Origin of the sequence: Pseudocolwellia agarivorans (genome assembly GCF_002000085.1) — a bacterium.
In the GTDB taxonomy this organism is placed as follows: Bacteria; Pseudomonadota; Gammaproteobacteria; order Enterobacterales; family Alteromonadaceae; genus Pseudocolwellia; species Pseudocolwellia agarivorans.
The window spans coordinates 1-115,343 of the sequence record NZ_MUZU01000009.1 but is presented as its reverse complement, the minus strand read 5'-3'; the positions used below and the strand labels follow the sequence as shown (position 1 = coordinate 115,343).

The window sequence follows — 115,343 nt, the reverse complement described above, 5'->3', positions numbered from 1 at the left end:
ATATGGGTTGATGCTAGAATAACGCCAATTTTTAGGTTTAAAAAACTCAAAAATAATACATTGCATAGGCTATTTGTCATAACTTATTACACTTTTTGTACCTGAAAATGATAAATACATTCTAAAATGCGCATTTAGCTTAATAATGTTATTAAAAATTGAATAGCCTACCTTTATTCGACTTTGCAGAAAAGATCGAGAAAGAAGATAAATCCGGAGAAATAAATGATACCTGAGCTAGGGCATTTCGCTCTTATAATTGGTTTAGCCTTTGCTATTTGTTTAAGTATTGTGCCTTTGGTTGGCATAGCGACTAAACACCAACAGCTTATAACTTATGCTAAACCGCTAACGTTTGGTATGTTTGCTTTTATTGCCATTAGTATTATTACTCTGGGTTATAGCTTTGTAACTGACGATTTTTCCGTACTTTATATTGCAAGCCATTCAAACAGCCATTTGCCTTATTATTTTAAAATAAGTGCTGTGTGGGGCGGGCATGAAGGCTCATTATTACTTTGGGTTTTTTCTTTAGCCGCTTGGACAGCCGCAGTTGCCAAATTTAGTGATGGTATTGAAGACGCGTTTATTGCACGCGTTTTAGCTGTGTTAGGCATGGTTGTGGTTGGTTTTGCGGTATTTACTTTATTAACTTCTAACCCTTTTGAACGTTTATGGCCTAATGTGCCTGTAGAAGGGCGTGACTTAAATCCTTTATTACAAGATGTAGGTTTAATTATTCATCCGCCATTATTATATTTAGGCTACGTTGGTTTCTCTGTGTCTTTTGCTTTTGCTGTAGCGGCTTTAATGTGCGGTAAGTTAGATGCGGCTTGGGCTCGATGGGCTCGTCCTTGGACCGTTGGAGCATGGGTTTTCCTAACTTGTGGTATTGCTTTAGGTAGTTGGTGGGCTTATTACGAACTTGGTTGGGGCGGATGGTGGTTTTGGGATCCTGTTGAAAATGCTTCATTTATGCCTTGGTTAGTAGGTACCGCACTTATTCATTCATTAGCGGTTACTGAAAAACGAGGGGCTTTTAGAAACTGGACTGTTTTATTAGCTATTTTTGCGTTTAGTTTAAGTTTACTGGGTACATTCATCGTTCGTTCTGGAGTTATTACCTCTGTTCATTCATTTGCTGCAGATCCGGGACGTGGATTATTTATCCTCATGTTATTAGCTATAGCGGTTGGAGGCTCCTTAACTTTATTTGCTATAAGAGCTTCAAACGTTGCAAGTTTTAGCCGTTTTGCTTTTTATTCAAGAGAAACAGCATTACTTATTTGTAACGTTATTCTTGTTATTGCTGCTATTACTGTGTTACTCGGTACTTTATACCCATTACTCGTTGATGCCTTAGGTTACGGTAAGATTTCTGTTGGACCTCCTTATTTTAATGCGGTATTTGTTCCAATAATGAGTTTACTCTTTATTGTTATGGGTATAGGCCCGCTTATTCGATGGAAAAAAGCTAAAAAAGGTGAATTACGTAAACAATTATTTTCTCCATCAATTATTAGTATTGTTATTGGTGTAGCTTTTCCTTTCCTATATGCCGGTGAGTTTAATGCTTGGGTCACTATGGGGATTACATTAGCCTGTTGGGTTGAGTTAGTCGTATTGAAAGACTTATACAACAGAGCGAAAGGCCCAGATGGAAAATTATCAATATCTAGGATCAGTTTAAGCCAAATTGGAATGACATTAGCCCATAAAGGTATTGCTATCGCTATTGTAGGTGTAACGCTTGTTTCTACTTATGAGACCGAAACCAACGTGAAAATGTCACAAGGTGAAAGCGCACTTATTTCCGGATACGAAGTTAAATTTAACGGTGTTAAAGACGTAAAAGGTCCTAACTACTCTGCGGTGCAAGGCCAAATTGAGGTTTATAAAAATGGTGACTTTGTTAGTTTGTTACAGCCAGAAAGACGTACTTATTTAGTACAAACTATGGGAATGACTGAGGCGGCAATAGATCCAGGTTTGTTTAGAGACGTTTACGTTGCTCTGGGTGATCCATTACCAAATAATGCTTGGGCGGTACGCGTACATTATAAACCTTTTGTAAGGTGGATTTGGTTAGGCGCTATTTTCATGGCAGTAGGTGGTGTGCTTACCATGTTAGATAAACGATACCGTAGAAAAAAAATAGTTAAAACAAAATCTTCTAGCTTAAAAAATAGCGAAATTCAGAGTGCGAAACCAAATCTAGCAGGGGCAGAGTAATGGGTAAGTTAATTCGATTTATTCCTCTTATATTGTTTGTTGTATTGGGTGTGGTTTTATATCGAGGCTTGTCGTTAAATCCGACTGAACTGCCTTCTGCTTTGGTAAATCAGCAATTTCCTGAATTTTCGTTATATAGTGTTAATGATGAGAAAACGTTGAAAACTAATGCAGATTTTAAAGCCGGTATTAAATTGGTTAATGTATGGGGGACTTGGTGTCCGTCGTGCAGAGCTGAGCATGAGTATTTACTAAAACTTTCTAAAACTGATCGCTTTACTATCTACGGTTTGAATTATGACGATGAAAGAGTAGCGGCTCAAAAATGGTTAGCTGCTTTGGGTAATCCTTATCAATTTTCATTGTTTGATGAATTAGGCAAGTTAAGTATTAACTTAGGTGTGTACGCTGCCCCTGAAACTTTTGTTATTGATCATAACAATATTATTCGAAAGCGTTTTGCTGGTCCCTTAAATGCCAATATTTGGCGCCATGAATTTGAGCCACTTATTGCGCAAATTGAATCAGAACAACAAGCGGGGAAATAGTTATTATGATCACCAAATTTTTAGCCTCATTCGCTCTAAGCATGACATTAGCTTGTGCGTTTATAACAACTTCCATTGTGCATGCTAGCCCTGTTGATACTTATGAATTTAGAGATGAAGTGACTAAAATACGTTTCAACGATTTGACCAAAGAGTTGAGATGTCCTAAATGTCAAAATCAAAATTTAGCTGATTCTAATTCACCTATCGCAGCTGATTTGCGCAGAGAAGTTTATGATTTACTTGAGCAAGGAAAAGCCGACAGTGAAATTGTTAATTTTATGGTAGCTCGATATGGCGACTTTGTATTATATCGTCCGAGAGTGAACAGCCTTACGTATATTTTATGGTTTGGTCCTGCGCTGTTATTACTTATTGGTGTAATAGTTGTAGTGATGATTATTCGTAAAAAGCCGCAAGCTACAGTTGAAAAAACACTTTCTACTGAACAGCAAAGCCAACTTGATAACATACTAAAAGACAAATAAATTCATGCCAGAACTCATTATATTAATTGTTGCTTTTCTTCTCCTTATACTCGTTGTTATTTGGTGGCATTTTATTAAACAAAATAACAACGTGACTATTGTAGACAACACACAACGTGACGATACGAATGTTAGGTTGTATCACGAACATAAAGCTGAAATTGAAAACGATTTTAAACAAGGCAGTATTGATGATGAAAATTACCAATACTTAATTGCAGAATTAGATAAAAGCTTATTACAAGATATAGAAGAAAATAAGAAAGCTTCAGCTGAAGAGGTGATTGTAAGTAAAACTATTTCGGTTATTTGGCCAATAATATTAACAGTTTTTGTTTTGACATTTAGTTTTGTTATGTACAACCATAATGGCGCTTACAAGCAACTGAGTCAGCCATTAAACAGTAACCAACATGCGGGTGCTGAAATGAGCGAGCAAGATCAAGCACAACAAATGATTGCTCAAATTAAATCTCTGATCGATTTAACAGTAAACGAACCTGATAATTCAGATGCTTGGTACGGCTTAGGACAAGCCTTTATTAATATAGGTGAATTCAACAAAGCCATAGAGTCGTTTGACCAAGTTATTCGCATTGAAGGTGAATCTGCTGAGTTATATGGTGCTAAAGCTCAAGCTTATTACTATAAAGACAATCAGACTATCTCGAGTGATGTGCAAGAGTTTATTGATAAAGCACTTGCATTAAATCCTGCTGATGCTTCAACCAATATACTTATGGGGATGCATAATTTTATGAATCAAAATTATGAAATAGCGATTAAATATTGGGAAACGGTTATTAATGCAGGTAAACCGAATGTAAATACACAAGCGCTTAGTGAGGCGGTAGCCGAAGCTAAAAATAGGTTATTACAAGCGGCTAATGGGCAAGGTATCGAACAAAGTAATCCTGCTCAAATAAATAATGATCAAACTGATATAGGTCCACAGTTAACAGTTAATGTTGATATCAGTGAAAATATTAAAGAACAACTGATCCAAGGTGAAGATAAGGTCGTATTTATCTACGCAGTATCATCAGATGCTAAACATGGCAGAATGCCTGTTGCCGCAGTTAAAATGAAAGCAAGTGATTTACCTGTAACTGTTGTGCTAAACGACAGTAAAGCAATGTCTCCACAAGCTAAAATTAGTGATGTTCCTGCCGTTAATATTTACGCGGTAATTTCTGCTAGTGGCAGTGTGGGTACTAAATCTGGCGACTTTAAAGCAGAGCTGCTAAATACTGATGTGTTATCAACCGAACCCGTATCATTATTGATTGATACTATTGTTCCTTAATGAGTGTTTAGATAAATATTATGTCGAGATTTTTAGGTCGCAGCAAAGAACTTCACGATAAAAAAGCGAAAATAGGTGTGCTAGTGACTAATTTAGGTACACCTGAAGCGCCAACAGCTTCAGCATTAAGAACTTATTTAAGGGAGTTTTTATCTGATCCTCGTGTAGTAGAAATACCTAGAATATTATGGATGGTTATTCTACACGGCATAATTTTACGTATTCGACCTAAAAAATCTGCTGCTTTGTATAAAAGTATTTGGACAGAGCAAGGCTCACCACTTATGGTGATCAGCGAAAAACAAAAAGACAAAATTGCAGAGGCTGTAACAGAAAAGTATGGGGACAAGGTAACCGTTGCTTTAGCTATGCGATATGGCAATCCCTCAATTGAAAATGCCTTAAATACGATGCAGCAATCAGGTGTTAACGATATTATTGTATTACCTTTATATCCTCAATATGCAGGCCCTACAACAGCCTCAACATTTGATGCAGTTGTTAAAACACTTCAAAAGTGGCGTTGGATCCCAAGTTTACGTTTTATTAGCGGATACCACGATAATCCTAAATATATTCAAGCGCTTAAACATAGCGTAACTGAGCATATTAAATTACACGGTAAACCCGATAAGCTCATACTTTCATTTCATGGTATGCCTAAATACTTTTTAGAGCAGGGCGACCCTTATTATTGTTTTTGTAGTATGACCACGCGTTTATTAACAGAGTCTTTAGGTTTTGATAAAGATGACATCGTAATGACCTTTCAATCGCGTTTTGGTAAAGCTGAATGGTTACAGCCTTATACTGACGTAACCTTAGAAAAATTAGCTAAAGAAGGCAATAAACATGTTGCCATAATGAGTCCTGCTTTTAGTGCTGACTGCTTAGAAACATTAGAAGAGTTAGAACATGAGAATAGAGCTGTCTTTATAGACGCTGGCGGTGAAACTTACCACTACATTCCAGCACTCAATGATGACGAACTTCATATCGAAGCTTTAGTTGATGTTATTAATGCTTCTATGCCTATTACCAAGTAAAAATGCATTTTTACTTGGTAAGGCTTTCTGAGTTTTTATGAATAACGGTTTAATCTCAATTTAGGCTATTTATCTAAAATTTTCGTTATTTGTTTTTCAAGTGCTTTTAGTTCTATTTTGTATTGATTCATGGGTAAACCAACAGGAAGTTTAGGGCGCGTATGCCCTGTATAAGTTAGCCAGGCGTCTCGAGTTAACTGCATTTTTTTGTTTGTTAGTGTAAGTAGTTTTTGTGGTGATTTACTTAAGGTTTCAGCTAAAGATAATGAGTCAGAAATATATAACGTCGACTGTTGATTCATTATTATTTTTTCGGGCTCAAAATAATTCATAATTAAGTCAGTTAAAAGCCAGTATCCATCGTCAACCATATGAATACCGTCATGTTGATAAAAATAATCAGGTCGGTCTTTTCTCAACGTTATAATTTGCCTGTTCATTTCGTTGTATAGGTCAATCACATGCCAACCATCTACTCTTTTTTGTAATAACCAATTAGAAAAAGAGCCTAAGACTTTATCATTATAATCAAGGGCATCTATGCTCCCTTTTTGATGGTCATACATAGGTGGTGTTATATAAACTGCAGGAATATTGCGTTCGTTAATGGCTTTGTTTAACGCTAAATAACCTTGTTGAAAGCGTTTGTCTTTTTTGTCGTTAAACGACTGGTATATACCACAGTTAATACCATACATAGCAATAATAAGATCAGGTTGTGTTTTATCTAAAACGGATATTAAACGGTCATGCACATACGGACGAGGAAATGTACCGTTTGCATGTCCTGCTTCGCTTAACCCTGTAATCGTTTCGCTTGGTAAACCGACATTAATAATTTCGAATACTTTGTTCGGATAGAGCTTTTTTAACCATAACTCCGTATTAACAAGCATATCACCTTGAAAAGTAATACTGTCTCCAAGAAACACAATTCGTTTAGCTTGTTTAATAGAAGGAGCTTTTATGAATGATTTTGATGTAGATGGCTTTTGTATGCAAGTACAGCCAAAGCTGAACATAATTATAAACACATGCATTAAAAATATTTTGAAGAAATGTTTCATGGTGAATTCTTTATATAGATTTTATTAATTTATTCTATATGTAAATTATGTTGTTTGTATATGATATTTCATGTTGTTAGATAATTTGATTGGTGACGGGTATAGATTGTTATTAGACGAAGTGATTTGATGATGAGGAGGAAATAAAAAAGGTGAATCATTTCTAATTCACCTTTTTCGAATTTGTTTTAAGTGTTTAACTTAAAGAGCTGTTACGTTTTCAGCTTCAGGGCCTTTTTGGCCTTGTTTAACTGTAAAAGACACTGCTTGACCATCAGTTAAAGTGCGGAAACCGTCACCTTGGATAGCACTAAAATGAACGAAAACGTCAGGGCCGTTTTCTTGCTCAATGAAACCGAATCCTTTAGATTCATTAAAGAATTTTACTTTACCTGTTACTGAGTCAGACATACTTACATTTCTCACAAAAAATAGTTTAAAAACAGCCAAATGGCTACATACGGAGTAAATGCTCTCTACCTCAAAGTACAGACAGAGAAAGGTTTCCAATAACACAATAAAAGCGTTTAGGACAATCAACTATTACTAGCTAACCTTTCCTTCTTCCGAAACGCAAAAACTCAACGCGACAACATGTTATCACAATGGTTCCCATTAATCTTTACTTTTTTATGACAAAAAAAAGCCAGCTAAGGTGCTGGCTTTTAACAACTTTTTTACAAAAATGTATAGAGTTGTGTACGTTTATAACGCTTCAATTTGAGTAACTTGTTCTTGAAGCTTTTCAAGTGCTGACTCAGCTTCAGCTAATTTAGCTTTTTCTTTATTGATAACAGCTTCAGGGGCTTTACCAACAAATTTCTCATTACTTAATTTACTTCTTGTTTTATCGGCTTCTTTGTTCAGCTTCTCAATTGATCTAGTTAAACGTGCTATTTCAGCATCTTTATCAATTAAACCTGCCATAGGTATAAGTACTGATAAGTCGCCTACAACGGCAGTAGCAGATAAAGGAGCTTCGTCATTGTCAGTCAATACAGTAATGCTTTCTAATTTAGCTAATGCACTTAAGAACTGCTGATTTTCATCGATACGACGTTGATCATTTACACTGACGTTTTTAAGTAACACAGGTAGCTCTTTACTTGGAGAAATGTCCATTTCACCACGAATATTACGAATAGCAACAATGAACTGTTTAACCCATTCTAAATCATCTATTGCTTGTTGATCGCATTGGTTTTCATCAAACACAGGGAATGACTGAACCATAATGCTATTACCTAATTGACTACCGTTATTTTCGATAAAGTTGGTTAATGGCACAACACGTTGCCAAATAGTTTCAGTAATATAAGGCATTATTGGATGCATTAAACGTAATAAGCTTTCTAGTACATTAACTAAAGTATGACGAGTTGCACGCTGCTGTGCTTCGTTTCCTTTGAAGAATACAGGCTTAGTGAGCTCTAAATACCAATCACAGAATTGATTCCATGTGAATTCGTATAACGCTTGTGATGCTAAATCAAATCTAAAGGTTTCAAAGGCTTCGTGTACTGTTTTAACTGTTTGTTGAAATTGACCTAAGATCCAACGATCGGCTAATGAAAACTCCATTTCCGCATTGCTGTCTTTACCACAGTCATGCTCTTCGGTATTCATTAATACATAACGGCTAGCGTTCCATAATTTGTTAGTGAAATTACGGTAACCTTCAAGGCGTTTCATGTCCCAGCTAATATCGCGACCAGTAGTTGCAACAGAGGTTAGCGTAAAACGTAAAGCGTCAGTACCATGTGCTTCAATACCATTAGGAAATTCTTTTTGGGTTAGCTTAGCTATTTTAGCGGCTAACTTAGGTTGCATCATATTGCCAGTACGTTTCTCTAATAAGTCATCTAAAGAAATACCATCAATCATGTCTAAAGGATCAATAACATTACCTTTAGATTTACTCATTTTATCGCCATTTTCATCGCGAATAAGGCCAGTAACATAGACCTTTTTAAATGGAACTTGTGGCTTACCTGTTTCATCTTTGTTGAAGTGCATGGTCATCATGATCATACGAGCAACCCAGAAGAAAATGATATCAAAGCCTGTAACTAACACATCAGTTGAGTGAAAGTTTTTTAAGTCTTCAGTGTTTTTTGGCCAACCTAATGTAGAGAAGGTCCATAACGCCGATGAGAACCACGTATCAAGTACGTCGTCATCTTGTTTTAAGATGATATCTGCTGGAATGTTGTGTTTAGCTCTTACTTCTTCTTCTGTTCTGCCAACATATACATTTTCGTTTTCGTCATACCAAGCTGGAATTCTATGTCCCCACCAAAGTTGACGAGAGATACACCAGTCTTGAATGTCTTTCATCCAAGAAAAGTACATGTTTTCGTATTGTTTAGGCACAAACTCAATTTCACCTGACTTAACCGCATCTACTGCAGGCTCAGCTAAAGGTCCGGCTCTTACGTACCATTGGTCAGTTAATAATGGTTCAATAATTACACCTGAACGATCGCCATATGGGGCAACTAAATCGTGCTCTTTAACTTCTACTAATAAACCGAGTTCATCAAATTTAGTGACAATGGCTTTACGTGCAACAAAGCGATCTAAGCCAGCAAATTCTGCTGGTAAAGCTGTATCGTAAGCATCGCTTACTTCGCCCGTTCCGTTATAAACTTCGGCTTCTGCTAAAATTTCTGCATTTTTATTTAATATATTGATAAGTGGTAGGTTATGCCGTTTACCTACTTCATTATCGTTAAAGTCGTGAGCTGGCGTTATTTTTACACAACCCGTGCCTTTTTCCATGTCGGCATGATCATCACCAACAATAGGAATTAAACGATTAACTAACGGCAATAAAATATGTTTACCGATAAGATCTTTATAGCGTTCGTCTTTAGGGTTAACAGCTACACCAGTATCACCAAGAACAGTTTCTGGTCGAGTAGTTGCTACAACTAAGTAGTCTTTACCCTCGGCAGTTTTTTCGCCGTTGGCTAATGGGTAACGTAAGTACCACATATGGCCTTTTTTATCTTTATTCTCAACTTCAAGATCTGAAATAGCCGTATGGAATTTAGGATCCCAGTTAACGAGTCTTTTACCACGGTAAATTAAGTCGTCTTCAAATAAGCGCACAAAAACTTCTTGAACCGCTTCAGACATACCATCGTCCATGGTGAAACGTTCGCGTGACCAATCGATAGAGTTACCTAAGCGGCGCATTTGCTTACCAATAGTACCGCCTGATTCTTCTTTCCATTCCCACACTTTGTCGATGAAGGCTTCGCGACCGTAATCGTGGCGTGTTTTGTCTTCTTCTGCCGCTATTTTACGTTCAACTACCATTTGTGTTGCGATACCTGCGTGGTCGCAACCCGTTTGCCAAAGTGTGTTTTTTCCTTGCATACGCTGATAACGAATTAACGTATCCATTATGGTTTGTTGAAATGCATGGCCCATATGTAAGCTACCCGTCACATTCGGTGGTGGAATAGCAATACAGTAGCCGTCACCTTCACCTGTAGGGCTAAAGTAACCTTGGTCTTCCCAACTTTTATAAAGGGATTGTTCAATGTCAGAAGGAGTAAATGTTTTTTCCATCAGAATTTCCGTAAGAAGAGTGTCTTATAACTCGTTTTAGTTAAACATCGAGTTAAGTATTAATTTAAGTAATAGCAGGGGCGGGTTGGCTTTCAACCAAAAACCCCCATTGCTTACAAGTTCTGTATCTGTCTCGAGCTTGCTGTTTTAATAATTCGTTTGTTGGTACAAAATCAACTACCGTTGAAAAATTATTCGTAAAATTAGGCACTGTAGTAGTTAAGTTAATAAGAACTGGGCGCCTAGCGGTTGGATTTTGCCAGCTAATTTCAACTGGAGAACCACCTCTTGGGCCTTCACCAACTAAATTATGAGCCACAAATGAATGAGGCTCAAAAGCCCATAACATTTCGTCAATATTATGAGCTTGTGCTTGATCTTGCGTATAAATAAACACTTTTTGGTTTTGTCTGTAAAAATAGGCAGCTTGCAAACAAGCTTGATGAATTAACGAGTTTGACTCGATATCAACACTGGTATCGTTATGTACTGGCTCTTTAGAAGTATTTTCTACTTCGGGAAGCACATAAAACATGACTTTTGTTTGCATTTAAATTACCGAATAGCTGTTAAATAATAACCTTAAGTAAAGCTAGCCGTATTCAACAACTAGCTTTAGGTTTATTCGCCTTGTTCTGTACCTGATTTATTTAATAAATATTGCGTTAGCATACTTACAGGTCGGCCTGTCGAACCTTTGTCTTTACCGCCGCTGCGCCATGCTGTACCAGCAATGTCTAAATGTGCCCAGTGGTATTTTTTAGTAAAGCGAGATAAGAAACAACCTGCAGTAATAGCACCCGCACCTTTGCCGCCGATATTCGCTAAATCTGCAAAGGGGCTTTCAAGCTGTTCGTAATATTCTTCCCATAAAGGTAAGCGCCATGCTCTGTCGCCACTTTGCTCTGAAGCGTTAAGTAGTTCGTGAGCTAACGGATTATGTGTACTCATTAATCCTGTTGCATTTTTACCTAAAGCCACAACACAAGCACCTGTTAATGTGGCAACATCAATAACGGCTTCTGGGTCAAAACGTTCAACGTAAGTTAAGGCGTCACATAATACTAAACGGCCTTCAGCATCAGTATTTAGTACTTCAACGGTTTGGCCTGACATAGTTGTCAATATATCACCTGGTCGGTAAGCATTACTGCTTGGCATGTTTTCACATCCAGCAAGTACACCAATAACATTGATCGGTAAGTTTAATTCAGCAAGAGAGTGCATTGCACCTAAAACACCTGCAGCACCACCCATGTCGTATTTCATTTCGTCCATGCCTGCGCCGGGTTTTAATGAAATTCCACCACTATCAAAAGTTAAACCTTTACCCACTAATACAACGGGAGCTGAGTCATCACCAGCGCCATTGTATTTGATTATGCTCATTAACGATTCGTTGTCAGAACCACGACCAACGGCAAGGTAAGAACCCATGCCAAGTTCTTCCATTTCTTTTTCATCAACAACGGTTGTGGTAACTTTCTCGTAGTCGTTATCTAAAATACGCGCTTGTTCAGCTAAATAGGCTGGATTACAAATGTTAGGTGGCATATTTGCAACGTTTTTACAGGTAGAAATACCTTCAGCAATCGCTAAACCATGTGCTATAGCACGTTCACCTAAAGGGAGTTCACGTCGAGTAGGTACGTTAAATACTATTTTACGTAATGGGCGACGAGCTTCTGCTTTACGTGTTTTTAAACTGTTAAAGCTGTATAAACAATCTTGAGTTGCTTCAATTGCTTGGCGAACTTTCCAGTATGTATCGCGACCTTTAACATGTAGCTCAGATAAAAAGCATACCGCTTCCATTGAACCTGTTTCGTTTAAGGTGTTAATTGTTTTACTGATAATTTGACGATATTGACGTTCGTCTAATTCACGCTCTTTACCACAACCAACCAATAACACACGTTCGCTTAATACGTTAGGAACATGATGAAGTAATAGCATTTGTCCAGACTTACCTTCAAGGTCGCCTCTACGTAACAAATTGCTAATATAACCTTCGCTTATCTCGTCAAGTTGTTCAGCTATTGCAGATAAACGACGTGGTTCAAATACACCAACTACAATACATGCACTGCGTTGTTTTTCTGGGCTACCACTTTTTACACTGAACTCCATGGGTTCTCCTAATTGGCTATTCTAAACGGTATTTTTAATTAAAAATGGTCGTTTAAACTGCTTAAAACATTAAATAATAAAGAAGATTACTTTTAAATCTATTCGCCTAAGGGCTATAATCGTCGCTGGCTTCAACAACTTTATGTCTCTAGCGCACTTATTATTTAGTATGAAAACAACCAGTTTACTTAAAAATAGCGCGATTGTCAGAAAAAAACTAAGTTTTTATAGGATCTATTTGTGATTATTTTTCGCTATTTATTAAAAGAAGTAGCTAAAACACAGCTTGCTGTATTTTTTGTGCTTATGGCGATATTCATTAGTAACAAATTTGTACGTGTTTTAGACGATGCATCTGAAGGTGGAATACCGGGTCACTTAGTGATGATTTTTATAGGTTTAAAGGTGCCTGATTTAGCTGGGATGATTTTACCTTTGAGTTTGTTTTTAGGTATTTTGTTAGCTTACGGCAGGATATATGCTGACAATGAAATGGCAGTATTACATGCTTGTGGTGTAAGCGAATGGTATGTTGTTAGAGTAACGCTTATTTTAGGTTTGATCACCGCAATCGTTACAGGCGCTTTTACCTTATATTTATCACCATTTGCCTCTGAATATGAATATCAAGTTAAAGAAGATTTAGCTGCAGACTCTGGTTTAAGTTCTTTGATTGCGGGGCGGTTTCAAAAAACAGGTAACGAAAAAGCTGTTGTATTTATTCATGATAAAGACCGAGAGTCAGGAACTTTAAAAAAAGTGTTTGTGGCTCAATTACCTGATAAAGAACATACCGCAGAAAGTATTATTAATTCAAGTTTAGTTTATGCGGCTCAAGGACAAGTTATCGAAGAGGATACTGGGTCGCAACGACTCGTATTAACAGATGGCATTCGATATCAAAACGATGTTAAAAATGAAGAGTTTCGAGAGGTTGCTTTTGGGAAATATTATATCCAAATACAAGATCAAAAGGTTGAACATAAACGCCGTAAATTAAGCGCTATACCAACAGATAAACTTTTAAGTCCACCCGATGAAGAATTGCGAAACGAATACAGTGCCGAAATGCAATGGCGTATGGCTTTTCCTATTGTCTGTTTAGTGGTTACTTTGATCGCAGTACCACTGAGTACGGTTAATCCACGACAGGGCAAGTTTGGTAAAATGATCCCCGCATTAATTTTATTTTTGAGTTATTTCTTATTGTTAACGGCTTCTCGTTCTGCGCTGGAAAGTGGATCTATTCTAAGTGCTATTGGGTTATGGCCAGTACATCTTTTAGCTTTTGTTTTAGGGATCATATTATTGCTTCAAAATAGAACCTCAGGACTAAAATTAAAATCACTTTTACCTTCTTTTTCACGTAAAAAAGCAGTTCAGTAATGAAAATTCTTGATATATACATTGGTAAAATCATCGCATCTACTACCGCAACTACCCTAGCAGTATTTGTAAGTTTAAGCGGTATTATTAAATTTGTAGAGCAAATGAAAGCTGTTGGGCGTGGTAATTATGACTTATCGCATGCAGCACTTTATGTGTTATATGCTATTCCTAGAGACATTGAAATATTCTTCCCCATGGCAACCTTGATTGGCGGCTTAATTGGTATTGGATCACTTGCAAGCAATAGTGAATTAGTTGTTATGCAAGCTGCTGGCTGGTCACGTTTAGATATTATTAAATCAGTAATGAAAAGCGCTGTTATTATGATATTGATTAGCATGGCAGTAGGAGAGTGGTTAGCTCCTAAAGGAGAAGCCGCTGCGCGTGAAGTAAGAGCGCAAGCCATATCCGGAGGTAGCTTAGTTTCTTCTAAAAATGGTGTTTGGGCAAAAGATGGAGATTACTTTGTTCACATTGGTGAAATTAAAGAACATGGTGAGCTTACCAATATTCAAATTTATAAATTTAATAACAAACTTAAACTTTCTAGCTGGTTAGCTGCTGAAAAAGCACTTTATAAAACAGATGCTTGGGAGTTAAGTGGTGTCGTTGAAACCTTTGTAACTGATGACAATATATCATCTGAAAAATTAGCAACCAAAGCCTGGGATTCATCTTTAACACCCGATAAGTTAGGTGTTATCACGCCAGAATCTTTATCTATTGGCGGGCTATCTGACTACTTACAATATTTGGAAGATAACGAACAAGATTCAAGCAGATACTTACTCGCCTTTTGGCGTAAAATAGTTCAGCCGATAACGGTAGCCGTTATGTTGCTGGTGGCATTATCGTTTATTTTTGGTCCATTACGTTCTGTTTCTATGGGCGCACGAATAATGATGGGGGTTGCAACAGGTATACTCTTTTATATCAGTAACGAAGTGATGGGCTCAATGAGTTTAGTGTACCAGTTACCGCCTATACTTGGCGCTGTGATGCCAAGCATAATATTTGTGAGTATTGCGCTGTACTTGATGCAGCGAAAACCAAATTAAATATCCATATATATCCGTAACCATTCAAGGTGCTGAAATATCCTCTTGAGTGGTAACGGATAAGTAGGGCTAAATGTTTTTAGCTCTACTCACTTCAATCGGTAATAAAACCACCTCAGTTTGCGTAACACGATCTTGTAAACTCAGCTTATTTTTTCTATCAAAAATAACCGCTAAGTTACCTAATCCCATTAATGTAGGTAACAATCTTTTAATACCTGTTGTTTTAGAAATTAGCGAACCATCTTGATTTTGAACGCGTAATCGCCATGCTTTCATACCAATAGTTTGACCACTTCTCGCCCAAAACCATACAAAGAAAAAAGCCACCCAAAAGAAATTCCAGCCATATACTAGAGAGCTATATAAGAGAGAGTTTTGTTGAACATCAATTAAGTGCTCGTATTCTCCAAAGTCAACAAAACCATAATTTGCAAATAAGCTAAATAAAGCAAACGATATAGCGCCAGCAACCATATAAACAGCTACAGCAGTTAAAAAATCATACATCCAGCAAGCCATACGTCGTCTAAAGCCAGCACGCGGAAAGTCGTTATAATTAATTGAATTCATGAGAACACCTTTGAATATTTCGAGTAGTTTATCAAAGAGCGTTGCTAAATCGCATTATTTTTTAAGTGATATTTATCAATGGTTAAATAATCAGCATCTAAACACATTGTTTATAAAAACTATTGCTAACACGGTGTTTTTTCGTATAATGCCGACCTCTTAATCATTTCATTGAGAAGTTGTTAAGAAAGAGTTTGTAAAGAAATAGGCTTTTACGTAAAAGATCATTTCTTTGTAAACTCACGTTTACTTCCCTTCATGCCGGTGTGGTGGAATTGGTAGACACGACGGATTCAAAATCCGTTGCCTTCGGGCGTGACGGTTCAAGTCCGTCTTCCGGTACCATACTAGAAAGCCCTGATTCGAAAGAGTCGGGGTTTTTTATTTAATTATACAAATGTATTAGGTTTGAAAATGAAATTTTTTGTTCTTCCTAAGCGTTTAACCTCTTTATTATATCTAAACTTTCCGCACCAGAATCGTAGATTTTTTGACTAAAAACAGCCTATACATGGGGTGAGGTTATTAAAGTTATCTACTCACATTTTTATATTAAAAATAATCGCTCCTTTTAAGGTAATAAAAAAAAGCTTGTCTATAATAAAATTAAATAAATTGTAATTGGTATTTTGAGATCTGCTTGATCCTCAAAGTAAATGCATTATGGTTTGTTACGGAATCGTTATATTTTTAATTTCATTATTGAAAATATAATAAAGGTGAGTAACTCTTTTTATAAAAATAGGACGCTGGGGTCTTATAACATTTTGGTGTTGTAAAAATAATAAATGATAAAACGAACACACACACATATTTTGTCTTTTTTGATAACGTTATGCCTATTATGGGGGGGCAATGCCTATGCTAACCAATCAGTTTTGGTGTTACATTCTTATCATGCTGAACACATATGGGTGCAAATGATAAAAAGAGGGATAGATAAAACCCTCGATAATTCAAATGACTTATCGGTATATCATGAGTATATGGATACAAAACGTTATCCTTTATTTTCTCATAAAGCTAAGTTTGTTGAATATCTTCAAAATAAATATATCAACACAAAGTTTGATGTCATTATTGTTTCAGATGATGCAGCTCTAGCTTTAGTTAGGGAAAATAAAGTGACATTATTTGAAAGCATTCCTATTGTATTTGTGGGAATAAATAATGTCGATAATAAACTAACTGATGCGCCTCTGATTACAGGTGTATTTGAAAATAGAGATATTGCTAGTGCTGTTTTTGATATTAAAAATTTAACAAAAACCGATGAATTAATTGTTATTACCGACAGTAGCAAACCCGGACAAGCTAATTTATTTAAGCTTAATAAAGTTAAACATAGCAAGAGGGCTCCTAGTAATATTCACGTCTTGATTGACTTAAAAAAAGATCAAATTATAAATAAACTCAGCCAATATGATCCAACTGTACCTATTTTTCAAATAGGTCAAATTGTTAATCCTTCTGGTAATAATGCCTTATTATCGTGGGATGATGGCACAGTAGCATTAACGGCTAAAATAAAAAATCCATTGTTTACACTTGCAAGTACATCAATAAAATACGGTGCCTTGGGAGTAAATATGCTTAATGGTGAAAAACATGGTGAGCAAGGGGCATTATACGCTCGTCGTATTTTAGAAGGGGCAAAAGTTACTGAACTCCCCCCTATCACTAAAGCTAAATCAATTTGGACATTTAACTGGCCATTAATGAAGCATTACAAGTATGCCAATGGGCATATTCCCGCTGGTAGCTTGTTTATTAATAAAGAAGAATCCTTTTATGAAAAAAATAAAGAGCTAGTTTTTGGAGCTTTAACTGTATTTACAATTGCACTGTTAATTATTGGGCTTTTAATTGAGCTGGTTCGTCGTGGTCGTCAAACTCAAGCTATTCTCACGAACAACGAAAATAGGTATAAACAACTGGCGCAGGCGGGGGCAAATGTTTTTTGGGAAATAGATACAAATCATAAAATAACATATTTATCAGGTAACACTGAGGTGCTTCTTGATAAATCTATAGAAGAGCTAAAAGGGCATTATTTTGGCGATATTTTTCAGGATGAAAATATTAGTGAATTTCCATTAGAAAAAGCTAAAAATTTGTTTAAACGTAAACTACCTATTGAGCGCTTTATTTTTAAAAGGAAAATAGCACGAGACCGAGTGAAAGTATTGGTTATTAATGGTAGCCCAATGTTTAATAAGTCAGGCGCATATATTGGATATAGAGGAATATGTAACGATGTAACTATGGAGCAACAACTTACAGAAAAATTGGCTTATCAAGCTGAATACGATGCACTTACAGGGTTAATTAATCGAGGTGGTTTTCTTGTACAACTTAAAAAAGAAATTAAGAAAGTACCTAAAATATCTTCATTTATCTGTTTTTTAGATTTAGACCGCTTCAAGCTGGTTAATGATACGGCGGGTCATTTAGTGGGTGATGCTATGCTTACTCAAATAGCAGATGAAATTAGTTCATGTATTGAAGAACAAGATGTTTTAGGTCGATTTGGAGGTGACGAATTTGGATTACTACTCGTTGATAAGTCGCAGGAAAAAGCATTAGCTTTATGTGAGAATATCGTAAGAAAAATTAATCAATTTCATTTTCAATGGAACGATAAGAAAATTGCGGTAGGTATGAGTATAGGTATGGTACCACTAGAGCGTGATTTATCAGAAATCGAATTATTAAGCAAAGCAGATCTTTCATGCTATAAAGCCAAAGACTTAGGTCGAGACAGGGTTTATTTTGCTGATCCAAATAATATGGAATTACACGCTGAAGCTATTCAAATGGGGTATATAGCTAACATAACCCAGGCACTGAAGAACAATCAATTCTATTTAGTTAAGCAGCCTATAGCTTATGCAAGCTACGATGACTCACATTTACACTACGAAATTTTACTTCGTTTTAAAGACGACAATGGTGTCAATGTATCACCTGCCTCATTTATTCCTGCAGCTGAAAAATATGGCGTTATCACATTAATTGATTCATGGGTTGTACAGAATGTTTTTGACAATTACAGTAACTATTTTTCACCAGATACACTTGTTTCTATAAATTTATCAGGATTAAGTTTAAGTAACGAGGAGTTCATTAAAAACCTTACAACACTTGTACTTAAATCTTCAATTGATTGTCGTAATATATGTTTTGAAATAACAGAAACTGCGGTTATTTCAAACTTACCTAGCGCTCTGTTATTTATGACAAAAATGAAAAAATTAGGTATTAAGTTTGCCTTAGATGATTTTGGTAGTGGAGCTTCGTCTTTTGGGTATTTAAAACAACTGCCTGTGGATTATCTTAAAATTGACGGTAGCCTGATCACCAGTATGCTTTGTGAACCTATTGATAGAGCTATTATCAAGTCAATTCATGAAGTGGCAAAAATGATGAATATGCAGACTATCGCGGAGTTTGTTGAGAATGATGAACTGAGATTTGCATTAGCCGATATGGGAATTGATCTGGTTCAAGGATATGGTATTGGTAAGCCTATACCGTGTCAGTTGATTAAGAACGTTGCTTAATATATTTAAAAACATTGGGTTAATTGGTTATTTTCGTTTTACATTAACAGGCAGTTATCTGTTTTTTATACCTAATATTGACATCAGCGTTAGGTATTCATATCTTTTAGCGTGTTATTTATTGCTTGGCATAGCGCTACCACTACATATTCTTCAAAATTCTCAGCAGGGTCAAATGAACGCTCGTGAGTCACATTAATAGACTCTAATTGAGCTATCAGCATTTGTTTTGTATTTTCCTTTGATTGATCCGATTCGTTTAATTTATCGCTAATAGATAAGAGTTGATTCCAAATTATATGATTCATTTTACTTACATCGTTGAGTTGAGTCGTAAACATTTTAACGACAATAAAAAGGGAAAAGGTTAAGTAGACATATGTTAATGCGCTATTTTTGTGAGACTTTAAAGGGTATTTATATAAATTTCTAGTTTAGTTTTTATTATATCCTAATACTTAACCTAAAGTCGCTTTAAGAGGGACGGAACTAATTGAAATATATAAAATAACTACTAGGGAGTATTTGTTAAGCCGAGTTTAGGTTACCTGCCTATAACGTTTTTTTAAAAGAAAAAATTAGCCCTTTAAAAGGGAAGTAAAGCAATTAAAATATATTGTGTTTTCTCTATTATTACACTCGCTATTAAGTTTTTAATTGGTATGATTATCTATTACTTTAATTGATGCATTTATATGGAGTTACACCTAATGCAAAAACCAAATATCACAATATCTTCGATTGATGCTGAAAGACTCGATCGATTAATTGATACCCTTGATGAAAAGTCTTACCCTAATTTAGATGATTTAATCGTAGAGTTATCAAGAGCTAATATCGTTTTGCCAGAGCAAGTGCCTGCTAATGTGGTAACGATGAATTCAACTATTGTGTTTACGGTTGCTTCAACAGAAAAAGAGTTTTCTTTGACGCTTGTTTACCCTAAAGATTTAGCTAATAAAGGTAATAATATTTCTATATTAGCGCCTGTAGGAAGTGCTTTATTAGGTTTGAGTGAGGGCGATGAAATATCTTGGCCTAAGCCAGGAGGAGGTGATTTATTAGTGAAAGTCACGAAGGTGATTTATCAGCCTGAACGTTCAGGGCATTTCGAGCTTTAATGGATGATGCTGTAAATCAAAATTACAGCATCAAGTTTTAATTCCTTAATACCGTTTTATACTCGTAAAAGTAACTATCTACTTGTTTTTTAATCACAAACCATGAGTTTATTACCTATTAAATAATTAAGTTAGATGCAAAATAACTTAAAAATGTATGGTTACGTTTTGTCTAGGTGCTTTTTATAAAAAAACTAAGCTTTTGTTTTTAGACAATTTTCTATTTCACTATATAACTTATCAGGTTGAATGGGTTTTGGTATATAAGCGTTCATACCTACTTTAAAACATTGCTCTATGTCGTCGTTCACTACACTTGCTGTTACGGCAATAATAGGTGTTTCAGCTATATCATTTGATTTTTCATAAGCGCGTATGTCTATACTGGCTTCAAATCCATCTTTTCTAGGCATCATTAAATCCATTAGTATAATGTCAAAGCTTTGGTCATTGCTGTAAATGTCTATTGCTTCTTGACCATCATTTGCAACTACATATTGATAACCTGCTTTTTGGAAGAATAAAGCGGCAACCTTTTGATTAATTTTATTATCTTCAACGAGTAATATTCGTACAGAGCTGATAGCAGGCGTATTGTTTTGTTCTTTTTGATTTTCTTGTATAGCTTTTTCGGTGGATTCTTCTTGTTTTTGAGTAGAGTCGTTCATCGCATTAAGTATTTTACTTTTGAGTATTTCAGCCTTAAATGGTTTAGGCAGATAGTCATTCATGCCACAAGTAAAGCATTGTTGAATATCTTCTTCTACTACGCTTGCGGTTAAGGCGATAATTGTTGTATACGTACTTTTATGTAACTTTTCATATTGACGGATTTCTTTTGTTGCAATAAATCCATCTTTTATAGGCATCATACAATCCATTAAAATAAGATCGTAATGGTTAGTAGTAAATAGGTTAACAGCTTCTTGGCCATTATTTGCAATATCATACTCATAACCCAGCGTTGTGAGATGCAAGATAACTACTTTTTGATTTATTTTATTATCTTCAACCACTAATATTTTTTTAGTTGATGGTGCTGAGGTAATATTTTTAATGATGTTTTGGGTATTTGATTGAATAAACTCATAGCAATGCTCAAGACCTTTGAGCAGTTTATTACCTAACAATGGATAAGTAATTAACGAAGTAATACTACTGCCCAAATTTATTTGTGGAGCATGCAATGGCTGAACTAAACATAAGGCCCTATTTCCTTCATTAAAGGAGGTTAAGTCAATTGTTTCTATGTGGTCGAACATCTCTTGATTTATTGCATAAATGATGATTTGTGAGTGAGTGTTAGTAGGCTTGGTCAGGTTTAATAGTGATTGTTTAATCTCAACACTTTTAATGCCTAAGGCTTCAAGTTCATGTTCAAGTGTTTGTGTTATTTCAGTATTATTGCAAACAATAGTGACAGTGGTCTGATTAAATTTTTCATTATTTTTACTTTCTAGTTCTGTTACCTCTAAAGGTAAATAAAAATAAAATCGACTCCCCTTTTCTTTTTGTGAATCAAGTTGAAGTTCCCCCCCCATCAATTCAATAAGTTGAGTACTAATTGCTAAACCTAAACCTGTGCCACCAAATTTTCTTGTAGTTGAATTATCCTCTTGAGAAAAAGGATCAAATATTTTCTTTTGCTGGGCTTCATTAATACCTATTCCAGTATCAATAACTTCAAATAAGAAAGACGAAATACCTTGTTTATTTTTTTGGTATTGTATACCAATAGAAATACTTCCGGTTTCAGTAAACTTAGCGGCATTCGACATAAGGTTCATTAATACTTGTCTTATACGGTGGTCGTCAGCTAAAACTTTTATAGGCAAATTGGGATCTATATTGATGTTAAGTTCAATAGACTTTTCTTTTAATGTGGGGGCTACAATAGCCGAAACATCGTACACACTTTCACGCAAGCAAGTAGAGTAGGTACTGATAGGGAGTTTACCTGATTCAATTTTTGAAAAATCAAGAATATCGTTAATCAAACTTAATAAAAGTTGTGAAGATGTTTCTATGGTATCTACATAGTCTTTTTGTGTCGCGCTTAAATGAGTGCTTGATAATATGTCTGATATACCAATAACACCATTTAAAGGTGTTCGTATTTCATGGGACATGTTCGCCAGAAAACTACTTTTGGCTTTACTTGCTGTGATTGCCTCTTCTTTGGCGGCTATTGCTTCATTTTTTGATGTGAGTAATTCACGTTGGTTTTTTTGTCTTTCAATGGTTAGTCGCTCAACTTTTTCAGCAAATTGGCTAAGTTCGTCATTCCCTTCGATATATAATTTCAATTCTTTATTGGGATCATCTTTGTGGTCTAAAAAGTCTATGACTGTATTTAAATTAAGGGTAATACGATGTGCTAAAGCTATACCAAACAGCAGTACGCATAAAATAGAAATGGCAGTAATACTGAAAAATATAATCCTTTGTTTTTCAAAGGTAGTTACGGCCTGTTGAATATCTTGTTGAAGCTGTTTTTCGATTGCCGCGGTAACATTTTTAAAGAGTAATAAACGTTGTGCAAAAGCTTGCATACCTTGTTCAAACTCTAATTGTGTGAGTTTTGATAGGGTGTTTTTATTTAATAATTGTTCACGGAAGGTATTGCTTTGCTCAAATGCGGGATCAGAAAATGCACTTAATAATAACTCTACTTGTGTTTCATCTGCGTTTATAACAACAAAACGGTCAATAAATAATTGCTGATTTTGAATTAATGCACGTATTTCGTTTTTTAATAATTTAGATAGTTCAATATTTTGAGTATTGATGAGTATTTTACTTTGCCAATTTTCTTCTTGAACCCAGAAAATTAACCATTCTAACTGTAATAATGCAGATAAATTGCTGTCAATAACGGGGATAGGGGCTTTGAATTGTGTTTTTTCAATAGTTAGTAAAAGTTGCTTATATAAATCAGTTTGCCATTGAATACTGTATTGTTTATTTATAGGGTCTTCGGCATTGGTTACTGCATTGATCGTTTCTTTATATTGCTTTATAAGTTGTTGATACTGATTAATATCTTTTTCTGAAAAAATAACATTTGTTCCAGTCGTTAAGTTTTCTAATGCAATTTTACTTTTATTATTTGCAGAAGAACGAGACTCGTAAGAAGCGGTATTGAGATTTTTTAGTTGGCCAATAACATTAATGACATGTGTGGCTTTTTTTAAACTAGTAAGCTGGTCGTTAACTTCTAATACTTGGCGACCAGATAACCCTAAAATCACTATTGTGGGTAAAAGAACCAGTCCCCAAATTTTTTTTCGAATACTTATGTTGTTCCACAAGCGCAGTATGAGCATTTAGGTGTCCTGATGAGTTGCCAGTAAAAAGCATATAAAAGAAGTTAATTAAGATTATTTTAGAACAGAAACGTAACTTTTACTTATTTTGTGTAATTTTATTATATAAGTTTTAGTATTCTTGAGAATTTCTATTAATAGACTACCTTTAGATAAGATAAATTGTATTTACATCTTTAAAATTAAAATTGGTAAAATTAATGTGGTAAAGAGATTCTCTCAGTTATTTAACATAAAAATAAACAATATACGTATTACTCGTTTTGGGTTTATGCGTTGTTTGCTTTTTTTTATATTAAATTTTCTGGTTAGTCTTCAAGTGAGTGCAACTGATTTATATGCTGTATTTACATTGTCATCTGATTTTGAACCATTAACTAAAAGTAAAGTTATCATGCTTTTTCGAGGCAAAACTAAATATTTACAAGGTAAAAAGATCGAACTTTCTGATTGGCCTCAAAATAACAATATCCGCCATGAGTTTTATCAAGAATTACTTGGAAAAGATCTAGCTCAAATGAATGCCTATTGGGCAAGACTCTCATTTTCAGGAAAGGCTAGACCCCCTAAAGAAATAGATAATGGTTCGGTTGAATCGTTAGTTGAGTGGTTAGCTGTTAAACGTTTTCGTATTGGTTATGCTCCAATAGATTTATTACCGGCAAATGCAAATGTGCTCTACATTGTTAAAAAGGAGAAGCCTTAATGAGCAAGATGCTCTTAGCCTTACTAATCTTAATTATGAGTTTTTCGTCTTTTGCGGAAATCGAGTTAACCGATCAATTGTCAATCAGTGGCTTTGGCTCGACTTCATTAACTAAATCAAATAATCAAACGGCGGTTATTATGAATCGCGTAATTACCGACGAGGTCTGCTGGGATTGCGATACCACATTTGGCCTTCAGCTCGATTATTTTAATGATGCTTTTAAGGTTTCGACTCAGCTAGTTAAGCGCCCTCAAGACAAATGGAGTGCTCCAGAATTAGAGTGGGCTTATGTTGGCTATAATGTTGGTGAAGTAGAGTTTAGGGCTGGCCGTTTACGTATTCCTATATTTTTAGCTTCTGAATACTATTATGTTAGCCATGCTTACAATTATGCTAGACCTCCAGAAGAGCTCTATAATTCTATATTAGGATTAACAGCATATAATGGGGCAAGTGTTGTATGGAATGTAGAGTTGTTTAATGAATATCAGTTGGCAATCATGCCTTTCATTGGTTTTAATGATACTAGTTTAGTGGATGCTGGCGATAAACTTGATGTAGAGTTAGATATTGACAGTATGTCGGGTATTAATTTTTTATTGTCTGGTGAATATTACCGTTGGAATTTATCTTATTTTACCGCTGATTTTAGTCAAACGTTTCAATTTACAAATGCAAAACCTGATGTCCCTTATTTTGAACTGAGTTTTCTTAACGATAGCGTCGAACTTTATTCTTTAGGGCTAGAATATGAGTTTGACTCTTTATTATTAACTGCTGAAAGACAAATAGGTAATTTGAGATCAACTTGGTATGCAAGTGCTGCCTATCGATTGAATAAGTTTGTCCCTTATATTCAGTATGGTGAAAATAGGGCTAAAATTACCAGTGTTTCCACATATGATGATAAATCAGGTAGTAGTTTTGTGATGGGGCTTCGTTATGACTTGTTATACAACGTATCACTTAATATTGAATGGCAGAAGTTTAAAAGCTTTGGTGAACAACGTGGCTCTTTTGTTGAAACACCTAATAAACCAGAAGCCGATCTATATACCTTAATGTTTAACTTTGTGTTTTAAAGAGGGTACGCCCAAGCTAATAAGTTGAACTAGCTTGGGGAGACATATATTTTTTATTAAATAATTAAAAAGGTGTAGGGTAATCTCTTAATACGCCGTTAATATCATTTAATGCTTCGTTACTTAATTCAATATCAAATCCTTTAATATTTTCTTTCAGTTGCTCCATAGTCGTTGCACCAATAATTGTTGACGTTACCCCGCGTACTTGTTTACACCAAGCTAATGCGAGTTGTGCTGGCGTAATATCGTATTGGTTGGCAATATCGATATAGGCAGCTGTTGCTTTGTGGGCGGAAGGCGTATCTCTGTATATACCGTTTCTTTGTTCATAGGTCCATCGGCTACCTTCTGGGCGTGTATTATTTAAGTATTTACCCGTTAACATACCCGTAGCAAGAGGCGACCACGGTAAATACGCGATATTTTCACGAATGCAGTTTTCGAGTAAATAAGGAGAATCTTGTGTATGTAGTAAACTGAATTCGTTTTGAACAGAAACAATACGTGGCAAATTATATTGTTCACTGAGTTTTAAATAGGTATTAATCCCCCAGGGGGTATCATCAGATAATCCACAATGCCTAATTTTTCCAGCTTCTACACAGCGCGATAATCCTTGTAGAATATCAAGCATATCTTCAATTTCACGTTCTGAAGTTGTTTGCGTGAAATCAATTTGATTGGGCCAATGGTTTCCAAAGTGAGGGAAACCACGATTAGGCCAATGTAATTGAAATAAGTCGATATAGTCTGTTTGTAAGCGTTTTAACGAGCCTTCAACTGCAAGCTCTACGTTTTTACCTGTGATTGGCTCTCCGTTTCTGATCCAAGGTAAACCTTGCCCTGAGATTTTTGTGGCTAACACAATATCTTTTCTTTTATCGGGATTGTTAGATAACCAGTTACCTATAATCGTTTCGGTTTTACCGTAGGTTTCTGGTGCAGGAGGAACAGCATAAAGTTCAGCGGTATCAATAAAGTTAATATCTTGAGATAACGCATAATCAATTTGTTGATCTGCTTCTTGCTGATTATTTTGTAACCCCCAAGTCATACTACCTAAGCAAATCTCTGAAACCGATAAATCGCTACTGCCTAATAAAGAATATTTCATAACTACCTTATGAATGGTTAATTAAAGTGTATGCCATTTGATATTGGTACGGGTAGGCGGAATACCAAGGTGAATAGATGAATTAATGCTCGTTTTTTCTATTACTTGTTCTAATTTAACACTTAAAAAATATTCAAATTTAATGGTTATATACCTATTCCATCTCAATATGCAGAACTTACACAAGAGATGGAATAGGAAGATAGCTTTGAACTTGTTATCTATTCAGCCCATTAAGTAGCCCTGTGTTTGGTGCGCAATTAATGTACTCAGCAAACTGATTTTCTTTAGGCAATATAGAAACCTCATGTCCGAATCTAGAGCCAATAGTGGCAATATGTTTAGGAATATACTGCTTAAATGAATTAAAAATCGCCTTGTGAGTAGGGTGATGTTCAGACCAACCTTCTAAATCTTCTAACGATTTAAAGTAAGCATAACCAAAGGTATGGTCTGTACTATTACCATTGTCATCTAAAAAAGACATAAACCGACAATCGTAACAATTAACTTCTTCACCTTCATCTCGTAAAAATTGCATGCCCTTAACCAGTGTTGGGTATACATCTTGATAGTATTCGTCGCGCTCTTCACCCTGTGAATCATTCATGTTTTGATCTGAACGAATAATTGCCAAGTTATGGTTAGCCGCTACAATAATGCGATTTTTCTCTTGAGAGACTACCTCTATTGCCCCTTCTGCATCAAAGCGGTTAATCGCGGAGTCAGGAATACGATCTCGCATACTTCCCCAATAAGCGTGAGTGTCTATTTCTTCACTTACGCTATCTCTAATATGAGAGGCTCCCACAAGATGATCTTGATGTGAATGTACAATTTCGTAACGCGATAATGGTATGTTGAATACTTCACGATACAAGCCAAACGGCTGTGAATTATCGGCATACTGCTCCCATAATTGCGTAAACGTTTTGTTTACGAATAATGATGACAATTTGTCGCCGTCTAACCAATAGCTGGTTAATACCACTTGAGATTTACCCGTATTGTCTTTAATACACTCTGCTAAGTCGATGTAATCACACCCTTGTGTATTTTGTACTAATACTTTTAAATCTAAAATAGCTTTTACTGCCTTTGCTCGGTCTGCAATGTTAAATTGCAGACCAAACAAAACCATGGCTATTTCGGTTTTATCACTATCAAATTCAGATGAATAAGAAGGAAAGGGCGGTTTCCAGCCTTTAGGCATTCTTAACGAATACTTACGCACATCGCTGGTTTTAGTCATTAGTATTCTCCTCTAGCCCTGCAGTGTCTTGTTCACTTTGAACAGGGGTAGGTGAAAAATCATTAAACGGCATAACGACCGGTGCTGGTTTGTCATTGAATAATAGTCGAAATACATCAGGTCTTGAATAATGACCAACCGGATCTGCCGCAGCTTTACAAAACAGGATTTTATCTAGGTCAATTTCTGCAATAACTAAGCCTTCTTCATCTTCAGGTAAATAGTCTGCTAAAGGCCCGCCATCTGGTCCAAATATTTGTGAATAACCTCCTCCAATTTTGACTAAGGCTTTTTTCTCATCGGTATTGCATAGTAGTTCATGTATTTCTTCAGAGATAACGGCACAAGAACTTATAACAAAACATTGTCCTTCAGCGGCATAAATTTGGTTTGCAGCAATACTAAGGCCTGGGCTTAGTGCGTAAGTACGATCAGCATAAACACTGTATGCAGGCCAAGCAGCAACATGTATTTGTTCATGTTTAGAAAACATGGCGTATTTAGATAAAGGCTGTAAATGCTCCCAACAGCAAAGAGCACCAATTTTGCCAAGTTCTGTGTCGTTAACAATAATGTCGCTACCATCGCCTTCACCAAATATAGCTCGCTCTACGTGAGTCGGCTTTAACTTACGTCGGCGTGATAGTAATGTGCCATCAGCAGCAAAGTGCCATTGAGCCATGTATAAAGTGCCGTTGTCTCTTTCTGAAACGCCCATAATAACCTGAAGATTATTACGCTTTACGGCTTCGCTGATTGCTTTTTCGTGGTGACTATTTGCTTCAATAGAATTATTCGCATATTTAGCCGAATAATGAATAGTATCTGCTGGCGTACCTAGCCAAATATACCAAGGGTAACCGGGTAGCCATGTTTCAGGAAAAGCGAGTAATTGAATACCTTGTTGACCTGCTTGGTCAATCAGGTCAATGGTTTTGGCTACTGCTTTGTCTATATCCATAAATCCGGGAGCCGCTTGAACTGCTGCAACTTTAATTGTACTCATGATTTTTTCTCCATGATGTTAAATTTTGAATTGACTAAAAACGCTTTATTCAAAGCGATAACCAACCGTTAAGCCAAATTGACGAGGGGCGTTATAAGTGACGTATTCTGCACCGACTTCGCCGGGGGCAACACCAAGAGAGAAGCCAACAAGAATGCTTGTTTCTTGAACTTCGTCTGTTAGATTAGTGACATAAAATTCAGAGAAGTATTTTTCGTCTGCACTTGTCCACAATAAACGGAAATTAATGTTATAATAATCAGAAGCAAGAGAGGCATCAGTGTTAGTAAATTCATAATAAATTTCATCAGTGTATGAACCTTCTAATCGGGCAATGAGTAGACTATGGTCGCTAAATTCCCATTCAGCATTCACCCCCAAGTTATATGCCAGCTCAGGTGTTCTTGTGAGTTGATTACCAGCAAAGTTTTGGCCAGGGCCAGTGATCAATTCATCATATTCTGCATCGGTGTAAGCAAAAGAACCATCAACAGACCAAATATCACCTAAAAGCAGCATAACTTCAGCTTCTAAACCTTTAATCGTAGCAGCACCAGCATTACCCGCTTCAGGACCAAAATCGCCAAAAACTTGAAATTGCAAATCGGTATAGTCACTGTAGTAAGTGGCTAAATTTAATTGCATAGTGTCTTCAAGTAATTGTGATTTGTAACCGACTTCATAAGTATCAACAAATTCAGGATTAAAGATTGGACTTGCGCCTGATGCAGCTACGGTTTGTTGACTTACACCACCACTTTTATAGCCTTTTGAATAAGAAGCATATAACAAAGCATTATCTTGAAAATTCCAATCAATCGCTAATTTACCAGTTACCTCACTGGAACTGACTTCTACGGGATCAACGACTTGGGGAGCAAAGAATATATTGCGGTTAAAACCTTCTTTTTCATCATCTGTATAACGTAGCCCCGCGGTAACGGATACTGTTTCACTTAGGTTGTAAGTGCCTTGTACAAAAGCTGCATAAGAGGTGGTTTCTATGTCGCCACCAATTCTAAATGAATAGTTTTCATTAAAGTTAGGTACGGTAGCAGTTAAAAATCCTGTTACAGCATCAAAGCGAGGGCCAATTAAGCTACTAAAGCGGTCTACTTCTTCGGTAAAATAGAAAAGGCCTGCAATCCAGCGAAATTCACTATTGGCTGGCGAAATAAATTGAATTTCTTGAGAGAACTGTTTGGCATCTTCTTCAACAACGAGTACTTGTAGTGAAGCTGCGCTGGAGTCGCTGTCTTGAATAGTGGTGTAGTCTGATTCAACGATAGCGGTAATTGATTTGATCGAGAAATATTCGCCTTCCCAATCAAGGGTTGCTGAATATAAATCAAAAGTACTCTCTTGTGATTCTGCTTGATCTTTAGTTTCTTTAAAGGCTTCAAGGTTATTAATTAATGGGGAGCCATTTTCGTCAGCTATACGTCTTAATGGTTCAGGTCCCGGACCAAACAATACACCTGTTGAATAAGGGTCTCGTTGCTCTGCTTGGCTTCCTATACCATTATTTTCAATATGTGTTGCTGAAAGTAATAAATAAGTAGAGTCAGAGAGTTCAATATTTAAGTGGCCGCGTATACCACTGTTGTCTGAGTCGTTTGCTTCAGTGCCTCCCGGGAAGAGGTTTTCGGTAAAACCATCTCGGTCTTCATTGAAAGCGACAACTCTTGCTGTGACAGAGTCGTTAATAGGTATATTGATAGCTCCACGCACTCTGCGGAGGTTATAGTTACCAATAGTCGCGTCAAGTTTTCCACTTAAGTAATCGTCAGGTTTATTGGTAATTAAATTAACAGAACCGCCAGTAGCATTACGTCCGTATAAGGTTCCTTGTGGGCCACGTAACACTTCAACACGTGTTACATCAAAGGCTGAAAACAATGCACCAACAGGACGGCCAACGTATACGCCGTCTACATGCATAGCAACACCAGGATCACTGCCGCCTGTAGTGTTTTCAGAGCCTACACCTCGAATATTTAAAAAGGTTGTTGGACCAAAATTACCAAATTGAAGTGATGGTACTAAAAAGCTTAAATCTTCAACGCCATCGAAACCGCTTTGTGCTAAGGCGTCTTCATTAAGTGCGCTAACAGCAATTGGTATTTCTTGTAAATTTTCTGTACGTTTTTGAGCTGTTACTTCAATGACTTCTAACTTGCTTTTTTCTTTTGGAACTTGAGTGTCAGTATCCTGAGCTATTGCCGGAAACATAGCGGTTACCAAAGCAGCAGTAAGCAGATTTAAAGTAAACTTAACTTTTTTAGATGAGACACTAGATTGTCTCATTAATTGGTTTTGTAGCAAAAATATAGACATAGAAACCTCTTATTATTTTTAGAATTGAATTTAAATGTTGTTATTGCGCCTTGTACTTTTTTATTTATTGAATTTTATTATTTTTATAACGGATTAATTTCTAATAGGTTTTGCGATAAAGAAACAACGCCTATAGAAATGTTATTAACCTATTCGGCTAAAAATTTTTCTGCATCTAAAGCGGCCATGCAGCCTGAACCTGCAGAAGTAATTGCTTGTCGATAAATTTGATCAGCTACATCTCCGGCAGCAAAAACACCATCTACACTGGTTTGTGTTAAATTTCCTTTATTTCCACCAGTAATAGTCAAATATCCATGGTCCATTTTAAGCTGTTGATCAAATAATCCTGTATTTGGGCTATGACCAATGGCAATGAAAACACCATCTAATTCAAGTATTTCGGTGGAATCATCGATCATTGATTTGAGCCTAATCGCACTTACACCTTTTTCATCACCTAATACTTCATTTAATGTTGCATTAAGTTTTAGTTTTATATTGCCTTGCTTAACTTTTCTATAGAGTTGATCTTGTAATATCTTTTCTGATTTGAATGTATCGCGACGGTGAATAAGGGTGACTTGCTTGGCTATATTCGATAAATAAAGCGCTTCTTCAACAGCAGTGTTACCGCCGCCTATTACAGCTACCTCTTTACCTTTATAGAAAAAACCATCACAAGTAGCACAACCACTAACACCTCTACCTAGAAAAGCTTGTTCTGACGGTAAACCTAAATATTTAGCTGAGGCACCTGTTGCTATTATTAGGGCATCACATGAGTACTCATCTTGTTCACCCGTTAATATAAAAGGACGTTTCGATAAATCTGCCGCTACAATATGATCGTAATGAACTTCAGTATCAAAGCGCTCTACTTGCTCTTGCATTGCAGTCATTAGGTCGCCACCTTGAAGACCTACTTGACCACCAGGCCAATTATCAACATCGGTGGTTGTAGTTAATTGGCCTCCAGGTAAATTACCTGAAATTAACAAAGGTGATAAGTTAGCCCTTGATGCATATAGCGCTGCGGTATAACCCGCAGGGCCTGTTCCTAATATAATGAGTTTTTCGTGGCGCATATAAACCTCCAATTATTTGATTAATGAGCGCTATAAGTGCTCATTAATCCACTTTTCAAGTTGAGACTTCATTAATGCACCTGAACGGCGAGCAACTTCTTTACCTTGCTTAAAAATTAAAACAGTAGGAGTCGCCTTGACGTTAAGTTCATCGGCTGATTTTTCAAACTCTTCCATATTAGCCATCACTAATTGAAAACGTTCTGGGTCTACTTGAGCAATGTTCGTTAGCGCAGGGCCAACCATTTTGCATGGGCCACACCATGGTGCCCATACATCAATAACTAAGGGCTTTTCAGTGTTGGAAACTAGCGCTTGAAAATTGCTATCTGTTACATTAACTGTAGTCATGTTATTTCCTCTAGCATGTGTTAAACATGCTTACCTTCTTCAAAGCCGCCCACTGCGCGTTTAGTTACTTCTTTAGGATACTCCTCCAGTTGAGTAGCCATGGTGTCGTTCCACCGATTTAAGTAACCAAATAAAGCAACACTTGCTACTATTTCTACAATTTGACCTTCGTCAAAGTATTTTGCTAATTCGTCAAAATCTTCTTGGCTGGCTTCATTAGGTAGAGTGCCTGCTTTCATCGCAAGAGTGATTGCAGCGCGTTCAGCATCTGAAAATAAGTCACTTGTTTCAAATTCCCAGATAGCCGCAATTTTTTCATCTGATGCTTCGTAGATACTTGATAAGTTAGCCATATGTGATTGGCAGTAACGACAACCTGAAGCTAAACTAGAGGCTAAGCTCACTAGCATTTTAATTTCTTTATCAACAGTGCCTTCATATAAAACGGCTTGATTAAGTGCCATAAAGGTTTTAACAATATTAGGACGACGCGACATGGTTCTGATACTGTTTGGTACGAATCCTCGAGTTTTATTGTAATGCTCGAAGCGTTCTACTATTTCTTTGTCGTTGATTTCATCATTTTCTAAAGGTCGAAGATGAGGCATATGTTTTCTCCACAATGTAAGGTTGATATTTACTATAGTGAGTTGAATGAAAAGTATATGTCCCATCAAAAGAGGACGAAAAGTGTTCATAAAAAGTGCTTTAATTGTTATTCATTCATGCGGGAGTTAGACATTGCCTATAAAAAAACAAATGATGTTAAGTTCAAAAAAAATGGTGGATGTGATAGATAATTTGGGGAATAGCCAATTTAGTGAGGCATTTTTACAGCTACTTAATAGTGTTGTGAGGGTTGAACATTTTTCTTTGGTACAACTTGGAGAAAAAGAAGCTCGATTTATTACTTCAGCTAATATTAAAGGGATAGATATTCCTAAATCATTACAGAAAATGTATCTCACCCATTACTTTAAAAAAGATCCTAATATTCAACTGTTAGTAAAGGCTAAAAAAAGTGATAAGGTACTATTTAGTCGATTAATACCAGAAGATATTGAAGATTCGAGTTACCAGCATTTTTTTGATTACGATATAAAAATAGTGGATCGGCTTTCATTTTCAAAAGGTAGTGATAGAGGTTTATATTGTATAAATCTTTATCGCTTTAGTAAGAAATATTCCTCTGTTGAAATTGAAAAGATAACAAATGTTTCTAACTTTTTGATGAGCTGTGCGATAAAACATACTCGACTTGCCGGTGGTTTATCTGATTTTTTAACTAGAGAAGCTCAAATTAATGAGTTAGAACAAAGATTACATGCCATTAATAGTAAGCTAACAACAAGAGAATTAGGCGTTTGTGCTAGAGCCTTACTTGGTTTGTCTAGCGAGGGGATAGGGTTAGATTTAGGCATTAAAATAACCAGTGTGCAAACCTACCGTAAACGCGCTTATGCTAAGTTAAACATATCAAGCCAAAATGAATTGTTTGGTTTATGTTTGAAGAATTAATAAAGCAGAGACAATTGCCTCTGCTTTGAGTTACTTAGACTATTAATTCAATAGATTAGAAGCTTGCTCTAACACCAAATGCGTATCTAGGACCACTTGATTCTAAAGATAAAAACTGAGACTCATATCTACCATGTTGTCGGGTAAATGAGTCAGTTAAGTTTGTACCTTCAATAAATACTTGTGTGTCTTCATTGATATTATAAGCGATTCTTGCGTCTATTTGATCGTATTGCTCAGTAAACCATGGTTCAACACCTTGGAATTTAGTAAAAAATTCATCACGATTGTTATAAGCAATTCGAGCTTCGATCACGGTATCATCATAGAAAAACACAATATTTTGTGAATCACCTAAACCTGGTAGCGCAATATTGTTATCAATTTTGTTTACATCAAATTCATCTTTTGCACCAACAAAAGTTAAGTTAGCTGAAATACCAAAATGATTAAAAGGAGCAGGTAATACATCAAATGTATGTTGGAAACCAATTTCAAAACCATCAACACTGGTTTCTTCTAAGTTACGTGGACGTGTAATATCGAAGTAAATAGTATTGCCGTCAATATTACTTCTGTCTTCTGTAATAAGTGATAAGCTGTTAGGTTCTTTAAGTGTAATAGGCTCTCTTGCTTTACCACTAACAATAAAGCCGTCAATGTCTTTTCTAAAATAACCTATAGTTAAATAACTTGTTTCGTTGTAATACCATTCAAACGATAAATCGTAGTTTTGTGCTACAAACGGATCTAATTCTGCATTACCTGCGGTAGCCTCTAAACTAGAAAGGCGCACTTGTTGTGGAAATGCTGGCGCAGGGTTCAAGAAGGTCATATCAGGGCGTGTTAATGTTTCTGAATAGGCTGCACGAACAACTATTTCATCTGTAATATCAAGCTTTGCATTAATGCTAGGTAGTAAATTACTGTAACTTGCTGAGGCTGTTGTTGCTTCTGGTTCACCTAGTGTACTTACTAACACATCGCCAGTATTACCAGCTGGAGCTAAATCTTTAAATACGCGGTTAGCGCCCGTAGAATCAACCTCTGTATCTGTGTAACGTAAGCCCGCATTAATAATTAAGGGCATTTCTGCTAATTCAAATTCAAACATAGCATTAACATAAGCTGAAAAAAGCTCTTCTTTAACGTTGTAACCACGAGAAGGATCAACCACGGCATCATAACCTGAAATTGCAGCAAACTCTGCGGCAGACGTTCCAGGAGCTAGTCCTGCTATTTGGTCGCGCATTGCTAATGTGCTGGGTTGTGCGTAATAAGCTAATATTTCTTCAGGATCAAACTGAATAGAGTCATTAGCAAAATCACCATTGGCTGCGCTTAAGAAATCCTTACGGTTTTCAGAGGTAAATAATGAAGCTGGTAATGGAATAATTGTTGGTAAGCGATAAAACTGTGGATTTGTTGAGCGCATGTTAATTCTGGTTTTTTCTTGCGAAGAACTAATTAACCCAAAGCTAACTTGTGTTAAATGATCGAAATCTAGCTCCCAATTGAAATCAACTTTAGCTTCAGTAATATCATCTTCAAAAGTAAAACCTTCACGTTGTGTAAACCATGAATTTTGATCGTTAACATCGGCAACGGTTTGTGCTTCACCTAGTGTATAATCAAATTGATTCACTACACCGTCACCGTTTAAATCAACGTTCGATGGTGTAAAGTTAAAGTTTGTTTCAAGCGGAGCATCAGTACCTTGTGAATTATCTATACGTTGTAGTTTATCGCCCCCTCTAATAACCACATAATAATCTTTACCTGCCGCAGGGTTTTCAGAACTTGATTTAGAAATATCAAACGTAGCGGTTAACTGATCGGTAATGTTCCATTCAAGATTTGCGCCGAACTGAAGTGCTGAGGCGGGGCGGTTTCTCGCTTGAAATATATTCATTGGCCCTTCAATCATGTCGTAACGAATAACAACATTATTTTCGTCAACTACCATGTTGTGTACATCATTTTTATTACGGTGCGATATTCTTGAAATAGCTTGCGTTGTAATATCAAAATCTGTGTACATAGCATCTACAGTTAAGTGTAGGTTGTCTGCCATTTCAAATTGAACGGTACCTGTATAGCCAGTACGTGTTCTGTCTTCCTTGGTGCGCATAAAGTTGTGTTGTCTTTGATATACGTAATTACCTACACCATTACCTTGGCCGTCAGCAAAGCGCCATAAGTCACTTTCAGATACATCCCAGGGATCAAAGCGCTGTGAATCAGGAGACCATGAAGTGATAGATGAATCTAAGGTCGCTTTACGTTCTTGATGAGAAATAGATAATAAAACACCAATGGTATCATCAGCAAAAGTATTGCTAACAAAACCAAAGAGGTTAGGAGTGATATCGCCTGTTTTATCTTCGTAGGAACCTTTTGCACTGACTACTGCTTTAAATTCGCCAATGTCTAACGGACGTTGAGTTTTTAAGTTAATGGTTGAGCCGATGCCACCTTCTTGTAATGCCACGCTGGACGTTTTAAATACATCAACACTACCAATGAGTTCAGCAGAAAGTAGGTCGAAGTTAAAAGCACGACCTTCAGCGTCTGACGCCATACGACGTCCATTAACTAAAACCGTATTAAATTGGGGACCAAAACCACGTACGGTAATTTGTTGTCCTTCACCACCACTACGATCAATTGAAACACCTGAAATACGTTGTAGCGACTCAGCTACGTTGGCATCAGGAAATTTACCTATATCTTCAGCAACTATACTGTCTTGTATGAAGTTACTATTTTTTTTGAAATCGGCAACGGCCGTTAAACTTTGTCTGATCCCATTAACTGATATAACTTCGATTTCTTCTTTGTTGTTTGTTGAATTGTTAGAGTTCTCTTCCGCTAAGGCTTGTGAAGCGCTTACTGAACTAAGAACAGCTAATACAGCTCCGGCAACTTTGCTTTTTTTATTATTGAACATGCTTTCTCTCTCAAAACTTGGATCTAATAAAATAGATATTTGTCCTTTCTCATCAGCGTTCATTTCGAGATTTGTATTTTGAAGTAACAATTCTAAAGCTTGTTTAATTGTGTACTTACCGACAACAGCGTTGGTTTCTATGTTTTTAATTTTATTCATAGGAAACATAAACGTAATGTCTGCTTGTTCTGCGAAACTAATTAACGATGAGAAAGCCCACTGTTTTGGAATGTTGAAATCTAGTTTTTTGGTATTTTCAGTCGCATATGCTTGTTGCATAAAAGTAAAATTGACAAAAAATAAAAAAATAAAACAGCTAATTTTCGTCCATTCCTTTAGTACGTTTTTTTGTCGTACTGGTGAAATAGACGAATGAAAAATTTTTTTCCTCCATAGAAAAAATTGAAAATATTCGAAGAGTGAAAGCATTGAAAAATTCACGTAATTCTTAACTTGTTAATATCAAAGGATAATTTGAAGTTGTATGCATGATTTATTTTTGTTCTTATAAGTTATAAAGTTTCACCTATATTATTATAGGAATCTATTGATCATATCAATGTGTAATTGAGATGTTATAGTTAATATAAAAGAGTTACAAATGGATTAGCGGATTTTTGATTTTCAATCGTCTTCTACTTAGTAAGCATTGATAGACGTCAAAAATATTATAAAAAGTGAGAATCGCTATTAATAAAGAACATAACACTTTTACTAAACTATATCTTGCCTCAAGAGATAGTATAAGCCGTATTGTGGCTTCTATAGTACCTCCTCATGAAATTGAAGATGTAGTACAAGAAACTTATGTGCGCCTCTGCCAGGCAAAAAATACAGATAAAATATCATCTAAAAAATCGTTTATGTATACAACGGCTAAAAATTTAGCGTTAGATTATCAGAAAAGAGCAGGAACGCGCTTGGTTGACGATAAAATCGATTGGTCTGAATTGGAACATATTATTGAACACAGTAATGATGATAGTGTATTAAAAAGTGTTATTAGTAATGATGAGTTTTCAAAGTTTTGTGAAGTTATTCGGCAGCTCCCCGCGCAATGCAGAAAAGTCTTTGTGTTAAAAAAAGTTTATGGTTATTCACAAAAAGAAATTTCTAAACATATGAATATTAGTGAAAGCACAGTAGAAAAACACATATCATCAGGAACCAAACGTTGTATGTTAATGGTTCAACAAAATGATATTAAATCAAAAGATAGAGTAACTCTAAAAAGTCATGGAGTTAAAGGTTAACATGGACAATATACATATTCTTAAGCCACAACGTATAGAAGATGAAAGGATCCTTGATGATGCCTGCGATTGGATTGCTAAAATTGATCGTGGTTTGTCGGCTAAAGAAACATCTGAATTTCAAACATGGTTATATGAAAAACCCGCACATTTAGCGCAAATGCTTAATGTTGCCAAAATGTGGGACAAAATGGACGACTTAGAACGTTTATCTGACATTTTTCCTGAAAATCAAGTTCAAAGAAAAAAACCATCTTTATTTATTGGCGCTGTTGCTGCTTCGTTAGTGCTGGCTTTTACTCTAGTTTTCTTAAATTTTAGTCATTTCTTTACAACAACGCCTCAAATAGTTATGCAACCTGCTGAATCTACCTATAAAACCAAGGTTGGTGAAATGGACACAATAACTTTGCCTGATAATAGTTTACTTGTATTAAATACAAATACGATTGTGAATATGAAATACACCAATGACGTAAGAATACTAGAGCTGGTTCAAGGTGAAATACATATCGACGTAGCTCATGATGAATCGAGACCTTTAAGTGTATTAGCTAATGGAAAAATTATTCAAGCGGTAGGTACAGCTTTTAATGTTGAAGTAGGTTCAGACATCGTTGAACTTATAGTGACTGAAGGTAAGGTGCTTGTTGAAGATAAATCAACAAATCAGTTTAAAGCTGATGTGGCTAACCACAAGGTTAAATTACCTAAAACGTCTTTGGCTGTGTCGAAAGGTGAAAAAATTGATTTAGATACCGTGGAAAAAAGTGCTAAGCAATCAACGGTGGTTAAATTAGATCCAATCGATATTATTTCTTCTTTATCCTGGCAGGAAAAGAAACTCATCTTTAGAGGTGAGTCCTTATCACAAGTGGTTCATGAAATTAGTCGTTATACCGACTTACAAATTGAACTTGATGATAATGAGGTATTGAAACAAATTAATGTTGTAGGGGTTTTTAAAACAGGCGATGTAACGGAATTACTCGTTGAGTTTAAAAAGCACTTCAACATTACTCATGAAAAAACAAGCGACAATAAAATTAAGCTTTATTTTGCTAGTTAGTTGATCCCATTGATATTACATCTTCTTGGCTATTAACATTCAACATAGGATAAAAATAATAAAGAATGAAAACTTCATACAAAAACAACACAGCTTTAATTAAATCCGTAAGCCTATATACGTTTTTACTAACTTTACTTTTGGTTAATCCGTTGAGTCTAAAAGCTTCTTATGCGAAAGACAGGCCTAATATCGTTATCATGATGACAGACGATCAAGGTTATGGCGATATTGGTGCTCATGGTAATCCTTATTTAAAAACCCCTAACATAGAGGCTATTGGTGAACGTGGTCTAGAAATGACCAACTTTATTACCTATCCCAATTGTTCAGCAACTCGTGCAGGACTTTTAACTGGGCGTTATCCTTATCGCACAGGGGTTACAGCTGTAACACAAGTTGATCACTTTATGCGTGGTAGTGAAACAACCTTAGCCGAAGTGTTAGCTGATAATGGTTATAGAACAGGAATTTTTGGTAAATGGCACTTAGGTGATAATCATCCGATGCGGCCTACAGACCAAGGATTTCAAGAAGCTTTAGTACATAAAGGCGGTGGTATTGGTCAAGCGGCAGGTCCTGCGAACAATACTTATTTTGATCCTATTTTAGAACACAATAATGTATCTAAAAAATACAAAGGTTATTGCGACGACATCTTCACAGATGCTGCAATGGACTTTATGAGTAAGAAAGACAAAAAACCTTTTCTACTTTATTTATCAACAAACTTACCGCATCTACCTTTACAAGTACCCGATAAGTTAGCTGAGCCTTACCGTAAAATGGGGCTGCATGAAGATAATGCATTGGTTTACGGCATGATTGACAGTATTGACTACAACGTTGGTCGTGTAATGGCTAAATTGAAAAAGTTAGGACTTGAAGAAAACACTATCGTACTGTTTTTATCAGACAATGGCCCTCGTCATCGCAGAACCAAAAATGATTCTTACCCTGGTCGTTGGGTAGCTAATCTTCGTGGGACTAAAACAAGCGTATATGATGCCGGTATTAAAGTACCATTTTACGTGCAGTGGCCAGGTAAAATAGATCCTCAAAAACAAGCTAAAAATATGGGAACAATTATCGACTTATTCCCAACATTATTAGAGGTTGCTGATGTTGATTTACCAAAAAATGTTCATATAGATGGTCGTTCGTTATTACCTTTATGGACAAAAGGTGAAACTAAAAACGTTGAAAACAGAGACTTCTTTGTACAAATGCACTATGGACCTACACCGTTTAAATATATGCACTTCAATGTAAGAACATCAAAATACAAATTAGTAAGTCCGCACGATTTTCCACATGGTATTGTTCATCAACCAACGGATTTTGTATTACAAAATGTAGTTAAAAACCTAGAACTTTACGACATGGAAAACGATCCTAGCGAGCGTATTAACATTGCTAAACAGCATCCCGATATTGTAGAAGCCATGTTAGAACGCTATGAAAACTGGTTTGATGAGGTAACTGAAGAACGTGATACGGCAGGAATAGAGCGTATTTCTTTAGGATATAAAGCACAGCCAGAAGTTACGCTTTCACGTTTTGATTGGGGGGGGCCTCGTGTTATTTCTCGTTTTGATTACGGCGGACCTCGTGTTGTTGAAGATAACCAACTAGGTTATTGGGAAGTTCGTAGTAAAAAAGGGCGCTATAATGTGTCTTACGATTTACCTGAAATTACGAAAGATAGTGTTGCTCATCTAAAATATAAAAATGTTCATTTACAAAAAAATATTAAAAAGGGACAGAAAACAGTAAGCTTTAATAAGGTTAACCTTCCTGAAGGCGAAGGAAACTTTCATGCTTATATTAAAATGGATAGATTGCCTGTAGGGCCTGTATTTGTTGATGTGAAGCGCATTGATAAGTAATTGAATAATTAAAATAAGAAAATATTAACAAGTTCAACTTTATGTAAAGGCATTCATACTCTCCCCCGTGAGTGCCTTTACATTTTTTATAAAACAATAATAAGACCTTTTAGGAAACTCAATGAGTATTGATAAAAGCCATCAACAATCTAAAGCAAGATTTAAAATATTATCACTTATCTTTTTAAGTGTAGTCATCAACTACATGGATAGAAGCAACATGGCTGTTGCTGCTCCAATGCTATCAGCAGAGTTAGGTTTTACTACCGTTCATATGGGATACATATTTGCAGCTTTTGGTGCAACTTATGCTCTAATGCAAATACCTGGCGGTATATTAGTTGATTACGTTAAACCACGTATATTATACCCGTTTATTTTAACTGCATGGTCTATAGCTACTTTAATACAGGGCTTTGTAAGTAGTGTTACAGCCCTTATTGGTTGTCGAATGGCGATAGGTGTTTTTGAAGCACCATCTTACCCAGCAAACAATAAAATTGTTACATCGTGGTTTAGTGAAGAAGAACGCGCTTCTGCAATCGCCGCTTATACATCCGGACAATTTATTGGTTTAGCGTTTTTAACACCTGTACTTATTTTTATCCAAGCAAGTTTTGGCTGGCGTGGACTATTTATTATCTCTGGTTTAATAGGTATTGTTTGGGCAGCTATTTGGTATTTTGTTTACCGAGATCCAAGTGATGTGAATGAAGCTGCAAAAGAAGAAGCTAAAACAGAAGTTATTGCTTTTGAATGGAAAAACCTGCGAGAAGCTTTCTCACATAAAAAACTTTGGGGTATATATATTGGCCAATTTTGTTTAGGTGGTTTATTAATATTCTTTTTAACTTGGTTTCCAACTTACTTAATGGAATTTAAAGGCTTTAGCACCATAAAAACAGGGTTTTTAGGATCTATACCTTATATTTTTGCCTTTTTTGGGGTACTTATTTCAGGCTTTCTTTCTGACTTCTTAGTACGTAAAGGCGTATCTAAAGAGGTATCTCGTAAAGCGCCCATTATTGCCGGAATGTTATTGTCTACCAGTATTGTTGGTGCAAATTATGTTGATAGTGAGTTTGCTGTAATAGCATTATTATCAATCGCTTTTTTTGGTAATGGTTTAGCATCAATAACCTGGGTTTTTGTATCATTATTAGCCCCAGAGCGTATGGTAGGTTTAGTTGGTGGTTGTTTTAACTTTATCGGTGGTTTGTCGGGTGTTTGTGTGCCTATTATCATTGGTTACCTAGTAGAAGGTGGTGATTTTAAACCAGCGTTAATTTTTATTGGAGCATTGGCGTTAATTGGTTTAAGTAGTTACTTATTCTTGGTCGGTAAAGTGGAGCAAATAGAAATTAAACCTAAAGCTGCAGCATTACAAAATTAATCTTCTTTCAATAGTCGCTAAAGCCTTAATCGAGTGGTATCGGTTAAGGCTTTTTTTATTGATTTAAAACTGTTTTACCACTACTTCAGTGGGTAGCCGCTTATTTAAGGCCTCTATACTACAAGATATTCATTAAAAATAATTAAACAATGTTAGTTTGCTTGTGATTATTAAGGTCTTAAGAATACGATTCTAGGATACAGGTTTTGATTAAAAAATTGTGGATGATATATAGTAATTAGATAGAAAATTTTATAAGAAATATAGATTTGTATTTATATACATGTTTGAGGGAGAAGAAGTGAAAATGGTGGGCCCTCCCCGACTTGAACGGGGGACCTGCCGATTATGAGTCGGATGCTCTAACCAACTGAGCTAAGGGCCCATTTTCATGGCCTAGGCCTGAAAACTTTTTCTTGCTAAAAAACATTACATCTCAAAGCGGCGTGAAGTATAAGCATTTTTTATTTTGTTGTCACCACTATAATCTCAAATAATTTATAAAAATTGACTGTTAGCTTAATTGTTAAACAAAATAGGCGTTTATTTATTTTTTAATAGCCAAAAATGAAAAAATCCAGCACTTGGCTGGATTTTTAAATAAGGTGTTAAATGATTTTTATTCGCCGTCTAAGAAACTTTTAAGTTGCTCTGAACGAGAAGGGTGACGTAATTTACGTAACGCTTTTGCTTCGATTTGACGAATACGTTCACGTGTAACGTCAAATTGCTTACCAACTTCTTCTAGCGTATGGTCAGTATTCATATCAATACCAAAACGCATTCTTAATACTTTAGCTTCACGTGCTGTTAAACCAGCGAGTACTTCGTGAGTTGCATCTTTTAAGTTTTCAGAGGTTGCAGAATCAACAGGTAATTCACCGCTACCATCTTCAATAAAGTCGCCTAAGTGTGAATCTTCGTCATCACCGATAGGGGTTTCCATTGAGATAGGTTCTTTTGCTATTTTTAATACCTTACGAATTTTATCTTCAGGCATTACCATGCGCTCAGCTAACTCTTCAGGAGTAGGCTCACGACCCATTTCTTGTAACATTTGACGAGAGATACGATTAAGTTTGTTAATCGTTTCAATCATGTGTACAGGAATACGGATTGTACGTGCTTGGTCAGCAATAGAACGTGTTATTGCTTGGCGTATCCACCATGTTGCATACGTTGAAAACTTGTAACCACGACGGTATTCAAATTTATCAACCGCTTTCATTAAGCCGATGTTACCTTCTTGGATCAGATCTAAGAATTGTAAACCACGGTTGGTGTATTTTTTAGCGATTGAAATAACAAGACGTAAGTTAGCTTCTACCATTTCTTTTTTCGCACGGCGAGCTTTAGCTTCACCAATTGACATACGACGGTTAATGTCTTTAATGCCATGTACGTTTAGGTAGGTTTCTTCTTCAATCATGTTAAGTTTGTAGATGCAACGTTCTACGTCTAACTCAATATCAGCTAGCTTAGCTGAATGAGGTAAGCCCGCATTTTTTTGCTCGTCAAACCAATCTTTTGATGTTTCGTTACCTGGAAATATTTTGATAAAGGTAGATTTAGGCATACCTGCACCAACAACACAGTGCTTCATGATCAAACGCTCTTGAACACGTAAACGGTCCATTACGCTGCGCATGTTTTTAACTAAGCGATCAAAAACTTTAGGTACGATTCTAAATTCTTTGAATACTTCAGCTAATGCATCAATTGCAACTTGTGCGTCAGCATGGCCGCGGCCTTTATCACTGATGATTTTGTTTGCAGCTTCATAAGCATCACGAAGTAAGCCAAACTTTTCTTTGGCTAGTTCAGGATCTGGGCCTGTATCTTCTTCTTCTTCGTCTTCATCATCGTCGCTGTCTTTATCTTCATCATCTAATTCTTCTTTAGATAATTCAGAACCAATATGGGTAGCAGCGGCAGGAATTTCTTCTTCTTCGGCATCAGGGTCTAAAAAGCCAACGATAATATCGCTTAAGCGAACTTCTTCAGCTTCAAAGTTGTCCCATTGCTCTAATAAGTAATTAATTGCAGGAGGGTATTCAGAAACAGAACGTTGTACTTCTTTAATACCTTCTTCAATACGTTTTGCGATAACTATTTCGCCCTTACGGGTTAATAGCTCAACAGTACCCATTTCACGCATATACATACGTACGGGATCTGTTGTGCGACCAATTTCGCTTTCAACAGAAGCAAGTGCTTGCGCAGCAGCTTCGGCAGCGTCTTCATCGGTATTCGCTTCACTCATCATTAAGGTATCGTTATCAGGCGCGTTTTCAAACACCTGTATACCCATGTCGTTGATCATTCTAACGATGTCTTCAACTTGGTCAGAGTCAATAATCTCTTGAGGAAGATGATCATTAACTTGAGCAAACGTTAAATAACCTTGCTCTTTACCTTTAGTTATTAGCTCTTTAAGCCTAGATTGTGGGGCTTTATCCATTGACGAGTGTCCACCTAATTTATGGGTATCAAATTGAAAAAAGTAAGCCTTGAATTATAGCAATATGCTTGCTTAATTACCAGACGTAAACCGATATATTGTTAACTAGTTGTTATATCAAGTTGATTATTTATATACAACTTTAAACGCCTATTAGGCGCTGAGTAAACTATGTAATTCTTGTTTTTCTATTTTTGTTAAACCTGTTGTTTGTTCTTTTGAAAGTAAGGCTTCAGTACGTTGTTCGATAAAGATATTGAGAAAACGTTCAATAATATCTAAAAAAGTAGATTCTGCGTTTTCTGGTTCAATATGGTGCTCTAAGTACATTAATTTAGTGAGCTGCTTACTTTCTTCTTGACCTCTATACTTTTCAATAATTTGTGCACTATGAATACTTGGGTTTTGCTTGCATATCATAAGTAGCTGATTTAACAAGGGTATTCCAGGTACATTTAAATGTGTAAGTATCGATATATCAGGTAAAGCATTAACTATATGGGGATGCTCAAGTAATAATGCAATAGCTAATCGAACAGGTGTTATTTTTGTTTGCTTTTTTATGGGCGTTTTTGTGTTTTTTGAAGCAAAAGCTTTATTTAATTTAGCGAGTTGCTGCTCATTACCGCTGCCAAAGTTATTAGCGAGTTTGGTTACAATTGCATCTTTTAAATGGCTGTCAGGTAGCTTTTCTAAGTATGGCTTAAAGTTATTAATAGCAGATGATTTTCCTTCGGCGGAAGTCATATCGTATTGAGCTAATAAATGCTCAAATAAAAAGTCAGAAAGAGGTGTTGCTTGATCGATTATAGCCTCAAAAACTTGCTGGCCTTTTGTACGTATTAAGCTATCAGGGTCTTCTCCGTCAGGTAAAAAAACAAACCTTAGTGAGTAACCATCTTGAATTAAGGGTAGGGCATTATCCATTGCTCGCCAGGCCGCATCTCTACCTGCTCTATCACCATCATAACAACATATCACTTCTTTAACGGTTCTAAAGAGTGTTTGTAGTTGTTCTGGTGTTGTTGCTGTTCCTAAAGATGCTACAGCGTAACTTACACCATGCTGGGCTAAGGCAACTACGTCCATATAACCTTCAACTACAAGTAAGCGTGATAACTGTTTGTTTGCTAATTTTGCTTCATATAAGCCGTAAAGTTCTTGACCTTTATGATAAATACGTGTTTCTGGAGAGTTTAAGTATTTAGGTGTGCCGTCTGATAAAACTCTGCCACCAAAACCTACAACTCGGCCGCGTTTGTCTCTAATTGGAAATTGAATACGGCCTCTAAATCTATCATAAGGCTTATTTTTATCGCCTTGAATTGCCATGCCTAGATCAACGAGTTGCTTGGTTGTTGCTGCATTTTTAGCAAATACGTTCATCATGCCGTCCCAAGCGTCACTAACGTAACCAATGCCAAATTGTTTGACTATTTCGCCACTTAAACCGCGACCTTTTAAATAATTTATAGCGGTCTCTTTGTCATGAGCAACACGAAGTTGCTGTTGGTAAAAACGGCTGATTTTTTCCATTAAGGCATAATCATCTTGTTTTTGTGCGTAGACTTGTTGCTGTTGTTTTTGTTGTGCGGGCGTTTGATTATTGTCTTCACGCGGGACGGTCATGCCGTAGTGTGAAGCGAGTTCTTCTACAGCATCAGGAAATTCTAATCGATCAAATTCCATTAAAAATGAAATAGCATTGCCATGTTCGCCACAACCAAAGCAATGATAAAATTGTTTATCTTGGCTTACGCTAAACGAAGGTGATTTTTCGGTATGAAAAGGACAACAAGCTTGATAGTTTTTACCTGCTTTTTTTAAAGGAACACGACTATCAATAAGCTCAACAATATCAGCTCTGGCTAATAAGTCATCGATGAACTGTCTTGGGATCATACCTGCCATATAATTAGAACACTCGAATGTTGAGAATAGGGAACTTCGTTTTCTATTTTACACAATAAAATCGTTTGATTGATATTAGTTTTCAATCTTTAAATTTAAGGGAATAAAAAACCGCGAGGCATAAGCAATCGCGGTTTATTTTGAGACTTCCCTTGTGGGAATATAAAGTTAACTATTTAAAGTATTTCTTACTTGACCGCTTACTGCGCCCAAATCTGCTTTACCTTGCATAATAGGTTTTAATATTGCCATTACTTTGCCCATGTCAGCCATTGAAGCTGCACCGGTTTCTGTTATTGCTGTATTAATTAAATCATTAATCTCATCTGCAGTGAAAGGTTGAGGTAAAAACGTATTTAACGCTTCAACTTCAGCCGCTTCTTTTGCAGCTAATTCATCTCGACCACCATCAGTAAACATTTTAATAGATTCTTTACGTTGTTTAACCATTTTAGTTAGAACGGCTAATACGTTTTCATCTGTTGCTTCTGTACCGTGATCTATTTCAGCTTGTTTAACAGCTGATATCGCCATGCGAATAACACCAAGACGCAATTTGTCTTTAGCTCGCATAGCAATTTTCATTTCATCTTTTAGTTGACTAAGTAGACTCATAGGTTGACTCAGTTGACTGAAGTAAGTACTAAAATATCTTAGTACATACGAACGCGACGAGCGTTCTCACGAGAAACTTTTTTAGCAGCACGTTTTACAGCAGCGGCTTTCTTACGTTTACGTTCCCAAGTTGGCTTTTCATAACATTCGCGACGACGAACTTCTGAAAGGATACCTGCTTTCTCACATGAACGTTTAAAACGACGAAGTGCTACGTCAAACGGTTCGTTCTCTCTTACTTTAATTACTGGCATTTTTTTTGTTAACCTTTGTGTCTATTTAAATCTATAAAATTGGTAACCTTCTTAGCCTAAGCCTCGAAATCACCCGCTCTATCAAAAATTGGTGCCGTATTCTAAAGCCAACAGGTAAGTAAAGTAAAGTAATAATAACAATATGACACTTTAAATGGTGGAGAATTGCTTTTTAAATGGTGGAGAATTGCTTTTATCACAGGTAAAATTGCGCGCTTAACTTTTGAGGATTCTTTTTATATGCGTATTTTAGGTATTGAAACATCATGTGATGAAACAGGTATTGCTATTTATGATGACGAGCAAGGTATTATGGCTCATCGTTTATATAGCCAAATTGCTGTTCATGCGGATTATGGTGGAGTAGTGCCTGAGTTGGCGTCACGTGATCATGTACGTAAAACCATTCCTTTAATTAAAGAGGTGTTAGCTGATGCTAATTTAACACCTAAAGATTTAGATGGTGTTGCTTATACTGCAGGTCCTGGCTTAGTGGGCGCGTTATTAGTTGGCTGTTCTATTGGACGAAGCTTGGCTTATGGTTGGGGAATACCGGCTGTGCCTGTTCATCATATGGAAGGTCATTTATTAGCGCCAATGTTAGAAGACAATGTACCTGAGTTTCCTTTTGTTGCTTTACTTGTGTCTGGCGGGCATACCATGTTGGTACGCGTAGATGGTATTGGACAGTATGAACTGTTAGGTGAGTCGGTTGACGATGCAGCAGGTGAAGCCTTTGATAAAACGGCTAAACTCTTGGGTTTAGATTACCCCGGAGGGCCTGTTTTAGCAAAAATGGCTGAGAAAGGTGTTCATGGCCGCTTTGTATTTCCTCGCCCTATGACTAATAAACCGGGTTTAGATTTTAGTTTTAGTGGTTTAAAAACAGCAACAGGTACCGCTATTCGTGAAGAAAAAGCAAAAGGGACTATGGATGAGCAAACTCATGCTGATATTGCTTACGCTTTTCAAGATGCTGTTATTGATACTATAGCAATAAAATGTAAAAGAGCATTGAAAGCCTGTGATTTAAAAAGACTAGTGATTGCTGGTGGTGTAAGTGCTAATACAGCGCTACGTGAAAAGTTAGCGGTTATTACTAAAAATTTAGGTGGTGAAGTATTTTATCCTCGCCCTGAATTTTGTACCGATAATGGTGCCATGATCGCTTATGCTGGTTTACAACGGTTAAAGTCGGGCGCCGAACAAGAGTTAACGTTTAAAGCTACACCACGCTGGCCGCTTGATACGCTTCCTGCAGTTTAATGTGCAGAGTGTTAGCTTTTTACTGATATTTTATTCTCTGTACCTTTAAGTAAGCGTTGAATGTTATCTTTATGTCTCATAATAACTAGTGCGCTCAACATAAGTACAGGGAATACATAAATGGGCTTGATCATCCATGTATATAAAGGAGCTAAGCTAACGGTTACAATAGCCGCTAAACTCGAATAGCGTGTAAGTTTAGCTACAATTAGCCAAGTACCAATTAATAGCCCTCCTAAAGTAAAACCTAATGGTAATAAAACACCAAAAGCTGTTGCAACGGCTTTACCCCCTTTAAAACCAAAAAATATGGGGAACATATGCCCTAAACACGCAGCAACCCCGATAAAGCCAATATATAAAGGTTCTATGCCTAAAAAGTAAGCCCCCCAAACTGGAATAGCTCCTTTAATCACATCAAAAAATAAAACGAAAGCAGCGGTTAATTTATTGGTACTACGTAGCACGTTGGTTGCGCCGGGGTTATGTGAACCAACATCACGAGGATCAGGTAAATGTTGAATTTTACATATTAAAATAGCACTAGAAATTGAGCCCGCTAAATAAGCGAGTACAATTATTCCTAATATTAAATAATAATGTGTAATGAGTTTTCTCTTAAAATATTGTTAAGTAGTTATAAGTGAATCTAAAGTTATCTAATTATAGAAAACAACGTTCTCATTAGGTGCGCTAATGAGTAAAGCCTAAAGATAGTTAATTATATTCTAATACATTTCTGGTTTTTAATGATTTAGATAGGTAAAATTACGCCTAATAAATAATTCAATTGGTATTATGCATCAAATTAACTATTTGAAGTTATAACATAATCTAATTATGCCGTGTAATAAAGAGTTTTGAAATATGGATAAAGTTTGTATCGAAGGTTTAAGCATTCAAACCACTATTGGCTTTTATGAGTGGGAAAAGCAAATCAAGCAAACACTGATCATAGATTTAACACTAGGTTGGGATATATCCAAAGCAGCACTTAATGACGAATTAGCAAAAACATTAGATTACGCAAAAATTTCTGAAGACGTAGAAGTATTTGCTAATGCTAATCCCGTCGATTTAATTGAAACATTGGCGGAACGTTTAGCTCAGTACTTAATGAGCACTTACCAAATTCCGTGGTTAAAACTTAAAGTGGGTAAACCTGGCGCTGTTCATAACACCAAAACGGTTGGTGTTGAAATTGAAAGAGGCGTAATGGCTTAATGTCGTACCTTTATATTTCTTTAGGCAGTAATATAAATAGGGAATATCACGTTAAGCACGGTCTGACTGAACTTGCAAAAGTATTTGGTGCTTTAACGCTTTCTTCTTTATATGAAAGTAAAGCCGTAGGTTTTGATGGCTCAGACTTTTATAACATGGTTATTGGTGTAGAAACGTCAAACACGATTGAAGAGGTTGCTAATACATTACGTACTATTGAATTTAAGTACGGACGAGAGCAGCAAGCTAAAAAGTTTAGTCCACGTACTTTAGATTTAGATCTCTTACTGTTTGATGAACTTATTCTTAATACACCCGCACAAATCCCCAGAGATGAAATTACAAAAAACGCTTTTGTTTTATGGCCGCTTGCTGAAATAGCCGAAAGCCTTAAACATCCTGTTACTAACCAATCGTATGGCCAGCTTTGGCAGAATTTTGATAAAGCGAGTCAGTCGATCACCCAAATACCATTTTCATGGTCACACATTATGGATAATCAAAATACATGAGTACTTTAGAAATATTTTTATTAGCTGTTATTCAAGGCTTTACTGAATTTTTACCTATCAGTAGTTCGGCTCACTTAATTTTACCTTCTGCTGTTTTAGGCTGGCAAGATCAAGGTTTAGCCTTCGATGTAGCAGTACATGTGGGTACTTTATTAGCTGTTGTTTTATATTTTAGGAAAGAAGTAGGCAGCATGGCTGTTGCGTGGATTTCAACTATTACGCAGCGTAATAAAGAAACAGAAAGTAATTTTGATGGTACATTAGCTTGGTGGATTTTGTTTGCCACAATTCCTGCCGGATTATTTGGTTTACTGGGTAAAGATATTATTGAAGAGTATTTACGCTCAGCCTTGGTGATTGCCGGAACAACCATTATTTTTGGTGTGCTACTTGGTTTTGCTGATATTAAAGCTAAACAAAATGTAAGTATTGAAAAAATGGGCTTTAAAGGCGCTATGCTGATTGGTTTCGCACAAGCTATAGCGTTAATTCCTGGAACTTCCCGTTCAGGTATAACCATGACCATAGGTTTAATGTTAGGTTTAAGTAGAGAAAACGCGGCTAGATTCTCATTTTTATTATCAATTCCCGCTATTGCAATGGCCGGAAGTTACTTAACACTAAAACTTATTACTTCAGCTGATGCGGTTGATTGGAATGCGATAGGCTTAGGTAGCGTACTTGCTTTTGTTAGTGCATACGCCTGTATTCATTTCTTTTTAGTGTTACTTGATAAAATAGGTATGATGCCATTTGTTATTTACCGTTTAGTGTTAGGCTTTGGTTTATTGTGGTTTGTATTAGGTTAAAATTTAATTATTGTTTAAGTTAAAAAAACGTGCTTTTTAGCGCGTTTTTTTATGGGAAAAATAAAAAATAATTTTTTTTTTGATAAAACCCTAAGGGTAAGTTTACGTTAACGTAAAATAATTAATGAATATTTAAGCTTCTTTGATTACACTATAAACAGAGATTAACGAAAGTATTAACGAGATAGAGGGCTCTTATGGATTTATCATTAACTGAAGAACAAGCCATGATCCAAGACATGGCAAAGAAGTTTGCAGAGTCAGAACTTGCACCTGTGGCTGCACAACTTGATGAAACCTATAATGAAACTTTATTTTTAAGTAATATTAATAAACTCTCTGAATTAGGCTTTATGGGGTTAAATGTTAAAGCCGAATACGGTGGAGTTGAAGCTGGTGCTGTTTCATTTAGCTTAGCAATAACCGAACTAGCCAGAGCTTGTGCGTCAACAGCGGTTACAACATCAGTAACCAACATGGTGGCAGAAGTTATCCAATCCATTGGTAATGAAGATCAAAAGCAAAATTACTTACCTAAATTATGCAGCGGCGAATACCGTGCCGGTGGTTTTTGCTTAACAGAAACAATGGCAGGTTCAGATCCTGCAGGTATGAAAACCACAGCAGTAAAAGCAGGCGATGAATATGTTTTAAATGGCACAAAAGTTTATATTACCAGTGCTTCATTTGCGGATCTTTTTGTGGTTTGGGCTGTTACTGATTCATCAGCAAAAAAAGGTAAAGGGATTTCTTGCTTTTTAGTTGAAGCAAATACTCCCGGTATTACCATCAGTAAACGAGAAGACAAAATGGGTCAAAAGGCTTCTCCAACTAACCAAGTTATTTTTGAAAATTGCCGTATTCCAGCAACTGCACTTATGGGACAAGAAAACCAAGGTTTTTCTATTGCAGTAAGTGAATTAGCGGGGGGGCGTATTGGTATAGGTTCACTTGCTTTAGGTATCGGTTTAGCGGCTATGGATTATGCGCGCGAATACATTGTAGAGAGAAAACAATTTGGTCAATCATTGTCTAACTTTCAAGGATTACAATGGAAGTTAGCGGATCGATATACTGACTTAGAAGCTGCTCGTTTATTATTAATGCAAGCTGCAGATAACAAAGATAAAGGCTTACCTTTTAGTACTTCAGCCTCGATGGCTAAATACTTTGCCACCGAAAAAGCTAATACAGCCTGTTACGACGCTTTACAAATTATGGGGGGAGCAGGTTATATTAAAGAGTACCCATTAGAGCGTTTCGCAAGAGATGTTCGTGTAACGTCTATTTATGAAGGTACAAGTGAAATTCAAAAAGTGATCATTTCAAGAGCATTACTTAGTGAAGTTAGCTAATACGTAAAGCCTGATAAGCTTTTTATCTATCCCATTATTATCTTAAGGTTAAAACAATAACTTTTTTCACATATAGTTATTGTTTAAACCTTGTATCTTTAAGGTTCGCCCCAAAATATTGAGTAATATTGTTTTAATTGGAAATATCAATGAGCTCAAATATCGTTGCCATCACATTAGAAAACTTCCAGCAAGTTGTTTTAGAAGAATCAAAATCAAAGCTTGTTCTTGTCAGTTTTTGGGCTGAGCAAGTTCCTGAAAGTATTGAATTACGAGATGCATTAACAGCAAAAGTGTCATTGTTCCCTGACCATATGGTACTCGCTACGGTTGATTGCCAAACACAAGGCCAAATCGCTCAGCAGTTTGGTGTTCAAGGTTTGCCAACGGCTGTTTTAGTTAAGGATGCTCAACCTATTGATGGTTTGACAGGTCCTCAAACAGAAGAACTAGTACAAGCCTTTTTAGATAAACATTTACCTAAAGTTGAAGATACATTATTAAATGAAGCTAAGTTAGCCTTAGTGGAAAATGATATAAATAAAGCATACACGGCTGCATCACAGGCTTACCAAATAGACAGTGAAAGAGCTGATATTAAAATTGTTTATGCCGATGCCTCTATTCAATTAGGTAAGGTAGCCGATGCTGAAGCTATGTTAGCGACCATTACACTGGTTGATCAAGACAGCGCTTACCAAGCCGTTATGGCTAAGCTTGAATTAGCGACACAAGCTGCTGAGTCACCAGAAATTAAAGCACTGGAAGCACAGCTTAAAAGTGAACCTGATAACGATGAAATAAAACATAAGTTAGCAGTACAATATTCCCAAGTTAACCGTAACGAAGAAGCACTTGAGATACTGTTTAGATTAGTACAAAAAGATATGTCTAACACTACAAGTAAAGAGTTAATGTTAGATGTGTTGAAAGTACTACCAGACGGCGATTCGTTAGCCACTAAATACAGAAGAAAGCTTTATACTCTGATGTATTAAAAACTGTATTTTATGACGCAATAAAAAGCCACGCTATTTTACTAATAGCGTGGCTTTTTAAGTATTAGAAATTCGTCTTACTTTAATTTATCAACAAAAGTCTTTTTAAATTTAGCCAGTTTAGGGGCCACTACGGCTTGGCAGTATGGGTTTTCTGGATTGCGATTGAAATAGCCTTGATGCATATCTTCACCTGAATAAAATTCAGATTTTGCAGTAACTTCTGTTACTACGGGATCAGGCCAAATGTTATCTTGATTGATCTCATCAATAATACTTAAAGCCGCTTGTTGTTGTTCTTCAGTATGAAAAAAAACACCAGAGCGATATTGAGTGCCAGTATCATTACCTTGTCTGTTTAACTGTGTAGGGTTGTGCAGCGCAAAAAATATTTCTAATATTTCACGGTAGGTGATAACGCTAGGATCATAAGATAATTGCACAACTTCAGCATGACCTGTAGTGCCAGAACAAACTTTTTCATAGGTTGGATCGCTAGTTTCTCCACCCATATAACCTGATACAGCACTTTCAATACCTTTAACGTTATTGAAGGCTGATTCTATACACCAAAAACAGCCACCTGCTAATGTTGTTTGTTCAATTGTAGTTGTCATGTTGTTATTGCCCGTTTACATATTTTAAGGAGAGAATTATAAGGAAGTTACTGTTATATAGAAAGCGACAGGTATAATAAAAATATAAATGTTAGATTAGACACATCGAAGAAGCGCTTGAGCAAAATTACTTCTTTTTATAAGGGAGTAATCATTATCACAAAGCGTTGCCTTGAATTGATATCGCTCAAGGGCTCTAGTCTGAAACGATGAACCTGTGTATTTGATCATTTATTCTTCGTATAAAATAGATTAATTTATTAATGTGTTTGGTATTATTGCAGTGAATAAAATTTAAGAGAATAACATAGTGTCAGATCAACAAAAATTAGTAGAAGCAGTTAATCAAGTTATGCCTTTTGGAAAATATGCCGGAAGAAAGTTGCTTCATTTACCAGAACCTTATTTAGTATGGTTCCACGGTAAAGGTTTTCCTGAAGGGAAATTAGGTGAGCAACTCGCATTAATGTATGAAGTAAAACTTAACGGCTTAGAAAAAATGTTACAACCTTTGTTAATCGATTAAAAAGCTAAAATTTAATATAAAAAAAAGTTTTTAATAAACCAAATTTTTATATTAACTTTCCTATTATTGCCTATTGGAATATTACATTTTTATTAAGAAGCTGTTTTGTAATATAAAAGTCATTTTTAGTTTTTTATAGCTGTTTTTTCTTTTTGTTTTAAGCATTTTTTGCGCCCATTTGTAACCTTTATCCTCTTGCATTCTAACGAGGTTTGGTCGAGAATTAATTGTCGACTGAAGTTAAGTTTCGACCGCTAGATATATTATTTTATTTTTATTATCAAATGGTTAAGAGGTGTAGTTCATGAGAAGACAAAAAAGGGATCGTTTAGGAAGAGCACATGCTAACGGTTATCAGGCAGGCCTTAATGGCAAAGCAAAGGAAAAATGTCCTTATCAGAGTATCAACGCTAGATCGGAATGGTTAGGAGGGTGGCGAGAAGCGGTTTCCGATAGAAGCACTGGATTATTCAAATAACTAACTTGTCGTAACAAAACATTAATTTTAAAACGAATTAAGCCTTTAACTTATCACATTAAGCTAAAGGCTTTTTCTTGTTTAGTTACTTACCACATACCTTACAACTACTTTGCTTCTTTATTTGAAATTGTTGCCATTGGTTCGATAAACCATCAAACAAATTTAGCTGATTGATGTGTATTGTATTGCCTGTCAGTAACTTTATTGCTTGTAATGATTGCATACCCGCTACAATAGCTAATACCGGCCCAACAATACCTATAGTTTGGCAGTTGTTTTCAGGTGCTTTTTTACTTTCTGGGAATAGGCACTGATAACAAGCGCTTTCGTCATTACGAGGATCTACAACGAGTTGTTGGCCATCAAACCCAGTGGCAGCACCTACAATTAAAGGGACTTTATGAGTAACGCAATATTGATTAACCAAATAGCGTGTTTGAATGTTGTCGCTACAATCAATGACTACATCCATTTTAGGCACGTAATAGTCGCATAATTCGTTATCCAGCATTTCATCAATCACTTCAATTGTTACATCGCTGTTATGTTGTTGAAGTTTTTCAGCGGCGGTATCAGCTTTGTTTTGATCAATATCGTTTTCGGTAAATAATATTTGTCGTTGCAGGTTAGTAATATCAACCGTATCGCCATCGGCTATAAATAATGTGCCAATGCCTGCCGCGGCTAAATAAAGAGAAACAGGATTGCCTAAGCCTCCCATACCCACAATCATCACATTAGCATTGCGAAGGGCTATTTGGCCTTCTTCCCCTATGCTTTTCAGCATGATTTGTCGGCTATACCTGAGTTGTTCTTTTTGAGTCAGCACGTTAAAGCTCTCCAATATCCGCTAAGCTGTGCACTGCACTGGCTTTAAATTGAATGTAAACAAGATCATGCAGGCTTAGCGATAAACGTTCTGCAGACCATAAACTAATAGAAGAATAAAATACTTGCTCTGCGCAAGTTAAGGTAATTAATACGGTGTTGTTTTGCGGCTGTATATCTAAAATTTTAGCTTGAAAATGATTCACAATTGAAGAGTCTGTTGCTTCGTGTCGGCTAATACTAATATCGCTGGCAGCTATGTAGCAGCGTATTTTTTTCGGCGTTAAGGTTTTATCATTAGCAACGGTTGTATTGGATTGTAATGGTAAATATATAACAATATCGGTTGTTAACTGTAAAGACGTTAAGCCGTATTCAGGTAAATGTTCTTTCACTATTAACGATAAGCTGGTTTGTTGCAGCGTTTCTTTAGTGTTATTTAAGGCGTGAATAATTGGGTGAATTGGCCCGAAGTGTTCAATGTTACCTTGTTTCATCACAAGTAAGTTATCTGCAATTTGTTGTAATTCAGCTAAGCTATGACTTACGTATAACATAGGAATATTTAAAGTTCGTTGAACATCGAGTAATAGGGTGATCATCAAGGCTTTATTTTGATTGTCTAACGCGCTTAATGGCTCATCTAATAATAATAACTCGGGTTCTGACAATACGGCTCTTGCTATTGCGACTCTTTGTTTCTCACCACCAGATAGCAGCGTAACTTTCTTGTGAAGTAAAGGTTTTAGCTGTGTTAAATCAATAATATCATTGATATTAAGTTGCTTATGTAAACAACGTTTATGCGCATATGCTAAGTTTTGTTGTACATTTAAATGCGGAAATAAACGAGAGTCTTGAAATACTAAACCTATACGCCTTTTTTCGGGCTTTATATTTAATTTATGATTTGAGTCGAATAAAACGTTCCCATTTAAGGAGAGTTGACCTGTTGTTGAATTTTCTAAACCAGATATAAGCCGAAGCAGGGTAGACTTACCTGAACCTGAATGGCCAAAAATACCTGTAATACCTTTCGTTGGAAGTGTTTGCTTTATCGATAGAGCAAAACCATCAAACTGGCTATTAAAATTGAAGCTAAGCTCCTTCAATATATTATTCATTAGTTATTTACTTCGTTTTTAGTATGTACCGTAGTGGGCTTAGAATAATTTAATAAATAAATAAGCCCCAGCACAACGAAAGAACCTACAAGTAAACTACCGGCAAGTAAATGAGCTTTAGCGTAATTAAAGGCTTCAACATGTTCGAATAAGGCAATAGAAAGTACTTTAGTTTCACCTGATATATTGCCACCAATCATAAGCACAATACCAAATTCGCCTACTGTATGGGCAAAACCTAAACTGGCGGCGGTAATAAAGCTGGCTTTAGTAATGGGTAGCACAATAGTAAAAAATCTATCGAGTGAATTAGCTCCTAGCATAGCACCCGCTTCAAGAACATCGTCGCCTAACTGTTCAAAGGCTTTTTGTAAGGGCTGAACAACAAAAGGTAATGAATAAAAAATAGAACCGATAACAATAGCACTAAAACTAAAGGCAAGTTGTTGGCCGGTAATACTTTGCCAAAGCTGCCCAGGTAAATGTTGAGGTGAAAAAGCGATGAGTAAATAAAAGCCTAATACTGTAGGTGGTAGCACAATAGGTAAGGCAACAATGGCTTCAATGGCAATTTTAAAGCGGCTCTTCATTTTAGCTAAATACCACGCTAAAGGCGTACCTATTACCATGAGTATAACGGTAGTTACTAAGGCCATTTTTAATGTGGTGAATAAAGCGATTAAATCGCTATTTTCGAATAAAGAATTTTCTATCATAAGCTTGCTGCTTTGTAACCGTAACTTGCAATAATTTTTTGAATAGCCGATGTTTGAATAAATAGCGCTAATTTTTCAGCAGCTTCTATTCTTTTACTGTTTTTTAAAATAACCAACTGTTGTTTTATAGGAGAATAAAGATCTTCAGGTACAACAATTCCGTGTAAGTTATTCAGTTTTAATTGACTTAATGCAACAAATCCAGCGGTTACAGCATGGCTTCTAATTTGTTGAAACGTTTGATTGACGTTAATGCCGGTAATGGTTTTATCTTTAAACTTTTCCCAGAAGCCTAACGCGTTTAGGGTTTCTACTGCTCGTTGTCCGTAAGGTGCTGTATTAGGATTAGATATAGCTATTTTTGATGAGTTAACAAGATATTCATTTAACAAATTAGTGAGGTTTTGCTGAGGGTTAAAGTTTTTATTGGCAGACCAAAATGCAAGTTGGCCTATGGCATAAGTTTGCAGGCTGTTTTTTACAGTAAACGATTCAGACGCTAACCGTTGAGGGTGAATGTCATCAGCAGATAAAAACATGTCGTAAGGCGCACCATGAATTATTTGCTGATAAAGTGTGCCTGAAGAGCCACTTATTATATCGATTGTTATATTAGTTTCATTAAAAATGGTTGGGGCAAGTTGAGTTAATACCGGAGCAAAGTTTGATGATACGGCAACTCGTAGTGGTTTGCTTTTAGCATAGCTTGATGTTGTTGTGAAAAAACAAATAAAAATACTCATACATAGAGTGCTTTTATATAAAGTACGTAGCCACTTACTCATGTTACCACTCTTGTGCTTTATTGGTGTCTGACGATTTTGCGTCTAACCATTTTTCACCTTCAGAGGTGAGTTCTTTTTTCCAAAAAGGAGCTTTTACTTTGAGAAAATCCATAATAAATTCGTTTGCAGCAAAGGCATTACCGCGATGTTTGCTGGTAACCCCAACAAATACTATTTGTTCGCCAATGAATAGTTTACCTACACGATGGATCACGGTTATTCGGCCTAGCTCCCATTTTTTACGGGCGGTAAGTATAATTTTCTGTAATGATTTTTCTGTCATTCCAGGGTAATGCTCAAGGGTAAGTCCTTTTACATCTAGTCCTAAATTGTTATTTCTTACGCGACCACAAAAGGTAACCACGGCACCGTCTTCGTTATTGTTTTCTTCTAATAAGTTAACTTCTTCGCTCAGGCTGAAATCTTGAGTTTGAATAACGATACGATCATTTAAGTGGGGGGGGATATTAGTTTTCGACATAGATTTAACCGCCAGTAACGGGTGGGAAAAATGCTAACTCGTCATTTGGCTTTACAATAAAATTATCATCCACAAGGTCGTGGTTTACAGCGGTTAACAACGAGTTGTTTTTTAAGTGTTGTTGCCATTCAGGATGCGACTCAACCAATAACACTCTTGCTTGTTCTACTGTGATAGATTCAGATACGTTTAGCTGTGTTTCATTGCAATTGAGTTGTTCTCTTAATGCGGCAAAAAAGCTGACTTTGATCATAAGTTATCCTGTTTAGCTGTTTGATTCGCTATTTCGGCTTTAGCTTCCCAACTTCCTGATTTTCCACCTTCTTTTGTTAATACTTTAATGCCGTGAATCTCCATAAAAGGATCGGCAGCTTTACACATATCAAATAGGGTTAAGCAAGCCACTGAAACAGCGGTTAGTGCTTCCATTTCAACGCCTGTTTGACCTGTTAAACGGCACAGGCTATTAACGATGACTTGGTTGTTTTGTTCATCAATATCAAAGTCGACTTTAACTTTGGTCAGCATAAGAGGGTGACACAAAGGAATTAAGTCACTGCATTTTTTAGCGGCTTGAATACCAGCAATACGAGCAACTGAAAAAACATCACCTTTTTTATTTTCGCCTTGAGTGATCAAAGTTAACGTAGCCGCCGACATGGTTATTCTGCCTTGAGCCGTTGCGGTGCGAGAGGTAAGCGCTTTTTCGGTAACGTCTACCATGTTAGCTTCGCCTTTTTGATTAATATGGCTTAGCGATACTGATTGTGAAGCGTTATCTGTCATTACTGGCGAGTCTCACATTGTTCTGCTGATATGTTTAAATGAGGTACAAAATTACAAGGACGATGGCTTGCATCAAGTTGCTCCGCAATTAATTTGTCCCACGCTGTTTTACACGCATTGGTTGAACCCGGTACACATAAAATAACAGTTTTATTGGCTATGCCACCAAAGGCGCGTGACTGAATGGTTGATGTGCCAATTTCAGTGAGTGAAATAGCGCGAAATATTTCGCCAAAGCCTTCAACGTTTTTATCAAATAAAGGTAATAAAGCTTCAGGTGTATTATCTCGCTCGGTAAAGCCCGTGCCGCCTGTAGTAATAATAGCGTGAATGCTATCGTCTGCTATCCACTGAGATACCACTGAACGTAATTGGTATACATCGTCTTTTACAATTTTTTTAGCGGCAAGGTTATGTCCTGCTGATGTCACTCGTTCAACCAACGTTTGGCCTGAGGTGTCGGTAGATTCATCACGTGTATCTGAAACCGTTAACACAGCAATAGATAAAGGAATAAAGGCACTTTTTTCATGCTTAGACATAGTTATTTCCTAGAATTTAATAAGTTGTTTTTTGAATATTTTACATGTGTATTTTTTTGCTGAGACAAGCTTAGCTGAGTAAAACTTTTTTGTGCTGTAGCCCATTCTTCAGTTGTATTTGTATTTAATAAACTTGATGGTGTTTCAATAGCGATAGCTTTATGCGGCACTTGTTTAAGTAAAGCACGAATAGAAGGGCCACTTTTAGCTGTAGACGTTTTACTTTTATCTAGTGAATTAGCCTGTTGACTGAATGCACTTTTCAAGAAGTTTTCTGTATGTGCATTTACAGGCAAATACAGAGGTAAATAATTGTCGTTATAAAAACAAGCTTGTTGGCTTAACTCACCAATTTGTTTTAACTTTTGTAATGCGTCTGCCGTGATTAAAGGTAAATCGACAGGGAGAACAAAGAGAGCACTAGGTTGATGTTTTTCAATAACACTGGCAATGCCTCCCATGGGGCCCATCTCTGCGTATTTATCCGCAACAATTACATCTTGCGGAGTTGCACAAGAAGGTTTACCGCTGATGACTATGTTACTTAGACCTATCTCAGTAAGTAACTGCTTACTATAGGTTAGCATGCTCACTTCATTTCGAAGTAAACTTGCTTTGTCTACTCCCATCCGAGAAGATAAACCACCTGCTAATACCACACCTAAACATTGGTTGTTTGGTTTAGATTGGTTGTTTTTAGTGTTGGGTACTATGATCATAAACTAACCACCTAGCATAGCTAAATTAGTGGTGGCACCTGTTAGCTTTTCATGTAAGAAGTGAGTGGCTTTTTTGTCTCCCATCATTTCAATAATATGTTGCTTTAATGGCTCTATATCATCATGTTGAATATGATCTTTTAGTGATAAACCTTCTTCAGTAAATAAACATAAATGTAACTTACCGTGAGAGCTCACTCTTAATCGATTACAGGTTGAACAAAAATCTTTGCTGTACGGCATGATCAAACCAATACGGCCGGCATAATCAGGGTGATAAAATTCTTGAGCAGGGCCAGATGATCTATCTCTAATGGCGGGTAACCATCCATCTAAAATTAAATTTTGACGAATACGTGAACCTTGTACATGTTGCGCATCAAAAAACGTTTTGTTATCGCCTGTTTGCATTAGCTCAATAAAGCGTAGTGTAATGGGCGTATCTTTAAGCCAATCTAAAAACGTTTGAATGTCGTAGCCATTGTATTCACGCATGAGTACGGTATTTACTTTTACCGTGGGTTGGCCACTTGCCAAGGCCATATCAATACCTTTAAGTATATGAGGTAATTTATCGTGGCCTGTAATGCTATGAAATTGTCTGGGGTCTAAGCTATCAATACTAATGTTAATCGCATCAATACCCGCATCTAACCAACTAGGTAAATGTTCAGGGAGCTTATATCCATTGGTTGTTATGGCAACTTGCTTAATACCTTTTGTTTCTTTACAAGCAGAAATGATATCGGGCAAGTCTTTACGGAGTGAGGGTTCTCCGCCCGTAACTCGTATTTTTTCAGTGCCTAATTGCGCAAAACCTTTAGCAATGCGTTTTATTTCAGGCAACGATAAAAAATCGCGCGGCTGATCGCATTGATAACCATCAGGTAAACAATAGTTGCAACTAAAGTTACACACGTCGGTAATTGATAGGCGCAAGTAATAAAACTTGCGACCGAAGTTGTCTGTTAACATCTCACCTTTCCAATGTCGGGAGGCATACACGTTTCCATGCAAACCCTGGCGGTTAATTTAATAACCACGGCTAAGGTAACATTCCAATCAAATAGGCTGGGGTAGCTACAATAGCTCGGCGAATAATAATTTTTTTGAGGCTTTGACCTTTCAAATGTTAATCATATTGGCAGTATACGTTTGATATTTATATTAGGTTATAGTGATTGCGTGGTGAATAACTATATATCAATAACTATGCTTTATCTAAAAATCAAATTTATTGTTGCAAAAAACATATTTGAAAGGCCAACAGCCCAGTTACTATACCTTAATTTTGGTTTACCATAGTAATACAATTTCAAAACTAAATATTGATTCACATCAAGTCGCTATATGTTTAACGCCTGATAGTATTAGCATTATAAAGTAGACAGATTTTATCTAAAAAAAATTGCATGTGTTTTCAATAAAATAAGAAACTTAAAAGAGAATAAATACTATGGTTGATTGTTGCTCTGCGCCAGGCTTATTGCCTTTTGAACAAGCCTTAACAAATATGTTAGCTAATGTTTCACCAGTACAGGAAACAGAACAGGTTTTAATTGAAAAGGCACTGGGTCGAGTCGTTTCACAACCTATAACGAGTCCGTTAAATGTTCCGCCTCACAATAATTCAGCGATGGACGGATATGCTTTTGCTCATAGTAGCTTAGAAACTTCAGATCAATTAAAGCTTGCTGGGCGCTCTATGGCTGGCGAACCTTTTCAAGGTGAATGTTTAGCAGGGGAATGCATTCGTATCATGACAGGAGCAAAAATTCCTAAAGGCTGTGATACTGTTGAAATGCAAGAAAACTGTCTAGTCACTGATGATAAAACTAAACAAGCTCAAATAGTTCAGTTTTTAGAACCTAAAAAATTGGGTAGTCATGTTAGGTATGCTGGCGAAGATATTGAGCAAGATCAGGTTGTGTTTGAAAAAGGAAGAAAATTATCAGCTATCGATGTTGGTGTTTTAGCTTCTTTAGGTGTTCCAACGGTTTCTGTATATAGAAAACTCACGGTTGCGCTTATTTCTACGGGTGATGAGCTCAAATTGCCAGGCGAAGCATTAACCGAAGGCGATATTTTTGAGAGTAACAGTTTTACTCTTGCAGCAATGCTCGAAAAAATGAACATCAATGTATTGAAACTCGGTGTTATAAAAGATGATAAAGCAGCCATTACCGATGCATTTATAAAAGCCGATAAAGAGGCTGACGCTATTTTTTCTTCTGGTGGTGTGTCTGTAGGTGATGCCGATTATACAAAAGAAGTACTGGATGAACTTGGTGATATTAGCTTTTGGAAAATAGCCATGAAGCCAGGTAAACCCTTTGCTTTTGGAAAATTACCCAACAGTGTGTTTTTTGGTTTACCGGGTAATCCTGTATCAGCAACGGTAACAGCGCATATGCTGGCGGTTCCAGCTTTAGCTAAAATGCAAAATTGCATCAATGCGGCACCTGTAAAATTGACAGTAAAAACGCTTACTGATATTCGAAAAGCGCCAGGTAGAATGGACTTTCAACGTGGTATTCTAAGCACAAATAATAAAGGTGAAATGCTAGTTACCAGTACGGGTAATCAAGGCTCTGGTGTATTAACCAGTTTAGCAAAAGCAAATTGTTATATTGTTTTACCCGCAGAGCAGAGCAACTTACAAGCGGGCGATCTTGTTACTGTGCAATTGTTTGATTCAATTATTACTCATTAATTACTGAGACGGTATTAGCTACTGATACCGTTTTTCCTTTTTTAGAATATCTCAAATTTTTCCTCCTCTTTCTCCCTTAATTAGCTTGTTCTAGAAACGTTATTTCAATTATCGATAATTCATAGAATGTCGTTTTTATTATTTAATACTTATTCCGTATTATTAGAATTTAAAATGTTATTTGTTTTTGTTTTTAGATTAAAATTGCAAGTTTTGTTGGTTACGTGGTTTTTAATTGCTGTTAATCTCTTGTTTGTTAGAATTTATACAATGTTTATTTGATGGTTGTAGGCTCATGTCACTCGAAAATTATTTTTTACCTTTTAGAAAGCACGTTATAGGAACTGAGTTATCTCATCGTATCCATGGGACTGATCTTGATATTATTTATGCTGATTGGACGGCAAGTGGACGCTTGTATCAACCAATCGAAGATTACATTACTCATACTTTAGGACCTTATGTTGCTAACACTCACACTGAAACTAACTTAACGGGTAGTGCCATGACTCATGCTTATCATGAGGCTCAAAGCATTATCAAAAAACATGTGAATGCTTGTGATAATGATATTTTGATTACATCGGGGGCGGGTATGACCGATGTAGTAAATAAGTTTCAACGTATTTTAGGATTAAGAATTCCTGAAAGAATGCAAAACCAGGTACATTTTGATGAGCAAGATAAGCCTGTTATTTTTATTACGCATATGGAACACCATTCCAACCAAACTTCGTGGTATGAGTGTGATGTAACACTTGAAATCGTTAATCCTGATGAGAACGGCTTACCTTCTATTGATCATTTAGACGCTTTATTACAGCAGTACAGTGCACGCAAAGTAAAAATAGGTTCGTTTTCTGCTTGTTCAAACGTAACCGGCATTAAAACACCGTATTATCAATTAGCAGAAAAAATGCACGAGTATAATGGTTTTTGTTTTGTCGATTTTGCTGCTTCAGCCCCCTATGTTGATATTGATATGCACCCATCAAACTCTAAACAGTGTTTAGATGCTATTTTTTTCTCACCGCATAAGTTTTTAGGTGGTCCGGGTAGTTCTGGTGTTTTAATTTTTAATAAACAGTTGTATAAAAATAAAGTACCTGATCATCCCGGTGGTGGTACGGTTACGTGGACAAATCCATGGGGCGCACATAGTTTTTTTAGTAATATTGAAGTACGTGAAGATGGTGGAACCCCCGGGTTTTTACAATGCATAAAAACCGCGTTAGCGATTCAATTGAAAGACGCTATGGGGGTAGAAAATATAGCTAAGCGTGAAGCTGAAATTACTGAAAAGGTTATGGATGCTTTAGCCAAAAATGACCGTGTTGTTATGTTAGAGCCTAGTATTAAAGATAGATTGGCTATTGTTTCTTTTTACATTCCTAATGCTCATTACAATTTAGTGGTGAGATTATTAAATGATAAGTTTGGTGTACAAACACGAGGTGGGTGCTCTTGTGCAGGAACTTATGGTCATATTTTATTAAATGTTGATCACGATACATCGGACAAAATTACTCAACAAATTGATTCAGGTGATTATGCTGAAAAGCCTGGCTGGATAAGAGCTTCGTTTCACCCAACTATGTTAGATGAAGAAGTTGATTATATTATTGATGCTATTAATCAGGTGTCTCAAAATATTGAGCAGTGGAGTATTGGCTATCGTTTCAATCCAGCTTTAGGCGACTTTGAATATAAGCATGAAGATTTGAAGTTTCCAACCTTATCTTCATTTGAACCATTGCCTGAAGTGTGTATGAATTTACCGTTAGCAAGCTCAACCAGTGAACATAAAAAAGGATCTTTTTTTACAAGAATGTTTGGGTAAGCTTAGAGGTAAGTTAATAAATAAAGTAAAGGCGAATGATATTATTATTCGCCTTTTTTGTGTTCATTAAATTAATTTATCAACTATGTTAAAGCATTGAAATTAATTGGCTAAAGTATATTTTATTACCCGTACCAGGCGTTGAGATAGTAATTGATAAGGTGGCTAGTTCTGGTTCACCATCAAGTTCATTTTTTAAGATAAAGTCGATAGCTTTAAACCCAGAACTACGAGTGTTACCTACTGTGTAGTTTGTTGTACCATTGATCGTCCCACCAGAAAACTCTACTGATATAACACTATCTTTAGGTAGTGTTTGCATAGCACTATCAGCAAATTTAAAGTTAAAAGAGCGTGATTCACCATCAGCAATTGGTTCTATTTGAACATCAGCTTGGCTATTACTCGCATAAGTTTGTCCGTTGCCTGTTAATTCATAAATGGGATTATTAGCATCAGACATTATTAAAACAAATGCTTTACGAATGGTAGCTATTTTGGCACTTGAATTACATAAACTCCCTTCGCATTGTGGACCATTAAATATTTCATCAGCATCAGAGAAATCCCCATCACCATCGGCATCAAAAAACTTGGTTTCGTTATCATCTTTAACGCCGTTTTCATTATCGTCACGCCATGCTTCAGACATATCGATAAAGCCAGAAGCTTCTGGTGCGCGCCTACCTAACCCCGAAGATACATTAGGATCAGTAATGGCTAAACCATCGTCATCGTCAAAGGTGTTATTACCGTTTGTATCGTAAAACGTTTCATGTCCATCAGCAGTAACCAGAATGGTTGAACGATGATCATCTAAATAAGGCTCTGTAGCACGCCATTCAACTGAACAAGTACCATTTACAGTTAAACATTGACTTTCTATGGTGCCACCTTCAGTTGTAAAGTTAGCAGGAGTTCCATCAGGTACAGGGTTATTAAAACTATCAGCTAGCCAAACTGAAATTTGTGAAGTTTCACCTGTGGTACTGGCTTCTGGGTTGATAATGCTGGGAGCAATGGTAATCGAACTTTGTTCTGCTAACCCTGTGTTTATACTTAATTCTTTAGATTGAGTTTGAATTGATACTTCTTCACCATCAATAATCCTAGTGGCTTTCGCTGTAACGCTCGCCGTTGTAGGAACCGTTCCAGATAATACCTGTGTGGTTATTTGCCCTTGGCTATTAGTTAGACCTGACACTCGACCTAAGCTAATACCACCAACGATTGTATCTAAAGTAAAATTAACTTCTTGTTGAGCAACAACATTACCTAAAGCACTTTTTACGACGAAAGTTAAAATAGAGGTTTCTTGACCACCACTACCTTTTAATACAATAGAGTTAGGTACGGCAGATAAAAATTCAATGGAACCAAGTTGTTCACCTGTAATGTCGATAGTTTCAGAAGCTGTACTTGTTATGCCGTTTGTTGTAACTGTAGCGACAATTACATCTTCAGTACCATTTATACCTGCACATTTAATATCCTCATATGTGGCACTGGCACTGCCTTTAATACTAAATACGGTAGTATCGATAACGGCATTTTCATTTGATACACAGTTAGATGAAAAAGATATAGGTGTGGGAGTATTAATCCTTTGGTTTTGACTATCTACCAGTACAACTGAAACCCCTAAAGTACCACCTGCACTGATAGTGTTATCACTAATAGATAATTTAATTTTGCCTTCAATAAACTCATTACTATCGTTGAAATAACCTAAGCGAACATTATCTTCTATGGTGGCGTCTGCAGAAACTATCTCATAATTTAAGTGGCTATTAACGCTGGTATCATCGGCTAAAGAAAGTGTAATAACACCAGCGCCTAAAGAAGTGCCTCCTGTTATAGAGAAAGAGGCATTGCCACTTACGGTTGTTAAGGCGGTCGTTGAGGTTAATTCACCAACATCAGCACTTATATTAATAAGTTGATTACTAAAAGGGTCTCCATTTTCATCAAGAAGAGTTGCTACAACTTGAGCACTTTCATCCGCTTTAAATCTATTGGTTATAGCTCCATTCACCAGCATTTGAACACTTAAGGAGGCTGATGAAATAACTTCTGAAGAGCTGCTTATATATTCATAATCAATACTGGCGGATAAATCATCAATAGTTGCTGATGCGGTTCCTGCACTTAAGCTTGCTAAGTTATTTGAAATAGAAACTTCTGCAATACCTGAACTGTCGGTTAGTTTTGACGGGACCGATAGGCTTCCTAAATCAACAGTGAAATTTACACGTTTACCGCTAACAGGATTACCTGTTTGGTCTAGTACTTTTGCTTGTAGTGTAATAGGTAGGTTACTTTCAAAGCTTTGTTGTGATTCAAGTTCTTTATTTAAACTGGTAAGTGTTAAATTTGAAACAACGACATCAGAGCCGCTAACAACTTCCTCATTTTTGCCAGAGCTACCATTGCACCCCGTAAGAATAAATAAACTGAGTAACAGTAAAGAGGTAAAAAGTGTTTTCATGTTAGAAATATCCTAATGGAATACAATAATTTCGCTTATTAATAAGAATAAAAGTCATTTTGTTAAAAGTCCATGAATATAAAGAACCTTTTTAATAAATTAGCGTATTTTAATTTGAGTTAATCTACACGGTTTACTGGTTTATTATTAATAAAGGCTTTTATATTTTGCGCGACTAAATCTAAGAGCCGTGATTGTGCTTCATTGCTTGCCCAAGCAATATGTGCTGTAACTTTTAAATTTTCAGGTTGGTTGCTCAGTAACATGTGGTTAGGTGGTGGTGGCTCACAATCAAGTACATCTAAAACCGCATAAGCAATTATTTTATTATTTAATGCATCTAGTAGGGCCGAATTGTCTATTATAGCGCCTCTTGCTGTATTAATTAACATAGCAGAAGGTTTCATTAGCGCAAGCGAATGTGCATTAATTAGGTGTTCAGTGCTGGGAACGTGTGGACAATGTAAACTGATAATATCGGCATGTTTACATACATACTCAAAAGAATGCCTGCTTTCTCTAATATGTTTAGCGTCATTACGTTCAGCAATAAGAATCTTCATCCCAAACGCTAATGCAATTTTTTCAACGCTAGATCCTAAATCACCATAACCAATAATACCTAATGTTTTGTTAGCGATTTCGGTTATTGGATTCCCTAATACGCAAAAGGTATCGCTTTCAGGCCATAAACCGTTTTCTACATTTTTATGGTGATGCGTAGTTTGATTATAGTATTCAAGTATTTGTGCAAATACATATTGAGCAACAGATTGCTTCGCATAACCTGCAACATTAGTTACAGCAATGTTTAATCGAGATGCTGCTTTTAAGTCTACATTGTTTGTTCCTGTTGCTGCGATGCAAATTAATTTTAGTTGGGGTAATTGATTTAATATTTTTTCAGACAAAATGACTTTATTAGTGATGATGATGTCTGCGTTTATACATCGCTCAATAATCTTGTTTGGTGCTGTTGTATCGAAACAAACAAGTTGATTGACTTGTTTGTTTATACTTTCTGTTGAGCTAGAGGAATTGAAGGTTTTTTTATCAAGAAAAACTGCGTGCATTTGAAAGCTATTCCGTATGTTATTTGTTTGTTAGCATACGGAGTCGTCGTTATATTCTCAATAGACTTAGGGATTAAATATCCGTATTGAACAATTTATCCTGATTTATTATCTGCTCTAGGGGATAGAAGCATTGGCATATAATGATAGATAAAAAGCGTAAAGGATAAAATCCATAAAAACCCACTTATATCAATAAATACGGCGGTTCTTGCAGGCCATATCCACGGAGAAAATACTCTTATTATAGTTGCAACAATTATAAGGAAATAAGCGAGTGGTATTGCTTTAGGTGCTATTAATGGTCTTCCTGTATGGCCTAATGAAACACGTGTTATCATTGCGATTATAAGTCCGCCGATACCTCCAATAGTGATTAAATGCCAAATATGATGGCTTGGTAATTCAACGTGTATGTAGCTTAGCCCTAATAAAACTAGTCCAAAAGAAATAAACATTAATCCACTGTGAAGGGCCCAAACTAACGGAACGTTAAGTGTTCGATAAGGTTTCCATTTAAACCAACGAATAGTTTGAAATACACCAGAAAAAATCAATAAGCTACCAAAGACTAAGGCATTAAAAGTTATTAACGGATGAAGTAACAACATCAGCATCGCAAGGGCTAATGGAATGTTTGTTAGTTTATCTAAGGTAGGCGAAGGAGATGCTTTCGACGTTTTAGTACCATTTGCAGTAAACATGGGGACAACTCGGCCAGATATAACCGACATTAATAATACAATTAACATGATGCCAGTATAACTTGATAGCTGATAGGAGAATATTTCTGGGTAACTTAAAGATAAGTGCATCGCAATATTAGCGAGAGTAAACAATAACAATAAAGGGACAAAAAATAAGTTTCGATATTGTTTTATCGCGATAATAGGTTTACCTAACATGTAAGCAGATATTGGTAGGAAGCTTATATCTATTATTGATGATAAAGACCCTCCTAAAATATGAGGAAATAAAACAAAAACTCGCCCAAGCATCCATAAAATAAATAATAAGAGTAATGGAGTGCCTTGCACTCCTTTAATCCCCGTCCATGTTTGCACGGCTGTTAGTAAGAAACCTACAGTAATCGCACAGCCAAAACCAAAGGTCATTTCATGAATGTGCCACCAATGCATTCCTCCTAGAGGCGATAGCGTTATATTTCCCTTTAACATAAATAACCATAAAATCATGGATACAACTGAAAAAACAGAACCAAATAAGAAAAAAGGGCGAAAGCCTAATCTTAATAAAGGGGGCGTTTTTTGCTCTTTTTCAGGATCAGTAATTTGAAGCATAGTATTCTACATCATCGTTTATTTTCGTTTAGTGTACGCTTGTTCAAAAGATGAGTATTTGCCTCAAATCAATTTTTATTTAAAGGTTTTGTTAAGTAGGTATTATGGAATGGGTTGTTCAATTTCATAAATTGCGTCTGAAATGGTGTCTAGTTTTTCATTTAAAATAGCTTGAGCATCATATAAACCTTTATTGTAAAAGAATACTCCCATTTCTTTAGCGATAAAGTCTAAAAGAAAATCGGCATCAAATTGCTCCAATTCACTGTCTAATTCTTTTAAAAAATATTTTTGTAATTTAATTATTATTTGTTCTTTTTGTTGTAATGAAAATTCAATGGCCGACATATCAAAACCTTCGCTTATTATTTAACTGTAACTGTTATAATAACAATTAATATAATGTTGATGTTTGAAAAATAATGAAAAAAAATTGGTTTGCTTGGTGGCATACGCAATGTCAGTATTGTAAAAAAGCACGAATGATTCTTTTATGGTTGATATTAATGCTACTTGTCGATGCATTATGGTTTCATTTGTTAATAAATTAATAACCTTAAAACAGGTGGGAATATGGGATATCGTTGGACAGACTCGTTAGACATTGCATTAGATCTTATGGAAGAGCATCCTGATGCAGATCCTATGAAACTTAATTTTACACAATTAAGAGCTTGGGTTATCGCCTTAGAAAATTTTGATGATAATCCTGAACACTCAGGCGAAAGAGTGCTGGAAGCCATTCAGTTAGCATGGCTGTCAGAAGTCGATTAATTTTCTATTATTTTGCAGGGGCTTACTGTAAGTTTTATTAATCTTTATTGATACTTATGTTAGCCTATATAAAATCCGTGAATTTTCATTATTTACATAGCTATATAAAACTATAAAAGTTACTCAATTATTATGACCAATAACAAAAAACATCCACTATATATACCCTATGCAGGACCATCGTTATTAGAAACACCTTTATTGAATAAAGGCAGTGCTTTTACTTCTGAAGAGCGCGCAAGCTTTAATTTAACTGGTCTATTGCCTCCTCGTTACGAAACAATTGATGAGCAAGTTGAACGTGCTTATATGCAATACAAAAGTTTTGATGAAGATTTAAATAAACATATTTATTTAAGGGCTATTCACGACAACAACGAAACATTATTTTATAAACTGGTTCAAGCTCATTTAGCTGAAATGATGCCTATTATTTATACGCCTACAGTGGGTGATGCATGTGAGCAATTTTCAGATATATATAGAAGCTCAAGAGGTTTATTTATCTCTTACGAAGAGCGTCATAATATGGATGATATTCTGCGTAATGCTACAAAGAATAAAGTTAAAATTATTGTTGTTACCGATGGTGAGCGAATTTTAGGTTTAGGCGACCAAGGTATTGGCGGTATGGGTATACCTATTGGTAAGCTTTCATTATATACAGCTTGTGGTGGTATTAGCCCCGCTTATACATTACCTGTAATGCTTGATGTAGGAACAAATAATGAAAAGCTATTAGCTGATCCTATGTACATGGGGCGTCGTCATAAGCGTATTGGACAGGAAGAATATAACGAATTTGTTGATATGTTTATTACTGCTGTTAAGCGACGCTGGCCGCGAGTTTTACTACAGTTTGAAGACTTCGCACAACCTAACGCAACCCCGTTACTTAATAAATATCGTGATGAAATATGCTGCTTTAATGATGATATTCAAGGCACCGCATGTGTAACTGTAGGTTCTTTACTTGCCGCTTGTAGAACAAAAGGTGCCAAGCTTTCTGAACAAAAAGTTGTATTTGTTGGTTCTGGCTCTGCGGGATGCGGTATTGCTGAACAAATTATTACTCAGATGATCAGTGAAGGGGTTTCCGCTGAACAAGCACGAAGCCAAATATATATGATTGATCGTTTAGGATTATTAATAGAAGGTATGGAAGGTTTAAGGGATTTTCAAAATATACTTTGTCAACCTTTAGCTAATATTAGTGACTGGAACATAGATGGTCAGGTACCCTCATTACTAGACGTAGTAAATAACGCAAAGCCTGATGTATTGATTGGGGTGTCAGGTGTTGCAGGTTTATTTACTGAAGAACTTATAAAAACAATGAAATCACATTGTCGCTTACCTATTATCTTTCCATTAAGTAATCCTATAAAGCAAGTTGAAGCCAAGCCTGCTGATGTTATTGAATGGTGTGATGGTGAAGTAATTATTGCTACAGGTAGCCCTTTTTCTCCTGTGCACTTTAACGGGAAAAACTTCCCTATTCCTCAATGTAACAATAGTTATATTTTTCCAGGGTTAGGTTTAGGTGTTGTTGCTGCAAATATTAGCCGAGTTACTGACGAAATGTTAATGGTAGCTAGTGAAATGCTGGCCTCAGAGTCACCTTTAGCCAATACTGGACAAGGCGAATTACTACCACCGTTAACTTCTATTGCACAGCTAAGTAAAAAAATAGCCTTTGCTGTGGCTAAAGTGGCTTACAAGCAGGGTCTAGCATTAGAAATAAATGACGAAATGTTATTGGCAAAAATTGATCGTAATTTTTGGAACCCTGAATACCGTCAATATAAAAGAATTAGCACTTAAAAAGGTTAATTGTCCATATTTGCTGATATATAAATCGTTCACAGTTTATTTATCAGCAAGTTTTTACTTCAAAGCCAGATATCGTTTGCATTTTTTATCTAAAAGCGTAGAATACGCGAGCTTTTCTGTCACATATGGTGGCAGAAGTGTCTGGAAAATCCGTTTTAACACTTAATATAATAGAGGGCGATATGGTTACCATTCGTTTAGCTCGTGGTGGCGCTAAAAAGCGTCCATTTTATCAGGTTGTAGTTGCAGATAGCCGTAACTCTCGCGATGGTCGTTTCATCGAGAAAGTTGGTTTCTTCAACCCAACAGCACAAGGTCAAGCTGAGAAATTACGCTTAGATCTAGATCGTATCAACCATTGGGTTGGTCAAGGTGCTGGTTTATCTGATCGTGTAGCTAAGTTAGTTAAAGATGCTCAAGTAGCAGCTTAATTATGCTTAGAAGGTTTTAGGAGTCATTGTGAAAGAATTAGGTAAAGAGATCATCTTAGGTAAAGTAGGCGCTGTTTACGGTATCAAAGGCTGGTTAAAAATCCATTCATTTACTGGCGACCAAGAAGCCATTTTAGACTATTTTCCTTGGTCTTTAAAATTAGGAAATAAAACGCAATTAGTGGAGATAACTGATTGGCGTCGACACAGTAATTCACTTATTGTCAAAGTTGCAAATGTTGATGATCGAGATATTGCGCAAGCATATGTAGGATCTGAAATAATTGTTAATGAAAAAGCGTTACCTGAACTACCTGAAGGGGAGTTTTATTGGCGTGACTTAATTGGTATGACTGTTGTGACTACTCAAGGTTATAACCTTGGTAGTGTTTCTGATGTTATGGAAACAGGCGCTAACGACGTACTGGTTGTAAAAGCTAATCTAAATGACGGATTTGGTAAAAAAGAAAGGTTAATTCCTTACTTATTTGAGCAAGTTGTAGAGTCAGTTAGTTTAGAAAATAAACAAATTTGTGTTGACTGGGATCCAGGTTTTTAACTCGTGAGTAACTGCAAATTATGGATAGGGGTGATAAGCCTTTTTCCAGAAATGTTTGATGCAATCACTGAGTATGGAGTAACTGGCCGAGCAATTCGTAATGGTTTGATTGACTTTCATAAGTGGAATCCTCGTGATTTTACCCATGATAAACATCGCACTGTTGATGATCGACCTTATGGCGGTGGTCCAGGAATGCTGATGATGGTTCAACCATTACGAGATGCCATTATTGCTGCACGCGCTGCAGCAGATGTTGATGGTAGTTCTCATAAAGAGAAAGCTAAGGTTATTTATTTATCTCCGCAAGGACGTAAATTAGATCAAGCTGGTGTACGCGAATTATCACAACATGACCGACTGATATTTATAGCAGGACGTTATGAAGGCATAGACGAGAGACTAATCGAGTCGGATATCGACGAAGAATGGTCTGTTGGTGATTATGTTTTAAGTGGTGGGGAATTACCTGCCATGAATGTAATCGATGCTATAGCACGCTTTGTTCCAGGTGTATTAGGACACGAACAATCAGCCGAACAGGATTCATTTTCTGAAGGCTTATTAGATTGTCCGCATTACACAAGGCCAGAAGTATTGAATACCTCTTCTTTAGAAGAAAAATCAGTACCTAAAGTGTTGTTAAGTGGTGATCACAAACGCATTGAACAGTGGCGTCAGTTTAAGTCTTTGGAAAGAACGTGGAACAGAAGACCAGAACTATTAACTAACCTAGCTCTGACAGCGGAACAGAAAAAACACCTGCTTTTAATTAAGAGTGGTGAGAAATTTGTTGATGACTGTGAACCCTAGGAAGAAGGTATTATGAGTAATATTATTAAACAGCTTGAAGCTGAACAAATGAAAAAAGATGTACCAGCATATTCACCAGGTGATACTGTTGTTGTACAAGTAAAAGTTACAGAAGGTGATAAATCTCGTCTACAAGCATTTGAAGGCGTAGTTATTGCTATAAAAAACCGTGGCATCAACTCTGCATTCACTGTTCGTAAAATATCTAACGGTGTTGGTGTAGAACGTGTATTCCAGACACATAGCCCTATCGTTGATTCAATTGAAATCAAACGTCGCGGTGATGTTCGTCAAGCTAAACTTTACTATCTTCGTGAACGTTCAGGTCGCTCTGCACGTATCAAAGAAAAATTGGGTAAAAAGTAATTTTTTAATAATTAAAAAATTATCTATTAGCTTGAATAAAACCTGTGTAGGAAACTACACAGGTTTTTTGTTTTTATAATCCCTCATTTTTATAATATCAATATATACCCGTTACCTTTTCCTTCCTTTTCATATAAGCTTTGAAATACTAAAAAATTTCAGTATTAAAATTAAAAAATAAAGGTATGCACATGCAAGAACTGAAAGCTATTTACCCTATCTTAGAAAGTGCTAAACAACACACCCATATTAATAGCGCAACTTACAACGAAATGTATAAGCAATCTATTGAACAACCTGATGTTTTTTGGGCAGAGCAAGCCGAACAATTTTTAGATTGGTACCAACCTTGGGGTAGCGTATCTGATGTTGATTTAAAAACGGCTGATATAAAATGGTTTTCAGGTGGTAAATTAAATGTTTCTTATAATTGCATCGATCGACATTTAGCCACTAAAGCTAATGATACAGCGATTATTTTTGAAGGTGATGATCCAAGTGAAGATGACCACATTAGCTACCAACAACTGCATGATCATGTATGTCGTTTTGCTAACTTATTAAAAGCGAGAGGTGTTAAAAAAGGCGATCGCGTTTGTATTTATATGCCTATGATCCCTGAAGTGGGCTATGCGATGTTAGCTTGTGCGCGTATTGGTGCTGTTCATTCAGTTGTATTTGGTGGTTTTTCAATGGAATCAATTAAAGCACGTATTCAAGATGCTGATTGCCAAGTGGTAATAACGGCTGATGAAAGTTTACGTGGTGGTAGAGCAATTCCATTGAAGTCAAACGTTGATGCAGCCATAACAGAATGCCCAAATGTACATTCCGTTATTGTTGTTAAGCGTACCGGTGGAGAAATTACGTGGAATAATCGTATTGATGTAGATTACGCCACAGAAATAAAGAACCTACCTGCTACGTGTCAGCCAGAAATCATGGATGCTGAAGATCCTCTCTTCATTTTATATACATCAGGTTCAACAGGAACACCAAAAGGAGTACTTCATACTTGCGGTGGTTATTTGTTATATGCTGCCATGACACACAAATATGTTTTTGATTACAAAGATGGCGAAATATATTGGTGTACAGCAGACGCTGGTTGGATCACAGGACATTCTTATATTTTTTATGGGCCATTAGCAAATGGTGCAACCACATTGATGTTTGAAGGAATTCCTACTTATCCAGATGCTGGTCGATTTTGGCAAGTATGTGAAAAACATAAAGTTAATATTTTTTATACCGCTCCTACTGCGATTAGAGCATTAATGAGTGTAGGTGATGATCTAGTTGAAAAGGCCGACCTTTCATCGTTACGATTATTAGGTACGGTAGGCGAGCCAATTAATCCAGAAGCTTGGCATTGGTATTATGAAGTCGTGGGTAAGTCTACTTGCCCGATTGTTGATACTTGGTGGCAAACAGAAACTGGCGGAATTTTAATTACATCTTTACCTGGTGCGGTCGATATGAAACCGGGGGTCGCAGGTAAGCCATTTTTTGGTGTTAAACCTGCTCTTTTTGATAAAGATGGCAATACATTAGAAGGTGAAAATAGTGGTTTACTTGTGATGACAGGTAGTTGGCCCGGACAATTAAGAAGTGTTTATGGCGATCATAAACGTTTTTATGATACCTATTTAGGGCAATATCCGGGAAATTACTTTACAGGTGATGGTGCTAAACGTGATGAAGATGGTTATTACTGGATAACAGGGCGAGTAGACGATGTACTTAATGTATCAGGTCATCGATTAGGCACTGCTGAAATTGAAAGTGCACTAGTACTTCATCCTGCTGTAGCTGAAGCTGCCGTTGTAGGTTACCCGCACGAAATTAAAGGGCAGGGTATTTATGCATATGTTTCTTTAATGAAAAATGCGACAGAATCAGATGAGCTCATTAAAGAACTTACAGAGTTTGTCGCAAATGAGCTTGGACGTTTTGCAAAGCCTGACTATATTCAATATGCACCGGGATTACCCAAAACTCGATCGGGTAAAATTATGAGAAGAATTTTACGTAAAATAGCAGAAAATGATCTCGATACGCTAGGAGATATATCTACATTAGCGGATCCTACTGTAGTAGAAAACCTAATAGATAAGCGAATTATTCATGGTGAATAATAAAGTCTTTACAGTTTTGTAATGAATAAGCACCTTTTGGGTGCTTTTTTTTTGTTTGTTCTATGTACCTAACCATAAAATATGTGTAAAATATTTAATACAAATTGAGTAAATATAAGTTTACGGTTTGTATTTGTAAGGGTTTTGATTGATTTTATAACTATTCTGGCTTTTTACTATTACATTTAAGTATGACTAATTGATTTATTCTTATTTAATTATCTATGATGAGGCGAGAGTTATGACAGAAGAAACAAATACAGAGATTAAAAAAAGTCGTTTAAACGACATTCATGTAAATGCCGAGGAAGTTCTCATTACCCCTCAAGCTTTAAGAGATGAATTACCTTTACCAGAGTCAGGTAGAGTCTTTGTACAGCAAGCAAGAAATGTTATTGCTGATATCATTCATAAAAAAGATAGCCGTTTATTAATTATTAGTGGTCCATGTTCTGTACATGATGTTGATGCGGCAAAAGAATATGCTCGCGAACTTAAAAAACTTCATGAAGAATATAAAGACACTTTATACATAGTAATGAGAGTCTACTTTGAAAAACCAAGAACAACAGTGGGTTGGAAAGGTTTAATCAATGATCCTCACATGGATGGATCATTCGATGTTGAATCAGGCTTAAGAAAGGCAAGAGAGTTACTTATTTACTTAACTGAATTAGGACTACCTTTAGCAACTGAAGCGCTAGATCCTATTAGCCCGCAATATTTAGCTGAGTTATTTAGTTGGTCTGCAATTGGTGCAAGAACAACCGAATCTCAAACTCATAGAGAAATGGCTTCAGGTTTGTCTATGCCTATTGGTTTCAAGAATGGCACTAAAGGTAGTTTAGATGTAGCCATTAATGCAATGCAATCAGCAGCATCATCACATCGCTTTATGGGTATTAATACACAAGGCCAAGTAGCGTTGATTAAAACATCAGGTAATCCAGATGGTCATGTTATTTTACGTGGCGGTAAAAAACCTAATTATGGCGCTGAAGATGTTGCTTTATGTGAACAAGAGCTAGCTAAGCATGGTTTAGAGCCAGGCATTGTTGTGGATTGTTCTCATGGTAATTCAAGCAAAGATTATTCACGTCAACCAATTGTAGCAAATGATGTTTTTGATCAAATAGTTGAAGGTAATAAGTCAATTATTGGTATTATGCTTGAAAGTCACCTGAACGCCGGTAATCAGAGCGATAGTATTCCTATTGCTGAACGTGCTTATGGTGTTTCTATTACTGACGCTTGTATTGATTTAGCTACAACAAAAGAATTGATATCAACAGCAGATGAAAAATTACAAACTGTTTTAAAAGCACGTATTGCCTAGTCACTTTATATGTACTTATAGCAATGTAAAAAGCAAGAAATCTTACCTTTAAATGGTATAAGTATAAAATATTAACCGTACATTGATGAGACACCAATGGAAAAAATAGTATTTGATCAAAAACTCGCAGTATTAAGAGATGAAATTGACGTTATAGATTGTCAATTAGTTGAATTATTAAAAAAGCGACGTACGGTTACCACGAAAGTTGGCGAGCTTAAAAGTGAAGTAGGTATGCCTATTTATGCACCTGAGCGTGAGGAAGCATTACTGATTAAACGGAGAAAACAAGCACAAGATGTGGGTTTAAACCCTGATGTTATTGAAGATGTGCTCCGTCGTTTAATGAGCGATTCATACCTTAGCCAAGATGCAAGTGGTTATTTATGTGTAAATCCTAACTGTAAAAAAGTTGTTGTAATAGGTGGGAAAGGTCAGTTAGGCAGGATTTTTGTTGATTTGTTTACGCGTTCGAATTATCGAGTAGAAGTCATAGAGCAAGAAGATTGGCCTAACAGTAAAAATATATTAAGTGATGCAAGTGTTGTTATTGTTGCGGTACCTATTCGTTTAACAAGTTCTATTATTCAAAAACTTAACGATTTACCTGAACAATGTATTTTAGCTGATGTTACTAGTATAAAAGAATCTCCTTTATACGAAATGCTTAAAGTACATAAAGGCCCTGTTGTTGGTTTACACCCTATGTTTGGACCTGATATCACTAGTTTAGTAAAACAAACCGTTATAGCATGTGAAGGAAGAGATCAGGAAAGCTACCAATGGCTTTTAGAGCAAATAAAAATATGGGGAGCTAAAATATACACTGTAGATGCAGTTGCCCATGATCAGGCTATGGCTATGGTTCAAGTTATGAGGCATTTTTCAACTATTGCTTACGGCTATCATCTAATGACAGAAGGAGCTGATATAGCGCAGTTAGTAGAAATGAGTTCACCAATTTATCGATTAGAACTCATTATGGTTGGGCGTTTATTTGCGCAAAACCCAGTGTTATATAGCGATATCATTTTTTCTAATTCAGATAACATTGATATGATGAAACGGTTTGCTTATCGATTCTTAGAGTTACTTGAAGATGTAGAAACAGGGGATAAAGCGTCTTTCATTAATATGTTTAATCAAGTATCTGATTGGTTCGGAGATTATGCTGGCGATTTTCTAAAAGAAAGTAAATCGATGCTACTTAAAGCGAATGAACTAAAAAAATAACATTTCGATTAATTTTTAATAGGTAAATGGTATGCTAGCATTTAAATCAATTTCAAAAATTATAGTGCTAATTGGTTTCATACTACTCGCTTCTTGCACTAGTGGTACTTCAACATCAGGCAATACTATGTCGGGTATTATCACGAAAGATAACTTATTAGCGAGTGAAACTTCATTTAATCAAAGTTATCAGGCTTTTTTAATATCAGAAAAAGATAAATTACAAGTTAATGGTTGGCCAAGAGATTTACATATTGATATATATTTTGGGGCTTGGTGTCACGATAGTCAGAGAGAGGTGCCTAAAATACTTTCTATTCTAGATAATAATCCAAATGTAACATTTCAACTCATTGCTTTAGATATTGAGAAGAAAGATCCTGAACATTTAGCTAAAAAAAATAATATAAAATATACACCGACATTTGTTGTTTTTTTAGCGGGGAAGGAAATAGGCCGTATTGTTGAGCGACCTACTCAGAGTATTATTAATGATATTACTGCTATGTATTTTAATTCTTTAAAAGTTATTGATTAAAGAATTAAAATTTATAAGAAAAACCAACAGAAATACTTGTATCTATCCAAGTCGTGTCATTATATTCAGCGGCACATATATCTGTTTGACAAAACAATGTATCACCATCTTGCATTAAACTGGCGTAGGCTCTTAATTCAGTAACAATGGCTGCTTCTTTAGATATTTCATATCGAGTGCCTATAGCAGCAGTGAAAGAGGGGGCTATTTCACTTCCCCCATCCCCACTAAAACGTGCAGCACCTAAGCCAATGGATACTGTTGTGATATAGCTTTGCTGTTTAAATAGCGCAATACCATTAAAATGAGCATATACCACATCAACAGAACTTGTTTGATTATCATCTCCAAGCACAAAGTCGTGGCTTGCATAATTTACCAGTACTTGTCCTTGACCATTCGGTGACTCTTGCCAAGCGACAGCTATTCCAAAGTGGGTTGCAGTATCAACAGATATTGACGCATTAGTTTCAGGAACAGTTAAATCGGAACTAGACATTATCCCAATGTAAGGAGTTACTTCAAATTGAGTTGCCATTATTGGAGCACTAACTAAAGCTAATACTCCTATCATCATCGGTAACATATTACTTGAATGTGACATATTTAATCCCTTTTATTTGTTCTTATTTTTATCATATTATAAAATTTAGAATAACGTTACTAAGTGAACATAGTTATTAATTTAAAAAGCTACCTAATTTATCTAAGGCTTTTTCTTTTAGCTTATTTTTAATTTTGTCTTTTAATTTTTCTTTTTGTTCTGCTTTAGCTTGTTTCCAAATTGAAGATAAAGCTTGTTTCGCTATTTCTGCGCCCAATAAACTTGCTGGTAAGCCCTTATCACCACCAATATTAGTTAAGTTAATATCTGGTAAAGTAATTTGATGCTCTTTATTACCTAACGCTGATAAATCTAGTGATAAATTTGTGCCAGCAAGAATAAGTTTACTTACGCGAATATTCGGTTCTTTTTGAGAAGAATTTTCTGGTTGTTGAGTTTCAGCTTCACTTTTAGGCAGGTTTTTTTCTATATCATCTAATATGTCTGATAAATTCGCAGAACCACTTTGAGCTAGCTCTACAAATGCTTGAGGATTATTTATTCTAATCTCATCTATAACGATAGGATCTTCAGCAAGGCTTTTAATATTAATATCTAATAATATTGTTTCAAATGAAAAAGCATGCGGATATTTGTATTTTTCTGGGTTACTTAAACTAAATCCATTAATAGCACCTGAGCCTTTTATTAACTTCATTTCAACATTTCTAACAAGTACTGTTTGATTAGTAATCTTACTGCCTTGAGTTTCTATTTGCTGTTTAATAAAGTCATCTAGCGAGCCATTAGCTAAGAACCATAATGCTCCGCCACAAACTAATAAAATAATAATAACGAAAGAGGCTAATTTATTCACGAATAATCCTTAATGTGTAAAAAACATAATGAGTATAAAGTACAGAGAGTATCTCTATACCCGCTATCATTCAAGATACAGGTTTCAGTGGGAACTAAAAAAAATTTAGACACAGATTTTACGTTCCAAACAAAAATCTAAGTACATACACCCATGTAGGAACCTGACTAAAGTTAATAACGCGGCATAAATTATTTTTAGAACCATCGTTGAAGCGCTTGAGCAAAACCACTTCATCAACACTGCTTTTTATAAGGGCGTAACCATTATTACCAAGCATTGTCTTGAATTGATATCGCTCGAGTGCTCTGAAATAGCCTCTTGATTAGTAACGGGTATATATTATCGAAAATTATAAATCATCTACTATATAAAAAATACCAGTAAAGTTAATAGAGTTATTAAGTAAAGAAATAACTCTATTAACTAAATTTACAGTATCAATGAGTTTATTAGAAAGCTTTATTCTTTATAATGCTCTTATATTTAATTAATTGTTGTAATTTATGGCTAATATAAGATTAAATTCTAAAGTTGAAGTAGGGTTAATTAACCCTAAAAGCCCCTCCAATGTAGGAGCTGTTATGCGTGCTGCGGGGTGTTATCAAGTAGATAAAGTTTATTACACTGGAAAACGCTACGAAAATGCCGCAAAGTTTAATACCGACACTAAAAATATAAAAGATAAAATCCCTTTAATTGCCCTAGAAGATATTACTGATGCTATTTCTAATGATAGAAAAATGATTTGTGTAGATTTAGTTGAAGGGGCTACTCCTCTTCCATATTTTGAACATCCTGAAAATGCGCTCTATATTTTTGGACCCGAAGATGGAACTATTCTTCAACCTATCATTAATAAAGCGGATGCTGTTGTTTATATACCGACTGTTGGTTGTATGAATTTAGCTGCAACTGTAAATGTATTATTATACGATCGAATGACGAAGTTAAATGATTTTCAACTAGGTGATGGGTTGATTAAGCAGAGTCGAGATAAAAACAATAGAACGAAAGTAGTGTGATAAGGAAGCGTATATAACCTTATTATTTCACTATTAGTTCCCACTAAATGTAAGGTGCTTATTTTTATATAAACAAAATTGCTTGACTAACCGTATTATTCAGCTAGAATGTTTTTAGCTTGAAAGTAATACCTATATTTATGTACGCCGTTTCGATGTTATATTTAGTAGCTCGTCCTGTTTAATAAGTAATAGCTTCACTTCCAGCAACACCGCCCTAATTTTGGGGCAAAAAAATTACTCTTAAAAAGAATAGGATATACAATGTCTACTACTACTGGTACAGTAAAATGGTTTAATGAATCTAAAGGTTTTGGCTTTATCGAGCAAGAATCAGGTCCAGACGTATTTGCACACTTCAGTGCTATTTCAGGCGACGGTTTCAAAACTTTAGCTGAAGGTCAAAAAGTTCAGTTTACTGTTACTCAAGGACAAAAAGGTCCTCAAGCAGAAAACATCCAAGCACTTTAATTTAATTACCGATTTATTCGGTTATTAATAAAGCGTATAAAAGGCAAGTTTATTCTTGCCTTTTTTGTATCTGGTAGTTTATTTACATATTTTTCTTATCCTTATATAGCACCATGCTCACTTCTTGTTTACTGATAGCCTTCCTTTATTCAAATTAAATAACGACAAAATTTAGCTGGTTAAAATAACCATACTTTAGTTATTTATACTAATTGATTGTTTTAATATTTTTATAATTACAACAGCTTTGCCTAATGTATTGATAATAAAGTATTTAATTTTTGGCATTAGATTTGTAATGTTATGGTTAATTCTAACGATATTATTAGGTATTTAATGATGAAAATATTATTAACAGGTATGCTTTTACTAAGCTCTAACGCTTTAGCTTATAGCTCTTCTTTTAGTGGTGGTGTTTGTGATTTTGACGTTAAAGGTGGAGTTCGTATTTCGTCATCAGAAATTGAATTTTTAAATAAAAATGAGCCCTTATACAAAATAGTTAACGACAATATACTTATTGTAAATAATAAAGAGATAACATTAAATACAAGCCAACAAAAACTGGTTTCTAGTTATTCTTATGAAATACGTGGTTTATTACCTCAGATAAAAACTTTAACTACAGATGCTATTACCTTGGCTTCTGAGGGGGTTAATTTAGCGTTTACTGAATTGTTAGGACCAAATAATTCATTAAGCAATGATCTGACAAGCCGCTTTGAGGAAATTCATTATGAAATTGATCAAAATTTTTCTGCTAATAAAACGGTTCATTTTGACGAAGATGGTTTTGTTGGAGATGACTTTTTTGGTGAAAATTTTGAAAAAATAATTGAAAGCGTAGTAGAGCAAACTGTTCAAAAATCTATTGGGAGCATTATGATTGCTTTAGGGCAAGAGTTATTATTCTCAAATGAAGGCGGAGCTTCTTTTGAAGCTAAAATGGAAAAGTTTGGTGAAAAGATCGAAACAGAGATGGAAGCTCGTGGGATGGAAATAGAAAAACGTGCAGTAAGTGTTTGTAGTGCAATTTTTAAAATAGATAAATTAGAAGAAAAACTACAGTCTGAAATAGAGCAACTTGAAGATATTGATATGCTAAGTATTTAAAAGTATAAAAGAAAGTCTTCTTGTCTTTTTGAATCTATATTTTTGTATAAGAAACTGCACCAAAACGAAAAGTACTTTATAATAACACCATTAGATAAAAGAGGTTTTGTTACATGAAGATATGTGGTGTTGAATTAAAAGGTAATGACGCGATTGTTTGTATTATGTCGCGAGAGAATGGGTTGTATGATATTCCAAGTATACGAGTACAGAAAATAGCAATCGCAGATGCAGGGGATGCTGAACAAGTACGAGCTTTCCAATTTACATTTGCTAAGTTAATGGAAGATTATAAAGTGGATAAAGTGGTTATTCGCGGTAGAGCATTAAAAGGAAAGTTCTCTGGCGGACCTGTAGGCTTTAAATTAGAAGCTGCTATCCAGCTTATTCAAGACTTGCCTGTTGAAATTATTGCGGGTAGTGCTGTTAAAAAGTCATTGGCGAAAAGTCAGGTTGATATAGATTTTAGGGATACTGGTTTAAAGCAATATCAAGAAAGCGCATTTGAAACCGTTTTTTCTTATTTTGAACAATCAGCTTATAAACCTAATAGTATTTAACTTTTAATTTAAATACATAAATTTGAAGGGAGCTTTTTAGCTTCCTTTTTTATTACTAAGCTTTGTCTAGCTAACTATTGCTCTTTAAATTATAACTTTTACTTTGCGTAAGATAAGTAAATTTTAGATATAAAAAAACCGACAAATGTCGGTTTTTTAAAATCTTTATAAAAATTAAAGAGCTTTAATAGCAGCGTTTAAACGACTTTTGCTACGAGCAGCTTTATTTTTATGAATAAGACCTTTACTTGCGTAACGATCTAAAATTGGTGTTGCAGCAGCAAATTCTTTAGTTGCTGTATCTTTGTCACCGGCTTCGATAGCACCAATTACTTTTTTAAGTAATGTGCGCATCATTGAGCGACGGCTTGCATTGTGTTGACGGCGCTTTTCAGATTGTACTGCGCGCTTCTTAGCAGACTTTGAGTTAGCCAAGGTGAACTCCTAAAATTGAATAAATATTGCCTAGATTTAAGGCGACGAAATATGCCTGTTTTAAAGGCGTTTGTCAAACCCTTTCGCTTTAATTTTTAATATTTAGGTTTAAATTGAAAACTAAACGAAAGGGGAGAATATCTATTTTAACATATACTTTTTGAAATAGGTGTTTAAGTTAATTTAAACGCTTGTTTCTGCTTATTAAAAAAACGCATAATAAGAACTTACCTTGAATCATTATAAATCGCGGTGTAGGAAATAAATTTTGAGTAAAAAACTCATAAAATCAGGATTGATTGTTAGCATTATGACACTCGTTTCTCGAGTATTAGGTTTAATAAGAGATGTTGTTATTGCGAATGTTATGGGGGCTGGTGTTGCGGCAGACGTATTCTTTTTTGCAAATAAGATCCCTAACTTTTTACGGAGATTATTTGCCGAAGGTGCTTTTGCTCAAGCCTTTGTACCTGTTTTAAGCGAATATCATGCAAAAGACGGCGATAAATTGGGGCCTGAAACACGGCAACTTATCGCACAAGTGTCAGGTACTTTAGGCGTTTTAGTTACTTTAGTTACACTTGTTGGTGTGATTGCATCTCCTGTATTTGTTATTTTGTTTGGCTTTGGCTGGTTTTGGGATTGGTTACATGATGGACCTAAAGCTGAACAATTTGAATTAGCTTCAATTTTATTGAAAATTACGTTTCCTTATTTGTTTTTTGTAAGTTTTACAGCTTTAGCTGGGGCGATTTTGAATACTGTTGGTAAGTTTGCTGTTTCGTCTTTTACACCTGTTTTACTTAATGTTTGTATTATCTGTTGTGCTATATTTCTTTCTTCATCGATGCCTAACCCTGCTTATGCACTTGCTATAGGTGTATTTATAGGTGGTGTTGTTCAGTTTTTATTTCAAATACCTTTTTTAATACAAGCTGGAGCTTTGGTTAAACCTAAGTGGGCATGGAAAGCTGAAGGTGTAACTAAAATTAGAAAATTGATTGTACCTGCATTATTTGGTGTGTCGGTTACACAAATCAATCTATTGCTTGATACATTAATAGCGAGTGTATTGGTTACAGGGTCGATTAGTTGGTTATATTATGCGGATAGACTTCTAGAGTTTCCTTTGGGGTTATTTGGTATTGGCATAGCAACGGTAATTTTACCTAGTTTATCTAAATTACACGCCAAACAAAATTCACAAGAATTTAAAAGTACGGTTGAGTGGGGGCTTAAAATAGTCTCTTTATTTGGTTGGCCAGCTTTGGCTGGCTTAATGGTGTTGGCTCAGCCTATTGTAATGGTTTTGTTTATGCGAGGAGAATTTTCTGAGCAAACTGTCATAAATGTATCGTATGCGCTTTTTGCTTATTTATCTGGGCTAATAAGTTTCATGTTTATTAAAATTTTAGCTCCTGCCTATTACGCAAGACAAGATACTAAAACTCCAGTCATTATTGGTATTAAGGCTATGGTGGCTAATATGGCATTTAATTTAATGTTGGCTCCTTTCTTTGGGTATGTGGGGTTAGCTATCGCAACAACCATGTCAGCTTCGTTAAATGCGTTTATGTTATACCGCGGATTGAAAAACCAAAAAGTATTTAACATAACGAATAGTGCATGGTGGTTTATGGCTCGTATCATGATTTCAGCTGGAATTATGGGGGGAGTGGTTTATATTATTTCACCTCCGTTTATAGAATGGTTGAGTATGACTAAATTAGAACAACTTATTCAGCTTGGTACATGTATAGGGTTAGGTGTTATTAGTTATTTTATATCTATTGTTGCATTGGGTATAAGAACTAAGGATATTAAAGTGCATACTCAGTTATAGGCTAACTACAACTAATCGTAAATAAATTTGATGAAATTGCGTTCAGATGCTGATTCTTATGGTTGAGTAATATATAATTCGTCGGTTTTTCCTTGTATATAAATAAAGTCTAACAAAAGTTTAGTAAAAAGGTTTCCTTAATAAATGCAGTTAATACGCGGTATTCATAATATACAACCCGAGCATCATGGCTGCGTGCTAACGATAGGGAATTTTGATGGTGTTCATTTAGGACATAAGCAAGTTATACAAGCGTTAATTAAACAAGCGAAAGAGCTTAACTGTACAGCTGCTGTTATGGTTTTCGAACCTCAGCCGCAAGAATTATTTTCTCCAGAGACTGCACCTGCGAGATTATGTAGGCTAAGAGATAAATATACATTATTAAAGTCGTTAGGTGTGGAGCGTTTAATTTGCGTTAATTTTAATGCTAAATTTGCTACACAGTCAGCTGAGAACTTTATTAAAGAGTTGCTAGTTAACAAATTAGGCATTAAAAGTTTGATTGTAGGCGACGATTTCCGATTTGGTAAAAATCGAGAAGGTAATTATGAAATGTTACGTAAGGCTGGAAAAACATCTCACTTTAATGTGTCTGATACGGCAAGTTACAAAATATTAGATCAAAGGATCAGTAGTACTGAAATTAGGCAAGCACTTGAAACAGATGATTTAGAACAAGCAGAAGTTATGCTTGGTAGGCCTTATTCTATAATAGGTCGAGTTTTTCATGGTGACAAAAGAGGGCGTCAGTTAGGTTTTCCTACGGCTAACGTAAAATTGAAAAGGCGTGTATCACCTGTAAATGGGGTATATGTTGTTAAAGTAAAAACGAATCTCGGGCTGTATTTTGGTGTTGCTAATATAGGATCGAGACCTACAGTTTCAGGTATAAGACAACAGCTTGAAGTACACATTTTTGATTTTGACTCTGATCTATATGGTCAAACAATCGAAGTGGTGTTACTGAAAAAATTAAGAAAAGAAATGAAATTTGATTCTCTTTCTGACTTAACAAACCAAATAGCTATTGATAGCGAACTAGCGTCTCAATACGTGGCTGAGTTAAGTACATAGAGTGAATCGCAACATATTATTAAATTTTTAATATTAACTGCTGCAATGTAATGATTGGGCGTTAACTAAAATACGAGTGGATATAAATTTAAATGAGTGACTATAAGCATACCTTGAATTTGCCGGATACTTCATTTCCAATGAAAGGGAATATGGCAAACCGTGAACCTAATATGTTAAAAGAATGGGCCGAAAAAGATTTATACGGTAAAATTCGTGCAGCTAAAAAAGGTAAGAAATCATTTATTTTGCATGACGGACCTCCTTATGCAAACGGTGATATTCATTTAGGACACTCAGTAAATAAAATTTTAAAAGATATTATTGTTAAATCTAAAACCTTATCAGATTTCAATTCTCCTTATGTTCCAGGGTGGGATTGTCATGGTTTACCTATTGAGTTAATGGTTGAGAAAAAAGTAGGTAAACCTGGTCATAAAGTCACAGCAGCTCAATTTAGAGAAAAATGTCGTGAATATGCTGTTAAGCAAGTTAATGGTCAAAAAGAAGACTTTAAACGTTTAGGTGTTTTCGCTGATTGGGACAAGCCTTATTTAACGATGGATTTTGGTACTGAAGCTAACATTATTCGAGCTTTAGGCAAAATAGCTGAAAATGGACATTTACAACAAGGTTTTAAACCTGTTCATTGGTGTACAGATTGTGGTTCTGCCTTAGCTGAGGCTGAAGTTGAATATAAAGATAAGCAATCTCCTGCGATAGACGTTAAATTTTTAGTTGAAGATACGAGTGTTGCCGATAAATTTTCACATCCTGAAAATCATGTAGGCGAAGGGGATATATCTATTGTTATTTGGACAACTACTCCTTGGACTTTACCAGCTAACCGTGCGGTTTCTGTTCACCCTAGAGTTGAATACTCATTAGTACAATGCGAAACGGATTCAGGTAAAAAAAGATTAATTTTAGCTACAGATCTTGTACAGTCGTGTATGGATAGATATAGTATTAGTAAATATCATGCACTAGGCTTTTGTAAAGGTTCAGACCTCGATTTAGTTTCATTACAACATCCATTTTATGACTTATCTGTTCCTGTTGTTTGTGGTGATCATGTTACAACTGATTCAGGTACGGGGTGTGTTCATACAGCGGGTGGTCATGGTGTAGACGATTTTAATGTAAGTAAACAATACAATTTAGAAATATATAACCCTGTTGGAGCAAATGGCGTTTATCTTGAAGATACTCCTTTATTTGCTGGACAACATGTATTTAAAGCCAATGCCTCTGTAGTTGAAGTACTAACAGAAAAAGGCGCTTTATTACATCACCATGCAATGGAACATTCTTACCCGCATTGTTGGAGACATAAAACTCCAATAATTTTCCGTGCTACACCTCAGTGGTTTATTAGTATGGATAAAAAAGGGCTTCGTAAAGAGTCTTTAGGTGAAATAGCAAAAACAAAATGGATCCCTGATTGGGGCCAAAGTCGTATTGAATCTATGGTAGAAGGACGTCCTGATTGGTGTATTTCTCGCCAACGTACATGGGGTGTACCTATTGCGCTATTTATTCATAAAGATACTGGTGCATTACATCCTCGTAGTATTGAACTCATCGAAGAAGTTGCACTAAAAGTCGAAAAGTCGGGTATTCAAGCATGGTTTGATTTAGAAGCTAAAGACCTTATTGGTGACGATGCCAATGATTTCGTAAAAGTACCTGATACATTAGATGTTTGGTTTGATTCTGGTACAACACATTCAACGGTTATTGATGCGCGTGAAGAGTTTGATGGTATAGCTGATTTATACTTAGAAGGTGCAGATCAACATAGAGGTTGGTTTATGTCTTCTATGATGTCTTCAGTCGCCATGACAGGTAAAGCGCCTTATCGTGAAGTCTTAACACACGGTTTTACTGTTGATGTTAATGGCCACAAAATGTCTAAGTCGTTAGGGAATGTTATTACTCCTGCTCAAATTACTAATAAATTAGGCGCAGATATATTAAGGCTTTGGGTAGCTTCAGTTAACTATACGCAAGAAATAACGGTGTCTGACGAAATATTTAAACGTCAAGCTGATGCTTATAGAAGAATCCGTAATACCTCACGCTTCTTATTATCTAATTTAAATGGGTTTGATCCTAAAGCACACTCAGTTGCTTTAGATGACATGGTTGCTTTAGATCGTTGGGTAGTAGGGCAGGCTGCACAACTTCAAGAAGATATTGAAAAAGCGTATAACGAATACGAATTTCATGTTGTTGTTCATAAATTAATGAACTTCTGTACAACTGAATTAGGTGGCTTCTACCTTGATATTATTAAAGATAGACAGTACACAGCTAAAGGCGATAGCTTGGCTCGCCGTTCATGTCAAACAGCTATGTATTTAATTGCAGAAGCTATGACACGTTGGATGGCTCCTATTTTATCGTTTACAGCTCAAGAAATTTGGCAAGCCTTACCAACACCAGCTAATACTATAAGAGATGAATTTGTATTTACTGATGTTTGGTTTGATGGCTTAGCTAAGTTACCTGAAAATTCATGTTTAGGTGATGATTACTGGGCTGAAATTTTATTAATTAAAACAGAAGTTAATAAAGCTTTAGAAGCTGCACGTAAAGATAAAAAAGTAGGTAAAGCACTAGAAGCCGCAGTAACTATTTATGCCACTGAAAGTATTGTGAGTAAATTAAAGCAATTAGAAGAAGAATTACGCTTTGTTTTAATTACTTCCGCAGCGACCGTTGAACTTGTAACTTCAGCACCTGAAGGAATGATAGAAACAGATATTGAAGGATTATGGTTATCAGTTGCTCCAGCATCGGGTAGTAAATGTGATCGTTGTTGGCACTTTACTGATGATGTTGGTCAAATAGAAGCACATCTTGAGTTATGTGGTCGTTGTGTAACTAACGTAGATGGTTTAGGTGAAGAACGTAAGTTTGCATAAAACTTTTGTATTTACTTACACAATTTATAATATTTAACAGTACACAACGTGGTTAAATATAAAAGAGAAAAATAAGCGTATATTATTTATTAATTTACGCTTATTTTACATCTATACTCCTTTAATTATTTAATAAGGTTTAGTTTTCAATGATAAAAAATGTAATGAATACGGGGTTGAGTTGGTTGTGGTTAACCCTGTTGTGTTTAGTTGTAGATCAAGTTACTAAGCATCAAGTTGTTGGCTCTATGGAGCTTTATGAATCAATTCAAGTACTTTCTTTTTTTAGTATCACTTATGTACATAATTTAGGTGCGGCCTTTAGTTTTTTAGCTGATCAAGGTGGTTGGCAAAGATGGTTTTTTACTTCTATAGCAGCTATAGCCAGTATTGTATTTATTATTTGGTTAGCTAAAACTCCTAAAGATAAAAAGTTATTAAGCGTTGCTTTTGCTTTATTATTAAGTGGCGCTTTAGGAAACTTAATTGATAGAGTGCTATTTGGCTATGTTATCGATTTCTTAGATTTTTATATTGGTAATAATCATTGGCCAGCATTTAATGTTGCAGATTCTATGATTTTTATAGGTGCAGCTTTAATGATTTTTGATTCATTCAAAAATAGCGATAAAGAAAGCCCTACGAGTAAAAAGTAGCAGAAATATTTAGTAGTATAAAAGGCAAATCATGACTAAAGTTATTAATGAAAGTTCTCAAATAATTGTACATATAACAATGAAGCTTGCTGATGGTTCTGCAGCAGATAGCACAAAAGTAAATAATAAACCCGCTAAAATAATTATGGGTGATCAAAGCATTTCTCCAGCATTTGAAGCGAATCTACTGGGTTTAAAAGTTGGAGAGTCTAAAGAGTTTACACTTCAGTCCATAGACGCATTTGGTGATAAAAACCCTGATAATATTCATTATGTTGATATCACAAAGTTTGATAGTGAAACACCCGCTAAAGTTGGCAATATAATAACGTTTACACAACCAGGTGGTGAATTGCCTGGTATGATCACCGACGTTTCAGGTTCATCAGTTACCGTTGACTTTAATCATCCATTAGCTGGTCAAGCCGTCACTTTTGTTATCGACGTAGTAGAAATTCAATAGATACGAACAATTAGAGAATACCAATGGAAATTATATTAGCAAACCCTAGAGGTTTTTGTGCCGGTGTTGATCGAGCTATTAGCATTGTTGACAGAGCACTCGATCTATTTGATGCACCTATCTATGTACGCCATGAAGTTGTTCATAATAAATTTGTTGTTAATGGCTTAAAGCAACGAGGAGCAGTTTTTGTTGATGAACTTGATGAAATACCTGACGATAGCACGGTGATTTTTAGTGCGCATGGTGTATCAAAAGCTGTGCGAAACAAAGCTAAAGATCGTGGTTTAAAAGTTTTTGATGCGACATGCCCATTAGTAACGAAAGTACATATGGAAGTTTCTCGTGCAAGTCGTAAAAATGTTGAATGTATTCTTATAGGCCATGCTGGTCACCCTGAAGTTGAAGGTACAATGGGACAATACGAAAGTGAAACCGGTGGAATTTATTTAGTTGAATCAGCATGTGATGTTGAAAAACTAAACGTTAAAAATTCAGACGAACTTTATTTTTGTAGCCAAACAACATTATCGGTAGATGATACGAGTGATGTTATAGACGCTTTGCAGAAGAAATATAAAAATATTGAAGGACCTAGAAAAGACGACATTTGTTATGCAACGCAAAATAGACAAGATGCAGTACGCTCAATTGCGAATCAAGTTGATTTACTTTTAGTTGTTGGAGCAAAAAATAGTTCTAATTCAAATCGATTGAGAGAGCTTGCTGAAAAAATGGGAACCACATCTTATTTAATAGATACGGCTGAAGATATAGTACCTAGTTGGATAGATAATATTAATAAAGTGGGTGTAACTGCAGGTGCATCAGCTCCGGAAATTTTAGTTAATCAAGTCATTGAAAGATTAAAAAATTACGGAGGAAAAGAAGTTGTTGAGTATCCTGGGAGGGAAGAAAATACAGTATTTGCAGTTCCACTAGAATTGCGTTAACCTTAGGTTGTTTAAAAATTAAACATAAAATAGGCTTGTGTATATTGTATATAATGTAAGTCTAGGTTTTTATTGTATAAATTGTAAGTAGTCATCACATGGCATATAATGGAATGCTGCTTAAATACGGATATTAAGGTATGAGTTAATGCGGTTCACATTAGTGATTTTTAACACATATGATGTTCTTTTAAAGCTTTTAATCAATGTAATTAAAAGCTTTGGCGCACTATTGCCGCTATCAAAGTCCCCTTTCAATATCCGTATAACTTTTCAGTATTTTAGTAATATAAAATTTTTGATCTCCAAGGAGAATAATTTTGCGGCTTTATAATTCACGACCTTATAAACAGTGTCGGCTTAAAAAAACTTCTTTTATGGGGATGACCTTAATTGAAGTTCTTGTCGCTTTATTTATTTTATCTACAGGTATTTTAGGCGCTGTAGCTATGCAAGCTTCAGCTAAAAAGGGCAGTTTTGATGCTATGCAGCGTTCTATGGCTTCTTCTTTAGCACAAAATATTATTGAACGTATGCGAGGAAATGATGCAACCGTGGGACTCAATGTACTTGATGGTTATAACGGTACTTATGGTGTTACTCCTCTTACTGCACCAGCAGTTCGTTGTGATAGACCAACAGCTTTATGCAACGCCGCTGAACTAACAGCTAACGACTTGTACGAGTGGGAACAAAGCTTAATTGGCAAAGATGTACAAAATTTATCGAAAGGTAATGGTGGCTTAACTGGTGTTGTTGCCTGTATTGAACATGTAAATAATGCTGTCTCAGTTGCTATTAGTTGGGAAGGGCGGGAAGAAACATCAGACGGTGCTAAATTTAATACAACATTTGGAAGCGGATGTGGTACTACAAGTACTAAACGTAGACAAATTGTCGTAGATGCATTTATTTTTTAGAGGCTTATATGATTAAAAAACAAAATGGATTTACACTTTTAGAAATTTTTGTAGCTTTAGCTATAGGGTTAGTATTGATTGGCGGGGTGTTAAGTGTTTTTGTAGGAATGAAAACCACCACGCAAGAAACTTCAAGCATAGGAGAGCTGCAAGAAAATGGACGTTTCGCTGTTACTATATTAACTGATGACTTATTACGACAAAATTTTTGGGGAGATTTACAATTAAGTTTTTCGTCTGATGTATATTCAGGGGCAGATCTCCCACCTGTCATTGGCGATTGTATAGGAGGGGGACAAAATAATAGCAGCTTTCCACAAGGTAATCTTTTTCATTTTAGAACGCTTTGGGCTGCTAATGTAACAGCTGCGACTATACTTGGTGGCTGTATAAATAATGCAGTACCTGGTTCAGATGTTTTGCAAATAAAAAGAGTGCTCGCTCGTCCCATTTTACCCGGAGCGATTGATAATGAACGTTATTATTTGAACGCAGGTTATATTCAAGCTACTTTATTTCCAGGAAGTGCCGCGGCAATTCCTTTTGTTAGTAACAATGCACGAATTTGGGAATATCAGCATCATATTTATTATATTCGAAATGATCGCATTGGCACTACCGCTAATTTTGTTCCTGTGTTGATGCAAGGGCGATTACAAAATACAGCTACACCAATATCTTTTAACTTATTAGTTGAAGGTATTGAACGTGTTCATTATATGTTTGGTGTAGATACTGATGGGGATGACGTCGTTAATGGCTATATGGCACCAGCTGATATGATTGGAGATTATTGGGATAATACTAATAATACAAAAATTTTAGCTGTAAAATTTTATGTTTTAGTTAGATCTATTAGAGCAGACCCTAATTATGAGAATAATAATACATATCAAATGGGGGGGACTGTATTTAATGCGGGTGGCGATAATTTTAGGCGTTTATTATTTAGTTCAACCGTTACATTATATAATCAAGGGATAACCGAATGGCAATAAAAAAATTTAATCAATCAGGCGTAGTTTTAATTGTATCCCTTGTTTTTTTAGTTGCTTTAACTGCTGTTGCTGCGGTATTAATGCAAAATACGACAACGGATGTTAAAATGGCAGGTGCAAGTCAAGCAAAATCAATAGTTACACAAGAAACTATTAGTGAAATGGATAGGATTATTTTTAATGAACAACGTCGAGTTAATGGACCAAATATATTTGTAGAACTGAATACCCCTACACCTATATTATCCGTGACAAAACCTTCGATAACTACAGCTATAGCATCACCAGATAATCTACTTTCTCTTGAGACATCTTGCCCACCTGTTAAACCCGCATCTTCAGACGCTAAGTGTCGAATGTCAAATGTTGTGGTTAGTAGAACATATGGAAGAAACAATAACCATGTCATTCAAGTTAATGCCGGCATTGCTCAAGAATTATCACTAGGATATTAATATGAAAAAATATATTTTATTATCGGCCTTAATATTTAGTTCCTTATATGCTTATAGCGAAGATATAGAATTATATGTAGGGAATGCTAATTTACGTGCCCAAACAAAACCACAAGTATTATTAATTGTTGATACTTCAGGTAGTATGACGGGGTCTCAAACAATTAAAACACCCTATAACCCAGCTAAAACATATAAAACTCTTGGGTCATATTCTGGTAAAGGCGATAAATATTTGTACTATGTCGTAGGGACACCAACATCTTTACCTTCTGTTGATTCTCCAACTGAAAAAAGACGATTTTTGGCAAGTCTTAATAATTGTTCTACTGCTGTTTCTCGACTTAATAAAGTTGGCTTTTATACTGGTCGTATAAAAGAATATACATTTCAAGGTAACTCTGGCAGTTGGCAAGATATTCCTGATAGTGATGGAACATCCATTTCGATAATTGATTGTGAAGATGATATTAGCCTAGATTTAGAGCACATAAAAAATAGTACAACGGTTGAACATAATAGTAATAAAGTCAACGGTAGTGTGACATTTGGATATCCAATTGATGGCTTAGGAACTGTTGCTTCCCCCGTATATTACGATACGGATATTACCAAAGTAGATGCTTCATGGGGAGGGGATGTTGTTACTATTTATACTGATAACTACCTAAGATGGGAGCAAGGCACAAAGTATAGTAATGGTGCTGATATAGGTACTACAAATACGACAAGAATTGCAATTGCTCAGCGAACCTTAACAAATTTAATTGACTCAATCCCATCAGTTCAATTTGGTCTTGAAGTTTATAATTTTAATAGGTATTCCGATAGTAATCAAAGTAATTCTCATGGTGGAAGAATTGCTTTTGGTATACAAGAAATGACGGCTACAGCCAAAAAATCATTACTTTCTATAATTGAAAATGATTTACATGCTTCTGGCTGGACACCTTTGTGTGAGTCTTATTATGAAGCTTATCGCTATTTTGCAGGCTTACCTGTTAAATATGGTTCACAAGATGAAAATGGCTTTAATGGTGTAAAATACCATAATAAGACCTTGCCAGATCGAGACAAGAGCATTGAAAGTGGTGGAAACTATATCGCACCATATAAAGGTTGTAGTAATGAAGTTTTTGTGATTTTAATTACAGATGGTGAACCCACAAATGATAAAGCATCAGATGGCTTGGTTAAAGCATTACACACTGGAGCTACACCTTCTTCAACAGCGGTAGATGTTGATAATAACTATTTACCAGCACTTGCTGAATATGTTCATAGCAATGATATTAATGCTAGCCTCCCCGGAACTCAAATAGCAACTTTGTATACCGTAGGCTTTAGTGAAGGAGCAAGTGCTGCAACTAAATTATTAGAAGCAGCAGCAACTAAAGGAGGAGGCAAATATTATGATGCAACAGACCCTACTAAGTTAGGTTCAGCTTTACAAAAGGCCTTGAGTTCAATTTTAGCTGTAAATACTACTTTTACAGCTCCATCAGTTGCTACTAATAGTTTTGATAGAACTGAGTCCCTTGATTCGGCTTATTATGGGATGTTTATTCCTAATAATGGTGCTAGATGGAAAGGCAATCTTAAAAAATTAAAAATTAAAGATGATAAGCAGGTTGATAGGGAAGGTAATTCAGCTGTAGATGCTTCAGGTAGTATCATCGATACCGCTAAAACTTACTGGCAAAGTTCAGCAACACCAGATGGTAACAATGTAAATGCTGGAGGCGTTGTTGGTATGTTTAGTGCTAAAACTAAAAACTCAAGAAAGGTATATAGTGATATTGGTACATCAAATATATTGACACCGTTAACATATGACAACCTTGAAACTGCGGCAGGAAGTGCGGCTAATGTACAGTCTTTAATAGGAGTTACAGATACTATTGAAGCGAAAGAGTATTTAAATTGGGCTTTAGGTATTGATGTTGATGATGCAGATAATGACGGCGATAAAGATGATTACCGACCTGATTTGTTTGGTGATCCGTTACATTCAAAGCCTGTTGTGGTGAATTATGGCGTTAGTAAGTCTAATCCTGATATTCGTATTCTTGTTGGGACAAATTCTGGTGTATTACATATGTTTAAAGACAGTGGAGCTACTGTTGATGAATCATGGGCATTTATGCCTCAGAAATTTTTTCCAGAAATAAAACCATTACGCGATAATTTACCGGCTTCCAGTAAAGTATATGGAATTGATGGGCGCATAACTACACATTTAATTGATGCTGATTTAGATGGTTCAATCAGTTCGACTGGAGATAAAGCATGGATGTTTTTGGGATTACGAAGAGGTGGATCTTCATATTATGCTTTAGATATAACAGATCCTGATACTCCTAAGCTTATGTGGGAAATAAAAGCAAATACTGGTGACTTTAAAGAATTAGGTCAAACATGGTCTCAACCTCAAGTCACTTATTCAGCATTAAATATCTCAGGTGGAAAAGCAAAACCTGTATTAATATTTGGAGCTGGTTACTCTATTGCAAAAGATATTACTGGACCTGGTACACCTGATAGCGTTGGCCGAGGTATATATATGGTAGATGCTGAGTCAGGTGCTTTATTATGGAGTGTAACACCAGCAGCTACTACAGGTAAGAATACACAGTTTACTGGTTTTACTGATAGTATCCCTTCACGTATTGGTATATTAGATAGTGATGGTGATGGTTTAGTCGATAGGTTGTACACTGGTGATACTGGGGGAAATGTATTTAGAATTGATATGCCTGGTGATAATCCTTTTAGTAGCACTACTCCTTGGACCGCTTTTAAATTAGCTGAGCTAGGTGGAACGACAAATGTAGATGATAGACGCTTTTTTGATGCTCCCTCTATTGTAAGAACATTTTTTACTGATACTTATGAAAGCACAATAGGTACAACAACTATTGTTACCAGTAAGGAAACGCCATATGAGGCTGTATTATTGGGAAGTGGGGATAGATCAACCCCTTCGTCAACAGATACAAATGATGAGTTTTTTATGATTCAAGATGAAAATATTATTACACAATCTTTTGTGGCTGGGGCTGTTTCACCTGCTAAAGATATTCCTACTGTAATAACATATAATGACTTAGCTGATTTTACTTCTGACCCATATGGTTCTCTAACTACAACAGCTGATATTAAAGCACTTGATCTGATTGTAAGTCAAAAATCTGGTTGGCGCTATAACTACGAATCTGCAGGAGAAAAAAGTACTGCAGGAGCTATAGTTCTTAAAGGTGTTGCTTATTTTACTTCTTTTACTCCAGCTGGAACTAATTCGTGTTCTTTGGTAAATGGTGAAGGTGCATTATATGCTGTAGATTTATACAAAGGTACAAAGTTTTTCAGTTGGAAAAAAATAGTCACAACCACAACTATGCCTGATACTCCTACGCCTTATATTCCTCATGTTGATGTCACTAGCGTACCTCCAGGATCTCCACCCGGTTCAGACAGTCCAACGATAAGACTTCTGACTGGTAGCGGAGAAGGTGAGGGGACTAATCCAGGAGTTATTAATACTGGCGTTGGGCCATCAATATATCGCACTTATCAATATATAACAGAGTAGCTATAATGATGATTAAAAATCAAATAGGAATGACTTTGATCGAGCTATTGATTGCTGTAGCTATTGTTGGGATATTAGGAGCTGTCGCTTATCCATCTTATGTTGAGTATGTTAGTCAATCTAATCGTAGTGAGGCCCAAAGAGAATTATTGCGTATAGCAAATAAGATGGAACAATATTTTGTTGATACCCGAAGGTATACTGCAGATATGAAGCTTTTAGGTTTACCTGCAGATCCTTTTATTACTGAATCAGGTAATTACAGTATTGATACTTCTGCACAAACGAATACTACTTATACGTTAACAGCTACGGCAAGAGGGGCGCAAGCTACGAGGGACTCCGATTGTACGACATTAAATATATCTGAAACAGGTCAAAAAACAGCTAAAACAACTACATGTTGGGAAAAATAATATGAAATCATTTAATAAGCTAATAGTATTATTCTTTTTTGTAATCATCTCAAATATAGCTTTGAGTAATACATCAGATAATAAAAATCATTTTAAAAACCTTAAAAAGGTTTCCTTAAAATGTGACATTTTATATATGGGAGGAGTAAGGGGTATTCATTATCATTATGATCTACCAATAAAATTACGAGGTACATTTGAGGCTGATCTTCATAATATACCTTCTAAAAATAAAATATACAGAGTTAATCAATGTGTTGAAATAGACAAGAAGTTCAATGATGAAATCGCAAATAAATTAGATGAAGAATCTAAAACTCAAGGATAAAAATATCAATGTAAGAGGTTCGTTATATATTTTTATGTAATTGTGTTAAATTTCACCTAAACGTTGGGGGATTAAAGTTAAGAGATGGACTTTTGAAAAGTACTTTAAAAAGATAACTCTTAACTTAAACTATTTAATAATCGCTGAGCGAGCATCGAATAAGAATTCTTTATAGTATGTTTTTAATAAAAGCAAATACAATAATATTAAGTTGATAACCCTCCAAAAAAGTAATAAATATCAAATTAGGTTTTGAGCCACAAATTATATACAGGTGATTGGATTGTTGTTTCGGTCCTCGTCAATACCGTCATTATTATTATCCTGACTAATATAGGCTCGACCAGATATTGAAATGATAATTCCCCGTGATGCATCAGGGACACCTTCAGGGCAGTAACTAAAAGTATCTTCAGCAGTATTTGATGTTAAATTACCTAAAGCATTGTAAGTTAATGAGGCTCCTCCTGAGTATTGAAACCGGTCATTATTACTTAATGCAGACTTCACTCTTACAATCTCATCTGCTGGTAAATCTAATGTGTTATCGTTAACTGTATTTATAAAAACGCTAATTTCTCTAGTCCAGTCATTTGTACAAGTATTAGCAACAAGAGGGCAAATAACAACGTTTTGTCCTGAATTTACAGAAGCATTTCTTGCTATGTTTAATAGGCGATATAGCTCTGAAATTTGGTTGTCTACTCGCATATCAATAACAAATTTACTTAAGCTGGGTAAGGCAATTATTGTTATTATGCTAATAACTGAAATACCAACTAACAGTTCAACAAGTGTAAACGCTTTTTGCTTGATGTTTTTAATACGCATATGTTTTTCAGTTTTGTAATGACTATAACCTATTTATACCACTTTAGCGTTTACCTATCTAGCTATGAGTTTCACCTATTTGCAAACAATTAAGTTACCACTTCTGTTTCGGTCTAAACCATCATTTTTATAGTTTGAGGTTTCATAAACTCGTCCAGCCCTAGAAACAATGATGCCTCTATTTTTATCTTCATTATCTTTAGGGCAATATTTGAAAGTGGCATTACCTCCCCATATAGCTAAATGTCCTGTAGGGCCATATACTAAAGCTGTTCTATCTTTACCATATTGCAGCTTATCATTCTCATCAATAGGTTCTTTTACTTTCAGTATGAACTCATCTTTTGAAGGTTCGTATTTTTTATTTTTATTGTGATCACTGAATACACTCACCGTTAAATGCCAATCAGTAGTACAAATATTTGAATTGTTTAGTGGGCAAATTGTGATATAAGTATCAGAATTAACTGCGGTGTTTTTAGCAAACACTAACATTTTATGTAAGCTAGATATTTCACGGTCAACTCTCATTTTAACCGTGAAATTTGCCATTGATGGCATGCCTATGGTGAGCAATAACATCAAAATGGTCATTGATGTGAGTAATTCAAGTAATGTAAAGCCGTAGTGTTTATTCATTTCAACTATCCTTAGTCGTTTATATTTTTTGTTGGTTTAATGAACAATTATAAAACACTACTGATAGTATATTTTTTATATGAAAATGTAAACTAGTTGTAAATTGTTGGTATTGCTGCTCGTTTATGCTGAGTTTTTAAATAAATATTAATGATCATTTTTTCTATTTTTGAGTCGGTAAGCTTTCCTTCTAAAAAATCATCTAATTGATCGTATGATATACCTAATGCATCTTCATCCTTTTTACCTGGAGATAATTCTTCTAAATCCGCTGTTGGTGCTTTTTCTATTAATTGTGTTGGTGCTCCTAAAGCTTTAGCAAGCTGGCGAACTTGACGTTTAGATAAACCAAATAATGGAGCTAAATCGCAGGCGCCATCTCCCCATTTAGTAAAAAATCCAGTAATGTTTTCAGCTGAATGGTCTGTTCCTAGTACTAAACCACCTAAGATGCCAGCTACGTTATACTGCATTACCATCCTAGTTCGTGCTTTTACATTACCTTTTGAAAAGTCTTTTTGTGCTTCGGAAGCATTTAAGAGATTATTGTCTGATAATGCTTTGAGTGTTTCTTCATGTATGCCGTTTGCACCATTTAAAATGTTAGTACAAATACTATGCGATGGTTTAATAAAGCTTAATGCAAGTTGCGCGTCTTCTTCATCTGCTTGAATATCATAAGGTAATCTGATTGCGACAAATTGATAGTTATTACCTTCGTTTTCAGTATTAAGTTCATCTACAGCTAACTGGGCCAATTTTCCGCATGTTGATGAATCTACTCCACCGCTAATGCCAAGTACTAAAGTTTTTAATCCAGAGTTTATTAACTGCTGTTTTATAAAAGCTACTCGGCGGGTAATTTCATATTGAGTATCAATAACGGGTAGAACTTTCATTTCGTCAATAATCAATTGAGGATCCATAGACTTTCCTTAACGGTAATTAAATGTTTATTTTATTTGAAGGATTATATTCTTCGGTAGATAATAAGGTAAGTGTATCAAAATTTTTAGAACTATTTAGCATTAAGAGCAGGCTATTTATTGAATTTTTTGATTGATGTTGTGAATTGTGTACAATGAATTTAACTTTTTGAAAATGGATCCGATGATGAAGAAAATAGAAGCGATTATTAAACCGTTTAAATTAGACGATGTAAGAGAAGCACTAGGTGAAATAGGTGTTACGGGTATGACGGTTTCTGAAGTTAAAGGCTTTGGTCGTCAAAAAGGACATACTGAGCTTTATCGTGGTGCTGAGTATATGGTTGATTTTTTACCAAAAGTAAAAATTGAATTGATTATTGCTTCTGAAGATGTAGAACGTTGTATTGAGGCAATAATGTCAACAGCACAAACAGGAAAAATAGGCGATGGTAAGATATTTGTAACTGATGTAGAACGTATTATTCGTATTAGAACAGGCGAAGAAGACGCGTCAGCTATATAACTGAAAGACTGAAATATATCAAAGCACTAACATTGAATTAGTGCTTTGATAATTTATCTTATTTTAATAATCTATTATCAGGGAAGTTGGCAGCTAAAACTTGTTTAGCGTTATTTTTTAGATCTTCTAGCCCTAATTTATCGTAACATTCAATCATAACTTCTAAAGCTTCTTCAACATGTTCACTTGGAGAATAGTATTCTATGATGTATCTTCCTCTATTAGCAGCAGAAGCCCACGCGTCTCTTTTTAAATAAAAATGTGCGACAGATAATTCATATCTCGCTAATCGATCTTTTATATCAATCATGCGTTTTCTTGAGTCAGCAGCATATCGACTTTCAGGAAAGTCTGTAATTATTCTCTTAAACCCGTCGAAAGCATCTCTAGATGCCGTAGGGTCTCGATCTGCACGGTCAATTCCTACCAGATCTTGAAATAAATTTTCTTCTGTTGATAAATTAATTAATGCTTTCATATAGTAAACATAATCAACATTAGGGTGTGTAGGATTTAATTTTAAAAATCTATCAGCTAACGCTATCCCTTGATCTGCATTACCACTTTTGTAATAAGCGTAAATTAAATCTATTTGTACTTGATGAGATATTGGCCCAAATGGAAAACGGGCGTCTATTGCTGATAGTAATTGAATAGCTTTTTGAAATAAACCATCATCAAGCGCTTTACGGGCATCTGAAAATAAAGTTTGAGCTGATTTGTTAGGTACATTGTCAATATTGACATTATCAGATGAAGAACACCCTATTAAATTTAAACTAAGTGCGGTCAGTAGTACTTTTATTGATATTTTTTGCATAGATTTAAAAATCACAACGTTGGTTTAACTAAAGTTAATGTGGATTCATTTAAGTGAAACATGATTACCCCAATAAAGGAGACATTCATATTTATTTAATGAAGTTGGTTTCATCCCTTCACACAAACAGGTAAAATATTCCAAGCATTCTAACCTAGCAAACATTCCTTGCACAGTACTAAAACTTATTTAGTTTGCTTGGTAAAATTAAAGAGAACTTAATGGCCGAAAAAATTCAACACAATGGTATAGTCCCTGAATCTTGTTTAGGTAAGCGTTTGGACCAAACAATTGCAGAAATGTTTCCTGATTATTCAAGAACAAGGTTAAAAGACTGGATTTTAGCCGGACATGTTTGTGTAAATAACCAAGTAATACAAGTAGCTAGAGAGAAAATGTATGGTGGGGAAAATATTTCCATTGATACAGAAATTGAAGCCGAAGAAAGATTTGAAGCTCAAGATTTACCATTAAATATTGTTTACGAAGATGATGATATTTTAGTTATTAATAAACCTGCTGGTTTTGTTGTTCATCCCGGAGCAGGTAATCCTGATGGCACAGTATTAAACGCTTTGTTACATTATTGTCCACAAGTTGAGATTGTACCTAGAGCAGGTATTGTTCATCGTTTAGATAAAGATACTACGGGACTAATGGTTGTTGCTAAAACTATTGCAGCGCAAACAAATTTAGTTGAGTCGTTACAAGCTAGAGAAATAACACGTGAATATGAAGCAATCGCTACAGGAATTATGACTGCTGGCGGAGTTGTTGATCAACCTATTGGTAGACATTCTACTAAACGTACGCATATGGCTGTTACCTTTTCGGGTAGACCTTCAGTAACTCATTATAGAGTCATGGAAAAGTTTAGACTTCATACAAGGTTGCGTTTACGTTTGGAAACAGGTCGAACTCATCAAATTAGAGTACATATGGCTCATATAACACATCCATTAGTTGGTGATCCTGTTTATGGTGGAAGACCTAGACCTCCTAAAAATGCCACTGAAGCATTACGTGATATGTTACGAGGTTTTCATCGACAAGCATTACATGCTGCTATGTTATCTTTATTTCATCCTATTACAGGTGAACAAATGACGTGGCATGCTGATGTTCCTGCAGATATGGTGAAATTAACAGATCTGTTACGAGAAGATACAAAGCTACATTCTATTGAACCGTACTAATTCATTTTTTAACCATTTGATTTGGCCAGTACAACATGTAGTGGCCTTTACTACAACTATTCATCATCCAAAGCAATTAGAATATTTATCTGCATACGGAAACTTCAATTTAGGTTTGCATGTTGGAGATGAAGAAAGTGTTGTATTAAATAATCGTCAGCTTTTACTAGATTACCTGCCTACCAATACCTCCATTCAATGGTTGGATCAAGTTCACGGGAATAATGTAGAAACTATTAACGAATGTTCTTCTTCACTTATTGCTGATGCTGTAACTACCCAACAACGTTATATAGCGCTTGCTATTATGACGGCTGATTGTTTACCTATTATAATTTCATCATTAGACGGTAGTGATATAGCCGCTATTCATGGTGGCTGGAAACCTCTTTCAAAAAATATCATCCAACACACTATTCAAAAAATGAAAACACCAGCGAATGAGATTTATGCTTGGTTAGGCCCTTGTATTGGGCCTGAAAAGTTTGAAGTAGGGGAAGATGTTTATGGTATTTTTATGGATCAACATAATGAATTTTCTCATGCTTTTACACCTGTGGATCCTCAAGAACATAAAAATAAGTATTTAGCTAATTTACAACTTATAGCTGAGATTCAACTTAAACACTTAGGTGTTAATCATATTTATTCGCTACCACATTGCACCTTTTCTATGAAAGACAACTACTATTCATATCGACGTGATAATAAAACAGGTCGTATGGCAACTATAATTTGTCGAGCTTAGTTTAATTAAACTACATTATTGTTCTTGATCAATAGTTCGTTTGAATTTGATTGAAATATTCCTATTTGCCCTTATTAATAGTGTATAGAAACTATAATCATTGAAACGATTTATATTCGTTATGAGGTTAGAGATTCCATTGAAGTTTATTTTGTTCAATTACTTTATTTACAAAGGTGTACCATGCGCTTAGATCGATTTACTCAAACATTTCAAGAAGCTATTTCTGATGCTCAGTCACTTGCTTTAGGTAAAGATCATCAATTTATTGAACCTCTTCATTTAATGATGGCTTTATTAAATCAAAATAACAGTAGTATTATCCCTTTATTAAAAAGTGCGGGTGTTAATGTTCATAGTTTACGAAACCAAATAGATACGGCACTTGCTAATTTAGCACAGGTTAGCGGTACTGGGGGCGATGTTCAGCTTTCACCATCAATGGCTAATATGTTCAATTTATGCGATAAATATGCACAAAAATTGGGAGATAAGTTTATATCATCTGATGTTTTTGTCTTGGCTGCTATTGAAGATAAAGGCGCTTTAGGCAAAATATTAACCTCTCTTGGAGCTAATAAAACGAGAATTGATCAAGCTATAGAGCACGTAAGAGGTGGGGAATCGGTTGATGATCAAAACGCAGAAGATGTTCGACAAGCGTTAAATAAATATACCGTTGATCTAACCGAAAGAGCGGAACAAGGAAAGCTTGATCCCGTTATCGGTCGAGATGATGAAATAAGAAGAACAATACAAGTATTACAACGTCGAACTAAAAATAATCCTGTACTCATTGGTGAGCCAGGCGTAGGTAAAACGGCTATCGTTGAAGGATTAGCCCAGCGAATCATCGATAATGCCGTACCAGAAGGGATCAGAAATAAACGTGTATTATCTCTAGATATGGGCGCTTTAGTCGCTGGAGCTAAATACAGAGGCGAATTTGAAGAGCGTTTAAAAGCAGTATTAAACGAACTTGCTAAAGAAGAAGGGCAGGTTATTCTTTTTATTGATGAATTACATACCATGGTTGGGGCCGGGAAATCTGACGGAGCAATGGATGCTGGTAATATGCTTAAACCCGCATTAGCTCGAGGTGATTTACACTGTGTAGGAGCAACAACACTGGATGAGTACCGTCAATACATTGAAAAAGATGCTGCTTTAGAGCGCCGTTTTCAAAAAGTGTTAGTGGATGAGCCTAGTGTTGAAGACACTATTGCCATACTGCGAGGTTTAAAAGAGCGTTACGAATTACACCATAATGTTGAAATCACCGACCCTGCTATTGTTGCTGCAGCGTCATTATCATACCGATATATTAGCGACCGCCAATTACCCGATAAAGCCATTGATTTAATTGATGAAGCGGCTTCTAGTATTCGTTTGCAAATGGATTCTAAACCAGAAGATTTAGATCGATTAGAACGAAAACTTATTCAATTAAAATTAGAAGAAAGGGCGTTAGCTAAAGAATCTGATCCAGCCTCAGCGAAGCGCTTAGAAAATATTGTGCAAGAAATATCAATTATGCAAACACAATATGATGAATTAGATGAAGTGTGGACTACCGAAAAAGCGGCACTACATGGGACACAAGCCATAAAAACGGATCTAGAACAAGCGAGACTTTCTCTTGAAGCAGCAACTCGTGCTGGTGATTTAAATAAAATGTCAGAATTGCATCATGGAACAATTCCTGAATTAGAAAAACAACTTGATTTAGCAAGTCAGGCAGAAATGCAAGAAATGACATTATTAAAAAATAAAGTCACGGAAACTGAAATTGCAGACGTTTTAAGCAAAGCTACCGGGATCCCCGTCTCTAAAATGTTACAAGGTGAACGCGATAAACTGTTAAACATGGAAGATAGCCTCCATCAAAACGTTATAGGGCAAAATGAAGCGGTATCATCTGTTTCTAATGCGATTCGAAGATCAAGAGCTGGGTTAGCTGATCCAAATCAGCCCATAGGATCGTTTTTATTTTTAGGTCCTACGGGGGTAGGTAAAACTGAATTAACTAAAGCCTTAGCTAACTTTTTATTTGATAGTGAAGACTCTTTAATAAGAATAGATATGTCTGAGTTTATGGAAAAGCATTCTGTCGCTCGATTAATCGGTGCGCCTCCTGGATATGTCGGATATGAAGAAGGAGGATATTTAACTGAGGCTGTTCGTCGTAAACCTTATTCAGTTATTTTGTTAGATGAAATTGAAAAAGCACATAACGATGTGTTTAATATTTTATTACAAGTACTCGATGACGGACGTCTAACTGATGGGCAAGGTCGAACCGTTGATTTTAAGAATACAGTTGTCATCATGACCTCTAATATTGGTTCAGATGTTATTCAGAAACTAAGTTCAGAAAAACAATATGAGTTAATGAAAAAACAAGTAATGGAAGAAGTGCATCAGTACTTTAAACCTGAGTTTGTAAACCGAATTGATGAGTCTGTTGTTTTTCATTCATTAGAAACAAGCCAAATTGAGAAAATTGCAGGAATACAAATTCAATCATTAGCTAAGCGTTTAAAAGATAAAGATATAACATTAACTATCTCTGAAGAGGCGTTACATTATATAGGGAAGGTAGGCTTTGATCATTTATTTGGTGCTAGACCTTTAAAAAGAGTGATTCAACAAGAAATCGAAAATCCACTTGCTCAATCATTGTTATCCGGTGAAATTACGCCGGACAGTGCTATTCGCATCGATTTAGAAAAAGACAAATTAACATTTAAATTTAATTAAATATTCGCTCCTGTAATATATTCTTTATTACAGGAGCTATTTTATTATTTCTTATTTGATGAATTAGTACAGTAAACTTCAATTCGTTTTTTATTAATTGTTATTTGTTCCGCTTGTTTTTCTTCATCTAAAATTTGAGTTTCGCCATTAGCATCAACAAAGCGTACACGAGAAAAGTCGGTCAGTGTTGCTAAGTTAGCTTTAGCTTCTTCACACTGCTCTGACATATCAAGTAACTTATCTTTCGGTGTTTTATCTTCTTTTTTTCTTTCTTCAAAAGCGTCTGCATTAGATGGAGAGGATGAGGTATTATTTTTTATATTTGGAATGTTAGAATTAGCCATGACTATTTCAGTATAGTCGCCAGTGGCTGGTTGGTTTTGACTGAAATGAGCAATGTTATTTTCATCTACCCATCTATATATAATTACATCGTCTGCAATAACATTTAAATTAAAAGCAAGTAATAAGGCTGTTGGTAAATATTTCATTTTTAAACTCTTTATTTTTTAAGCTTATTCAGTAAATTTGTAAGGCTTATCTACTAACTTAAGTTATCTATAATATGAATTTATAACAATACCTAGCTATTATTCAAACATTTTGTGTTTTTTCAGCAGAATAAACACAAATACGCTATCGTTGTTAATTATAGTTATGCTAAATTCACGTTAACATTTTGTATAAAAGAACGGTTTTACAATGACACAAAATTCTTCAAATGGAAAAACCCCAAATAAGGGAATTTACCTTCTCCCTAATTTATTAACAACAGCTGGTTTGTTTTTTGGTTTTTTTGCGATTGTTTCTTCTATGAATGGGCATTTTGAAAGTGCTGCTATCGCGATATTTGTTGCAATGGTCTTTGATGGTTTAGATGGCCGAGTAGCTAGAATGACAAATACACAAAGCGAATTTGGTGCCGAATACGATAGTATGGCAGATATGGTTTCATTTGGTATTGCGCCGGGATTAGTTGTTTATAATTGGGCTTTAGCCGATTTTGGAAAATTTGGTTGGTTAGCTGCTTTTGTTTTTGTAGCGAGTGCCGCATTAAGATTAGCTCGATTTAACACTCAGGTTGGAGTTGCAGATAAGCGATATTTTCAAGGGTTGGCAAGCCCCGCTGCTGCTGGTGTTATAGCAAGCTTAGTGTGGGTAGGTACATCTTATCAAGTAATTGGTACAGATTATGGATATTTAATGGGAATCATTACTATTATTACGGGCTTATTGATGGTGAGTAATTTTAGGTATAGCAGCTTTAAAGATGTTGATTGGAAAGGTAGGGTTAATTTTGTTGTAGTACTACTAATTGTTCTTGCTTTTATTATTGTTGCTTCAAGTCCTGAAAATGTACTATTAATTATTTTTGTGATTTACGCTTTTTCTGGTCCTTTTACTACCATTCGTGGTGTAAGAAAGCTTAAATTAGAGCATGTTGTTGGTGATGATAAAGATGCTGATTTTAAAGAAAGCGGAGCAGAAGCTGACAAGGAGTCATTTAAAAATAAATAAAATAGGTACTTATAAAGAAGAAGTCACTCATCTAAAGTGACTTCTTTAATATTATTAAATTATAGATTAATTTTACGGCGTTTAGTCGTAATTAAAGCTAAGACGCCAGTAAATAGTAATAAAAACATTGGAGGTTCAGATACTACACTGGCCTTCCCTAAGGCTAAATCGCCAAAAGCGTATAATCCGCCATTAAAATCAAAAACGTCAATAAAGAAATTTGCACCTGAAGCTGTATCAACTAATCCCTGAAAATTGAAATATTGACTATTGTTTTCTGTTACATCGAAAGTTAAAAACTCAATTCCAGCGTTTAAGTTATTCAGATCAACAAATACTTCAAATGCGCCAAATAAGGTAAAGTCTCCTTTAGCTTCATTTTCAGTGATCATATCGAAACCAAAGAGTTGAAAGTTAACCCATGAACGGATCACACCAAAGCCATCATTTTCATTCGTATCAACAGTGATTGAACCAATCTTCTCAAATATAGTGTTTGTAGTAGTACCGTCATCAAAAATGATATCTTGAGTGACAAGGTTTGCATTAACAGAGGCAATTGAGAATAAGGAAATTGATAGTGTCAATAATGTGTTTTTTAATAAATTTTTTAACATGTTATACCTATTATTTTTTGTCTTACATTTTCTAATTGTTAGTTGTAAGAGCTGTATATGGAAATAGCCCTTTAAATCATTAAAGGGCATTATTTAAATAATCTTAATTGTTAATTTCTACAATAGTTGTGCCTTGAGAAACGCCGTTATCGTCATAAAATGTAATTCCTCCCATGTAAGTACCTTCAGTTAGGCCTTTTGTCATGATAGTTACATTATTAAAGCGATTTTTAATTGCACGTCTGCTTGAAATAACACGAGATGTACTTTCTTTTGTATCAGCTATCCAAACTGGCATAGTGTATTCAAGTGTACTCATTCCTGCTAATTCATACCCATGAACCCAAACTAAATATACGTCACCAATATCAACATTTGCTCTTGGTTCTGGATTCACTAAAACAACATCTTCATTTGACGCAGCATTTAAAGACTGACCTACTTGTGAGCAACTCCATTTATCGCAGCGGTAAACATACATATCTAAATCAACATTACCAGAACCATCACCAACTAGGTTGTCACGTAATGAGAAGCGAGCAACTTTGGTGCCTTCAGGTAGATGAAATAGGTGAGTAGCAAGACCATCTTCGTTAAATGAGAACTCTTGATCAGGATCTTGGGTAACAGTTCTTGTCGAACCAAATGGCGCTACAAATCCTGCAAAATCAGTTGAAGTACCTCCTGAATATAACATTTTTACAGCGAAGGATAGTCTTCCTCTATTTAATGTACCTGTGATATTTTTGGGAACTTCAATACTAATTTGGGGGGCAGCTTTAATTGCTATAGGGCTACGTACAGTATGACCGGCATTATCAGACCACGTGATGGAGCCAAAACGCCATTCATTAATTATCGCATCTTCTGTTTTAGAAAATGTCAGTGTATAACGTGCAGTTCCACCGGGAGTAACCGATAAAGTACGATTTTCATTACTATTACCATCAGAACTATATGTTGTAACTTCAATATTAATACCTTCAGGAGCATCTATTGTCGCAGTGTATACACTTGGAATTTCTGATGTGTTAGTGACTGTTCTAGATATTGTCTCAACAGACGCTAATTCCGCAATAGCTATTGAAGCAATATTTAATTGGCTTGGTTCAGTACTAAAACCAGCATCAGTTAAATCGTTACAAGTAATTTCAGATGCAGCAACAAATGAATCATTTCCTATACCACATAAAAATGCTAGATAATCATTATAGTTAGCATCATATACAAGACCAGGTTCCATCGCATCTACGGGAGATGCATGACCTGCACCAAAATCAAAAGGATCTGCAGGAGTAACTCCATCTTCTTTCATAATATTTTGACGAGCAGTTGTCATTAAAGCCGACTTTATTTGGGCTGGTGACCATTCAGGATTTGAATCTTTAAATAATGCTGCCATACCCGCTATATGAGGGCTTGACATTGAAGTACCTTGTAAATACTGAAATGACTCTCCTTTTGTTGTAAACATTGGAGTGTTGGTTGTTGCAGCTAAGATCTTTACGCCAGGTGCTGTAATATCTGGTTTAATTATGTCGTAACTTGATTGGTTTGGCCCTCGTGATGAAAAGTCGGCCATAGTATTACCAGTTTCTAATGTATCAACGGAAGCACTAACATCAGAGAAGGTCACATTGGTTGTTTCTTCATTCATGCTAGATAGCAGAGCTTGTCCATCATCAAATGAAATCATAGAGCCAGGAATAGTTGCTGCTGGGTCTGTTCCTCCCATAGAGAATGGTGAAGTATCTGCATAACTATAAACAATCGCTGCAATAGCTCCGGCTTCTTGTGCATTAATAAATTTTTCAGTAAAAGCACAAGAACCTCGAGAGATTAATGCTATTTTACCCACTAAATTTACTTGATTTATTATTGGATTTGAACCATCAGGTTCGTTACATGCTTCAACCGATTCTGTAGCTACTACATCACCTGATAAGTTATTTACTATCGGAGAAAATCCAGAGGGGACAGCAACAAAAGAATTGCCGATTAAACTCCCCGAATTTACTATTAATTTTTTACCTATAACTTTTGAGGTACCGCTATATGTTGAAGCTGCTACATTTGTTACCCACGGAGCAGGTGTTCCAATTGTTTCAGCCTCAGGCCCATCGTTACCAGCAGAAACAGAAACAAAAACACCTGCTTGAGTAGCTCGTAGCATTGCTGCAGCTGCTGGTTGAGTTAAATCTGTACGGCTACCACCAATTGAAAAATTGATAATATCCACGCCATCAATAACCGCTTGATCTATTGCAGCCATGCTATCACTTGGAAAACAACCTGATTCATCCGCACCTTCAGGGCTTTTGTAATCACTGTTCCAGCAGACTTTGTACATTGCCAAACGAGAGCGAGGAGCAATACCGGATATAACACCTGCATCTACGCCTGATAATTGAGCAACTACATTCGCATTTCCTCCAGCAGTACTTGCCGTATGCGACCCATGGCCGTCTGCGTCTCGAGGAGAAATAAACTCCCCAAGTGAAGTTTGAATTTCATAAATAGATTTAAAGGAGTCATTAAAATAGCGAGCACCAATCAATTTATTATTACATTTAAAGCTATTCGTTTGAGACTCTTCACCTGCATCACATATTCCTGTCCAGCCAATGGTGCTAGGATCGGAGTAAGAACCATCATCGGAAAAACTAGGGTGCTCGGGAACTATACCTGTATCTAAAACGCCAATAACTACATCTTCCCCTTTAATATTAAAACTATATTGTCCTGAAGGACCAGTTAGCCCTAAAAACTCGGGAGTATTAGATGTTGTTACTTTCTGTAATTTATCCTCCCAAATACCAATAACCTCAGGGTGAGATTCTAATTGCTTCTTCTGTTTATCTGTTAATTTAGCTGAAAAACCATTAAACGTATGTTTAAAGGAGTGAATGATATTAAGAGAATCTATTGAATTCGCTAGATCGTTTTGGCGTTGTTGTAACGCTTTTGTGTATGTTTGCATTGCTGGCGTATTCGCATTGTAGTTATTTCCTGCAATACCAACAACTTGATTTGAAGGGAGTAATTCGCCAATATTTTGTGCTTGGGCAATCCCAGGGTTTCCTTTTAATTGTACTATATAGAGAGACTGTCCTTTTTTTGAAAATTTATTAGACTGAGGGTTTTCTTTTAGTAAATTAACATTTCCCGTAACTTCATGAGCATTAATTCCTGATGAGGTGGAAACGAGTAAGGTAAGTATACTTCCGATGATATTTTTTTTAAATTGCATTATTTCTCCATTTTTTGTGTAACCATTTTAATTTAAGCTTTAAATGATTATTGAATGCATTATTAATATTACTCACCTTTTATAAAGTCACAATAGACTTGATGTTAAATTTAATCTTTAATTATCAGTGGTTTGTTGTGTTTTGAGGTGAGCTTCGGTTTTACAGGGATAAATAACAGGTTGAGAAGGAGGGAGAGTTCTATTGATTTTTAATAAGTAGAATAAAAGCTAAGTATTAAAGATAAGCTTAATCATATGTTATCAATATAAATAGCTCTTTAAATACACGAAGTGTTGCTAAATAACACAACAAAACCAAGGTCTGTGTGAAAATCCAGCAAACGGTAAGTTTTTTCAAAATAAGTGTTGACGTCACCTCAAAAATCTCTAAAATGCGCTCCACTTCTTCAGGGAAACCCAGAGAAGATAAGTATAGGAAATACTGAGTTCACTGAATAAGGACAGCGAAGTGGCGGTTTTGATAGGTTTAGTCAGGCTTAATTGACCGATTAAACAAAAGATAACTTTTAAAATCTTTTAAAAAGAATTTCAAAAAGTTGTTGACATCAAAACTGAGACGCGTAGAATGCGCATCTCGCTTCAGGCAAGGCCTGCAGCACAAGAGCTTAACGAATGCGATTAACCTCTTGCTTCTTTTATAAAAAGAAGCCTTTCTTTAAAACTTAGTTATCATGCAATTTGTGTGAACATTCACATTAAGATTGATTTTACATAGTCGGTTTTATTACTTAGGTAATAAGAAAGACGTAAAACAGCTTATGTTGATGTCACACAAAAAAGTATAATTTAATCTTTGATTAGATTGTACGTTTTATGTAGTTACCTACTTATGTAGGTAACATGACAGAATTCATTGAGCAGCATCGCAAGATGCACAAACGATTTATAATTGAAGAGTTTGATCATGGCTCAGATTGAACGCTGGCGGCAGGCTTAACACATGCAAGTC

Annotated in this window: 103 protein-coding genes, 2 tRNA genes, 1 rRNA gene and 1 riboswitch; of the genes, 59 read left to right on the top strand and 47 right to left on the bottom strand. The window is 35.7% G+C overall.

The window, feature by feature from the left end; translation table 11 throughout:
• The first annotated feature begins 225 nt into the window (after positions 1–225).
• The 5 genes from B0X80_RS14330 to hemH are packed head-to-tail and all read left to right on the top strand — an operon-like array spanning position 226 to position 5,620.
• Positions 226–2,232, top strand: coding sequence for a heme lyase CcmF/NrfE family subunit (locus B0X80_RS14330; RefSeq protein WP_077341380.1), 2,007 nt, complete (start codon positions 226–228; stop codon positions 2,230–2,232).
• Positions 2,232–2,780, top strand: a complete 549-nt coding sequence (locus B0X80_RS14325) for a DsbE family thiol:disulfide interchange protein (protein ID WP_077341378.1) — start codon at positions 2,232–2,234, stop codon at positions 2,778–2,780. Before B0X80_RS14330 ends, B0X80_RS14325 begins: the two co-directional genes overlap by 1 nt.
• Before the next feature lie 5 nt (positions 2,781–2,785).
• A complete protein-coding gene (locus B0X80_RS14320; RefSeq protein ID WP_425439714.1) occupies positions 2,786–3,268 on the top strand; it encodes a cytochrome c-type biogenesis protein in 483 nt (160 codons plus the stop codon).
• A gap of 4 nt (positions 3,269–3,272) precedes the next feature.
• The gene (ccmI, locus tag B0X80_RS14315; RefSeq protein WP_077341376.1) at positions 3,273–4,574 is read left to right on the top strand and encodes a c-type cytochrome biogenesis protein CcmI; all 1,302 of its coding nucleotides are present in this window, start codon (positions 3,273–3,275) and stop codon (positions 4,572–4,574) included.
• Positions 4,575–4,594: 20 nt separating this feature from the next.
• Positions 4,595–5,620 carry a ferrochelatase gene (hemH, locus tag B0X80_RS14310; protein WP_077341374.1) on the top strand — a complete coding sequence of 342 codons (1,026 nt, stop codon included), beginning with the start codon at positions 4,595–4,597 and terminating at the stop codon, positions 5,618–5,620.
• A gap of 65 nt (positions 5,621–5,685) precedes the next feature.
• Here the strand turns inward: hemH and B0X80_RS14305 are convergent, their stop codons facing one another.
• From B0X80_RS14305 to pepA, 5 genes are all read right to left on the bottom strand, one after another.
• Positions 5,686–6,687 carry a GDSL-type esterase/lipase family protein gene (locus B0X80_RS14305; RefSeq protein WP_077341372.1) on the bottom strand — a complete coding sequence of 334 codons (1,002 nt, stop codon included), beginning with the start codon at positions 6,685–6,687 and terminating at the stop codon, positions 5,686–5,688.
• A gap of 201 nt (positions 6,688–6,888) precedes the next feature.
• Positions 6,889–7,098, bottom strand: a complete 210-nt coding sequence (locus B0X80_RS14300; protein ID WP_077341370.1) for a cold-shock protein — start codon at positions 7,096–7,098, stop codon at positions 6,889–6,891.
• A gap of 294 nt (positions 7,099–7,392) precedes the next feature.
• Positions 7,393–10,266: a valine--tRNA ligase gene (locus tag B0X80_RS14295; protein WP_077341368.1), complete on the bottom strand. Its 2,874-nt coding sequence runs from the start codon at positions 10,264–10,266 to the stop codon at positions 7,393–7,395.
• Between the two features lie 64 nt (positions 10,267–10,330).
• Positions 10,331–10,816: a DNA polymerase III subunit chi gene (locus B0X80_RS14290; protein WP_077341366.1), complete on the bottom strand. Its 486-nt coding sequence runs from the start codon at positions 10,814–10,816 to the stop codon at positions 10,331–10,333.
• 71 nt (positions 10,817–10,887) lie between these two features.
• Positions 10,888–12,396: a leucyl aminopeptidase gene (gene pepA / locus B0X80_RS14285; RefSeq protein ID WP_077341364.1), complete on the bottom strand. Its 1,509-nt coding sequence runs from the start codon at positions 12,394–12,396 to the stop codon at positions 10,888–10,890.
• A gap of 240 nt (positions 12,397–12,636) precedes the next feature.
• Between pepA and lptF the strand changes: the two genes are divergently transcribed.
• On the top strand, positions 12,637–13,782 hold the full coding sequence (gene lptF / locus B0X80_RS14280; protein ID WP_077341362.1) for an LPS export ABC transporter permease LptF: 1,146 nt from the start codon (positions 12,637–12,639) through the stop codon (positions 13,780–13,782).
• A complete protein-coding gene (gene lptG, locus B0X80_RS14275) occupies positions 13,782–14,843 on the top strand; it encodes an LPS export ABC transporter permease LptG (protein ID WP_077341360.1) in 1,062 nt (353 codons plus the stop codon). Before lptF ends, lptG begins: the two co-directional genes overlap by 1 nt.
• A 69-nt stretch (positions 14,844–14,912) precedes the next feature.
• Here lptG and B0X80_RS14270 read toward each other — a convergent pair whose 3' ends face one another.
• Positions 14,913–15,416, bottom strand: coding sequence for an RDD family protein (locus B0X80_RS14270; protein ID WP_077341358.1), 504 nt, complete (start codon positions 15,414–15,416; stop codon positions 14,913–14,915).
• A gap of 260 nt (positions 15,417–15,676) precedes the next feature.
• Between B0X80_RS14270 and B0X80_RS14265 the strand changes: the two genes are divergently transcribed.
• Both B0X80_RS14265 and B0X80_RS14260 read left to right on the top strand, forming a co-directional pair.
• A tRNA-Leu gene (locus B0X80_RS14265) sits at positions 15,677–15,761 on the top strand.
• A 575-nt stretch (positions 15,762–16,336) separates the two neighbouring features.
• A complete protein-coding gene (locus B0X80_RS14260) occupies positions 16,337–18,979 on the top strand; it encodes an EAL domain-containing protein (RefSeq protein WP_175623951.1) in 2,643 nt (880 codons plus the stop codon).
• 89 nt (positions 18,980–19,068) lie between these two features.
• Here B0X80_RS14260 and B0X80_RS14255 read toward each other — a convergent pair whose 3' ends face one another.
• Positions 19,069–19,287, bottom strand: a complete 219-nt coding sequence (locus tag B0X80_RS14255) for a hypothetical protein (RefSeq protein ID WP_077341354.1) — start codon at positions 19,285–19,287, stop codon at positions 19,069–19,071.
• A 402-nt stretch (positions 19,288–19,689) separates the two neighbouring features.
• Between B0X80_RS14255 and rnk the strand changes: the two genes are divergently transcribed.
• Positions 19,690–20,100, top strand: a complete 411-nt coding sequence (gene rnk / locus B0X80_RS14250) for a nucleoside diphosphate kinase regulator (protein ID WP_077341352.1) — start codon at positions 19,690–19,692, stop codon at positions 20,098–20,100.
• Positions 20,101–20,294: 194 nt separating this feature from the next.
• On the opposite strand, the gene B0X80_RS14245 is transcribed toward rnk, so the two are convergent.
• Positions 20,295–23,426, bottom strand: coding sequence for a response regulator (locus B0X80_RS14245; RefSeq protein ID WP_077341350.1), 3,132 nt, complete (start codon positions 23,424–23,426; stop codon positions 20,295–20,297).
• A gap of 319 nt (positions 23,427–23,745) precedes the next feature.
• Here B0X80_RS14245 and B0X80_RS14240 point away from each other — a divergent pair, with 319 nt between their 5' ends.
• Both B0X80_RS14240 and B0X80_RS14235 read left to right on the top strand, forming a co-directional pair.
• Complete coding sequence (locus tag B0X80_RS14240) at positions 23,746–24,132, top strand: hypothetical protein (RefSeq protein WP_217697156.1); 387 nt, start codon at positions 23,746–23,748, stop codon at positions 24,130–24,132.
• A complete protein-coding gene (locus B0X80_RS14235) occupies positions 24,132–25,217 on the top strand; it encodes a sulfate ABC transporter permease (protein ID WP_077341346.1) in 1,086 nt (361 codons plus the stop codon). Before B0X80_RS14240 ends, B0X80_RS14235 begins: the two co-directional genes overlap by 1 nt.
• 64 nt (positions 25,218–25,281) lie before the next feature.
• Here the strand turns inward: B0X80_RS14235 and B0X80_RS14230 are convergent, their stop codons facing one another.
• The 7 genes from B0X80_RS14230 to B0X80_RS14200 all read right to left on the bottom strand — a co-directional run bounded on the left by B0X80_RS14230 (position 25,282) and on the right by B0X80_RS14200 (position 32,976).
• A complete protein-coding gene (locus tag B0X80_RS14230; RefSeq protein WP_077341344.1) occupies positions 25,282–26,334 on the bottom strand; it encodes an aldo/keto reductase in 1,053 nt (350 codons plus the stop codon).
• Between the two features lie 217 nt (positions 26,335–26,551).
• The gene (locus B0X80_RS14225; protein ID WP_077341342.1) at positions 26,552–27,586 is read right to left on the bottom strand and encodes a phenylacetaldoxime dehydratase family protein; all 1,035 of its coding nucleotides are present in this window, start codon (positions 27,584–27,586) and stop codon (positions 26,552–26,554) included.
• Positions 27,579–28,592: a carbon-nitrogen hydrolase family protein gene (locus tag B0X80_RS14220; protein ID WP_089024891.1), complete on the bottom strand. Its 1,014-nt coding sequence runs from the start codon at positions 28,590–28,592 to the stop codon at positions 27,579–27,581. Before B0X80_RS14220 ends, B0X80_RS14225 begins: the two co-directional genes overlap by 8 nt.
• Before the next feature lie 45 nt (positions 28,593–28,637).
• Complete coding sequence (locus B0X80_RS14215) at positions 28,638–30,929, bottom strand: TonB-dependent receptor (protein WP_077341338.1); 2,292 nt, start codon at positions 30,927–30,929, stop codon at positions 28,638–28,640.
• A gap of 149 nt (positions 30,930–31,078) precedes the next feature.
• Positions 31,079–32,017 carry a thioredoxin-disulfide reductase gene (gene trxB, locus B0X80_RS14210; RefSeq protein WP_077341336.1) on the bottom strand — a complete coding sequence of 313 codons (939 nt, stop codon included), beginning with the start codon at positions 32,015–32,017 and terminating at the stop codon, positions 31,079–31,081.
• A gap of 30 nt (positions 32,018–32,047) precedes the next feature.
• Entirely contained in the window at positions 32,048–32,368 is a 321-nt protein-coding gene (locus B0X80_RS14205) for a thioredoxin family protein (protein ID WP_077341334.1), read from the bottom strand.
• Positions 32,369–32,388: 20 nt separating this feature from the next.
• The gene (locus tag B0X80_RS14200; RefSeq protein ID WP_077341332.1) at positions 32,389–32,976 is read right to left on the bottom strand and encodes a carboxymuconolactone decarboxylase family protein; all 588 of its coding nucleotides are present in this window, start codon (positions 32,974–32,976) and stop codon (positions 32,389–32,391) included.
• A 133-nt stretch (positions 32,977–33,109) separates the two neighbouring features.
• On the opposite strand from B0X80_RS14200, the gene B0X80_RS14195 reads away from it, so the two are divergent.
• Positions 33,110–33,886, top strand: coding sequence for a helix-turn-helix transcriptional regulator (locus B0X80_RS14195; protein ID WP_139345326.1), 777 nt, complete (start codon positions 33,110–33,112; stop codon positions 33,884–33,886).
• Positions 33,887–33,941: 55 nt separating this feature from the next.
• Here the strand turns inward: B0X80_RS14195 and B0X80_RS14190 are convergent, their stop codons facing one another.
• Positions 33,942–37,115, bottom strand: a complete 3,174-nt coding sequence (locus B0X80_RS14190) for a TonB-dependent receptor (RefSeq protein ID WP_175623950.1) — start codon at positions 37,113–37,115, stop codon at positions 33,942–33,944.
• A gap of 476 nt (positions 37,116–37,591) precedes the next feature.
• Between B0X80_RS14190 and B0X80_RS14185 the strand changes: the two genes are divergently transcribed.
• The 4 genes from B0X80_RS14185 (at position 37,592) to B0X80_RS14170 (ending at position 42,440) form a co-directional block, all read left to right on the top strand.
• Complete coding sequence (locus tag B0X80_RS14185; RefSeq protein ID WP_245825466.1) at positions 37,592–38,089, top strand: sigma-70 family RNA polymerase sigma factor; 498 nt, start codon at positions 37,592–37,594, stop codon at positions 38,087–38,089.
• A gap of 1 nt (position 38,090) precedes the next feature.
• Positions 38,091–39,158 (top strand): FecR family protein, encoded by a 1,068-nt coding sequence (locus B0X80_RS14180; RefSeq protein ID WP_077341329.1) that lies wholly within the window; start codon positions 38,091–38,093, stop codon positions 39,156–39,158.
• 152 nt (positions 39,159–39,310) lie between these two features.
• On the top strand, positions 39,311–41,047 hold the full coding sequence (locus tag B0X80_RS14175; RefSeq protein ID WP_217697155.1) for an arylsulfatase: 1,737 nt from the start codon (positions 39,311–39,313) through the stop codon (positions 41,045–41,047).
• A gap of 121 nt (positions 41,048–41,168) precedes the next feature.
• The gene (locus B0X80_RS14170) at positions 41,169–42,440 is read left to right on the top strand and encodes an MFS transporter (protein WP_077341325.1); all 1,272 of its coding nucleotides are present in this window, start codon (positions 41,169–41,171) and stop codon (positions 42,438–42,440) included.
• A gap of 308 nt (positions 42,441–42,748) precedes the next feature.
• Here B0X80_RS14170 and B0X80_RS14165 read toward each other — a convergent pair.
• The 5 genes from B0X80_RS14165 to rpsU all read right to left on the bottom strand — a co-directional run bounded on the left by B0X80_RS14165 (position 42,749) and on the right by rpsU (position 47,681).
• Positions 42,749–42,825, bottom strand: a tRNA-Ile gene (locus B0X80_RS14165).
• A 234-nt stretch (positions 42,826–43,059) separates the two neighbouring features.
• A complete protein-coding gene (rpoD, locus tag B0X80_RS14160) occupies positions 43,060–44,901 on the bottom strand; it encodes an RNA polymerase sigma factor RpoD (RefSeq protein ID WP_077341323.1) in 1,842 nt (613 codons plus the stop codon).
• 153 nt (positions 44,902–45,054) lie between these two features.
• Positions 45,055–46,812, bottom strand: a complete 1,758-nt coding sequence (dnaG, locus tag B0X80_RS14155) for a DNA primase (protein ID WP_077341321.1) — start codon at positions 46,810–46,812, stop codon at positions 45,055–45,057.
• 168 nt (positions 46,813–46,980) lie between these two features.
• Positions 46,981–47,427 (bottom strand): GatB/YqeY domain-containing protein, encoded by a 447-nt coding sequence (locus B0X80_RS14150; protein ID WP_077341319.1) that lies wholly within the window; start codon positions 47,425–47,427, stop codon positions 46,981–46,983.
• A gap of 38 nt (positions 47,428–47,465) precedes the next feature.
• Positions 47,466–47,681: a 30S ribosomal protein S21 gene (rpsU, locus tag B0X80_RS14145; protein ID WP_076420232.1), complete on the bottom strand. Its 216-nt coding sequence runs from the start codon at positions 47,679–47,681 to the stop codon at positions 47,466–47,468.
• 240 nt (positions 47,682–47,921) lie between these two features.
• Between rpsU and tsaD the strand changes: the two genes are divergently transcribed.
• Positions 47,922–48,947, top strand: a complete 1,026-nt coding sequence (gene tsaD, locus B0X80_RS14140; RefSeq protein WP_077341576.1) for a tRNA (adenosine(37)-N6)-threonylcarbamoyltransferase complex transferase subunit TsaD — start codon at positions 47,922–47,924, stop codon at positions 48,945–48,947.
• 11 nt (positions 48,948–48,958) lie between these two features.
• On the opposite strand, the gene plsY is transcribed toward tsaD, so the two are convergent.
• A complete protein-coding gene (gene plsY, locus B0X80_RS14135) occupies positions 48,959–49,555 on the bottom strand; it encodes a glycerol-3-phosphate 1-O-acyltransferase PlsY (RefSeq protein ID WP_425439715.1) in 597 nt (198 codons plus the stop codon).
• A 259-nt stretch (positions 49,556–49,814) separates the two neighbouring features.
• Between plsY and folB the strand changes: the two genes are divergently transcribed.
• The 5 genes from folB to B0X80_RS14110 all read left to right on the top strand — a co-directional run bounded on the left by folB (position 49,815) and on the right by B0X80_RS14110 (position 53,845).
• Complete coding sequence (folB, locus tag B0X80_RS14130; protein WP_076420229.1) at positions 49,815–50,171, top strand: dihydroneopterin aldolase; 357 nt, start codon at positions 49,815–49,817, stop codon at positions 50,169–50,171.
• A complete protein-coding gene (folK, locus tag B0X80_RS14125) occupies positions 50,171–50,683 on the top strand; it encodes a 2-amino-4-hydroxy-6-hydroxymethyldihydropteridine diphosphokinase (RefSeq protein WP_077341315.1) in 513 nt (170 codons plus the stop codon). Before folB ends, folK begins: the two co-directional genes overlap by 1 nt.
• Entirely contained in the window at positions 50,680–51,492 is an 813-nt protein-coding gene (locus tag B0X80_RS14120) for an undecaprenyl-diphosphate phosphatase (RefSeq protein WP_077341313.1), read from the top strand. The genes folK and B0X80_RS14120 overlap by 4 nt, the downstream gene beginning before the upstream one ends.
• Positions 51,493–51,689: 197 nt before the next feature.
• Positions 51,690–52,847: an acyl-CoA dehydrogenase family protein gene (locus tag B0X80_RS14115; RefSeq protein WP_077341311.1), complete on the top strand. Its 1,158-nt coding sequence runs from the start codon at positions 51,690–51,692 to the stop codon at positions 52,845–52,847.
• Between the two features lie 149 nt (positions 52,848–52,996).
• Positions 52,997–53,845, top strand: coding sequence for a co-chaperone YbbN (locus B0X80_RS14110; protein ID WP_076420225.1), 849 nt, complete (start codon positions 52,997–52,999; stop codon positions 53,843–53,845).
• A gap of 77 nt (positions 53,846–53,922) precedes the next feature.
• On the opposite strand, the gene msrA is transcribed toward B0X80_RS14110, so the two are convergent.
• Positions 53,923–54,462, bottom strand: coding sequence for a peptide-methionine (S)-S-oxide reductase MsrA (gene msrA / locus B0X80_RS14105; protein ID WP_076420224.1), 540 nt, complete (start codon positions 54,460–54,462; stop codon positions 53,923–53,925).
• A gap of 307 nt (positions 54,463–54,769) precedes the next feature.
• On the opposite strand from msrA, the gene B0X80_RS14100 reads away from it, so the two are divergent.
• Both B0X80_RS14100 and rmf read left to right on the top strand, forming a co-directional pair.
• Positions 54,770–54,988, top strand: coding sequence for a DUF3820 family protein (locus tag B0X80_RS14100; protein ID WP_077341309.1), 219 nt, complete (start codon positions 54,770–54,772; stop codon positions 54,986–54,988).
• A 304-nt stretch (positions 54,989–55,292) separates the two neighbouring features.
• Positions 55,293–55,466 (top strand): ribosome modulation factor, encoded by a 174-nt coding sequence (rmf, locus tag B0X80_RS14095; RefSeq protein ID WP_076420222.1) that lies wholly within the window; start codon positions 55,293–55,295, stop codon positions 55,464–55,466.
• 85 nt (positions 55,467–55,551) lie between these two features.
• Here rmf and B0X80_RS14090 read toward each other — a convergent pair whose 3' ends face one another.
• From B0X80_RS14090 to moaA, 10 genes are all read right to left on the bottom strand, one after another.
• Positions 55,552–56,298 carry a HesA/MoeB/ThiF family protein gene (locus B0X80_RS14090; RefSeq protein ID WP_077341307.1) on the bottom strand — a complete coding sequence of 249 codons (747 nt, stop codon included), beginning with the start codon at positions 56,296–56,298 and terminating at the stop codon, positions 55,552–55,554.
• A gap of 1 nt (position 56,299) precedes the next feature.
• Entirely contained in the window at positions 56,300–57,421 is a 1,122-nt protein-coding gene (gene modC / locus B0X80_RS14085; protein ID WP_077341305.1) for a molybdenum ABC transporter ATP-binding protein, read from the bottom strand.
• Positions 57,421–58,137, bottom strand: a complete 717-nt coding sequence (gene modB, locus B0X80_RS14080; RefSeq protein ID WP_077341303.1) for a molybdate ABC transporter permease subunit — start codon at positions 58,135–58,137, stop codon at positions 57,421–57,423. The genes modC and modB overlap by 1 nt, the downstream gene beginning before the upstream one ends.
• Positions 58,134–58,922 carry a molybdate ABC transporter substrate-binding protein gene (gene modA, locus B0X80_RS14075; protein WP_077341301.1) on the bottom strand — a complete coding sequence of 263 codons (789 nt, stop codon included), beginning with the start codon at positions 58,920–58,922 and terminating at the stop codon, positions 58,134–58,136. Before modA ends, modB begins: the two co-directional genes overlap by 4 nt.
• A 1-nt stretch (position 58,923) precedes the next feature.
• Positions 58,924–59,403 carry a molybdopterin synthase catalytic subunit MoaE gene (gene moaE / locus B0X80_RS14070; RefSeq protein ID WP_077341299.1) on the bottom strand — a complete coding sequence of 160 codons (480 nt, stop codon included), beginning with the start codon at positions 59,401–59,403 and terminating at the stop codon, positions 58,924–58,926.
• 4 nt (positions 59,404–59,407) lie between these two features.
• Complete coding sequence (locus B0X80_RS14065; protein WP_076420216.1) at positions 59,408–59,656, bottom strand: MoaD/ThiS family protein; 249 nt, start codon at positions 59,654–59,656, stop codon at positions 59,408–59,410.
• Entirely contained in the window at positions 59,653–60,189 is a 537-nt protein-coding gene (gene moaC, locus B0X80_RS14060; protein WP_077341297.1) for a cyclic pyranopterin monophosphate synthase MoaC, read from the bottom strand. Before moaC ends, B0X80_RS14065 begins: the two co-directional genes overlap by 4 nt.
• A complete protein-coding gene (gene moaB, locus B0X80_RS14055; RefSeq protein ID WP_077341295.1) occupies positions 60,189–60,731 on the bottom strand; it encodes a molybdenum cofactor biosynthesis protein B in 543 nt (180 codons plus the stop codon). Before moaB ends, moaC begins: the two co-directional genes overlap by 1 nt.
• Before the next feature lie 2 nt (positions 60,732–60,733).
• Positions 60,734–61,450, bottom strand: coding sequence for a molybdenum cofactor guanylyltransferase (gene mobA, locus B0X80_RS14050; protein ID WP_077341293.1), 717 nt, complete (start codon positions 61,448–61,450; stop codon positions 60,734–60,736).
• Between the two features lie 3 nt (positions 61,451–61,453).
• Positions 61,454–62,425 (bottom strand): GTP 3',8-cyclase MoaA, encoded by a 972-nt coding sequence (moaA, locus tag B0X80_RS14045; RefSeq protein WP_077341291.1) that lies wholly within the window; start codon positions 62,423–62,425, stop codon positions 61,454–61,456.
• A riboswitch (molybdenum cofactor riboswitch) is annotated at positions 62,412–62,558 on the bottom strand. Its footprint overlaps the gene before it by 14 nt.
• Positions 62,559–62,906: 348 nt before the next feature.
• Here moaA and moeA point away from each other — a divergent pair.
• Both moeA and B0X80_RS14035 read left to right on the top strand, forming a co-directional pair.
• Complete coding sequence (gene moeA / locus B0X80_RS14040; protein ID WP_077341289.1) at positions 62,907–64,163, top strand: molybdopterin molybdotransferase MoeA; 1,257 nt, start codon at positions 62,907–62,909, stop codon at positions 64,161–64,163.
• 295 nt (positions 64,164–64,458) lie between these two features.
• Complete coding sequence (locus tag B0X80_RS14035; RefSeq protein ID WP_077341287.1) at positions 64,459–66,003, top strand: aminotransferase class V-fold PLP-dependent enzyme; 1,545 nt, start codon at positions 64,459–64,461, stop codon at positions 66,001–66,003.
• An 88-nt stretch (positions 66,004–66,091) separates the two neighbouring features.
• Here the strand turns inward: B0X80_RS14035 and B0X80_RS14030 are convergent, their stop codons facing one another.
• From B0X80_RS14030 to B0X80_RS14015, 4 genes are all read right to left on the bottom strand, one after another.
• On the bottom strand, positions 66,092–68,491 hold the full coding sequence (locus B0X80_RS14030) for an Ig-like domain-containing protein (RefSeq protein WP_077341285.1): 2,400 nt from the start codon (positions 68,489–68,491) through the stop codon (positions 66,092–66,094).
• Positions 68,492–68,610: 119 nt separating this feature from the next.
• A complete protein-coding gene (locus B0X80_RS14025; RefSeq protein ID WP_077341283.1) occupies positions 68,611–69,564 on the bottom strand; it encodes a D-2-hydroxyacid dehydrogenase in 954 nt (317 codons plus the stop codon).
• Between the two features lie 95 nt (positions 69,565–69,659).
• Positions 69,660–70,865, bottom strand: a complete 1,206-nt coding sequence (locus B0X80_RS14020) for an NnrS family protein (protein ID WP_077341281.1) — start codon at positions 70,863–70,865, stop codon at positions 69,660–69,662.
• A 102-nt stretch (positions 70,866–70,967) separates the two neighbouring features.
• Positions 70,968–71,213 carry a DUF2164 domain-containing protein gene (locus B0X80_RS14015; RefSeq protein WP_077341279.1) on the bottom strand — a complete coding sequence of 82 codons (246 nt, stop codon included), beginning with the start codon at positions 71,211–71,213 and terminating at the stop codon, positions 70,968–70,970.
• A 225-nt stretch (positions 71,214–71,438) separates the two neighbouring features.
• On the opposite strand from B0X80_RS14015, the gene iscX reads away from it, so the two are divergent.
• The 10 genes from iscX (at position 71,439) to B0X80_RS13965 (ending at position 80,886) form a co-directional block, all read left to right on the top strand.
• On the top strand, positions 71,439–71,639 hold the full coding sequence (gene iscX / locus B0X80_RS14010) for a Fe-S cluster assembly protein IscX (protein WP_077341277.1): 201 nt from the start codon (positions 71,439–71,441) through the stop codon (positions 71,637–71,639).
• A gap of 132 nt (positions 71,640–71,771) precedes the next feature.
• The gene (locus B0X80_RS14005) at positions 71,772–73,463 is read left to right on the top strand and encodes an NAD-dependent malic enzyme (protein WP_077341275.1); all 1,692 of its coding nucleotides are present in this window, start codon (positions 71,772–71,774) and stop codon (positions 73,461–73,463) included.
• Between the two features lie 191 nt (positions 73,464–73,654).
• Positions 73,655–73,903: a 30S ribosomal protein S16 gene (gene rpsP, locus B0X80_RS14000; protein WP_076420269.1), complete on the top strand. Its 249-nt coding sequence runs from the start codon at positions 73,655–73,657 to the stop codon at positions 73,901–73,903.
• Positions 73,904–73,928: 25 nt separating this feature from the next.
• Positions 73,929–74,462 (top strand): ribosome maturation factor RimM, encoded by a 534-nt coding sequence (rimM, locus tag B0X80_RS13995; protein ID WP_077341273.1) that lies wholly within the window; start codon positions 73,929–73,931, stop codon positions 74,460–74,462.
• Between the two features lie 3 nt (positions 74,463–74,465).
• Positions 74,466–75,275 (top strand): tRNA (guanosine(37)-N1)-methyltransferase TrmD, encoded by an 810-nt coding sequence (trmD, locus tag B0X80_RS13990; RefSeq protein ID WP_281253018.1) that lies wholly within the window; start codon positions 74,466–74,468, stop codon positions 75,273–75,275.
• Between the two features lie 12 nt (positions 75,276–75,287).
• Entirely contained in the window at positions 75,288–75,641 is a 354-nt protein-coding gene (gene rplS, locus B0X80_RS13985; RefSeq protein ID WP_077341269.1) for a 50S ribosomal protein L19, read from the top strand.
• A gap of 191 nt (positions 75,642–75,832) precedes the next feature.
• On the top strand, positions 75,833–77,779 hold the full coding sequence (gene acs / locus B0X80_RS13980) for an acetate--CoA ligase (protein ID WP_077341267.1): 1,947 nt from the start codon (positions 75,833–75,835) through the stop codon (positions 77,777–77,779).
• A gap of 265 nt (positions 77,780–78,044) precedes the next feature.
• A complete protein-coding gene (locus B0X80_RS13975; RefSeq protein WP_077341572.1) occupies positions 78,045–79,115 on the top strand; it encodes a 3-deoxy-7-phosphoheptulonate synthase in 1,071 nt (356 codons plus the stop codon).
• Between the two features lie 96 nt (positions 79,116–79,211).
• The gene (gene tyrA, locus B0X80_RS13970; RefSeq protein WP_089024890.1) at positions 79,212–80,348 is read left to right on the top strand and encodes a bifunctional chorismate mutase/prephenate dehydrogenase; all 1,137 of its coding nucleotides are present in this window, start codon (positions 79,212–79,214) and stop codon (positions 80,346–80,348) included.
• 31 nt (positions 80,349–80,379) lie between these two features.
• Positions 80,380–80,886, top strand: coding sequence for a thioredoxin family protein (locus B0X80_RS13965; protein ID WP_077341265.1), 507 nt, complete (start codon positions 80,380–80,382; stop codon positions 80,884–80,886).
• A gap of 4 nt (positions 80,887–80,890) precedes the next feature.
• Here B0X80_RS13965 and B0X80_RS13960 read toward each other — a convergent pair whose 3' ends face one another.
• Together B0X80_RS13960 and B0X80_RS13955 are read right to left on the bottom strand one after the other, a co-directional pair.
• Positions 80,891–81,490: a hypothetical protein gene (locus B0X80_RS13960; protein ID WP_077341263.1), complete on the bottom strand. Its 600-nt coding sequence runs from the start codon at positions 81,488–81,490 to the stop codon at positions 80,891–80,893.
• A 76-nt stretch (positions 81,491–81,566) separates the two neighbouring features.
• Positions 81,567–82,307, bottom strand: coding sequence for a DUF748 domain-containing protein (locus B0X80_RS13955; protein WP_077341261.1), 741 nt, complete (start codon positions 82,305–82,307; stop codon positions 81,567–81,569).
• Between the two features lie 506 nt (positions 82,308–82,813).
• Here B0X80_RS13955 and B0X80_RS13950 point away from each other — a divergent pair.
• From B0X80_RS13950 to B0X80_RS13935, 4 genes are all read left to right on the top strand, one after another.
• Complete coding sequence (locus B0X80_RS13950; RefSeq protein WP_077341259.1) at positions 82,814–83,332, top strand: RNA methyltransferase; 519 nt, start codon at positions 82,814–82,816, stop codon at positions 83,330–83,332.
• Positions 83,333–83,596: 264 nt separating this feature from the next.
• Positions 83,597–83,803: a cold-shock protein gene (locus tag B0X80_RS13945; protein WP_070376065.1), complete on the top strand. Its 207-nt coding sequence runs from the start codon at positions 83,597–83,599 to the stop codon at positions 83,801–83,803.
• Positions 83,804–84,139: 336 nt separating this feature from the next.
• Entirely contained in the window at positions 84,140–84,916 is a 777-nt protein-coding gene (locus B0X80_RS13940) for a DUF2884 family protein (RefSeq protein WP_175623947.1), read from the top strand.
• A 113-nt stretch (positions 84,917–85,029) separates the two neighbouring features.
• The gene (locus B0X80_RS13935) at positions 85,030–85,476 is read left to right on the top strand and encodes a DUF3010 family protein (RefSeq protein WP_077341255.1); all 447 of its coding nucleotides are present in this window, start codon (positions 85,030–85,032) and stop codon (positions 85,474–85,476) included.
• Between the two features lie 174 nt (positions 85,477–85,650).
• Here B0X80_RS13935 and rpsT read toward each other — a convergent pair whose 3' ends face one another.
• The gene (gene rpsT, locus B0X80_RS13930) at positions 85,651–85,911 is read right to left on the bottom strand and encodes a 30S ribosomal protein S20 (protein WP_076420193.1); all 261 of its coding nucleotides are present in this window, start codon (positions 85,909–85,911) and stop codon (positions 85,651–85,653) included.
• 268 nt (positions 85,912–86,179) lie between these two features.
• On the opposite strand from rpsT, the gene murJ reads away from it, so the two are divergent.
• From murJ to B0X80_RS13870, 12 genes are all read left to right on the top strand, one after another.
• Entirely contained in the window at positions 86,180–87,754 is a 1,575-nt protein-coding gene (gene murJ, locus B0X80_RS13925; RefSeq protein ID WP_077341253.1) for a murein biosynthesis integral membrane protein MurJ, read from the top strand.
• A gap of 144 nt (positions 87,755–87,898) precedes the next feature.
• Positions 87,899–88,831 carry a bifunctional riboflavin kinase/FAD synthetase gene (gene ribF / locus B0X80_RS13920; RefSeq protein ID WP_077341251.1) on the top strand — a complete coding sequence of 311 codons (933 nt, stop codon included), beginning with the start codon at positions 87,899–87,901 and terminating at the stop codon, positions 88,829–88,831.
• 92 nt (positions 88,832–88,923) lie between these two features.
• On the top strand, positions 88,924–91,761 hold the full coding sequence (ileS, locus tag B0X80_RS13915; protein WP_077341249.1) for an isoleucine--tRNA ligase: 2,838 nt from the start codon (positions 88,924–88,926) through the stop codon (positions 91,759–91,761).
• A 149-nt stretch (positions 91,762–91,910) separates the two neighbouring features.
• Entirely contained in the window at positions 91,911–92,417 is a 507-nt protein-coding gene (lspA, locus tag B0X80_RS13910; protein ID WP_077341247.1) for a signal peptidase II, read from the top strand.
• Between the two features lie 31 nt (positions 92,418–92,448).
• Positions 92,449–92,880: an FKBP-type peptidyl-prolyl cis-trans isomerase gene (gene fkpB, locus B0X80_RS13905; protein WP_076420188.1), complete on the top strand. Its 432-nt coding sequence runs from the start codon at positions 92,449–92,451 to the stop codon at positions 92,878–92,880.
• A gap of 23 nt (positions 92,881–92,903) precedes the next feature.
• Positions 92,904–93,833: a 4-hydroxy-3-methylbut-2-enyl diphosphate reductase gene (gene ispH / locus B0X80_RS13900; RefSeq protein ID WP_077341245.1), complete on the top strand. Its 930-nt coding sequence runs from the start codon at positions 92,904–92,906 to the stop codon at positions 93,831–93,833.
• A 320-nt stretch (positions 93,834–94,153) separates the two neighbouring features.
• A complete protein-coding gene (gene pilV / locus B0X80_RS13895) occupies positions 94,154–94,753 on the top strand; it encodes a type IV pilus modification protein PilV (RefSeq protein ID WP_077341243.1) in 600 nt (199 codons plus the stop codon).
• 8 nt (positions 94,754–94,761) lie between these two features.
• Positions 94,762–95,751 (top strand): PilW family protein, encoded by a 990-nt coding sequence (locus B0X80_RS13890; RefSeq protein WP_077341241.1) that lies wholly within the window; start codon positions 94,762–94,764, stop codon positions 95,749–95,751.
• The gene (locus B0X80_RS13885) at positions 95,742–96,206 is read left to right on the top strand and encodes a pilus assembly PilX family protein (protein ID WP_077341239.1); all 465 of its coding nucleotides are present in this window, start codon (positions 95,742–95,744) and stop codon (positions 96,204–96,206) included. The genes B0X80_RS13890 and B0X80_RS13885 overlap by 10 nt, the downstream gene beginning before the upstream one ends.
• A gap of 1 nt (position 96,207) precedes the next feature.
• A complete protein-coding gene (locus tag B0X80_RS13880) occupies positions 96,208–99,798 on the top strand; it encodes a pilus assembly protein (RefSeq protein ID WP_077341237.1) in 3,591 nt (1,196 codons plus the stop codon).
• A gap of 5 nt (positions 99,799–99,803) precedes the next feature.
• Positions 99,804–100,214: a type IV pilin protein gene (locus B0X80_RS13875; RefSeq protein WP_342743309.1), complete on the top strand. Its 411-nt coding sequence runs from the start codon at positions 99,804–99,806 to the stop codon at positions 100,212–100,214.
• A gap of 1 nt (position 100,215) precedes the next feature.
• Complete coding sequence (locus B0X80_RS13870; protein ID WP_077341235.1) at positions 100,216–100,542, top strand: hypothetical protein; 327 nt, start codon at positions 100,216–100,218, stop codon at positions 100,540–100,542.
• A gap of 264 nt (positions 100,543–100,806) precedes the next feature.
• Here B0X80_RS13870 and B0X80_RS13865 read toward each other — a convergent pair whose 3' ends face one another.
• The 3 genes from B0X80_RS13865 to nadE all read right to left on the bottom strand — a co-directional run bounded on the left by B0X80_RS13865 (position 100,807) and on the right by nadE (position 102,938).
• A complete protein-coding gene (locus B0X80_RS13865) occupies positions 100,807–101,373 on the bottom strand; it encodes a GspH/FimT family pseudopilin (RefSeq protein WP_077341566.1) in 567 nt (188 codons plus the stop codon).
• Positions 101,374–101,448: 75 nt separating this feature from the next.
• A complete protein-coding gene (locus tag B0X80_RS13860; RefSeq protein ID WP_077341564.1) occupies positions 101,449–102,012 on the bottom strand; it encodes a GspH/FimT family pseudopilin in 564 nt (187 codons plus the stop codon).
• Positions 102,013–102,104: 92 nt separating this feature from the next.
• Entirely contained in the window at positions 102,105–102,938 is an 834-nt protein-coding gene (nadE, locus tag B0X80_RS13855) for an ammonia-dependent NAD(+) synthetase (protein WP_077341234.1), read from the bottom strand.
• Between the two features lie 187 nt (positions 102,939–103,125).
• Here nadE and glnB point away from each other — a divergent pair, with 187 nt between their 5' ends.
• Positions 103,126–103,464 (top strand): nitrogen regulatory protein P-II, encoded by a 339-nt coding sequence (gene glnB, locus B0X80_RS13850; protein WP_076421106.1) that lies wholly within the window; start codon positions 103,126–103,128, stop codon positions 103,462–103,464.
• Positions 103,465–103,522: 58 nt separating this feature from the next.
• On the opposite strand, the gene B0X80_RS13845 is transcribed toward glnB, so the two are convergent.
• Positions 103,523–104,284, bottom strand: a complete 762-nt coding sequence (locus B0X80_RS13845; protein WP_077341232.1) for an outer membrane protein assembly factor BamD — start codon at positions 104,282–104,284, stop codon at positions 103,523–103,525.
• 221 nt (positions 104,285–104,505) lie between these two features.
• Here B0X80_RS13845 and rluD point away from each other — a divergent pair, with 221 nt between their 5' ends.
• The 3 genes from rluD to clpB all read left to right on the top strand — a co-directional run bounded on the left by rluD (position 104,506) and on the right by clpB (position 108,988).
• The gene (gene rluD / locus B0X80_RS13840; protein ID WP_077341230.1) at positions 104,506–105,480 is read left to right on the top strand and encodes a 23S rRNA pseudouridine(1911/1915/1917) synthase RluD; all 975 of its coding nucleotides are present in this window, start codon (positions 104,506–104,508) and stop codon (positions 105,478–105,480) included.
• The gene (gene pgeF, locus B0X80_RS13835; RefSeq protein ID WP_175623946.1) at positions 105,467–106,228 is read left to right on the top strand and encodes a peptidoglycan editing factor PgeF; all 762 of its coding nucleotides are present in this window, start codon (positions 105,467–105,469) and stop codon (positions 106,226–106,228) included. Before rluD ends, pgeF begins: the two co-directional genes overlap by 14 nt.
• Before the next feature lie 183 nt (positions 106,229–106,411).
• Positions 106,412–108,988, top strand: a complete 2,577-nt coding sequence (gene clpB / locus B0X80_RS13830; RefSeq protein ID WP_077341226.1) for an ATP-dependent chaperone ClpB — start codon at positions 106,412–106,414, stop codon at positions 108,986–108,988.
• Positions 108,989–109,032: 44 nt separating this feature from the next.
• Here the strand turns inward: clpB and B0X80_RS13825 are convergent, their stop codons facing one another.
• Positions 109,033–109,479 carry a DUF4124 domain-containing protein gene (locus tag B0X80_RS13825; protein ID WP_077341224.1) on the bottom strand — a complete coding sequence of 149 codons (447 nt, stop codon included), beginning with the start codon at positions 109,477–109,479 and terminating at the stop codon, positions 109,033–109,035.
• A gap of 211 nt (positions 109,480–109,690) precedes the next feature.
• On the opposite strand from B0X80_RS13825, the gene pssA reads away from it, so the two are divergent.
• On the top strand, positions 109,691–110,506 hold the full coding sequence (gene pssA, locus B0X80_RS13820; protein ID WP_077341222.1) for a CDP-diacylglycerol--serine O-phosphatidyltransferase: 816 nt from the start codon (positions 109,691–109,693) through the stop codon (positions 110,504–110,506).
• A 59-nt stretch (positions 110,507–110,565) separates the two neighbouring features.
• Here pssA and B0X80_RS13815 read toward each other — a convergent pair whose 3' ends face one another.
• Both B0X80_RS13815 and B0X80_RS13810 read right to left on the bottom strand, forming a co-directional pair.
• Positions 110,566–111,123, bottom strand: coding sequence for a hypothetical protein (locus B0X80_RS13815; RefSeq protein ID WP_077341220.1), 558 nt, complete (start codon positions 111,121–111,123; stop codon positions 110,566–110,568).
• A gap of 103 nt (positions 111,124–111,226) precedes the next feature.
• On the bottom strand, positions 111,227–114,373 hold the full coding sequence (locus tag B0X80_RS13810) for a S8 family serine peptidase (protein ID WP_077341218.1): 3,147 nt from the start codon (positions 114,371–114,373) through the stop codon (positions 111,227–111,229).
• A 907-nt stretch (positions 114,374–115,280) separates the two neighbouring features.
• Between B0X80_RS13810 and B0X80_RS13805 the strand changes: the two genes are divergently transcribed.
• Positions 115,281–115,343 (top strand): 16S ribosomal RNA (locus B0X80_RS13805); the annotation flags it as partial.

Coding starts and splice junctions, on each gene's coding strand:
- B0X80_RS14300 (WP_077341370.1), bottom strand. CDS start 7,098: ATGTCTGACTCAGTAACAGGTAAAGTAAAATTCTTTAATGAATCTAAA.
- B0X80_RS14305 (WP_077341372.1), bottom strand. CDS start 6,687: ATGAAACATTTCTTCAAAATATTTTTAATGCATGTGTTTATAATTATG.
- B0X80_RS13885 (WP_077341239.1), top strand. CDS start 95,742: ATGGCAATAAAAAAATTTAATCAATCAGGCGTAGTTTTAATTGTATCC.
- B0X80_RS13860 (WP_077341564.1), bottom strand. CDS start 102,012: ATGAATAAACACTACGGCTTTACATTACTTGAATTACTCACATCAATG.
- rpsP (WP_076420269.1), top strand. CDS start 73,655: ATGGTTACCATTCGTTTAGCTCGTGGTGGCGCTAAAAAGCGTCCATTT.
- moaC (WP_077341297.1), bottom strand. CDS start 60,189: ATGACAGATAACGCTTCACAATCAGTATCGCTAAGCCATATTAATCAA.
- B0X80_RS14180 (WP_077341329.1), top strand. CDS start 38,091: ATGGACAATATACATATTCTTAAGCCACAACGTATAGAAGATGAAAGG.
- mobA (WP_077341293.1), bottom strand. CDS start 61,450: ATGATCATAGTACCCAACACTAAAAACAACCAATCTAAACCAAACAAC.
- B0X80_RS14320 (WP_425439714.1), top strand. CDS start 2,786: ATGATCACCAAATTTTTAGCCTCATTCGCTCTAAGCATGACATTAGCT.
- B0X80_RS14230 (WP_077341344.1), bottom strand. CDS start 26,334: ATGAAATATTCTTTATTAGGCAGTAGCGATTTATCGGTTTCAGAGATT.
- B0X80_RS14235 (WP_077341346.1), top strand. CDS start 24,132: ATGAGCAAGATGCTCTTAGCCTTACTAATCTTAATTATGAGTTTTTCG.
- B0X80_RS13875 (WP_342743309.1), top strand. CDS start 99,804: ATGATGATTAAAAATCAAATAGGAATGACTTTGATCGAGCTATTGATT.
- rmf (WP_076420222.1), top strand. CDS start 55,293: ATGAGAAGACAAAAAAGGGATCGTTTAGGAAGAGCACATGCTAACGGT.
- moaA (WP_077341291.1), bottom strand. CDS start 62,425: ATGTTAACAGACAACTTCGGTCGCAAGTTTTATTACTTGCGCCTATCA.
- nadE (WP_077341234.1), bottom strand. CDS start 102,938: ATGGATCCTCAATTGATTATTGACGAAATGAAAGTTCTACCCGTTATT.
- lptG (WP_077341360.1), top strand. CDS start 13,782: ATGAAAATTCTTGATATATACATTGGTAAAATCATCGCATCTACTACC.
- B0X80_RS13940 (WP_175623947.1), top strand. CDS start 84,140: ATGATGAAAATATTATTAACAGGTATGCTTTTACTAAGCTCTAACGCT.
- pssA (WP_077341222.1), top strand. CDS start 109,691: ATGACACAAAATTCTTCAAATGGAAAAACCCCAAATAAGGGAATTTAC.
- lspA (WP_077341247.1), top strand. CDS start 91,911: ATGATAAAAAATGTAATGAATACGGGGTTGAGTTGGTTGTGGTTAACC.
- moaE (WP_077341299.1), bottom strand. CDS start 59,403: ATGTCGAAAACTAATATCCCCCCCCACTTAAATGATCGTATCGTTATT.
- B0X80_RS13870 (WP_077341235.1), top strand. CDS start 100,216: ATGAAATCATTTAATAAGCTAATAGTATTATTCTTTTTTGTAATCATC.
- ribF (WP_077341251.1), top strand. CDS start 87,899: ATGCAGTTAATACGCGGTATTCATAATATACAACCCGAGCATCATGGC.
- B0X80_RS14150 (WP_077341319.1), bottom strand. CDS start 47,427: ATGAGTCTACTTAGTCAACTAAAAGATGAAATGAAAATTGCTATGCGA.
- rpsU (WP_076420232.1), bottom strand. CDS start 47,681: ATGCCAGTAATTAAAGTAAGAGAGAACGAACCGTTTGACGTAGCACTT.
- B0X80_RS14200 (WP_077341332.1), bottom strand. CDS start 32,976: ATGCCTCATCTTCGACCTTTAGAAAATGATGAAATCAACGACAAAGAA.
- B0X80_RS14270 (WP_077341358.1), bottom strand. CDS start 15,416: ATGAATTCAATTAATTATAACGACTTTCCGCGTGCTGGCTTTAGACGA.
- rpoD (WP_077341323.1), bottom strand. CDS start 44,901: ATGGATAAAGCCCCACAATCTAGGCTTAAAGAGCTAATAACTAAAGGT.
- ileS (WP_077341249.1), top strand. CDS start 88,924: ATGAGTGACTATAAGCATACCTTGAATTTGCCGGATACTTCATTTCCA.
- B0X80_RS14295 (WP_077341368.1), bottom strand. CDS start 10,266: ATGGAAAAAACATTTACTCCTTCTGACATTGAACAATCCCTTTATAAA.
- B0X80_RS13880 (WP_077341237.1), top strand. CDS start 96,208: ATGAAAAAATATATTTTATTATCGGCCTTAATATTTAGTTCCTTATAT.
- B0X80_RS14035 (WP_077341287.1), top strand. CDS start 64,459: ATGTCACTCGAAAATTATTTTTTACCTTTTAGAAAGCACGTTATAGGA.
- modB (WP_077341303.1), bottom strand. CDS start 58,137: ATGATAGAAAATTCTTTATTCGAAAATAGCGATTTAATCGCTTTATTC.
- B0X80_RS13890 (WP_077341241.1), top strand. CDS start 94,762: ATGATTAAAAAACAAAATGGATTTACACTTTTAGAAATTTTTGTAGCT.
- B0X80_RS14005 (WP_077341275.1), top strand. CDS start 71,772: ATGACCAATAACAAAAAACATCCACTATATATACCCTATGCAGGACCA.
- B0X80_RS14020 (WP_077341281.1), bottom strand. CDS start 70,865: ATGCTTCAAATTACTGATCCTGAAAAAGAGCAAAAAACGCCCCCTTTA.
- B0X80_RS14170 (WP_077341325.1), top strand. CDS start 41,169: ATGAGTATTGATAAAAGCCATCAACAATCTAAAGCAAGATTTAAAATA.
- B0X80_RS13960 (WP_077341263.1), bottom strand. CDS start 81,490: ATGTCACATTCAAGTAATATGTTACCGATGATGATAGGAGTATTAGCT.
- tsaD (WP_077341576.1), top strand. CDS start 47,922: ATGCGTATTTTAGGTATTGAAACATCATGTGATGAAACAGGTATTGCT.
- rplS (WP_077341269.1), top strand. CDS start 75,288: ATGAGTAATATTATTAAACAGCTTGAAGCTGAACAAATGAAAAAAGAT.
- hemH (WP_077341374.1), top strand. CDS start 4,595: ATGTCGAGATTTTTAGGTCGCAGCAAAGAACTTCACGATAAAAAAGCG.
- rnk (WP_077341352.1), top strand. CDS start 19,690: ATGCAAAAACCAAATATCACAATATCTTCGATTGATGCTGAAAGACTC.
- B0X80_RS14110 (WP_076420225.1), top strand. CDS start 52,997: ATGAGCTCAAATATCGTTGCCATCACATTAGAAAACTTCCAGCAAGTT.
- B0X80_RS14025 (WP_077341283.1), bottom strand. CDS start 69,564: ATGCACGCAGTTTTTCTTGATAAAAAAACCTTCAATTCCTCTAGCTCA.
- ccmI (WP_077341376.1), top strand. CDS start 3,273: ATGCCAGAACTCATTATATTAATTGTTGCTTTTCTTCTCCTTATACTC.
- B0X80_RS14255 (WP_077341354.1), bottom strand. CDS start 19,287: ATGAATCATATAATTTGGAATCAACTCTTATCTATTAGCGATAAATTA.
- B0X80_RS14330 (WP_077341380.1), top strand. CDS start 226: ATGATACCTGAGCTAGGGCATTTCGCTCTTATAATTGGTTTAGCCTTT.
- B0X80_RS14120 (WP_077341313.1), top strand. CDS start 50,680: ATGAGTACTTTAGAAATATTTTTATTAGCTGTTATTCAAGGCTTTACT.
- B0X80_RS14065 (WP_076420216.1), bottom strand. CDS start 59,656: ATGATCAAAGTCAGCTTTTTTGCCGCATTAAGAGAACAACTCAATTGC.
- ispH (WP_077341245.1), top strand. CDS start 92,904: ATGGAAATTATATTAGCAAACCCTAGAGGTTTTTGTGCCGGTGTTGAT.
- B0X80_RS13945 (WP_070376065.1), top strand. CDS start 83,597: ATGTCTACTACTACTGGTACAGTAAAATGGTTTAATGAATCTAAAGGT.
- B0X80_RS14190 (WP_175623950.1), bottom strand. CDS start 37,115: ATGCAACAAGCATATGCGACTGAAAATACCAAAAAACTAGATTTCAAC.
- B0X80_RS14325 (WP_077341378.1), top strand. CDS start 2,232: ATGGGTAAGTTAATTCGATTTATTCCTCTTATATTGTTTGTTGTATTG.
- B0X80_RS13845 (WP_077341232.1), bottom strand. CDS start 104,284: ATGCAAAAAATATCAATAAAAGTACTACTGACCGCACTTAGTTTAAAT.
- rluD (WP_077341230.1), top strand. CDS start 104,506: ATGGCCGAAAAAATTCAACACAATGGTATAGTCCCTGAATCTTGTTTA.
- B0X80_RS13825 (WP_077341224.1), bottom strand. CDS start 109,479: ATGAAATATTTACCAACAGCCTTATTACTTGCTTTTAATTTAAATGTT.
- iscX (WP_077341277.1), top strand. CDS start 71,439: ATGGGATATCGTTGGACAGACTCGTTAGACATTGCATTAGATCTTATG.
- B0X80_RS14245 (WP_077341350.1), bottom strand. CDS start 23,426: ATGCTCATACTGCGCTTGTGGAACAACATAAGTATTCGAAAAAAAATT.
- folK (WP_077341315.1), top strand. CDS start 50,171: ATGTCGTACCTTTATATTTCTTTAGGCAGTAATATAAATAGGGAATAT.
- B0X80_RS14015 (WP_077341279.1), bottom strand. CDS start 71,213: ATGTCGGCCATTGAATTTTCATTACAACAAAAAGAACAAATAATAATT.
- dnaG (WP_077341321.1), bottom strand. CDS start 46,812: ATGGCAGGTATGATCCCAAGACAGTTCATCGATGACTTATTAGCCAGA.
- moeA (WP_077341289.1), top strand. CDS start 62,907: ATGGTTGATTGTTGCTCTGCGCCAGGCTTATTGCCTTTTGAACAAGCC.
- clpB (WP_077341226.1), top strand. CDS start 106,412: ATGCGCTTAGATCGATTTACTCAAACATTTCAAGAAGCTATTTCTGAT.
- B0X80_RS14260 (WP_175623951.1), top strand. CDS start 16,337: ATGATAAAAAGAGGGATAGATAAAACCCTCGATAATTCAAATGACTTA.
- B0X80_RS14220 (WP_089024891.1), bottom strand. CDS start 28,592: ATGAGTACAATTAAAGTTGCAGCAGTTCAAGCGGCTCCCGGATTTATG.
- B0X80_RS13865 (WP_077341566.1), bottom strand. CDS start 101,373: ATGCGTATTAAAAACATCAAGCAAAAAGCGTTTACACTTGTTGAACTG.
- pepA (WP_077341364.1), bottom strand. CDS start 12,396: ATGGAGTTCAGTGTAAAAAGTGGTAGCCCAGAAAAACAACGCAGTGCA.
- folB (WP_076420229.1), top strand. CDS start 49,815: ATGGATAAAGTTTGTATCGAAGGTTTAAGCATTCAAACCACTATTGGC.
- B0X80_RS14205 (WP_077341334.1), bottom strand. CDS start 32,368: ATGACTACAGTTAATGTAACAGATAGCAATTTTCAAGCGCTAGTTTCC.
- glnB (WP_076421106.1), top strand. CDS start 103,126: ATGAAGAAAATAGAAGCGATTATTAAACCGTTTAAATTAGACGATGTA.
- B0X80_RS14215 (WP_077341338.1), bottom strand. CDS start 30,929: ATGTCTATATTTTTGCTACAAAACCAATTAATGAGACAATCTAGTGTC.
- tyrA (WP_089024890.1), top strand. CDS start 79,212: ATGGAAAAAATAGTATTTGATCAAAAACTCGCAGTATTAAGAGATGAA.
- trxB (WP_077341336.1), bottom strand. CDS start 32,017: ATGCGCCACGAAAAACTCATTATATTAGGAACAGGCCCTGCGGGTTAT.
- B0X80_RS14030 (WP_077341285.1), bottom strand. CDS start 68,491: ATGAAAACACTTTTTACCTCTTTACTGTTACTCAGTTTATTTATTCTT.
- B0X80_RS13965 (WP_077341265.1), top strand. CDS start 80,380: ATGCTAGCATTTAAATCAATTTCAAAAATTATAGTGCTAATTGGTTTC.
- B0X80_RS13935 (WP_077341255.1), top strand. CDS start 85,030: ATGAAGATATGTGGTGTTGAATTAAAAGGTAATGACGCGATTGTTTGT.
- B0X80_RS14225 (WP_077341342.1), bottom strand. CDS start 27,586: ATGACTAAAACCAGCGATGTGCGTAAGTATTCGTTAAGAATGCCTAAA.
- moaB (WP_077341295.1), bottom strand. CDS start 60,731: ATGTCTAAGCATGAAAAAAGTGCCTTTATTCCTTTATCTATTGCTGTG.
- B0X80_RS13810 (WP_077341218.1), bottom strand. CDS start 114,373: ATGCAATTTAAAAAAAATATCATCGGAAGTATACTTACCTTACTCGTT.
- acs (WP_077341267.1), top strand. CDS start 75,833: ATGCAAGAACTGAAAGCTATTTACCCTATCTTAGAAAGTGCTAAACAA.
- B0X80_RS13815 (WP_077341220.1), bottom strand. CDS start 111,123: ATGTTAAAAAATTTATTAAAAAACACATTATTGACACTATCAATTTCC.
- fkpB (WP_076420188.1), top strand. CDS start 92,449: ATGACTAAAGTTATTAATGAAAGTTCTCAAATAATTGTACATATAACA.
- msrA (WP_076420224.1), bottom strand. CDS start 54,462: ATGACAACTACAATTGAACAAACAACATTAGCAGGTGGCTGTTTTTGG.
- B0X80_RS13950 (WP_077341259.1), top strand. CDS start 82,814: ATGGCTAATATAAGATTAAATTCTAAAGTTGAAGTAGGGTTAATTAAC.
- B0X80_RS14290 (WP_077341366.1), bottom strand. CDS start 10,816: ATGCAAACAAAAGTCATGTTTTATGTGCTTCCCGAAGTAGAAAATACT.
- modA (WP_077341301.1), bottom strand. CDS start 58,922: ATGAGTAAGTGGCTACGTACTTTATATAAAAGCACTCTATGTATGAGT.
- B0X80_RS14115 (WP_077341311.1), top strand. CDS start 51,690: ATGGATTTATCATTAACTGAAGAACAAGCCATGATCCAAGACATGGCA.
- modC (WP_077341305.1), bottom strand. CDS start 57,421: ATGAATAATATATTGAAGGAGCTTAGCTTCAATTTTAATAGCCAGTTT.